Origin of the sequence: Paenibacillus sp. GCM10012306 (genome assembly GCF_042649265.1) — a bacterium.
In the GTDB taxonomy this organism is placed as follows: Bacteria; Bacillota; Bacilli; order Paenibacillales; family Paenibacillaceae; genus Paenibacillus_AQ.
The window spans coordinates 288358-403700 of the sequence record NZ_JBHRYW010000004.1 but is presented as its reverse complement, the minus strand read 5'-3'; the positions used below and the strand labels follow the sequence as shown (position 1 = coordinate 403700).

Annotated in this window: 92 protein-coding genes and 1 riboswitch (2 of these 93 only partly in view); of the genes, 12 read left to right on the top strand and 80 right to left on the bottom strand. The window is 49.7% G+C overall.

Annotation, left to right across the window (positions count from 1 at the left end; genetic code table 11):
• The 57 genes from ACFORK_RS12550 to ACFORK_RS12270 all read right to left on the bottom strand — a co-directional run.
• Positions 1 to 936, bottom strand: partial view of a stalk domain-containing protein gene (locus tag ACFORK_RS12550; RefSeq protein ID WP_379199258.1) — the beginning only. Its footprint begins 1794 nt before the window's first position; only the first 936 of its 2730 coding nucleotides appear in the window; its start codon is at positions 934 to 936; its stop codon lies off the left edge, out of view.
• 264 nt (positions 937 to 1200) lie between these two features.
• A complete protein-coding gene (locus tag ACFORK_RS12545; RefSeq protein WP_379199256.1) occupies positions 1201 to 5229 on the bottom strand; it encodes an Ig-like domain-containing protein in 4029 nt (1342 codons plus the stop codon).
• Between the two features lie 250 nt (positions 5230 to 5479).
• Entirely contained in the window at positions 5480 to 6682 is a 1203-nt protein-coding gene (metK, locus tag ACFORK_RS12540) for a methionine adenosyltransferase (RefSeq protein ID WP_379199254.1), read from the bottom strand.
• Positions 6683 to 6895: 213 nt separating this feature from the next.
• On the bottom strand, positions 6896 to 7156 hold the full coding sequence (locus ACFORK_RS12535) for an alpha/beta-type small acid-soluble spore protein (RefSeq protein ID WP_379199252.1): 261 nt from the start codon (positions 7154 to 7156) through the stop codon (positions 6896 to 6898).
• Positions 7157 to 7358: 202 nt separating this feature from the next.
• Positions 7359 to 7910, bottom strand: coding sequence for a hypothetical protein (locus ACFORK_RS12530; RefSeq protein ID WP_379199250.1), 552 nt, complete (start codon positions 7908 to 7910; stop codon positions 7359 to 7361).
• 85 nt (positions 7911 to 7995) lie between these two features.
• Complete coding sequence (locus ACFORK_RS12525) at positions 7996 to 10824, bottom strand: Ig-like domain-containing domain (protein ID WP_379199248.1); 2829 nt, start codon at positions 10822 to 10824, stop codon at positions 7996 to 7998.
• Between the two features lie 542 nt (positions 10825 to 11366).
• A complete protein-coding gene (locus ACFORK_RS12520; RefSeq protein ID WP_379199246.1) occupies positions 11367 to 11708 on the bottom strand; it encodes a hypothetical protein in 342 nt (113 codons plus the stop codon).
• A gap of 320 nt (positions 11709 to 12028) precedes the next feature.
• Positions 12029 to 15937: an S-layer homology domain-containing protein gene (locus ACFORK_RS12515; protein WP_379199244.1), complete on the bottom strand. Its 3909-nt coding sequence runs from the start codon at positions 15935 to 15937 to the stop codon at positions 12029 to 12031.
• Positions 15938 to 16128: 191 nt separating this feature from the next.
• Entirely contained in the window at positions 16129 to 17256 is a 1128-nt protein-coding gene (locus ACFORK_RS12510) for a glycosyltransferase family 4 protein (protein WP_379199242.1), read from the bottom strand.
• A 113-nt stretch (positions 17257 to 17369) separates the two neighbouring features.
• Complete coding sequence (locus tag ACFORK_RS12505; RefSeq protein ID WP_379199240.1) at positions 17370 to 18128, bottom strand: WecB/TagA/CpsF family glycosyltransferase; 759 nt, start codon at positions 18126 to 18128, stop codon at positions 17370 to 17372.
• A 6-nt stretch (positions 18129 to 18134) separates the two neighbouring features.
• Complete coding sequence (gene csaB / locus ACFORK_RS12500) at positions 18135 to 19334, bottom strand: polysaccharide pyruvyl transferase CsaB (protein WP_379199238.1); 1200 nt, start codon at positions 19332 to 19334, stop codon at positions 18135 to 18137.
• Positions 19310 to 21373, bottom strand: a complete 2064-nt coding sequence (locus tag ACFORK_RS12495) for a DUF5693 family protein (protein ID WP_379199236.1) — start codon at positions 21371 to 21373, stop codon at positions 19310 to 19312. The genes csaB and ACFORK_RS12495 overlap by 25 nt, the downstream gene beginning before the upstream one ends.
• A 180-nt stretch (positions 21374 to 21553) precedes the next feature.
• Entirely contained in the window at positions 21554 to 23272 is a 1719-nt protein-coding gene (locus ACFORK_RS12490; protein WP_379199234.1) for a phospho-sugar mutase, read from the bottom strand.
• A 37-nt stretch (positions 23273 to 23309) separates the two neighbouring features.
• Positions 23310 to 23732: a 3-hydroxyacyl-ACP dehydratase FabZ gene (gene fabZ / locus ACFORK_RS12485; RefSeq protein ID WP_379199232.1), complete on the bottom strand. Its 423-nt coding sequence runs from the start codon at positions 23730 to 23732 to the stop codon at positions 23310 to 23312.
• A gap of 296 nt (positions 23733 to 24028) precedes the next feature.
• Positions 24029 to 24256 carry a DNA-directed RNA polymerase subunit beta gene (locus tag ACFORK_RS12480; protein WP_379199230.1) on the bottom strand — a complete coding sequence of 76 codons (228 nt, stop codon included), beginning with the start codon at positions 24254 to 24256 and terminating at the stop codon, positions 24029 to 24031.
• 8 nt (positions 24257 to 24264) lie between these two features.
• Entirely contained in the window at positions 24265 to 25086 is an 822-nt protein-coding gene (locus tag ACFORK_RS12475; RefSeq protein ID WP_379199228.1) for a flagellar hook-basal body protein, read from the bottom strand.
• Between the two features lie 12 nt (positions 25087 to 25098).
• A complete protein-coding gene (locus ACFORK_RS12470) occupies positions 25099 to 25974 on the bottom strand; it encodes a flagellar hook-basal body protein (protein WP_379199226.1) in 876 nt (291 codons plus the stop codon).
• Between the two features lie 50 nt (positions 25975 to 26024).
• Positions 26025 to 27023, bottom strand: coding sequence for a rod shape-determining protein (gene mreB, locus ACFORK_RS12465; protein WP_379199224.1), 999 nt, complete (start codon positions 27021 to 27023; stop codon positions 26025 to 26027).
• A 210-nt stretch (positions 27024 to 27233) separates the two neighbouring features.
• On the bottom strand, positions 27234 to 27521 hold the full coding sequence (gene spoIIID, locus ACFORK_RS12460; protein WP_019915029.1) for a sporulation transcriptional regulator SpoIIID: 288 nt from the start codon (positions 27519 to 27521) through the stop codon (positions 27234 to 27236).
• Positions 27522 to 27767: 246 nt separating this feature from the next.
• A complete protein-coding gene (locus ACFORK_RS12455) occupies positions 27768 to 28508 on the bottom strand; it encodes a peptidoglycan DD-metalloendopeptidase family protein (RefSeq protein WP_379199222.1) in 741 nt (246 codons plus the stop codon).
• A gap of 60 nt (positions 28509 to 28568) precedes the next feature.
• A complete protein-coding gene (spoIID, locus tag ACFORK_RS12450; RefSeq protein WP_379199220.1) occupies positions 28569 to 29696 on the bottom strand; it encodes a stage II sporulation protein D in 1128 nt (375 codons plus the stop codon).
• A 150-nt stretch (positions 29697 to 29846) separates the two neighbouring features.
• Complete coding sequence (gene murA / locus ACFORK_RS12445) at positions 29847 to 31208, bottom strand: UDP-N-acetylglucosamine 1-carboxyvinyltransferase (RefSeq protein WP_379199218.1); 1362 nt, start codon at positions 31206 to 31208, stop codon at positions 29847 to 29849.
• 204 nt (positions 31209 to 31412) lie between these two features.
• Positions 31413 to 31670: a DUF1146 family protein gene (locus ACFORK_RS12440; RefSeq protein ID WP_379199216.1), complete on the bottom strand. Its 258-nt coding sequence runs from the start codon at positions 31668 to 31670 to the stop codon at positions 31413 to 31415.
• Positions 31671 to 31919: 249 nt separating this feature from the next.
• On the bottom strand, positions 31920 to 32336 hold the full coding sequence (locus ACFORK_RS12435; RefSeq protein ID WP_379199214.1) for a F0F1 ATP synthase subunit epsilon: 417 nt from the start codon (positions 32334 to 32336) through the stop codon (positions 31920 to 31922).
• Positions 32337 to 32401: 65 nt separating this feature from the next.
• Positions 32402 to 33802: a F0F1 ATP synthase subunit beta gene (atpD, locus tag ACFORK_RS12430; RefSeq protein ID WP_379199212.1), complete on the bottom strand. Its 1401-nt coding sequence runs from the start codon at positions 33800 to 33802 to the stop codon at positions 32402 to 32404.
• Between the two features lie 163 nt (positions 33803 to 33965).
• Positions 33966 to 34835 carry an ATP synthase F1 subunit gamma gene (atpG, locus tag ACFORK_RS12425; RefSeq protein WP_379199210.1) on the bottom strand — a complete coding sequence of 290 codons (870 nt, stop codon included), beginning with the start codon at positions 34833 to 34835 and terminating at the stop codon, positions 33966 to 33968.
• A 239-nt stretch (positions 34836 to 35074) separates the two neighbouring features.
• Positions 35075 to 36586 carry a F0F1 ATP synthase subunit alpha gene (atpA, locus tag ACFORK_RS12420; RefSeq protein WP_379199208.1) on the bottom strand — a complete coding sequence of 504 codons (1512 nt, stop codon included), beginning with the start codon at positions 36584 to 36586 and terminating at the stop codon, positions 35075 to 35077.
• Positions 36587 to 36597: 11 nt separating this feature from the next.
• Positions 36598 to 37149 (bottom strand): F0F1 ATP synthase subunit delta, encoded by a 552-nt coding sequence (locus tag ACFORK_RS12415; RefSeq protein ID WP_379199206.1) that lies wholly within the window; start codon positions 37147 to 37149, stop codon positions 36598 to 36600.
• On the bottom strand, positions 37146 to 37634 hold the full coding sequence (atpF, locus tag ACFORK_RS12410; protein WP_379199204.1) for a F0F1 ATP synthase subunit B: 489 nt from the start codon (positions 37632 to 37634) through the stop codon (positions 37146 to 37148). Before atpF ends, ACFORK_RS12415 begins: the two co-directional genes overlap by 4 nt.
• Before the next feature lie 97 nt (positions 37635 to 37731).
• Positions 37732 to 37944: a F0F1 ATP synthase subunit C gene (gene atpE, locus ACFORK_RS12405; RefSeq protein WP_039877624.1), complete on the bottom strand. Its 213-nt coding sequence runs from the start codon at positions 37942 to 37944 to the stop codon at positions 37732 to 37734.
• A gap of 105 nt (positions 37945 to 38049) precedes the next feature.
• Positions 38050 to 38817: a F0F1 ATP synthase subunit A gene (gene atpB, locus ACFORK_RS12400; RefSeq protein ID WP_379199201.1), complete on the bottom strand. Its 768-nt coding sequence runs from the start codon at positions 38815 to 38817 to the stop codon at positions 38050 to 38052.
• Between the two features lie 28 nt (positions 38818 to 38845).
• A complete protein-coding gene (locus tag ACFORK_RS12395) occupies positions 38846 to 39205 on the bottom strand; it encodes an ATP synthase subunit I (protein ID WP_379199199.1) in 360 nt (119 codons plus the stop codon).
• A 10-nt stretch (positions 39206 to 39215) separates the two neighbouring features.
• Complete coding sequence (locus ACFORK_RS12390) at positions 39216 to 39449, bottom strand: AtpZ/AtpI family protein (RefSeq protein WP_066379089.1); 234 nt, start codon at positions 39447 to 39449, stop codon at positions 39216 to 39218.
• Between the two features lie 178 nt (positions 39450 to 39627).
• Complete coding sequence (wecB, locus tag ACFORK_RS12385; RefSeq protein ID WP_379199197.1) at positions 39628 to 40788, bottom strand: non-hydrolyzing UDP-N-acetylglucosamine 2-epimerase; 1161 nt, start codon at positions 40786 to 40788, stop codon at positions 39628 to 39630.
• Positions 40789 to 40854: 66 nt separating this feature from the next.
• Entirely contained in the window at positions 40855 to 41484 is a 630-nt protein-coding gene (gene upp / locus ACFORK_RS12380; RefSeq protein ID WP_066379093.1) for a uracil phosphoribosyltransferase, read from the bottom strand.
• A 444-nt stretch (positions 41485 to 41928) separates the two neighbouring features.
• Positions 41929 to 43176 carry a serine hydroxymethyltransferase gene (locus tag ACFORK_RS12375; RefSeq protein ID WP_379199194.1) on the bottom strand — a complete coding sequence of 416 codons (1248 nt, stop codon included), beginning with the start codon at positions 43174 to 43176 and terminating at the stop codon, positions 41929 to 41931.
• Positions 43177 to 43232: 56 nt separating this feature from the next.
• Entirely contained in the window at positions 43233 to 43892 is a 660-nt protein-coding gene (locus ACFORK_RS12370) for a TIGR01440 family protein (protein ID WP_379199192.1), read from the bottom strand.
• A 242-nt stretch (positions 43893 to 44134) separates the two neighbouring features.
• Positions 44135 to 44217, bottom strand: a riboswitch (ZMP/ZTP riboswitch).
• A 46-nt stretch (positions 44218 to 44263) separates the two neighbouring features.
• Entirely contained in the window at positions 44264 to 44851 is a 588-nt protein-coding gene (locus tag ACFORK_RS12365; protein WP_379199190.1) for a low molecular weight protein arginine phosphatase, read from the bottom strand.
• 132 nt (positions 44852 to 44983) lie between these two features.
• Positions 44984 to 45556, bottom strand: a complete 573-nt coding sequence (locus ACFORK_RS12360; RefSeq protein ID WP_379199188.1) for a manganese efflux pump MntP — start codon at positions 45554 to 45556, stop codon at positions 44984 to 44986.
• A 102-nt stretch (positions 45557 to 45658) separates the two neighbouring features.
• A complete protein-coding gene (locus tag ACFORK_RS12355; protein ID WP_379199186.1) occupies positions 45659 to 46933 on the bottom strand; it encodes an L-threonylcarbamoyladenylate synthase in 1275 nt (424 codons plus the stop codon).
• Between the two features lie 156 nt (positions 46934 to 47089).
• Entirely contained in the window at positions 47090 to 47842 is a 753-nt protein-coding gene (gene spoIIR, locus ACFORK_RS12350) for a stage II sporulation protein R (protein ID WP_379199184.1), read from the bottom strand.
• 83 nt (positions 47843 to 47925) lie between these two features.
• The gene (locus ACFORK_RS12345; RefSeq protein ID WP_379199182.1) at positions 47926 to 49128 is read right to left on the bottom strand and encodes an FtsW/RodA/SpoVE family cell cycle protein; all 1203 of its coding nucleotides are present in this window, start codon (positions 49126 to 49128) and stop codon (positions 47926 to 47928) included.
• A gap of 539 nt (positions 49129 to 49667) precedes the next feature.
• A complete protein-coding gene (locus ACFORK_RS12340; RefSeq protein WP_379199180.1) occupies positions 49668 to 50858 on the bottom strand; it encodes an FtsW/RodA/SpoVE family cell cycle protein in 1191 nt (396 codons plus the stop codon).
• A 146-nt stretch (positions 50859 to 51004) separates the two neighbouring features.
• Positions 51005 to 51973 (bottom strand): peptide chain release factor N(5)-glutamine methyltransferase, encoded by a 969-nt coding sequence (gene prmC / locus ACFORK_RS12335; protein ID WP_379199178.1) that lies wholly within the window; start codon positions 51971 to 51973, stop codon positions 51005 to 51007.
• 4 nt (positions 51974 to 51977) lie between these two features.
• Positions 51978 to 53045: a peptide chain release factor 1 gene (gene prfA, locus ACFORK_RS12330; RefSeq protein ID WP_379199176.1), complete on the bottom strand. Its 1068-nt coding sequence runs from the start codon at positions 53043 to 53045 to the stop codon at positions 51978 to 51980.
• Positions 53046 to 53273: 228 nt separating this feature from the next.
• Complete coding sequence (gene ychF, locus ACFORK_RS12325; protein WP_379199174.1) at positions 53274 to 54374, bottom strand: redox-regulated ATPase YchF; 1101 nt, start codon at positions 54372 to 54374, stop codon at positions 53274 to 53276.
• 129 nt (positions 54375 to 54503) lie between these two features.
• Entirely contained in the window at positions 54504 to 55838 is a 1335-nt protein-coding gene (locus tag ACFORK_RS12320; RefSeq protein WP_379199172.1) for a S41 family peptidase, read from the bottom strand.
• A gap of 200 nt (positions 55839 to 56038) precedes the next feature.
• Complete coding sequence (locus ACFORK_RS12315; RefSeq protein WP_246316935.1) at positions 56039 to 56530, bottom strand: GNAT family N-acetyltransferase; 492 nt, start codon at positions 56528 to 56530, stop codon at positions 56039 to 56041.
• 40 nt (positions 56531 to 56570) lie between these two features.
• On the bottom strand, positions 56571 to 57707 hold the full coding sequence (gene fni, locus ACFORK_RS12310; RefSeq protein WP_379199169.1) for a type 2 isopentenyl-diphosphate Delta-isomerase: 1137 nt from the start codon (positions 57705 to 57707) through the stop codon (positions 56571 to 56573).
• 146 nt (positions 57708 to 57853) lie between these two features.
• Positions 57854 to 59329, bottom strand: coding sequence for a phytoene desaturase family protein (locus ACFORK_RS12305; protein WP_379199168.1), 1476 nt, complete (start codon positions 59327 to 59329; stop codon positions 57854 to 57856).
• Positions 59326 to 60477 (bottom strand): glycosyltransferase family 2 protein, encoded by a 1152-nt coding sequence (locus tag ACFORK_RS12300; protein WP_379199166.1) that lies wholly within the window; start codon positions 60475 to 60477, stop codon positions 59326 to 59328. Before ACFORK_RS12300 ends, ACFORK_RS12305 begins: the two co-directional genes overlap by 4 nt.
• A complete protein-coding gene (locus ACFORK_RS12295) occupies positions 60474 to 61214 on the bottom strand; it encodes a lysophospholipid acyltransferase family protein (protein WP_379199163.1) in 741 nt (246 codons plus the stop codon). The genes ACFORK_RS12300 and ACFORK_RS12295 overlap by 4 nt, the downstream gene beginning before the upstream one ends.
• Positions 61183 to 61803, bottom strand: coding sequence for a carotenoid biosynthesis protein (locus ACFORK_RS12290; protein WP_379199159.1), 621 nt, complete (start codon positions 61801 to 61803; stop codon positions 61183 to 61185). The genes ACFORK_RS12295 and ACFORK_RS12290 overlap by 32 nt, the downstream gene beginning before the upstream one ends.
• A gap of 149 nt (positions 61804 to 61952) precedes the next feature.
• Entirely contained in the window at positions 61953 to 62828 is an 876-nt protein-coding gene (locus ACFORK_RS12285; RefSeq protein ID WP_379199157.1) for a phytoene/squalene synthase family protein, read from the bottom strand.
• The gene (locus tag ACFORK_RS12280; RefSeq protein ID WP_379199155.1) at positions 62825 to 64288 is read right to left on the bottom strand and encodes a phytoene desaturase family protein; all 1464 of its coding nucleotides are present in this window, start codon (positions 64286 to 64288) and stop codon (positions 62825 to 62827) included. The genes ACFORK_RS12285 and ACFORK_RS12280 overlap by 4 nt, the downstream gene beginning before the upstream one ends.
• On the bottom strand, positions 64285 to 65835 hold the full coding sequence (locus tag ACFORK_RS12275) for a phytoene desaturase family protein (protein ID WP_379199153.1): 1551 nt from the start codon (positions 65833 to 65835) through the stop codon (positions 64285 to 64287). Before ACFORK_RS12275 ends, ACFORK_RS12280 begins: the two co-directional genes overlap by 4 nt.
• Positions 65836 to 66036: 201 nt before the next feature.
• Positions 66037 to 66951, bottom strand: coding sequence for a MerR family transcriptional regulator (locus ACFORK_RS12270; RefSeq protein ID WP_379199151.1), 915 nt, complete (start codon positions 66949 to 66951; stop codon positions 66037 to 66039).
• 221 nt (positions 66952 to 67172) lie between these two features.
• Here ACFORK_RS12270 and ACFORK_RS12265 point away from each other — a divergent pair, with 221 nt between their 5' ends.
• The gene (locus ACFORK_RS12265; RefSeq protein ID WP_379199149.1) at positions 67173 to 68705 is read left to right on the top strand and encodes a phospholipase D family protein; all 1533 of its coding nucleotides are present in this window, start codon (positions 67173 to 67175) and stop codon (positions 68703 to 68705) included.
• A gap of 171 nt (positions 68706 to 68876) precedes the next feature.
• Here the strand turns inward: ACFORK_RS12265 and cls are convergent, their stop codons facing one another.
• Positions 68877 to 70385 carry a cardiolipin synthase gene (cls, locus tag ACFORK_RS12260; RefSeq protein WP_379199147.1) on the bottom strand — a complete coding sequence of 503 codons (1509 nt, stop codon included), beginning with the start codon at positions 70383 to 70385 and terminating at the stop codon, positions 68877 to 68879.
• Between the two features lie 214 nt (positions 70386 to 70599).
• On the opposite strand from cls, the gene ACFORK_RS12255 reads away from it, so the two are divergent.
• The 3 genes from ACFORK_RS12255 (at position 70600) to ACFORK_RS12245 (ending at position 76032) form a co-directional block, all read left to right on the top strand.
• Positions 70600 to 71520, top strand: coding sequence for a TetR/AcrR family transcriptional regulator (locus tag ACFORK_RS12255; RefSeq protein WP_379199145.1), 921 nt, complete (start codon positions 70600 to 70602; stop codon positions 71518 to 71520).
• On the top strand, positions 71517 to 74723 hold the full coding sequence (locus tag ACFORK_RS12250; protein ID WP_379199360.1) for an efflux RND transporter permease subunit: 3207 nt from the start codon (positions 71517 to 71519) through the stop codon (positions 74721 to 74723). The genes ACFORK_RS12255 and ACFORK_RS12250 overlap by 4 nt, the downstream gene beginning before the upstream one ends.
• A gap of 364 nt (positions 74724 to 75087) precedes the next feature.
• Complete coding sequence (locus ACFORK_RS12245; protein WP_379199143.1) at positions 75088 to 76032, top strand: 1-phosphofructokinase family hexose kinase; 945 nt, start codon at positions 75088 to 75090, stop codon at positions 76030 to 76032.
• A 171-nt stretch (positions 76033 to 76203) separates the two neighbouring features.
• Here ACFORK_RS12245 and ACFORK_RS12240 read toward each other — a convergent pair whose 3' ends face one another.
• Entirely contained in the window at positions 76204 to 76884 is a 681-nt protein-coding gene (locus ACFORK_RS12240) for a TorD/DmsD family molecular chaperone (protein ID WP_379199141.1), read from the bottom strand.
• A gap of 356 nt (positions 76885 to 77240) precedes the next feature.
• Positions 77241 to 77864 carry a LysE/ArgO family amino acid transporter gene (locus ACFORK_RS12235; protein ID WP_379199139.1) on the bottom strand — a complete coding sequence of 208 codons (624 nt, stop codon included), beginning with the start codon at positions 77862 to 77864 and terminating at the stop codon, positions 77241 to 77243.
• Positions 77865 to 78235: 371 nt separating this feature from the next.
• Between ACFORK_RS12235 and ACFORK_RS12230 the strand changes: the two genes are divergently transcribed.
• Positions 78236 to 79843: an aminotransferase-like domain-containing protein gene (locus tag ACFORK_RS12230; protein WP_379199137.1), complete on the top strand. Its 1608-nt coding sequence runs from the start codon at positions 78236 to 78238 to the stop codon at positions 79841 to 79843.
• Positions 79844 to 80074: 231 nt separating this feature from the next.
• On the opposite strand, the gene ACFORK_RS12225 is transcribed toward ACFORK_RS12230, so the two are convergent.
• Entirely contained in the window at positions 80075 to 83779 is a 3705-nt protein-coding gene (locus tag ACFORK_RS12225; RefSeq protein WP_379199135.1) for an immunoglobulin-like domain-containing protein, read from the bottom strand.
• 157 nt (positions 83780 to 83936) lie between these two features.
• Between ACFORK_RS12225 and ACFORK_RS12220 the strand changes: the two genes are divergently transcribed.
• Positions 83937 to 84539, top strand: coding sequence for a TetR/AcrR family transcriptional regulator (locus ACFORK_RS12220; protein WP_379199133.1), 603 nt, complete (start codon positions 83937 to 83939; stop codon positions 84537 to 84539).
• A gap of 23 nt (positions 84540 to 84562) precedes the next feature.
• Here ACFORK_RS12220 and ACFORK_RS12215 read toward each other — a convergent pair whose 3' ends face one another.
• From ACFORK_RS12215 to ACFORK_RS12205, 3 genes are read right to left on the bottom strand one after another with little or no spacing between them, the layout of a single operon-like run.
• A complete protein-coding gene (locus ACFORK_RS12215) occupies positions 84563 to 85612 on the bottom strand; it encodes a sensor histidine kinase (protein ID WP_379199131.1) in 1050 nt (349 codons plus the stop codon).
• Complete coding sequence (locus ACFORK_RS12210; protein ID WP_379199129.1) at positions 85609 to 86286, bottom strand: response regulator transcription factor; 678 nt, start codon at positions 86284 to 86286, stop codon at positions 85609 to 85611. The genes ACFORK_RS12215 and ACFORK_RS12210 overlap by 4 nt, the downstream gene beginning before the upstream one ends.
• Positions 86216 to 88081 (bottom strand): ABC transporter ATP-binding protein, encoded by a 1866-nt coding sequence (locus ACFORK_RS12205; protein ID WP_379199127.1) that lies wholly within the window; start codon positions 88079 to 88081, stop codon positions 86216 to 86218. Before ACFORK_RS12205 ends, ACFORK_RS12210 begins: the two co-directional genes overlap by 71 nt.
• Positions 88082 to 88452: 371 nt before the next feature.
• Here ACFORK_RS12205 and ACFORK_RS12200 point away from each other — a divergent pair, with 371 nt between their 5' ends.
• Entirely contained in the window at positions 88453 to 89661 is a 1209-nt protein-coding gene (locus ACFORK_RS12200; protein WP_379199125.1) for an MFS transporter, read from the top strand.
• A 103-nt stretch (positions 89662 to 89764) separates the two neighbouring features.
• Here ACFORK_RS12200 and ACFORK_RS12195 read toward each other — a convergent pair whose 3' ends face one another.
• Positions 89765 to 91465: a glutamine--tRNA ligase/YqeY domain fusion protein gene (locus ACFORK_RS12195; RefSeq protein ID WP_379199123.1), complete on the bottom strand. Its 1701-nt coding sequence runs from the start codon at positions 91463 to 91465 to the stop codon at positions 89765 to 89767.
• Positions 91466 to 91685: 220 nt separating this feature from the next.
• On the opposite strand from ACFORK_RS12195, the gene ACFORK_RS12190 reads away from it, so the two are divergent.
• Both ACFORK_RS12190 and ACFORK_RS12185 read left to right on the top strand, forming a co-directional pair.
• A complete protein-coding gene (locus ACFORK_RS12190; RefSeq protein WP_379199121.1) occupies positions 91686 to 91934 on the top strand; it encodes a DUF2164 domain-containing protein in 249 nt (82 codons plus the stop codon).
• A 36-nt stretch (positions 91935 to 91970) separates the two neighbouring features.
• Positions 91971 to 92519 (top strand): GNAT family N-acetyltransferase, encoded by a 549-nt coding sequence (locus ACFORK_RS12185; RefSeq protein ID WP_379199357.1) that lies wholly within the window; start codon positions 91971 to 91973, stop codon positions 92517 to 92519.
• A 60-nt stretch (positions 92520 to 92579) separates the two neighbouring features.
• On the opposite strand, the gene ACFORK_RS12180 is transcribed toward ACFORK_RS12185, so the two are convergent.
• From ACFORK_RS12180 to ACFORK_RS12150, 7 genes are all read right to left on the bottom strand, one after another.
• A complete protein-coding gene (locus tag ACFORK_RS12180) occupies positions 92580 to 93110 on the bottom strand; it encodes a GNAT family N-acetyltransferase (protein WP_379199119.1) in 531 nt (176 codons plus the stop codon).
• A gap of 64 nt (positions 93111 to 93174) precedes the next feature.
• The gene (locus ACFORK_RS12175; RefSeq protein ID WP_379199117.1) at positions 93175 to 94401 is read right to left on the bottom strand and encodes an MFS transporter; all 1227 of its coding nucleotides are present in this window, start codon (positions 94399 to 94401) and stop codon (positions 93175 to 93177) included.
• Positions 94402 to 94793: 392 nt separating this feature from the next.
• Positions 94794 to 95621: a formate/nitrite transporter family protein gene (locus ACFORK_RS12170; RefSeq protein WP_379199115.1), complete on the bottom strand. Its 828-nt coding sequence runs from the start codon at positions 95619 to 95621 to the stop codon at positions 94794 to 94796.
• A gap of 195 nt (positions 95622 to 95816) precedes the next feature.
• Entirely contained in the window at positions 95817 to 97181 is a 1365-nt protein-coding gene (locus tag ACFORK_RS12165; protein WP_379199112.1) for an FAD-dependent oxidoreductase, read from the bottom strand.
• Positions 97182 to 97477: 296 nt separating this feature from the next.
• Positions 97478 to 99109: a formate--tetrahydrofolate ligase gene (locus ACFORK_RS12160; protein WP_379199110.1), complete on the bottom strand. Its 1632-nt coding sequence runs from the start codon at positions 99107 to 99109 to the stop codon at positions 97478 to 97480.
• A gap of 229 nt (positions 99110 to 99338) precedes the next feature.
• On the bottom strand, positions 99339 to 99815 hold the full coding sequence (locus tag ACFORK_RS12155; RefSeq protein ID WP_379199108.1) for a glutathione peroxidase: 477 nt from the start codon (positions 99813 to 99815) through the stop codon (positions 99339 to 99341).
• Between the two features lie 178 nt (positions 99816 to 99993).
• Complete coding sequence (locus tag ACFORK_RS12150; RefSeq protein ID WP_379199106.1) at positions 99994 to 102462, bottom strand: glycoside hydrolase family 38 N-terminal domain-containing protein; 2469 nt, start codon at positions 102460 to 102462, stop codon at positions 99994 to 99996.
• A 212-nt stretch (positions 102463 to 102674) separates the two neighbouring features.
• On the opposite strand from ACFORK_RS12150, the gene ACFORK_RS12145 reads away from it, so the two are divergent.
• A complete protein-coding gene (locus ACFORK_RS12145) occupies positions 102675 to 103520 on the top strand; it encodes a helix-turn-helix transcriptional regulator (RefSeq protein ID WP_379199104.1) in 846 nt (281 codons plus the stop codon).
• Between the two features lie 575 nt (positions 103521 to 104095).
• Entirely contained in the window at positions 104096 to 104419 is a 324-nt protein-coding gene (locus tag ACFORK_RS12140; protein WP_379199102.1) for a hypothetical protein, read from the top strand.
• Between the two features lie 77 nt (positions 104420 to 104496).
• Here the strand turns inward: ACFORK_RS12140 and ACFORK_RS12135 are convergent, their stop codons facing one another.
• From ACFORK_RS12135 to ACFORK_RS12100, 8 genes are all read right to left on the bottom strand, one after another.
• Positions 104497 to 105348: a M15 family metallopeptidase gene (locus ACFORK_RS12135; protein WP_379199100.1), complete on the bottom strand. Its 852-nt coding sequence runs from the start codon at positions 105346 to 105348 to the stop codon at positions 104497 to 104499.
• A gap of 187 nt (positions 105349 to 105535) precedes the next feature.
• The gene (locus tag ACFORK_RS12130; protein ID WP_379199098.1) at positions 105536 to 107368 is read right to left on the bottom strand and encodes a DEAD/DEAH box helicase; all 1833 of its coding nucleotides are present in this window, start codon (positions 107366 to 107368) and stop codon (positions 105536 to 105538) included.
• Between the two features lie 488 nt (positions 107369 to 107856).
• Entirely contained in the window at positions 107857 to 109527 is a 1671-nt protein-coding gene (locus ACFORK_RS12125) for an ABC1 kinase family protein (protein WP_379199096.1), read from the bottom strand.
• Positions 109528 to 109875, bottom strand: coding sequence for a phasin family protein (locus ACFORK_RS12120; RefSeq protein WP_379199094.1), 348 nt, complete (start codon positions 109873 to 109875; stop codon positions 109528 to 109530).
• 105 nt (positions 109876 to 109980) lie between these two features.
• Entirely contained in the window at positions 109981 to 110619 is a 639-nt protein-coding gene (locus ACFORK_RS12115) for a ThuA domain-containing protein (protein ID WP_379199092.1), read from the bottom strand.
• 203 nt (positions 110620 to 110822) lie between these two features.
• Entirely contained in the window at positions 110823 to 111635 is an 813-nt protein-coding gene (locus ACFORK_RS12110) for a uroporphyrinogen-III synthase (protein ID WP_379199089.1), read from the bottom strand.
• 85 nt (positions 111636 to 111720) lie between these two features.
• Positions 111721 to 113709 carry a methyl-accepting chemotaxis protein gene (locus ACFORK_RS12105; RefSeq protein ID WP_379199087.1) on the bottom strand — a complete coding sequence of 663 codons (1989 nt, stop codon included), beginning with the start codon at positions 113707 to 113709 and terminating at the stop codon, positions 111721 to 111723.
• Between the two features lie 252 nt (positions 113710 to 113961).
• Positions 113962 to 114357 (bottom strand): Fur family transcriptional regulator, encoded by a 396-nt coding sequence (locus tag ACFORK_RS12100; RefSeq protein ID WP_379199085.1) that lies wholly within the window; start codon positions 114355 to 114357, stop codon positions 113962 to 113964.
• Positions 114358 to 114543: 186 nt separating this feature from the next.
• Between ACFORK_RS12100 and ACFORK_RS12095 the strand changes: the two genes are divergently transcribed.
• On the top strand, positions 114544 to 115343 hold the 5' portion of the coding sequence (locus ACFORK_RS12095) for a GGDEF domain-containing protein (RefSeq protein ID WP_379199083.1). It continues 343 nt past the right edge of the window; 800 of the gene's 1143 nt are visible here — the first part of the coding sequence; it begins with the start codon at positions 114544 to 114546; the stop codon falls past the right edge of the window.

The following is a 115343-nucleotide window of genomic DNA, read 5'->3' as shown; positions in this document are numbered from 1 at the left end:
CAAAGCCTGCTGTGTCGTTTTGGAAATAAGTGAATAAGTGCTGGTTACGGGTTGACCAACCGTCAAATGATCGGTCATAAACTTGGCTGCTTGTCCATGTCCACGCAGAATAAAAGCACCCTTGGGGACAGCTATCGGCAGCGCAGCATTTTCCGAGAGTTTAGTGACTACACCGTTCTCTACCAGAGCCTCAGTAGGGGTAGTAGAACTATTCTTGGGCCGATCCAGCGCCGTCCATACATCAGTATATATGTACAGGGCATTCGCATGACTGTAGGTAGAAGTGCCACCTTCCGGATTATAAGCCCCTTTATTAACACCTGAGAGCGGGAATTGACTTCCATCCCCAGAGGATACCGTCCCTTGGAAACTGAACTCATCTATAATCGGTTTCCGGTCTTTGGTCACGGCAAAAGCATACATGCCATCCAACTGGGAAGGGGTCGACACAAGCACCCCACCAGATACTTGACCGCCAATAGGAGAACCTTCTCCTCCAGTATTAAAATAATCTCCGTTTACCGCTGCTACTGCGCCCGTTTCCTTTGCCATACCTCCAGTGCTTTGGCGAGTAGTCAGCGTACCGCCCTTGCCGGTCATAACATCCAGGGAAACATACGGATTGCTCAGGTCGACACGGATCACATCTGCCAATCCGGTAGCGCTTTTTCCTGAGCGAACTGCGGTATATTTATACTTCATCATAACGGCTCCAGAGGTAATAACATCCTCGCTGAGCTTGTTGACGGTTAGTGCCGTTGCCGCAGCTGCAATAGAAGCATTGCTCGCTGTCCATGGACTTATAACTTCACTGCCGATCACCGGCATGATCCAAAGCACACCTGCCAATGAGGCGGCGACCCATCTTTTTGCAGTCGTTGCTCTTCTCTCCTGCACAGACTCGTTGCGCTGCTTACCCGTGAAAGCATTGTTCATTTCAGAATAACTCTCCCATCTCTTATTCTACTCTTTGATTCTATTCTCAAAGTCTGGAAATCCATGCCCTATTTTCCTAGTATACATCAATAATAGACTTGATTTAGCCCGAAAAGTTGCGAAAATTGCGAGATTAAGAGCTTTCCTAGCGGTAATTGTTCGTGCAGTAGCGAACTTGCTTCATGGCTGTGCCGACAAAAAAAGCCCGGCTCTATGAACCGGGCTTGATAGTTTTTTAACTTCTTATTCGTGAATATTCAGTTGTTACAAATACCCTGCTTTGCTCAGCATCCGTTGCAGCATGACCGCACCTTCTGCACGGGTGGCATTACCCTGTGGCAGGAAGGTTCCTCCTGGCAGGCCGAGAATAATACCAGATTGAACCGCTTTGGCCACAAACTCGGCACTTTGATTCTGTATCTTAGCCTTATCCTTGAAAATGCTCAGTGCTGTTGCTGCGCTTCCGTTGAGTGTAGCGGTATTCCCTGTATAATCCAATGCCCGAATCATCATAATCGCCATCTGCTCACGGGTTATATTTTGACTCGGACGGAAGGTTCCATCTGTATTTCCTGTTATAATACCAGCCTTGGCCGCGGCTCCGATATAATCCCCGGTTTGCGTATTTGGCTGAACATCACGGAACCGCTGTGCACTTTCACGATCTCCTTGCAGACCCAAACCTCTGCTCAGCATAACAGCGAACTCTGCTCGTGTGATCTTCTGCTCCGGAATGAAGTTATAACCGTAGCTACTATCAATAATATTTTTGGCTGCCAGTTCTGCGACAACGTTTTTACTCCAGTGCTTCGTCATATCTGAGAAAGAGCGCAGCGACAAAAATGTCCCCAGCACAAGATTACCAGAGGTCCGAGCTGTAAGAAGAGTATAATTACCTGCTTTACTCATTTTTGTAGGCAGATAAACTGCATCATTATACGTAAGGTCCATACGAGCAGCCGAAGTTTGGGCATTATTCAAAGTGGCAGTCGTACGTGCGGTATACTCCCCACCTGCAGTCACTGCTACAGAATTCGAGAAATTCGTACCTGCCGCAGCATTCACACGTATATCCATTAATCTCGTGACAGGTTGCATTCCTTGGCCTTGAATCTTTTGCTCCAGCGTTCCAAATGTACCAACCGGCACGCCTTCCATACGGAACATGAGTGAGATATTGCTGACATCGGAACCCAGGCTGGTTACCAGACGGTTCATATCAATATCACCAAGTGCAATAGTGTACAAATGCTCGCCGAAACGAATGGCCAGCTTCGCATTTTTATTCCGGCCAACCACATCCTGCAATGGTTTTAAAGGAATCGTTACATACGCTGAGTTATCCGTAGAAGGTACCTCAATAGCAAGTACAGGCGCTCCCGTCTTCAAGAGATAATCATAACTTGCTGATACTCTCTCCGAGGTTAGGCCGTATCTTTTAGCAGGTTGATTATACAATGAAAGGTCATTAGCTATAGACGCTGAATCACTCTTCAAAAGCGCATATTCCACTCCAAATTCACTAGCCGCAAGCGTCCCAAGGTAAGAGGGGCGGTTGCCATTACCCGATGTCGAACCAGTCAGATTCTGAACAGCCAATCCATTAAAGGAAGCTAGGGCATTACCGCTAAGATCCCTGATCTGGCTTGAACCGATATATGACAAATCCACTTTTTGACCACTCTTCACCATAGACGAAAGCACGAGCTTTAAGCTGTTACCTGACAACGTATTACTTTGCACGTCCACTGTGCTACCGTCGACTCTTACTCCGAACTGATTATTATACAAGGTAGATGAAGCCTGCATATTCTTACTGAACGTCACAGTAAGCTCATCCCCATTGACCGTAGCGCTTGTAATGTCACTCACTGCCGTAGTTGACGTCACCGTCACCGGCTGCAGGTTAATATAGGCTGCAAAATTACCGTTCAGATCGCTTATTCCCGCTGTACCCGGTACATAAGAAATCGTCACGTCCTTGTTCACCGGCAAAGCACTCTGCAGTGTCAAGATGACCTGTGAACCGCTAACAGCTACATTGGTTACATAGTTGGGTGAATTACCGACAAGCACAGAAAACTGACTGTTCATTGGCAGGTTTGTTGTAGATAGCCCTTCATTGTAGCTCAGCGTAATTTTGTTACCAGCACCCGTGGCGCCTTGGAATACTGGAGGAATGGTATCGTTAGAATTCCTAATAAAAAACTCACTGAAGTCCGCAATATTTTGTCCAAATTGATTCTGTAAAGGATACGAGGACGCATAATACGATACCCGAACTACCGCTCCGTTCCCAGCGTCACCATTCACGGTCAGATATACAGAATTCCCGTTGGAGCTGATGGAGCTGACACCAAGTGAATATCCATCTGCTGTTACTAAGAACTGACTGTATGCGTAGGAATGTACAGGTTTGAGGGTATCATTAAAATTAAGCACCACTGATCGATTGGAGATCCTTCCATCCTTGGGTGTTGGCATTGAAGATTCAATCGTATTCGTTACCTCTCTGGAAGAAAAGGTGCTTGCGGCATTCCCACTGGTGTCCTGAATAGTGCGCAATCCGCCGGAATAAGTGATTTTAACAACCTGACCGACAGCTACACCTGTGCTTAGTACTACAAATACACTATCACCTTGAATATAGACACTATCAATAGGCCGTTTTTCATCATTTACGGTCACCGCAAAACTAGAGGTCAGTAGCGCAGCCGAAGAATTCAATGATTTATTGTATTTCAGTCGAATCGTCCGATTATTTTCAAGCTGCGCACTTGATAGCTGTGGCGCTGTTTTATCAACGACTGATGTACGGAAGCTCCAAGAGTTCTTTCCGCTTAAACCATCGTACACAATTTTGGAATCTGTCGCATCGGTAAAAGCACCTTTAGCGATATCTATGTAGTAGGTTGTATCTCCATCCAATGCTGCAGACGGTGTAATGATGTACTCTCTGCCCGTAGCTCCTTTAGAAACGGAAGCTGGGACTTTGACTCCATTGCTTTTAAATAAAGTAACACCATTAGCTAGGGAACTATTGAAATTGACATCCCGGCTAAACGTAATTGCAAATGTTTTGTTGATCGGCACACCTTCGCTACGGTCGGTCGGATTCAATGAAGATACACTGGGTCCTGCCTGGGAGACTGTTGTAAAGCTCCAAGTGTATGGACCTGAAGCCGGGAACACATTACCGTCCTGATCATAAAAAGAACCTTGAGGTATTGAGACAGTGTAGGCAGTACCGTTCAACAGTGGAGATGCTGTAGATGCCGGATACAATGTTATCACATTGCTGCCTCCGCCGGTGACCCCGGTAGAATTAACATCAAGCCATCTGGTTCTACCATCTAGGACCCCGCCGGCAGCCACTGTAATCACTCCGGATACTGGCTTCATCGGACGGTCAAAGGTGAGTGCAAGCGCTCCTGTGGTCGATACTTCTCCCGCGCCGTTTGCCGGATAAGGAGTTACCGGGAAGTCTGCTACTGCTTTGGTTGAAAATGACCAAACACTGCCGCTGGAGATCCCTGCGAACGTTCTGGAATCTTCATCCTTGAACGCGTAGGCATCTATCAATACATAATAATTCGCCCCAACCTTCAGCTTATTGGCCAGGCTTAAAGTGACTGAAGTTGCCTCCGCACTGCTCTGTATATCCACTCCGGGTTCACCGTCAGCCATTCTAAAGCTTTGCACTGTTGAATTGTCGGCTGAGGAGATCAGCTTAACAGTGCCACCGCCCGGCAGCAGCTTCTTATTAAGCTTCAGACTAATCTGCGACAAGGTGCCAGCATCTACTCTTGCATTGTTGGCAGGAGAGAATTCACTAACAGCAATCGTATTATTGGCCTCGGGAGCAGTTGTGAAATCCCACACGGTAAGTGCTGATTCATTGCCATCAGCATCTTTAAACACGCCTTTCGGTATTGTAACTGTATAGGTCTTATTCGGGGCCAGTAGTTGTCCAGCTCCCCATTTCAACTCATAATCCTTGGAAGTGCCTATCAACCCGTAGCTGCCTATAGGAATCGTTACAAAAGGGGTAGTGGCACCTTTGGGGGTGATGCTAATTTCCCCAGCTTGGGGATTCACCACTCTGTCAAAGCTCAATCTAAGTGTAGTGGCTACATTTACAAAAGCTGCTCCCGGTCCGGGGGAGACATTAATACCAAATTCAGAAGCAGCATACACTGCCGAACTCCCGATTCCGAATGATGTACTAACCGATCCTAATAATAATTCTCCTGCTAAAAAGAATGCCGTCCACATGGAGATTTTCCTCTTCATCTTTCGATAACTCCTCTCAAGCCGTACTTCACATTTTTATCAAAGTCCATATACTCTTATATTTCGGTTGAAGGGCTTCCAAAGTTTAGTAGAGCTATGGCAGGGATATTTCAACATCATTAACTCGTGCTCGGACAAAAAAACACCCCCAAATTACCACTTCAAACGAAGTAGTGATTTGGAGGTGTTATATGATCAAAATATTATACCTGGAAATATATAAATTACTCGGCCGACAGCCATTTCTGGCTTAGATGCCCGACAAGGATCTCAGCAATTCAGCCTTGTCTACGCGCTCCCATGGGAGATCGACATCAGTGCGACCAAAATGTCCATAAGCTGCCGTTTGTCTATAGATCGGCTTACGCAGATCCAGCATGGAGATAATACCGGCAGGACGAAGATCAAAGTTATCGCTGATCAGCTTCGACAGCTTTTCCTCACTGATTTTACCTGTACCGTATGTATCCACATTAATGGAGACAGGATTTGCTACACCAATGGCATAAGCCAACTGGATTTCACATTTGTCGGCAAGGCCCGCAGCTACAAGGTTCTTAGCTACATAACGTGCTGCATACGCTGCAGAACGGTCTACTTTTGTTGGATCTTTACCGGAGAATGCACCTCCGCCATGACGTGCATAACCGCCATAGGTATCCACGATGATTTTACGTCCAGTCAGACCGGCATCACCTTGTGGTCCACCAATTACAAATCGACCTGTAGGGTTAATAAAGTATTTGGTCTCCCCATCAAGCAGTTCAGCAGGAACTACAGGTAGAATTACATGCTCCTTGATATCCGCTTGAATCTGTTCCAGCGAGATTTCTTCCGCGTGTTGTGTAGATACAACAATCGCGTCAACGCGTACAGGCTTCTCATCCTGGTACTCAATAGTAACCTGAGTTTTGCCATCTGGGCGCAAATAATCCAAAGTACCGTTCTTACGTACTTCAGACAAACGACGAGCGATCCGGTGAGACAAAGCGATTGGAAGTGGCATCAGTTCTGGCGTCTCATTGGTTGCAAAGCCGAACATTAGACCCTGGTCACCTGCACCAATATTAGCAGTTTCTTCGGCAACCTGTGCTGGATCACGGTTCTCGAGAGCGGCATTAACCCCCTGGGCGATATCTGCGGACTGCTCGTTCAAAGAAGTCAGCACAGCACTAGTATTAAAGTCAAAACCATACTTGGCATTTGTGTAACCAATTTCTTTAATCGTGTTGCGCACAATCGCCGGAATATCTACATATTCCGATTTGGTGCTGATTTCACCAATAACTAATACTAGTCCCGTTGCTACTGCTACTTCGCAGGCTACGCGCGCATTTGGATCATTCGCCAAAAAAGCGTCAAGTACTGCATCAGAAATCTGATCGCAGATTTTATCCGGGTGCCCTTCTGTTACTGATTCAGAAGTGAATAAGTGGCGTCCCTTGATAGACATGAATATCAACCTCCCATACCAATTATATGAATCTTTTAACAGCTCAATAGTCCAGAAGAATATATTAGAAAGCAGCTAAAATGTGTGTGTCTTCAAAAAAATGAACCTTTTCCACAGGGAAAAGGTCGATTGCTTTCCTCAGAAGTCATATTATCTTATTTAAAAGAAGCTGTCAATTCCGCCCGGTTTCGTTGGTACCATGGGAAATCATGATTAAAGCAATGATTGTTGCGCTTGCTGGATAAGTCTCTTCGTAATTTCTCCGCCAACAGAACCGTTATCTCTGGAAGTCAGATGTCCTAGGTATTGACTTCGTGAAGATGAACCCGTAAAGCCGAGCTCAGATGCAAACTCCGTATCCGCTCCACCACCATAAGATGATCCGTACAGTCCAAATTCAGCTGCAATTTCATATTGCATTTGTTTTAACATCGTCCGACTTTCAGGTACGACTTTACGATTATTACCTGCCATGTGTTGCACCTCCTGCATATTGTAAGAATACAGGTCTATTGTGCGCATATGGAGATACCTTCAATCGGCTTAATGTTTGTTAATGTAGGAAATGAGTGCCGCTTGAAACAAACATTATCTATATATAATTTTTAAGTATAGTCGTTTCTATACATGGGCATGATTAATATAAAAGAAATAACAGATGCACGTTAATCCTTTGTTATTTCAAAGTATATCCACCACGAACCATAACCACGAGCCCCAGTGTTTGTCCTTCTTGAACAACAATGCCTCGTCCATCGCGGGGGAACGATAGTAAGTGGTTAGTGGGCGCGGATACTCCGTTACCCAAATCTTTACCATCTGTTAAATCAGCAACACCATTGGCATCCTGTGAAAAGATAACCGCTTTGCCGGCACGTACGATAAATTCTGTACCAGCTGAAGCAATTAAGGTTTGGCCTGGTTTTACATCGACAATGACGGACTCGTTACTTGTTGTGTTAGCTGGGGCTGGTGTAGCTGTAGGTGCTTGAGTTGCAACGGCTGTAGCTGTTGGAGCCACTGTCGCAGTAGGCGCTACAACTGTACCACCTTGCAAAGCTTTTTGAATTTGTTGGTCTACATAACTCTTTGTCACTACAGGATCATCTGCTGTTCCAGGCTGTGAGCCCACACCAGCTCCTTCGGCAGTAATATTCATCACCGATCCAGCCCATATTCCACCGATTAATAACAACGCTGCAAGTGAAGCTTTCCATACCGGTTTCATCAATGTCCTCCTTAATATGATCTGAAATGGCTATAAAAAAAGCATAGCCTCCGAAGAGGCTATGCTTTGCTTCAGTAATCGGAGATTACTTAGCGGATACAACAGTACCAGTTACAACTGCGTTGCCAGCAATATCTTTAATTGCATTATCGAATTTCACTGGAGTTGTGGTAGATTTTCTTACTTCCACAGTAACTGTATTGATGTTGTTAGCATTAAGGTCTTGGAGACCATTAGTGCCATCAATGTTTTTGAATGAGAAGTAGAATTTACCAGCATCAGAACCTGCACCAGCACGTACTGTAGTTGCAACTGTAGGAGTTCCAGCTACCAAGACATGTGGAGCAACTTCAACATCGTTAATTTTGAAGATAAGATCTTCATTACGGATTTCTTTAACATCTTCGGAGAATGCAACTACCAGAACTGTCTTATCTCCACTAGAAACTGCTGCAGAAGCAAGAGTTGGTTTCACGCGGTCAGTCAGAACTGTTTTGTTCTCAGCAACAAGAATTCCGTTTCCAGCTTTATCGGCGATACCGAATGCTGTAAATTTGTATTCTTGAGTTTTAGCGAAAGTGCTTGCTGGGATTGTTACTCTTACAACAGCTTCTTTAGGCGCTTTTGGATCATTATCTTTGCCTACTTTTTCAATTGTTACAAGAGTTCCAACAGGCAGTGCTTTATCATCTAGAGTATAGCTGTTAACATCTCTAAGCGATTGAACATTCAATGCTTCATTATCTGTAACTGTAATATCATAGTATACATCACCAGTTACTACAACACCGCCTTCTACTGCGAAGTTGTTATGAGCAACGATGCTCTTAACTTCAGGTCTTTCAGTATCGTTAGTAACAGTAGATCCTACTTTCAACGCAACTGTTGTAGCAACAAAAGCATTGTTCGCGAAGGAATCATCAGTTACCAAGCCTTGTGGCAAGCGTACTGTGTAATCAGCACCACCAAGGGCAGCTGCGTAAGTCAATGTTTTCTTGTCAGAAGACAAGGAACCATCTTTCACATAAAGTGTAGCAGATACTTGACCTGTTGCTTCATTAACGATTGTGATTGCTTTATTGTTAGTGGCGGCAGTATCAAGAACTACTTCTTTGCTGAACTTGATAACCAAGCCTTTAGCGGAGTAAGTAGCACTTACTACGCCTGGAGCAGTTGTGTCCTTAGTGAATGTGATAGCTTGAGTAGCAGCAGCACTCAAAGTGTTACCAAGAGTATCACGTACGGATTGACCGAACACGATGGAACCAGTGAAAGTTCCGCTTTGTGGCAGGCTGCCCAGTGGCGATCTCAATTTGATAGTGTCGCTATCAGATGTAGTCACGACTGTGAACACACCTCTGCTATCACCGTTAGCATCAAGCAAACGAACATTACCCACCAGGGAATCTTTGTTCACTTTCTTATCAAACTTAACTTCAACATAACGGTCACCAATTGGTGTTACACTCTTAATTACAGGCGCAGCAACATCGGAAACAACTGTTACAGAAGTTTTAATTGGGTTAGGATTAGCAACGTTACCTGCGAAGTCAGTTACGTTGTTCAGGGATACATCGTAAGTAGTACCGCTAGTCAGGTTAGCAGTAGTCAATACGAATGTGTCATAAGTATCTCTTTGTACTGTTGCAGCTTGACCATTCACATAAGCAATGATACCAGCTGGTTTAACAGGCTCGCTGAATTTCACATATACTTTGTTTGTAGTTGTTTTAGCAACTGCATTGATAGTAGCTACTGTAGGTGCAGTTGTATCAGCAACAGTCAACAATTTAGTGAAAGCAGCAACTTTTTCGCCGGAAGTTGTCTTAACAGCGTCGCTAACAACAACTGTGTATTGACCTTTCAGGTACTCAAGGTTAGGAACAGTGATTTTAGCTTCTGTGTTATCAGCGTTGAAAGATACTTCAGCGCCAGTAGTAGTCACAGCAGGAGCACCGCTCAATGCAGTTACTTGAACTACATCTTTGATCACTTTACCGTCTTCAGCAATAGTGTCAGTATCAACAGCACGGTTGAATTTAACAACCAATTGCTTAGCGTTTGGAGCTTCTACGTCAATAACTTTAGGAGCTTGCAAAGTTACTTTAGTAGTGTACTCTTTATCTTGATGTTTGAAAGTGATTGAAGTTTCAGCACCTGCAACAAGTGCAGTTGTCAGTTCAACAGTTGTAGTTGTTTTGTCAGAGAACGTTACAACCACTTTAGTTGGGCTGATCGCTTCCGCAGAAGCAACAGTCAATACTGGAGTGCTGCTCAGTTGGTCAACTGCGTAAGCTGCTTCTACTACCAAAGAACGAGTAGCGTTAGCTTTGAAGGCAATGTTTTTAGCAATCAAACCTTTGTCGATGATTGCTTGAACATAACCTTTAGCCCATGCAGATGCATTGTTGTCAGTTGTAGCTGGAGCTTCCAGTTTCAACGCACGGAACAATACAGTCGCTACTTCTTCAACAGTTACTTTACCGTTGTAGTCGAAGATACCTTTAACAGTATCTTTACCTTCCATCAGGTTAGCTGCAGTAACAGCTTCGATGTAAGGAACTGCCCAGTTAGTTGCAGTGTAACCTTTGTCTTTGTAAGACAATTTGTTAGTCACTTCAGGCAGGTCAAACAATTTAGTAACGATCTTAGCGAACTCAGCGCGAGTCAGATCATTTTCAAGGTGAGCTTTACCATCTGGGAATCCGTTAAGGATACCTTTTGCTGCCAAAGCATCGAATTTTTGTTGCGGAGTTGTTGCTGCTGCGTCACCAAACGCTACAGAGGCAAACATCGAGAATGCCATTGCTGTAGATAATGCTACGGATAAAATTTTCTTCATAACCTTTTTTTCTCCTCCTTGGACGTTCATGAACTGAGAATTTTCTTTAGTAGGGTAGCTCATGTCACTCATTAGCCGATGCACCCCCTTTCCCGAGTTGAGCAATTAAGTATAAATAATGTCTGTGACGGGTATCACAGAAACTGGTAAACAAATTAAAGGCATGATAATACTAGATTCCTAATTCTACCTAAGTATTATACAATGTGCCTCAAGTCACGTAAAGCTAATTTTTCCATTTGGATAAATTGCTTTATAAATTGAACACTGTCTTTGGTGCTCTGTGTAAGTGACTCTACACCTTAAACGCAGCAGGTTTGGAAAAGTTGCGGTTTCTAAAAAATAATTTCGAAATTTCTTTCCGGCTCCGCCCCAATAGAAGCTACAAATGTATGTATTACTAACTATTGCTAATGATGGGTGGGTACGGAAAATAGTATAGCATAGCGAGTTCCAAGGCGTCATTAAGCAATATTTGTTAAGACAAACTGTCTGAATCTCCTCCATTTATTGCAGAAAAAAATCTGATGGGTAACAAATAGGGTGCCTAACAAAGTCACTGTGGACTGGCTAGACACCCTATAGCGCATAAGCGCCCTGTTCTATGCATAAGCTTATCGAATCTTCATAGAGAGCTGAATGAGCTCTTGGCGTTTCTCTGGGCTAGAATTTACATTATCATACATGGCATCAATGGCTACACGGTTCTCACGGTAACTCTTCTCATGTTTAATTGTAGAGTGAGACCATTCAATCAGTGCGTTCTCAGCAATTACAAGGTCGTTGTATGCATCATGGAAGCCAGTAGCCTGTACTAACTCTTCCATAATCTCCTGGGTAATCTCCTGAAGTGAGCGCTTAGCTGCAATTTCCTTCTCCAATACCTTTGCTCTATTCTCAAACATATTCTTGGCTTTCATGTAATCCAGTTGAGCTTTTGATAAAATCGGTTTCATCGATGGCTTTCACCTTTCAGAAAATAATATTTTCTACGTTATTGTAACGTAAATGGGAGCAGATTACAAAGAATTGTAATTGGTAATAAAAAATGACGTGAACAATTTTCGCAAGAATTATATGTAGCTACCTCTGATTTGTTTCAGATTTAATGAATTGAAAATCCCGTAAGCTCATTATACCTAATTTCTATTTGAATAGAAAGTTAGGCCACGATAGGAGTAAACAATAAAACGGAGGGTGAGTACTCAACCCTCCGCATTGAAATTATGCATTTAGCCCTGCTAAGAACACGTATAAGTTCAAAGCCTATTTTTATCTAACTTAGGTTTTTAGGGAAGATATTGCTGCTCTTCTTCAATAATTCAACCAGGATTTTACCTGCTTCTGCTCTTGTCATGTTGGATTTAGGATTGAAGTTGAACGTAGCCTTCTTCTGTCCAGGTGTATTCACTGCTGCCCCGTTCATAATTTTAGCCGCCGATACCGCCTGAATGGCCGGCAAGGCGTATGAATCGATTTTCCCGGAGTCGATAAATGATTTCGCTACAGCATCTTTTAACTTTTGATCATTAGCAGGCAATTTTAGTTTCAGCGCTCTGGCGATCATTACAGCTGCCTGTTCTCTTGTAATCGGCTGATCCGGTCCAAACACACCGTCTGTAAGTCCAGTAACAATTCCTGCCCTTGCAGCAGTCTCAATGTGTGCGTAGTCCCAGGTAATAGAGCTGGCACCAGGAACTAGGTCGGCATAGGTCTTCTTATCATCATAATTGAGCGGAAGGTTCATGCCTTTAACCAGAAGGGTTGCGAACTCTCCTCTTGTTGTCTGATCATCCGTACCAAATTGCTCGAAGCGAAGGTTATTCATAAAACCTTTGGCATACAAGGCATTTAGAATATTACGGGCCCATTGGTGATTAGTTACATCATTATAGCCACGATTCATCTTCATAACCATGTAGTAGCCAAACTCGTCAAACGGAACACTAATGGTATGTTTCTTGGCGTCAACGGTTCCGCCAATGTTCTCCCATTCCCGTTTGTCGTTATATTTAAATACCGTAACAATATTCCCTGCTTCTTCTACCACATTAGGGTCATAAGCCAAAGTCAATGTTCCCCGTTTAGAAGGGGTAATTCGGCGCTCAAGCGGAATCTGCGGGTCACCGAACAATCCGTCCACAGAATATGGAGCTAAGCCGTTTGTTGCAGGAATGTGCCCTGCAGTCGAGGTCGTCCCAAGCTCACCTAATCCTCCACTGATCCAGTAAACATCAGAAATACGTCCAAAGTTATTGGTTTTGAAAGTAGAACTGAAGCGAAGGGTGAACTCGTCCGGTATTTTCCATATTGGAATTCCGCTGTCCTCAAAGTTTTGCGGGAACCCGATTACGTTGCCATAATCATTTCTCCGTTCGACGATGCCTGTGTTCGGCTCGGCAATCCCGAACCGAAGCTTGGTATCAGGATAAAACTTGGTTAAGTTTCGCGTATCTGTACTCTGCATGACTGTGCCCTTAGGGAAAGATAGCTCCAGTCCTTTGTTAAACACACTATATTTGTCTGCTACTTTAGGAGCCATATACTGCGCGTCTACACCTACTGTACCTGTGTAGTAGATGTCAATGGTATCTGTACTCGTTGCACTACCACGGACAATCTGAATTTTGATCTTGTTCGATTTGTCTTGCTTGAGGCCTACATAATCCAGTACAAATCTGTTAGTCCCGAGATCAGGACGTTTCACAGCAGATTCCTTATCAATAATGATGTCCGTTGCACCTTCAGCCTCGATATCAAAATGAACGAAGTTCTTGTTCACGATATATTGAGTGCCGACAGAAGGCTGTGGCGAAAGAATACGATATGCGCTCACGCCCCTTACGATCTCCAGACGTTGGCTTGTTTTAGCGCCTGTACTATTAATGAGCTCCAGTGTGTATACATAGGTTCCTGGTGCGTCATTGGTGAGATCCTGAATACGCATAATAAAGTCTCTCTGGCTGCCAGCAAAATTATAGGTATATGTCTTGTCAGCAAACTGAACGGTTTCTTTATCCGAATCGCTTCGGGTTGCAGGGAGGTCTACAGAAAGGATATTCTTAGTCCCCATATTTAGATTCATCTTCACTGCGCCGCTTCCTCTTAGCACCAGGTCATACGTTTTCAGGCTAGTATCATATTTATTGTCTTTGAAAATAAAATCAGGCGTCAAATTAAACAGCTTGGAAATCGCCTGGTCTGTTGATAAGAAATCTCTGACCGGGAAATCAGGTCTTCCCACACCTACCGCAGGTTGAAATTTACTAATAGTAGAAACATTCTCATCTACAATGTAGATTCGTAGTTCCTTACGTACTTCCCGGGTTTGCCCCTGAGTGTCAACACCCGTCCCGGTAAAGGTAATTTTATTTTCTCCATATACTAATGGACCTTTTGCAGCATCAACTGTCAGTGTAATACTAAATTTCCCAGTTTCTTTATTGATCCAATCTTTAGTAGCGGCGTCTTTAGTAGACCCAACTTTTATTCCGTTAACAAATGCCTCAGCAACAAAGTAATCACTTTTCAGATTATCGAAGTCAATATACTGTCCTTCTACTTTAAAGGTTTTACTCGCTTCTGAATTAATGTTATAGGTCTGACCATCCGCAAGATTAGCTACATAGATGTAGTTCTTGGATGCAAAGGAAATCGTGGCATCCTTATAGGCGCTGGAACCTTTTAAATTAAAACGAACCGTCTGATTACCATTTTGAAAATCACTTATTTTATAGATATACTCTGTGTCAGACTTCGCAATAAGTTTCACTGGATTCAGTGCTTTGGTGGACAGTGGTAAATAGCTTGCTTCCAGTGTTTCGTCGCTAGGTTTGCTATTCGTTTTTACCAAAATATAAAACTCACCTGAGCTGACCTTTGAACCGTTTAAAGGTACACCTGGAGGTACCACTCCAGTTCCATTATATCCGGGCAAAAGCCTCAGATCTGTAATAACGGTTTTGCCCTTCATATACTGAAAATCAACAGAACGATTTACGGTTTTAGTTCCGTAAGCAATTGAAAGGCTATGAACTTGATCCTGCAATCGATTAGGTGGCGTCGCTGTATCCTTCTTCAGGGTTAGCGGAACACTGAAAGTGACAAGACGGTAAGAAGGTGAATCCTTCTTCGGAGCCGGGACCAAGATCTCAGAGCCTTGTGTCAAAGTCAGCTTCCCACTGCTGTCAATTTCTATTCCACCACCAAAATTTGGTGAAAGCGTGGTGTCGTTAAGTTTAACTACCCCATTAGTTTGAAAAGCGTTACCCGCATCCTGTACCATCATCTGAACAAACAATTTGGCTGTGTCGTTATCTTCAACGAAGACGGGCTGGTCCTTGCTCAGTAAATCCTGAACATGGTCGTTTGAATCCCCCAGATACAAGGCAACTATCGGACTCTTATCATCAAAATAAAAAATGCTGTACTGAAATGTTAAAGTATCCGAACCATTTTGTACCACTAATTTTAAATTATTCACTCCAGGATTAAGCTCCATGCGTTGGGAGAAGAAAGTCCCATCTTGAAGAAGTGAAGTACCGAGAGGACTTCCACCATTGATGGACACGGTTATCTTGGAAGCGTTCTGCGCCTTTCCTTCCAGAGTGATCTCCTTGGTGGCCACTACCAACTGAGCGCCCTCATTCAAGTCGAGCTTGTCCGATCCTCCGAGAACCTGAAGCTTCTCTACATAAGGAACCTTATCAAATAATACATAAAATGATTCCGAACGGTCATTGTTTCCTTGTGAGCCGGTAAATGTAATCCGGTTGATCCCCGGATACAACGTTACATTAGCCTTAAAGCGATTGTCAGGACTTTCGTTGTCGATCTGAACGACACCTGGCATCACATGAGTCGCATCGTCAACCCATTTATTATTTTGCTGATCCCAATTCAAAAGTTGAACGTTAGCGCCCAGCGTCGAGCCGGTCACCTTGGTGAAAGTACCTGTAACTAACAAATTGGAATCTGTTACTTGTAATACATTCGTTCTAGAAATTTGTTTTGCACCAGATAACATCGTCAAATCAACTGTATTCCGCAACACCGTATCATCTGGCGTAAAGTAGCTTGTAGGCTTAAGGACAGGATCTGCTGCAAAAGCAGTATTCGCAAGTCCCACTGGGAACAAGGATACTAGCAAAGCTGACAGAAGCATCCATACCAATGTCTTTCTCATGCGCTGCATGTCATTAATCTCTCCCTTTTGATGATATTACTTATTTTATCGGTCCTACTGAGGTTAAATTGAAGGAAAATGGCTCAATAAGTAGATAAAATGATTCTCCATTGCGTTTATGTAAAAAGCCCATCCTGAAATGGACGGGCTTTAACGGTACTGTATATTTAGACGAGCTATCACAGTATTGATTACATTTTCGATCCTCGTTCTTGTGTTACCTTTAACCGCAAACGGGCTAGCATAGTAAGCAGCGGACGTTTGGTCTTACCCACCAACCCGATGATTTCAGCGCCGATCTGCAGGAAGAACAACATAATACAGATGACGACGAAGGTAACCCAATTCGCCTCATACAGAGCTGCGGAAGACTGGATAACTGCCAGAATTCCGAAGAACGTGGCAATACCGTAGATGATCATCACCGTCTGGCGATGGCTGAACCCAAGTTCACGCAAGCAGTGATGCAGATGGCCTTTGTCTGGAGCGAAGATCGGCTTCTTCTGCAGCTTCCGCCGCACAATGGCGAAGAAGGTATCCGATAGTGGCACTCCGATGATCAATAGCGGGGTAATGAACGAGACGACAGCAATCTGCTTAAATCCAAGCAGGGCCAGAAGCGCCAGGCTGAAGCCCAGGAACAAGGAACCCGTATCTCCCATAAAAATCTTAGCCGGATGGAAATTAAAGAACAGGAAACCAACAATACTACCTAGGAGCAGCAGGCACAGCAGTGCAACCATAATATTACCCATAATAAAAGCCATTGCAGCAATGGTAGCTATCGCAATTCCGGATACACCAGCTGCGAGCCCGTCCAATCCATCAATCAGATTCACGGCATTGGTTACCCCTACAATCCAGAAAATGGTCAGCGGAATAGCAATCCAGCTTTCCAATGAGGAATACGTATTATTAAAAGGAATGTTTACAAAGTCAACAGTAATTCCGAAGCCGAATACAACGATACAGGCTGCGGCAATCTGGCCCAGTAGCTTCACCTTTGCCGATAGTTCAAAACGGTCATCCAATCCTCCAAGAAGAACGATCAGTCCGCCGCCACTCAGCAATGCTTTGATGAAGTTGGCCTCCCGCGTAGTAAATTCATACGGTATGAACGGTGATACGGCAAGCAAGCCTACCACAAACGCCAGAAAAATACCTAACCCGCCAAGGCGAGGCATAATCTTCGTATGCACTTTACGGGCATTCGGTACATCCGTTGCACCAATTTTGATGGCCAACTTCTTCACGAGCGGTGTCAGTAACAACGCTAGGCCCATACACACGATAAATCCGGCGATGTATATGATTAACATTTGATCAGTCAACCCCCATTTCTCTACCGCATTGAATTATACGCTGTTCCAAAAAAGAATTCCAATTCCGTTTCTAGGCTAATTATCCTACTTTATCGGCGAAAATCATCATTTTACTCCACTTTTGTTACTTTATCTTTCTCACGCACCACTTTTATTGCGAATTTCGGCAGGGCAAGCATTCTTTTGTAACGGGTAGGCTCTTTGAGCAGACGGTATAGCCACTCGATACGCATCTTCTGGAAAGCCACCGGCGCTCGGCGGCTTTTACCGGAAATGACGTCAAAGCTTCCCCCAACTCCCATCATGATCGGAACGGCTAGCCTTGATTTGTACTTGGCAATCCAAGGTTCCTGACTGTCTGCGCCACGGGCGACAAACAACATGTCCGGAGCGGCTTCGACAATGTCAGCAATAACGCCGTCGTCTTCGGCGAGGCCAAAGAATCCATCACGGTAACCCACGATGACAATTCCCGGAAATTTCGATTTCAACCGGGTTGCAGTCTCCTGAATTACTTCAGGAGTTGATCCCAGAAGATATACTTTCCAGTTATATTTTTCCCCAGCATGTAGCAATTCATGTAACAAGTCAAAACCCGCGACACGCTCAGCTACAGGCTGATGACAATAATTAGCTGCCCATACCACGCCTGTACCATCAGGCACAACCAATTCAGCTGATTGCATGATCTTCATATAGGCCGGATCATCCAATGCTGCCATAACCATAATTGGATTGGCGGTAATAACCTGATGCGGCTTGCGGGTATGCACAACCTCAGTCAAATAGGAGACCGTTGCGGTCATGTCTACTTTGGATACCCGAATACCGAAAATAGGGACTGTAGGTATCACACTATCTGCTTTCACTCTATATCACCCTTTGCGGTGTAAATATTCTGCAATATGCCGAGCCGGCGACTCAGCATCACTGACCAAAGAAGCAATAAGCGACTCCCGTTCCGTCCTCCAGACGCTTCCATTCTTTAAAAGCTCAAGAACCTGGGCAGCCAACTTTTCGCTATCCAGCGTAGCCGTTGCGCCCACAGGCTGGCAATTGATTCTATTCAGAAAATGATCGATCTTGGGATCATAGGAGATACCAATCAGCGGCACACGTCTGCCTGCTGCGTAGATTAGGCTGTGCAGCCGCATTCCGAGCAACACATCACACTCTTCAACCTCACGCAACATTTGCAATGGATGGAGCGCATCCTCACAAATACTGATTTTACTTTCCTTCGATACCGCTTCTTTAAGCTGATCCATGACATAACGGGAGGCTTCATTGTCAGATGGATGGTGGAACGGCAGGAATTTGAAATGCAGCGGTGTTTTTTCAGCGACCTTCAGCAAGCCATCCGCAATCGCCTTCAGCTCCGCACGATTCGCTTCCCAGTAACGCACCGATATTCCGACTACCGGTAAAGAAACATCGTTTCCTACATCGGCATCTTCAGTGTAGACAGAGTTCGTCTTAGCATTAGCAAAGTTAAGCTTTGCTGTCGTTACGGCATCAGCCTTCCCGTCTTGTCCATTAGGTAAAGACAGTCCCATAACCGGGTCTGGCACAACCTCAACAGTTTTCCCTCCAAGCCCCATACTGTGCAGAAGCTGGCGGGACTGCTCGTCCCGCACAGAAATATAAGCACATTTGCGAAAAACCGATTTGATCAAAGGATGGAACAACTTGCGATTAACCGGGCCAATGCCTTGGGCATAAATAAAGGTCGGCTTCCCCATCCACTGAGCAAGCTTGATAATGCCCAGGTAATAAGGAATTGTCTTACTGCCAGTCACATCCTGGAGCAAACTTCCGCCACCACTGATGAGGCCAGAGCTTTCCGCTATTGCCTTCCGTACCTCTTTCAGCTTCATCCGATGTACGGATTTCACTCCATAATTGGCCGTCGTCCACTCAGGATCAATCGACAAAACGACAGGTTCAATAGATACTCCAGCGGCTGCCGACTGCTTCTGCAATGCATTCAGAATGGATTGCAGAACAGCTTCATCCCCGCTATTTTGGAAACCGTAATAACCCGAAATGACTATCGTTTGAGGAGTGGCGACCATCTTTTCCAACACCTTTCCCCGATCTGCCAAACAACAACAGCGATAATCCCAATGATCAAGCCGAGTCCAAGACCAAGCAGACCACGAATCAGCGAGATCAGAGCCGGTGAATGGATGTGTGCAAAGGTATCAACCATTGAGAGCTGTGCAATAACAGCCACAATCATCACGAAGGCTGCATTCCGATATTTAAAGGCCAGGAATGCCCCTAGAATAAACAACGGGTGCCCGAGCATAAACTCCTTATTCCGTGGACGGACACCTACAGTGTTCTCCAGGAATGTACGGAATACCTTCTCGATCGGCGTTACACTGCCGCTGTTACCGGTACGGCTCAAGTAATACATACCGATAATTCCAATTACTCCGGCTGCGATTACCCATAATAGCGTGATCGGTGTCCGCAGCAGCTTACCTGTTTTGTTAAAGGCAAACTCTCCCCGATATAGGAGCACGTACAACGCCACGAGTCCGATTGGTGCAACATGCAGCAAGCTAACCCCGCGGAACTGATTCAAGACGAGGCTGTAGGTAATGTTGTTAAGCAAAGCTATCATGAACGGCACCGCACTCAGAGAAATCAGCGCTGTCTTCACATATAAGACCAGACTGTGTGTCAGACGCCGCTGAGGACTCATTACAACAAAGGTGCTGCTATTCTTGCTTAATTTACTTCCAGCTTCGCTGCTGCGAACTGGAGGTCCCATTTGATTGATTTTACGGATGGCAAGCACGGTAGCTACAGTTGGCGCACTAATAGCCGCCGCTAGCGCCAAGGCCTGCTCAAATAGTTCAGGACGCAAAAGTCTCAGCCCCGCCCCTGCAATTAGCCCCAGTACCCAGACAGGGAGTGTAAGCCATGGAACAAAGTAAGAGACCATCAAAGCTACCAATGCCAAGGCGCCAACCACTGCCACCAGCTTGAAGTAACGCTGATAAGGCGAGTGCTGAACATCAAACGCTGTAGCTTGTCCCAACGTAAAACCATTATCCTTGATCTTGTCGACTGCGCCCCCAGGCTCGCTAAGGCTCTTAATCAGATTATCCAACGTATCCGAGATCTGAGCCTTGGACGTATCTCTTGTGGCGATCGTGTTCAAATACAGCATGCGAATATTGCGGTCCTTGGTAGCCAATGCGAACCGATCCGCAATAACATCGGGCTTTAGGGAGGAATCCGCCTCACTCAGGGAATACAGCCGTGTTACATTGTAATCGAGCATATAAGCAAGCTTATTGAAACCCTTCTGCTGTTTCTTTATATTCTCAATGGCTGCAATTCCAATCCCACGTTCCTTGAGAAGATTAGCGAAGGCTGTGAGACTATGCAATTCCTCGTCATCCTTAAATCCTTTGACAGATTCCCCTTCAAAAAGAATCCGTTTTACGCCAAGGTCTGCATAATGGTCCAGCATCTTTTTCACGGATGCTTCATTGTACGGTAAGGAATCTACAAACCGGGGTACGATGTTGAATCCCTTGGCATGCAGCATATCCAGCGTAATCGGGTCCGGCTGAATAGGCTTCATCGTAGCATTCTCAATCGGAGTCTCGATAATGAGCCCTTCTTGACCGCGGAAGCTCCAATCTCTTGTAGCAATACCCAGTTCCGCGAACTTGTCACGTAGCAGAGGTGCTAGCGCATCATGATTCTTTGCACTTGTAAAAAGAACATACGTATAGTTTTGATTTTCAGGGATAATCGTATCCGTCAGGTTGGCGATATCTGCCGCCCCCCACATCATCAAACGACGGGCCCGGCGAAAATCATCCAACGTACTTTCATAGATAGCCATGCTTTGCACGCCAGCTTCCTTCAGGCGATCCAGCTGTTCCGAAATATAATCCTGCGGGTTTGATCGGTAGCTGGAGACTTGCACCAGATCCCGATAATCAAATACCAATTCTACCGTCTTCGATGATTTCTCCGTCACCAGCCGATCGTAAACAACAGGCAGGGCAGCTACAAGGCCGACCACAACTATTATCCACAGCCACTTTCTCGAAGATATATTCCATCGCTGCCATTTTTGCTGCACCAAAGTACCTCCTCTTTCACTTAAAAGACCTTTCTTCACAAATCAAAAGCCCGGCGTACCGGGCAAAGCATCCTGGAGGCTTAAGCATAACAGCACCTGTTATCCGGCCCAAGCCCCCGCTTCACCACATTATACCCGGGCTTTGATCACCAGGAGAAATCCAATTTCTTGTTTTATTTCCTATTTGCCATCGACACGAGCCATAACCTGCTGGGACAGAGCCGCTATCTTATCCTTAGCATTCTGCAGCGATTGACCCCGCACTGCAAAATAAACTTTGATTTTTGGCTCTGTGCCGGAAGGACGCAGACAGAACCATGAACCGTCAGCCAGCATATATTTAAGAACGTTTTCCTTCGGCAGTCCGTTCAGACCGAGAGAGAAATCGAGAATTTCACTGACAGCCGAGCCAGCAATTTCTTGCGGCGGGTTGCTGCGCCAGTCGCTCATAATTCCCTGGATTTGTGCTACGCCATCTTTCCCTTTCAAAGTGCGTGATTCCAGACTTTCCAGGAAGTAGCCAAACTGCTCGTACAGCTCTTGAAGGACATCGTACAATGTTTTACCTTGTGCTTTATAGTAAGCCCCAGCCTCAGCGATTAGCATAGCCGCCAGCACTGCGTCCTTGTCGCGAGCATAGTTGCCGGCCAGATATCCATAGCTTTCTTCATAGCCGAACAGGTAAGTGTACTCGCCGGATGCTTCGAACTGGGTCATTTTTTCACCAATATATTTGAAGCCTGTTAATGTATTGAAAATAGTCGCGCCATAGTGAGCGGCAACAGCAGCTCCCATTTCACTCGTTACAACGGTTTTGACCACTGCACCATTCTTAGGAAGCTTGCCCTGCTCCTGCAGGCGGCTCAGATAATAGTGAATCATAAGTGCACCGGACTGGTTGCCGGACAGCACGACGAACTTGCCTTCGTTGTCACGCACTACAGCACCCATGCGGTCTGCGTCAGGGTCTGTTCCGATCAGCAGATCGGCATTCAGTTCTTCACCCAGCTTGATTGCCAATGTAAAGGCTTCGCGCTCCTCCGGATTCGGCGATTTCACTGTACTGAACTCGGCGTCCGGTTGCTCCTGCTCTGGCACTACATGCACTTGCGTGAATCCGATTTTCTCCAATACCTGGCGAACAGGATGGTTACCTGTACCATGCAGCGGCGTGTATACGATTTTGAAATCACGGCCAAGCTTCGCTGCAATCTCCTCACGCGCTACACTAACCGCAGCGACGGTATCGGTGAATGCCTCGTCTTCCTTCTCACCCAGCCAATGCAGTAATCCCTGACTCTCGGCCTCTTCTTGAGAAATACGTTTTACGGCATCGAAGGAATCTACCCCCATTATGTAGGAAATGACCTTCTCCGCTTCATGCGGGACGAGCTGTCCGCCTTCAGAATTATATACCTTATAGCCATTATATTCAGGAGGGTTATGACTCGCCGTAATCACTACACCGCCGGTTGCTTTCAAGTAGCGAACACTGAAAGACAGCTGTGGAGTAGAACGCAGTGAAGGATATAAGTAGGCTTCAATCCCGTTGCCTGCCAGCACAAGTGCAGTCTCAAGGGAAAACTCCGGCGAGAAATGGCGGGAATCATGAGCGATCACGACAGAAGGACGGCCTTCTCCAGTGTGCTGCTCCAAGATATACTCAGCGAAGCCTTGAGTCGCTCTGCCTACTGTGTAACGGTTAATCCGATTACTACCTGCACCAATAACGCCGCGCAGACCGCCAGTACCAAATTCCAGATCTCTGTAGAAACGTTCCTCAAGCTCCTGTGGGTCATTCTCCAGCGCACGCAGCTCCGCCTTAGTAGATTCGTCCACCGAAGGGTCTTGTAACCAGTGTTCTAGCGTTTCTGCAGCTTTCGGGCTTAATTGGGTCATATGAATCTCTCCTTGTCCATATATCATTTATAGGGTATCAATTCAATGCAAACATGATTTCTCCGGATGCAACAACCTTGCCGTCCACTTTTGCTGTGGCCTGTCCCTTGCCAATACTTCCCTTCAAGCGGGTAATTTCCACCTCAAGCACCAGGGTATCACCTGGAACCACCTGACCGCGGAAGCGGAAGCCGTCAAGCCCGGCCAAAAAGCCGATCTTGCCACGATTAGCTTCAACACCCAAGATTGCCACTGCGCCCACTTGAGCCAGCGCCTCGGTGATCAGCACACCTGGCATAACAGGATATCCGGGAAAATGACCTGCAAAGAAAGGTTCATTCACCGTTACATTTTTGATGCCAACTGCACGTTTGCCCATTTCTATTTCGGTAATTTTGTCCACCAGCAGAAATGGAGGCCGGTGGGGGATAATTTCTTGAATTTCATTAACATTCAACATTATGACAAAACTCCTTTCGGATGTACCGCGTGTTTACAGTAGCTTGCTGCTACAGCTTTGCACTTAAGTCATACTTTCTTAAGCCAGACTGCATAAACTCAGTCTGCTTCGGCAAAAACTATATTATCCTTCACCACCTGCAGAAGTGGAGGTTCAGATAAGGGGCTTTCTCCACCGTACGCGGCAGCCTGGCGGAGAGGGCCCTTTTTGTCGACTTAGTCCCCCATCATTATACATTTTTCAGTATAAAAAAGAAAACTCCCTTGTCAACAAGGGAGTTCCCGTGAGTGCCCCGGTCAGGGAGCAAAAACCAGATCATAGACATGCTTCCATGTGCTCCACTGCAGCACATCGCTGAATTCTTTTTTACCTAGTACAACATACCCGGCAACCAGGCCGCCTGCAAGGGCAGCCACCAGCAGCAATGGAATCAGAAACCACTGGATAATGGTCCACTTCCGCACGCCCCGCTTCTTCACCGGTGTACGATCTTCTTCCTGCTTATCGTGATTCTGACGACTCATTACTTCACCTACCCACGCATGTTATTGGCCAGGCCAAGCATCTGGTCACTGGAGGTCAGGGCCCGGGCAGCCAGCTGGTACGTGCGCTGAATCTGCATCAGTTCAGTCATTTCCTTGCTGAGGTCCACATTGGATTGCTCCAGCCAGCCGGAGCGCACCCCAACGGCCGATGCCCCATTTGCTGCCGGCTCCACAAAAGCCTGCTGTGCTGTGATGCCATCTGCTAATTTATAATAGCTGCCATCGATAGCTTGCAGTGCGTCCTTGCTCCGCGGCTCAGCAATCATGATTCGCGGGCCCTCCGTCACAGGACCATCTTCCCGCTGCTTGGTAAGCACTCGTCCTGTCTCGTCAATCGCTGCAATAACGTTAGCAGACACCGTAAGCGGATTTCCCTGTGTGTCTAATACAGAATGACCCTGATTGTCCACTAGTAGCATGTTCGCCGCATTATTGATATCCGGGGTAAAATGAAAATCACCCAAGCGTGTATATACCGTATCTCCGTTCACCTGAATACCAAATACTCCGTTTCCTTGAAGAGCCAGATCTGTCGGTTTCCCCGTCTCCTTCAAGGGACCTTCTTCCCAATCGTTTGCCACCTGGGATAAACGCACGCCAAACCCCATGTTGAAGCCAAGCGGTGTATTCCGTCCCGGCTGATTAAAATCAGGCGACTGCTGTTGTACACGGGTTAATACATCCTCAAAGGAGCCTTTTCTGGCTTTGTAACCAACCGTATCCACATTTGCGACGTTATCAGCAATAATATCCAGACGCTTCTGGAGACTGGACATGGAGACCGCTGCACTGATCGTTGAGTTATTCATGAATCAACCCTCCTATACCCTGCCAACTTCATTAACAGCCTTCTGCAGGCTGCTGTCATAGAACTGGATAACCTTCTGATTCGCTTCATATGCCCGGTAAGCCGCGTTCAGATCTACAGTCACCTGAGTTGCATCCACATTGGAGTTCTCCAGAAAGCCCTGACGAACCTTCAGGTTATCTTCATTATTCGCGAACCGGATACCCGCAGTATTGACATCCTCAGCATGAAATACACCGTTACCATCACGCACCAATTCCTGGGGCTTGGTGATCACACTGATGCCAATCTTCGTTCCCGAGGGCTGCCCTGTCTCAGGATCCAGCAAATTCCCCTGCCCGTCCACTTTAAGGTTGTCCTGCGGTTCTGTCAAGACCAGCGGGTTGCCTTGATCATCCAGCACCTTGAACCCGCCTGCACTAAGTACATTGCCTGTCGGAGTGACCGTGAAGCTTCCGTTGCGTGTATATAAATTGTTGCCGTCATTATCCTGTACAGTAAAAAAGGCTTGGGGGCGGTAAATTACCTCTCCCTGGGGACTGGTATACTTGCCTGATCCGTCAAACGTAATATTCTCGCCTGTAACGGGGTCTACGACCTGTAAATTCGTGTCCAGTGCAAAATCGACCGGTTTGCCGCTCTCAATCAGATCACCCTGCAAATATTGGGAAATGGATTGCTCTGCAAATACACCTGTGTTGATCCGTCCGATCGGCTTCGTCACGCCATTATTCATGGCGGAAATCAGCGCTTCAGGAAACGCATGGCTGACACTGTCAACCTGCTTGTACCCCGTTGTATTCAAGTTGGCGATATTCTGCGTTGCCGTATCATGCCGGCGCTGTTGCGTAACCATGCCGGCGGCAGCCGTGTACAGTCCTCTTAGCATTAAAGGATGTCCCCTTCCTAGGTCTTCTTCTATTCCTTTTTATCGGCTGCCTAGAACTTTTTCTTAACGACCTTGTCCAAATTGTCCAGCATGATGCCCGTTCCCTTAACCACGCAATGCATAGGATCTTCGGCAATCCAGACAGGCACGTGCAATTGTTCTGCCAGCAGCTCGTCCAATCCGTTCAGCATCGCACCGCCTCCGGTCAGGACAACACCCCGATCGATAATATCTGCCGACAGCTCAGGCGGTGTACGTTCAAGCACCGATTTGGCAGCAGCAACTATAGAAGAAACCGGGTCCCACAGAGCTTCCTGCACTTCACTGGAGGAAATGGTTAAGGTCTGCGGCAGTCCACTGACCATGTCACGTCCGCGGATATCAAGCTCCGCCTGCATGCCGCTTGGACGTACCGTACCGATAGACACCTTGATATCCTCGGCAGTGCGCTCCCCGATCAACAGTTTATATTTTTGCTTAATATATTTTAAAATGGCATCGTCGAACTTGTCCCCTGCAACTTTAATCGAAGAGGCGGTAACGACGTCGCCCATGGACAATACGGCTACATCCGTCGTTCCGCCGCCAATATCGACGACCATGTTTCCACTTGGTTGATAAATATCCATTCCCGCACCAATCGCTGCGGCCTTCGGCTCTTCTTCCATGAATACTTCTTTGGCCCCACTGCGTTCCGCCGCTTCCCGAATAGACTTCTGCTCAACAGAAGTAATATTCGTAGGCGCGCAAATGAGAATGCGGGGCCGTGCGTACCAACTGCGGCCACCCACGCGGTCGATGAAATACTTCAGCATCATTTCCGTAATTTCAAAATCGGCGATAACCCCGTCCCGAAGTGGACGGATCGTCGTGATATTCCCGGGTGTGCGTCCTACCATCCGCCGGGCCTGCTCTCCCACCGCAAGGACTTTCTTCGTATCACTTTCAAGCGTGACCACAGAAGGTTCATCCAGAACGACTCCCCTTCCTTTAACATGAATGAGCACATTGGCCGTGCCGAGATCGATTCCGATATCCTTGCTAAGCATAATGAAAGAGCCCCCAAAGTGTTATTTTAGAATGAACTGCAAATTATATAAACCAAAGAATGATATGACCATTTTCGACCCTACGTAAGAAGTAGGTCATTAGATCTATTTCTTTAGTTCAACATATATAGTACCAAATTTAAAAATACCATACTTTAGGGGATTTATACAATGCGTTAAAATTAAATATTCCTTAAAATTCCGAAAATGTTATGGCTTTGACGCTACAGCAACCTCACGCTTTTTTCCAGTGGTCTTTTTATATTTGATCTTTGTGGCTTCTCCCCCCCGCAGATGTCGGATGGATTTGTGATATTCGAGAATGTGCTTCACCTGATCAGCCAGATCAGGGTTGATCTCAGGTAGACGCTCCGTCAAATCCTTGTGCACCGTGCTCTTTGAAACGCCAAATTCCTTGGCTATGGTTCGGACCGTGTGCCTTGTTTCCACGATGCAGCGTCCAATTTTGATCGTACGTTCCTTGATGTAATCGTGCACGCTCCCGCCTCCCAACTGTGGATAGTTTGGTACATTATATGAGTGGCGGGCCTATATATTCGCGCTTTCAGGACATGACAAGCTGTGGGAGGCTCATTTTATTTGGTGGACAACCGTAAATCAGGGCATGCTCGCTCTTGATTGTCCGTGTAAGCAGGCAATGATTACTAGGCCGCTGTAGGACTTATAAAGTCCTGTATACAAAAAAAGCAGAGGGCATCCGCCCCCTGCCTTTCGAAAAAATAATTATTTGCGCTCTGGAAGCAAATCCGAAGGATTCACAAGCTTGCCGTCTTTGTACACTTCAAAGTGAACATGATTGCCGAGCGTTTTCTCGACTTCATTGCGTCCGGCTGAAGCAAGAATATCTCCTTGCTTGACTTCGTCACCTTGCTTCACTTTGGCTTCACCCAGACTTTGGTACACTGTCTTCAGGTTACCGGCTGAAGTAATTTCAACCACCGTACCATTGACCGGATGATTCTCCACCCGTTCCACTTTACCGCTCAGTGCAGCCTTAACATCAAATGGCTTGTTGTCTTCACGGGCGATATCAATTCCCGTATTAGGCGTAAAGGTGTCGTTATATTGCACCATCGCTTCTACGTGATTTTCTTCAGTCCCGTTCTCGTCATAATACGGCTTGACCACTTCAATCTCAGCGGGGTTGCTCACCGGCCAGGCAATGTCTTCTGCTGAAGCCACTACTTCCATGGAATCGGGATTTCCGTTTGCTGGAATGCTTTGGTCGTCTCCAGTTTCCTTGTTGACAACGGCGGCGGTGTCCTGAGTCAGCGGTTTAGTACCCGCATCCTGATAGACCCACACCAAGGTTAGTATAATTGCCGCTGCCGCCGTGTAGACTGCCGGAAATACCCACCGCTTGGATAACAGTCTGTTCCATGAAGAAGGCTTCGCACCTGAATCTCCCTGCTTATTTTTGAGAGATTCATCATGGGTTGTTTTGTTTTTGTCTTGTTCATTCATAGTTTATCACCTCAGTAACCAGTGTTACCGGGCAATCTGCTTTTATACGTATCTTTCAAGTTATTTTTTCAAAAGAGTTGAGACTTGCGTGAAGGTGATTCCCGTGTAATAGTGTTTGAGAATTTGCGTAGCCGTTCCGCCCTCCTTGGCCATCCCGTTCGCTCCCCACTGACTCATACCTACACCATGACCATTACCGTAGGTGGTGATTAGAATCTGTTCACCCTTGCGCTTCCAGGTGAACTGGCTCGACCGCAGCCCCAGCTTCTCCCGCACTTCCCGGCCGGTAAACACCTGCCCACCGATAGAAATCTCCTTGATCCGGTGCCCTGTAGTTAAAGACAACACTTCCATCGGCAACGCTGACGGGGAAGTGGTTCCGTCCTTGGCGGACGCCGATAGATCTTTGATTACCGGGACAGCTCCCTTACCCGCTCCCAGCTTGGACATCAGCTCCTGAACCGTGAACGCTGAGGTTACTGCATAATTGGGGGTAATCTCTTTATCCCATGGACTGGCTACGCTGCGCAAATAGGGCACCGCTCCCTTCCAATACTCTTCCGAATTTTCCGTATAACCTCCACTGGATGCAAAAAAGGAGGCTGTGATCGGCTGTCCGTTATACGTCATAATCACGCCACGAGTCTCCAGAACTGCGCGATGGATCTTCTCCTGCTGCGTCTGTGTAAAATCCTGTTTCAGTTTCTTGGACGAAACGTAAGCCTGGTGGTTGACCGTGTCGGTGACATTCGCGCCCGGCACTGGCACGCCGCTGACGTCGCCGGCTACGAGGCGACGGGCAATAAAGGTGCGGGCCGCTACGGCCTGTGCTTTGAGCGCCTCAAGCTCAAAGTCGGCCGGCATCTCGGCCGCCACCACGCCGCTGACGTACTCTTCCAGCGGCAGTGTCTCTATTTGTCCGCTGCGCGACAAATAGACAGAGACTTGCGGCTGCGGGGTGCCCTCCGCAGCTGGGGCCTGCACCGCCGGAGCCGCTGTATGCTGCGGCGGTGCAGGGGGCGGGGCTTGGCCGTGCCGGGGACCGATCACGGCCAGAGGCAGCAGCAGCGCCGCGAGGAGTGGCGCTGCCAACCAAGCGGCAGGCGCTAGGCGCTTCGCATACGGCGCCGTGCGCCGCAAAGAGAGGCGCCGATTCTTCCAGCGCCGGGTATAACGGGAATCTTTCATCTCTATGGCTCCTTCCTGTGCTCCACTGGCTGATTCTTATAGATATGAATCTCAGCCAACTGCTAGAACAGGAAATGAGAGAAAGAGAGTTGAACAAAAAAGCCAAGCGGCAGGAACGCCACTTGGCTTACTTTTGCAAATGAATTGATATTATACCCAGGTCGGTTGAACTTGGAAACGAGGTTTCGCTTCTTCGTTCTTGCTTTTGGAAGTCTCAGACTTAGAAGCTTCTTCCTTCTCGGTAGCAGCGTCTTCCATGGAAATACGCCAGATATCCGCACCAAGTCCCGACAGCTTCTCTGCCAAATGAACATATCCACGGTCGATATGGTGAGTTCCGGATACTTCTGTAGTTCCTTCAGCCACAAGGCCTGCCAGAATCAGTGCTGCTCCGGCACGCAGATCGGTGGCACAAACTTTGGCGCCTACGAGGCGAGCATTGCCCGTCACGATCGCGGAGCGGCCTTCAATCTTGATCTCCGCATTCATATTATGGAATTCATCCACATGCATAAAGCGGTTCTCAAATACAGTCTCGGTAACTACGCTGGTGCCTTCAGAGCGAAGTAGCAACGCCATCATTTGTGACTGCATATCCGTCGGGAAACCAGGATACGGCAGTGTCTTCAGATCAACAGCCTTCAGCGGCTTGTCGCTGATCACGCGCACACCGTTCTCGTCAGGAATAATGGTTACGCCCATTTCTTCCATCTTCGCAATTACAGGTCCCAAGTGGTCAGCAATCGCACCTTCCACATATACATCGCCGCCTGTGATCGCTGCAGCAGCCATGTAAGTACCTGCCTCGATACGGTCAGGAATAACATGATGCTTCACGCCATGCAGAGACTCAACGCCTTCAATACGGATCACACCTGTGCCGGCACCCCGAACGATAGCGCCCATACCATTCAGGTAATTGGCTAGGTCAACAATCTCTGGCTCTTTGGCCGCATTCTCAATTACGGTTACACCCTCCGCAAGAGCTGCCGCCATCATTATGTTCTCGGTCGCGCCTACGCTGGCTACATCCAGATAAATCTTGGCTCCACGCAGCCTTCCGTTACTTTTCGCTTCAATGTAGCCTTGGCCGAGACTGATCTCTGCACCAAGCGCCTCAAATCCTTTTAAATGCTGATCAATAGGTCGAGTACCGATTGCACACCCGCCTGGCAAAGAAATTCTTGTACGTCCCAATCGGGACAACAGTGGCCCCATCACTAGGAAAGAAGCCCGCATTTTGCGTACCCATTCATAAGGTGCTTCACAGGAGGAGATACTTCTGGCATCCACCTCAATAATATCGTTCTGGTATGTAACCCCTGCCCCCAGAGATTCCAGCACTTTGCTAATCGTCATTACATCGTCAAGCGGAGGTGCGTCCACAATGACGCTAACTCCTTCTTCTGCCAATAAAGAGGCGGCTATGATCGGTAGTACGGAATTTTTTGCGCCGCTAACTTTCACGCTCCCGGTCAATCTGTTGCCACCGCGGACGATAAATTTGCTCATTTCGGTTTCCCTCCGCGTCCATTATTTCTTAAAATAAATGTTAATCTTAATTTAAGTGCCACTGTCATATTATCGCATTTTCCGTCATTTCATCCTGTTTTTCGAGTACATCCCTTAAAATTCAGTGTTGACATAATAAAAAATTATTATTCGATGTCTTACTGCAACTTATGGCCTACGAACTTATAACCAAACCCTTACGTCTTAAAACATATGGCGGATCTGCGAGCTCCACCCCAGATAATCCAGCAGAAATCCGGCCACGAAGTGGCCCAGAACAATGGCTAGCAGCAAGTGCAGCAGCCTACCTTGCGGGCTCTTGGGATATCTTATGATGAGATCGAGCTTAAGGTTCTGCAAAGCCCACCAAGATAATACAACGCAGAGCAATGATACAACCATTGAGACCAATCCGCTGCGGCCGATTGCGCCAGACAACTCCGCGGTCAACATTTCATTCATGTTTACCCCCCGTGTAACCTTACTCGGAAATCGACTCTTATATCATACTTGCGTAGGGGAAAAGAATCCAGTACTTTTACAAATTTTTAAACAATATAGCTCCAATATCCTAGAATATCACTAGATGTTCACTTTCACAACCTCCATAAGGCCTTAAATCGTGTTTTAAAAAGAATCCAGTAATTTACTCAATGTCCAGCTGAAAGATACAAAAAGACGGCCAAGCCCTTAAGCTTGACCGCCATACTATTACTGTTGTCCTTTTCCGGTGGACACTTTGATCCGTGTAACGGCGCGTTGCAGCGCCAACTCCGCACGGCGATGATCAATATCGTCCTGCTTGCTACGCGACTGCAAACGGCGCTGAGCCCGTTCTTTAGCCGCCTCGGCGCGCTCAACATCGATATCCTTAGGCAGCTCGGCACTTTCAGCCAGCACGGTTACCTTGTCTTTGTGCACCTCAACGAAACCGCCGTGTACGGCGATTGAGATCGTAACACCGTCCGCCTTAACGGACAGCGGAGCAACCTGAAGTGGAGTTACAAGCGGAATGTGTCCGGGCAAAATACCCAATTCGCCTTCTACCCCACGTACAGTCAGGCTGTTCACCTGTTTTGAGTAGACTAGACGATCCGGCGTGACAATTTCCAATAGAAAAGTGTTCACTTCCATTCCTCCTAAAAGCTTTACCACAGTAAAGCTCGCATCGAGAGCCTTAACTCAGCTCAGGGTTACAATGATTTCGCTTTTTCGACTGCTTCTTCAATCGTACCTACAAAGAGGAATGCCGCTTCCGGAAGATCGTCATGCTTACCATCCAGAATCTCTTTGAAGCTGCGAACCGTTTCTTTAATTGGCACGTATTTGCCTTTGAAACCGGTGAACTGCTCGGCCACGTGGAAAGGCTGAGACAAGAAGCGTTCCACTCTACGAGCGCGGGCTACAATCACCTTGTCTTCTTCGCTCAGCTCATCCATACCGAGGATTGCGATGATGTCCTGAAGCTCGTTGTAACGTTGAAGCAGTTGCTTAACGCCTTGAGCCACGTTATAGTGCTCATCGCCAACAACTTCAGGTGCGAGAATCCGCGAGCTGGACGCCAGTGGGTCAACCGCAGGGAAAATCCCTTTTTCAGAGATTTTACGCTCCAAGTTAGTTGTAGCATCCAAGTGAGCAAATGCTGTCGCCGGAGCAGGGTCAGTATAGTCATCCGCAGGCACGTAAATAGCCTGAATGGAAGTAACGGAACCTTTTTTCGTCGAAGTAATACGCTCTTGCAATTGACCCATTTCCGTTGCCAGCGTTGGCTGGTAACCAACCGCGGAAGGCATGCGTCCGAGCAAGGCGGATACTTCAGAACCTGCTTGAGTAAAGCGGAAGATGTTATCGATAAACAGCAGCGTGTCGCGGCCTTCCACATCACGGAAATATTCCGCCATAGTAAGACCAGTCAGTGCTACACGCAGACGCGCGCCCGGAGGCTCGTTCATCTGTCCGAACACCATCGCTGTTTTCTTGATAACGCCGGAGTCCGTCATTTCATGGTACAAGTCGTTACCTTCACGAGTACGCTCGCCCACGCCCGCGAATACGGAGATACCGCCGTGCTCTTGAGCAATGTTATTGATCAATTCCTGGATCGTTACGGTTTTACCTACGCCGGCACCACCGAACAGACCGATCTTACCACCCTTAGCATAAGGAGCAAGCAAGTCGATAACCTTGATTCCAGTTTCCAGAATTTCCGCTTGGGTAGACAGTTCATCGAACGTCGGAGCCAGACGGTGAATCGGATCCTTTTGCTCAGCTACAATCTCTGCGCCGTTATCAATTGGATTTCCGAGTACGTTAAATACACGGCCCAGTGTCACTTCGCCAACAGGAACCGAGATTGGTCCTCCTTGGTCGATAGCTTCCAGCCCGCGTACCAGCCCGTCTGTAGTAGACATAGCGATACAACGTACCAGATTGTCACCCAGATGATTGGAAACCTCAAGCGTCAAATCGATCTTGCGGTCATTCTCCAGGCTGGTCTCAATTTTAATGGCGTTGAATATCTCGGGCAACTGGCCGCGTTCAAATTCAATATCCACAACCGGACCCATAATGCTTACAACGCGTCCTTTGTTCATCTTAGTTTCCCTCCTCGAAAGCTATTACATTAAGGAGAAACGACAGTGCCGTCCTTGAAGAACTTAAGCTCTACAAGGCAGCGATACCTCGTATCGCTTTGGCGGCACCCGATTCTCGTAAAATATAAGCTAATGTTAAGCGATGCTTAACACCCTATATATTTTAAGACTGCGCGTTTGCCCCGGCCACGATCTCGGTGATTTCCTGCGTAATTGCCGCTTGACGAGCACGGTTGTACGTAAGGGTAAGATCCCCGATCATTTTCGACGCATTCTTCGTTGCATTGCCCATCGCTGTCATCTTTGCACCCAGCTCGCTAGCTTTGCCGTCCAGTATTGCACTATAAATCAGAGTCTCGGCATACTTCGGAAGCAGCACTTCCAAAACGCCCATAGGAGAAGGCTCGTATTCATAGTTGGCACTGGCTTCATGATGATCTTTTTCGCTCACTGTCTCCATCGGCAGCAACCGATCAACGGTCGGAACTTGAGTGATGGCATTAACGAAACGGTTGTAACATACATACAGTTCGTCAAAGTCACCATCTACGAACTTCTGAACAGACGAGTTGGCAATGGACTTGATGTCCGCAAACTTCGGTGTATCAGAAAGCTCGGTTACCGTCTCGATAATCGGGTACTCACGGCGGCGCAGGAAGTCACGGCCTTTGCGGCCAATAACGAACAAAACGTACTCGTCTTTCGACTTGTGGCGTTCTGCGATGAGCATAGTCACCTTACGCAAAATATTGGCGTTGTATCCACCGGCCAGACCTCTGTCCGAAGTGACGATGAGATATCCTGTCTTTTTAACAGGACGGCTGACCAGCATGGGATGCTGAATGCCTTCCGAACCGGAGGCAATGCTCGTTACGACCTCTTTCAGCTTCTCTGAATAAGGACGGGCAGCCTCGGCTTTCTCCTGCGCTTTTCTGAGCTTGGAGGCAGCTACCATCTCCATCGCTTTGGTGATCTGTCTGGTGTTTTTAACGCTTTTGATTTGACGTTTAATATCACGCATGCTTCTTGCCATGATTTCACCACCTTTAAGCTTTGACGAAGTCAAAGCTGACTTCGTAAGCATTTGCTAAGCTTTGACGAAGTCAAAGCTATCTTCGTAAGCATCTACTTTGCTTTGACGAAGCCAAAGCAAAGTTCGCAAGTATAATCTTTGAGCTTTGACACCGTCAAAGCTCAATTTCACTGAAATCATTCTATTAACAAGCTCTGCAGGCATTACTCTCGCAAACCAAGGAGCTTTATCATCAAGGTTTAGCTAGTCGCGAAACCTCTTTTGAATTTCTCAATGGCTTCTTTCAATGCAGTCTCGTTATCCGCAGTTAAATCCTTCGTATCCGTGATAGACTTGAGGATCTCGGAAGCGCTGCTGTCTACGAATGCCAGGAACTCTTTCTCGAAGCGTCTAACATCTTTGACAGGAATATCATCCAAATGACCTTTAACAGCCGTGTACAAGCTGACTACTTGATGCTCAACGGACAGCGGCTGATTCACGCCCTGTTTCAGAATTTCCATCATACGAGCACCGCGGTTCAGACGGGCCTGCGTAGATTTATCAAGATCGGAACCGAACTGGGAGAACGCCTGAAGCTCACGGTATTGGGCCAGATCCAGACGGAGCGAGCCGGCAACCTTCTTCATAGCTTTGATCTGTGCGGATCCCCCTACACGGGATACGGAGATACCGACGTTGATCGCCGGACGTTGACCGGAGTAGAACAGGTCGGACTCCAAGAAGATTTGGCCGTCAGTGATCGAGATTACGTTCGTAGGAATGTAAGCCGATACGTCAGAAGCCTGTGTTTCGATGAACGGCAACGCGGTTAATGAACCACCACCAAGCTCATCGCTAAGCTTCGCTGCACGTTCCAAAAGACGGGAGTGCAAGTAGAATACGTCACCTGGGAAAGCTTCACGGCCCGGTGGACGACGGAGCAGCAAGGACAACTCGCGGTATGCGGAAGCTTGCTTGGAAAGGTCATCATAGATAACCAATACGTGCTCGCCTTTGTACATGAAGTACTCACCCATTGCGCAGCCTGCGTACGGAGCGATAAAGAGCAATGGAGAAGGTTCGGATGCCGATGCAGTTACAACGATGGTATATTCGAGCGCACCATGGCGGCGGAGAGTTTCCACTACCTGTGCTACTGTGGATTGCTTTTGTCCAATGGCAACATAGATACATTTCATGCCGTTGCCTTTTTGGTTGATGATGGCATCGATTGCGATTGCGGTTTTACCAGTTTGACGGTCACCGATGATGAGCTCACGTTGTCCGCGGCCGATCGGCACCATTGCGTCAATCGCCTTCAGACCCGTTTGCATTGGTTCGTGAACCGATTTACGGTCGATAACACCTGGTGCATTGTTTTCTACAGGACGGAATTCAGTCGTTGCGATTGGACCTTTGCCATCGAGCGGCTGTCCAAGTGCGTTCACGACACGACCCAGCAGGGCTTCGCCAACCGGTACCTGCATAATGCGGCCTGTACGCTTCACTTGATCGCCTTCACGAATTTCCTTGTACTCACCCAGGATAACAACACCGACGTTGCTTTCTTCCAGGTTGAGCGCCATGCCTACTACACCGTTGGAGAACTCCAGCAATTCGCCTGCCATTGCGTTTTCCAGACCGTAGACACGGGCGATACCGTCGCCGACTTGAATGACGGTGCCAATCTCGGCAACTTCGATATCGGTTTTATATTGCTCAATTTGACTTTTGATCAAAGTGCTGATCTCTTCAGGTCTGATGCCCAATATCCTCACCCCTATCTTCTATGCTTATCGTTAAAAGATTTCTCGAGACGTTCCAGCTTGCCGGACAAACTGCCATCATACAGCGTGTCGCCGATAACAACCTTCAGTCCGCCGAGCACACTCTCGTCAACCACGTTCTTCACACGAATCTTGCGATTCACCAGTTGACCGAATTCGGCTGCTACCGCTGCCTTCTCATCTTCGCTAAGCGAATAAGCTGAATATACAGTGGCATCTCCGATTCCGAGAGCGTCTCCTTCAATTTTGATATATGTTTCCAGCAGATCGGCAAAAATGTCGGTTCTGCCCCGTGACACAAGCAGCTCAACCGTATTCAATACGGTCGGTGAAAGCTTGTCTTCAAGCACAGAACGCAGCACTTTCAGTTTGTCGGATTGCGAGATGCGTGGAGCCAGGATAAAGCGTTTCACTTCCTGGTCGTTATGAAGAACTTCGACTACCGCCTTGAGCTCCTCTTCAACCTGAAGCGTAATTCCTTTCTCTACCGCAGCGCTATACAGCGCTTTGGCATAGCGTCCCGCAACTACCGTATCGCGGCTCATGATCTGCCTCCTACCTCTTTGAGGTATTGATCAACAAGCTGCTCCTGTTCGCCGCTCGCGCTTACTTCTTTCTTGATCAGCTTGGAAGCAATCCGTACGGATGCTGTACCAATCTCGCTGCGAAGTTCTTCGACAGCTTTGTTCTTCTCGTTCTCGATATCCCGGACAGCCTCGTCCTTGATGCGAGAAGCTTCGGATTTGGCTTGCTCCAGAATCTTGTCCATTTGTTGATTGCTCGTGATCTGGGATTGCTGGATGATGTTCTGAGCTTCCTGGCGTGCGTTGTTCAACGCCTGCTTTTGCTCTTCCACGTACGCGACCGCCTGCTCTCTGGTCTTCGCCGCTTCGTCCATCTGCTGCATTACCAGCTCACGGCGTTTCTCCATAATCCCGAACAATTTACTGAACGCAAATTTGCTCAGCAGGAAATATAGAATCAAAAACGCAGCGATTGAAAAAACGATATTTGTCCAAACGATATCCACTGAGGTCACTCCCTTCCATTACCGCGTCTTGCGGACGTATACAAAAGTAAGGCGCGGATGGCACTTGCCCTCCCCGCCAAACCGTAGGTACGGTTTATTAAGAAAACATGATCAGGAATGCAATAACTGTTGCGGCCAAAGGAATAACCTCGACGATACCTACACCGATAAACATAGTCGTTTGCAGGGCGTTACGAGCTTCCGGTTGACGAGCGATGGATTCTACCGTTCTACTAACGATCATACCGTTACCAAGACCTGCGCCAAGTGCGCCCAAACCAACCGCGATTGCTGCTGCCAAAAATTCCATTTGTAAATATCCTCCTTTAATTTCGGTTCAAATTGTGTTTAATGATATAACATATCTCCCGCGAAGGTACGATCGGCGGCTGCCGTTTGTCTTCACGACAGCTCATTAATGTGCTTCTTCTTCGTGAATCGTCATCTGCGCGATGTATACCATCGTCAGAATCGTAAAGATAAACGCCTGCAGTGCCCCAACGAAAATACTGAAGCCCTGCCATACAGCCAGAAACGGTATACTGAGAACCCCCAGCTTCAGAATAACAGTAATCAGAACCTCACCCGCGAAAATGTTCGCGTAAAGCCGGATTGCCAAAGCGATAGGCTTGGCCAAGTTCTCAATAATGTTAAGCGGCAAGAAAATTGGAAACGGCTCAACAAAGTGTTTGAAATAATGCTTGCCGTTGAGCTTGATGCCCAGGTAGTTCATTAGTACAAACACAATAAGTGCCAGCCCCGCAGTGACATTGATATCTGCTGTCGGCGATTTGTACCAAAGGATCTCAACGTGGTCACCATGTGCAAGGTTCTTCGTAGCTTCAATCACATGTCCGAATACAGTAACCGGTCCATGTGCCTCAGTCACGACTGAAAACGGCAGTCCGAGCAAGTTGGATACGAAAATGAACAGGATTAAGGTTAGTCCCAAAGAGATATAAGGCTTCCCTTTCTTCAGATCCATCGCACTTCCAATGACTCCCTGTACAAACTCCACAACCCATTCCATAAAGTTCTGAAGTTTGGAAGGATTCTCCACGGATAGATTACGAACCGACAGCATGACCAGAACGAACACTACTGTACAACTGATCAGCAGCATCAGCACGACGGACAAGTCTATCGGAATTCCCCCAAGCATGATTTTCGGCATAGCATGCATAGCATCTCCCCCTTTCTCTTTAATCTGGTTACATTTTTTTCTTGATGCTCAGATATATTCCCGCAGGAATAGCGAGAAGCTGGGGAATAAATAGGCCGGCTATGGTTGCTTCCAGCGAGAAATGCTCGATTTTGACCGAGAACATAGTGACCAAAATGGCGAAGCAAATCCGTGTGACAAAACCAAGATTGAAGGCATTCCCTTCCTTGTTCGCAATACTCTGCGTTACCCGTCTGACCTTAACGGCCAGGTATCGGAAATTTACCAATCCCGCCACCAGCCCCAGAGCCATGCCCAGGGTAACAGTCCGGGTCTCGTGATGAAGAGCCCATCCCATTACCAGTCCTGCCATAAGGACAAGGGTCACTCTGGTGACAGTATTGATCATGGGAGTCATATTATCCATTCTGCTCCCCCAAAAATTTTTTGATTAACAGGACCACATTCACAATCCCCAATATCATACCGGTGATCGTGCCTATAGCCAGCCAATAATTGTGACCGTCCATCAGGTCTCTCAGCCATTTGGCGAGAAAGAAACCTATAATAATGTAAGCGGCTAACAAGGTACCTGCACTTCCAATGACAAGAGCAGTACGTCCAAGGCTTTCCCTGTCTTTTTCCTGTTTCATGGCTACAATCCCAACTAATTTTACTGAATTCTCAGACTCTTTGTCAATTCGTTGAACATTGCTCAAAAACCCTTGAAAACATGAAAATAATCACAGCAAAACGTTCCAAAACCATATAAACCGTACAGTTTCACTGTATGTTGATTTTATTTCATTCAGAATATTAGTTTTAATGATTTTATTTATTTTTTGTGAACATTCTGTGAAACTCTTCCGGACGCTCCTCAACCACTCCAAAATGATGCAAAATCGCATTGACAATTCTCTCGGATGCCTTGCCGTCTCCATATGGATTTGCGGCCTGACTCATGGATTGATAGAGCTCCTGATCAGTTAACAGAGCATGTGTCCGTTGATACACCTTCTCTTCGTCCGTCCCCACAAGCTCCAGTGTTCCGGCCTCGATCCCTTCCGGGCGTTCCGTGGTATCACGTAGCACCAATACAGGTACTCCGAATGAAGGAGCTTCCTCCTGCAGGCCGCCAGAATCGGTCAAAATCAAGTGGGTATGCGGATAGAAATTATGCAGATCTACGACATCTAGTGGATCAATCAGCTTGATTCTCGGGTGTCCGCCGAGGATCTCATGCGCCGGTTCCTTAACTGCTGGACTCGGATGCACAGGATACACAATGGCTACATCTTCGAACTCATCAGCGATTCTTTTTACGGCCCGGAAAATATTACGATGCGGCTCGCCTTGTGATTCTCTGCGGTGCGCCGTCATCAAAATAAGTCTTTTTCCTGACGCAAATTCCAATACAGGATGCTGGTAGTCCGGCTGTACGGTATATTGAAACACATCGGTTACCGTATTGCCTGTGATATAAATACTTGATTCTTTTTTGTTCTCATGTCTCAGATTGCCTGCGGACCAGTCTGTCGGCGCAAAGTGCAAATCGGCCAAAACCCCTGTCAGCTGACGGTTCATCTCCTCGGGATAAGGGGAGAGTTTGTTCCAGGTCCGAAGTCCTGCTTCCACATGACCCACCTGAATTTGTTGCAGGAATGAAGCATAACTGGCCAGGAATGTAGTCAGCGTGTCACCATGTACCAGTACCAGATCAGGCTTGGCCTCACGAAGTACCGGCTCCAATCCTTCCAGCACCCGAATGGTAATCTCGTTCAAGGTTTGGCGGTCTTTCATAACATCCAGATCATAATCCGGTGTAATCTTGAACACCTCAAGCACCTGATCCAACAATTCACGGTGCTGGGCCGTTACACACACGATAGATTCGATATGTTCGGGATGTTTCCCCAGCTCAAGAACCAGGGGTGCCATCTTGATCGCCTCGGGGCGCACTCCGAAAATCGTCATTACTTTAATTTTGGACATATCCCCTACCCACTTTCTCCATAGTTGCAATTGTTTCTAGATAAGCTTCAGTTATAGTATTCGTGATTACTTTGTTCCGTACAGGCGGTCACCAGCATCGCCAAGTCCCGGGATGATGTAACCATGTTCATTCAAATGGTCGTCCAATGCGGCTACATAAATGTCCACATCTGGGTGAGCTTCATGCACAGCAGCAACACCTTCCGGTGCAGCGATCAGGTTCATCATTTTAATTTGGGTACAGCCACGATTCTTCAGTGAAGTAATAGCAGCAATGGCCGAACCGCCAGTAGCCAACATTGGATCAATGACAATCAGTTCGCGCTCCTGCACATCTGTAGGAAGCTTGACGTAATACTCAACAGGCTGCAACGTATCCGGATCGCGGAACAAGCCCACATGACCCACCTTGGCTGCAGGCAGCAGCTTCAATACGCCTTCCAGCATACCAAGTCCAGCACGAAGGATAGGAACCAGTCCCAGCATTCTTCCGGAAATCACCTTGCTTTGTGTCTCAGCAACCGGCGTCTGCACGGTTATTGTCTCCAGTGGAATATCGCGTGTAATCTCGTAAGCCATCAATGTGGCAACTTCATCAACATGCTCTCTGAACTCCTTAGTGTTAGTCCGCACGTCGCGAATAAATGTCAGTTTGTGTTGAATCAAAGGATGATCGCAAATCACCAATTTTCCCATTAACTTGTCCCTCCGGTAATTATAAAGTCTTTAGTCTCAAGCCCTAGTAAGCGCTTTGCACCTGTTCTGTGGCTAAATCTCATCTATTATATCATCACCGCCGCCGCTTTTCACCCTACGACAGAAACTACAACAATACTCTTCGAAAACAGTTCAATTATTACATCATTATCCAGAGGAAGGATTTAAAATGCATCTAATGTCTATTGCAACCTTGTGAAAACGTGCTTTAGTCTGCACAACTTCAGCTTTTTCATACTTTTCACAATTTCATCACGCTTTTTATTGAAAATTCCATGAACTTTCATGATTGATTTCAATACATTTCAATCCATAATCAATCTTCCAGTTGTGAACATTATGCAACAAAAAAACCTCCGTAGAGCCGGAATCCCGGCCCACGGAGGCAGAAAGGCAGTACAAATACTGAAATTATTATACAGATTAGTATTTCAATTCAGGGTACAGCGGGTATTGATCTGTCAGCTCAGCCACTTGGCGGCCAGCCTCAGTCAAGATCGCTTCATCCTTCGGATTCTTGAGCACATTCGCAATGATCCGGCCAATAACACTCATCGCTTTCTCATCCATGCCACGAGAAGTAACCGCAGGAGTACCCAGACGGATACCGCTAGTTACAAATGGACTAGTTGGGTCGAACGGAATAGCATTCTTGTTCACGGTAATACCAATGGAATCCAGTACCTTTTCCGCTTCTTTACCGGTAATACCCAAGTTGCGGGTATCAATCAGCATCAAGTGGTTGTCTGTTCCACCAGAGATAATGTTAATGCCTTCACCAAGCAATGTCTCGGACAATACCTTAGCATTCTTGATAACATTTTCGGCATAAGTCTTGAAGGATGGCTGCAATGCTTCACCGAAGGCAACCGCCTTGGAAGCAATCACATGCATCAGTGGTCCACCTTGCGTGCCTGGGAATACAGCTTTATCAATTGCAGCTGCCCAAGGTTGTTTACAGATGATCAAGCCACCGCGTGGTCCACGCAGCGTTTTGTGTGTTGTAGTTGTTACAAAGTGAGCATGTGGAACTGGGTTCGGGTGCAAACCTGCAGCAACCAGACCTGCGATGTGAGCCATGTCTACCATGAACAATGCGCCAACATCATTGGCAATAGCAGCGAGTTTTTCAAAATCAATGGTACGCGGATAAGCACTTGCACCAGCTACGATCAATTTAGGACGGTGTTTGAAAGCGGCTTTGCGCACTTCATCATAGTCAATAAGGAAAGTATCCTCTTGCACACCGTAAGCAACGAAGTTATAAAGCAAGCCGGAAGCATTAACCGGGCTACCGTGTGTCAAGTGACCACCATGAGCCAGGTTCATACCAAGTACAGTGTCACCAGGCTTCAGGGCTGCCAAATAAACGGCCATATTCGCTTGTGCACCAGAGTGCGGTTGTACATTGACATGCTCTGCACCAAACAGTTGCTTAGCACGGTCGCGAGCCAGATCTTCGACGATGTCTACATCTTCACAACCACCATAAAAACGCTTGCCCGGGTAGCCTTCAGCATATTTGTTGGTAAGCACCGAACCCATAGCTTCAATAACAGCTTCGCTGACGATATTCTCAGAGGCAATAAGCTCAATATTCGCGCGCTGACGTTTCAGCTCCAATCCCATCGCTTCCAGTACTGCCGGGTCACTCTTACGCAATTGTTCCATGTTCTTATTTCCTCCCTAGTATTGTGTTTATGTTGTGTTTAGTGAAAACCATTAAGTTATTCGCAGAGCGGGGTTCCGCTTTGCTCCTGTGTCCGGTAGACGGCACGTTCGCCGCCGATCAAGGCAGGTCTGCTCCATGCAGCGTTCACTCTAGCTTCTCCAATGTAACGCAGGCTAGGACGGAAAGGCACGGCCACACGTCGTAAATGCATGCCGATCAGCGTCTCCCCGATATCAATACCAGCATGAGCCTGTACGGTTTCTGCCAGCACAGGGTCTTTCATGGAGCGATAGGCAGCAGCAGCCATCGAACCTCCTGCGACGGGAATCGGCACAGCTGCAACCTCCTGTAACCCTAACCGATCCAGCAAAGAGCGCTCCATCACCAAGGCACGATTCAAATGCTCACAGCATTGATACACCGGATGGAATCCGAGTTCATCAGCTACCTCAGTAATGCCAGCAAGCAATTGCTCTGCCACAGCCAGCGCTCCGCCAGTCCCGATCCGGGCACCGGCTACCTCGCTGGTGCTAGCTCCAACTACAAGAATCTTGCCGGGACCCAGCTTCCCTGCCGTAGCAAGCTCTCGAACCACAGTGGCAGTAGCCTCAGAGAGCAAGCGTGCATTGTCTGAAGAATGATCTTCTTCCCCGACAGATCCTGCAGGGTTAACCGCGCGCTCTTCCCAAGAATTGTTCTGCTTCATTTCATCCATTGCCCTACCTCCTAAAATGTTATGACGATACCTCATCATCACCACTTTCGCTTCAGGGACAGATACGGCTGTACCTCTCCAGGAAGCGAAAGTCCAAGACTTTCGGAGGCTGGCAGATACTCTTATTACGCTATAAACCACCCATATCTGTAAGTAAGAAATATAAGGATACATATCTAATAGTCAGATAATTCCATCTATTTCAAACAAAAAAGAGCAGTCCGCAGGTAGCTGCGGATTTGCTCTTTTGCCCAGGCGACCGGCCGTTTATTCCGATGCTCCATCGTGGTTTGATCCACAGTTGTCGCCAGTTACATCGGAACCGATATTTCTTACATCTTAAAGCAAAGAGAGCCGAAAATCAACCTTCTTTACAAACGTCTTACAGACTGTAGCTTATCCAGCAGGCTATGCAGCGCCTTGCGGATCTCGGCAGCTGTTAGCTCATAATCATCACGACTGCCACCAAAGGGATCAGAAATATCAAAGCTCGGAATGCGTTGACGAATCTCGATGATCCGCTGCAGTGCGGCAGCATCCGGTTCCCCTCCAAGAGCAATGGACATTTCTGCTTCTGCATAGAGGCTATCCAGCTCCTCGATATCTTCAGTGACTGACGCTTCATCATGTACATATTCTTTCAGCGTATATGTCTTCGTCACGGCATCTGGAAAATATTGCAGTAAATGCCGCTTGTGACTACCTGTCAGTGTTAACACAAGATCCGCCCAGGCTACTTGTTGACCTGTAAGCTGAGAGGACTGCATGAGATCAAGCACACCCTCATCCCGCAGTATCGCCGCAGCATGTCTGGATATGGATGAGCCTGAAATGGCGGATACTCCTGCAGACCGCACCTCCAGCTCCACTCCGCGCGCCTTGGCATACTTCCGCAGAAGCCCTTCTGCCATAGGACTGCGGCAGGTATTGCCGGTGCAGACGAATAAAATATGCAGCATGTTTATCCACCTCCCAATAAATATTTAAATTCATTCCGCCATAGTTTTCAGTACCGTTCAAATCACTTGATTGGGCAAAAACTATGGGCAGAAGACATAATTAGTTAGAATACTTCCGGTGCCGTTATTGTATCAGAAGATGAACAGCAAGCCAAACCCCAATAGGATCGCCCCGCCAATCGCCTCGCCGTACGTACCAAGCCCACGACTGACATGCCGCCCCAGCAGCAAACCTGTAATCGACATTAGCCCGCCGCAAATGCCAAAAGCCAGTATAGTCAGTAGAATACTGTCCACGAACATCCCTAAAGATACACCTACCGAAAAAGAATCTACGCTGACACTGAGCGAGATCAACAGCATCCCCCAAAAGGTGCGATGATCCCAAACCCTGGGACTGTCATCGCCCGAGCGAAAGGAATTAAAGATCATATGCCCGCCCAGAAGGAGCAGCAACCCTCCGGCAGCATAGGTGGTAACCTGTCCCAATAAATTTCCGACGTAGCTCCCTGTCACTAGACCGAGCAAAGGCATAAGCACATGAAAGAAAGCAATAAGCAGGCTGAGCTGCAGGATATGCAGCAGGCGGATACCTTTCATTCCGATCCCTACTCCGAGGGAGAAAGCATCCATTCCCAGCGCAATTGCCATAATGGCAATCGTTACAACCTGTCCCCAACCGGCATATACCTCTCCTAAGCCCATGGCCATACCCCCAAAATCGCAAATGTCTTGTACAACCACAATATGCGGACAAGAAGGTAAACATGACAACAGGGAAAAAGGGCATGGGCACTGGGCGGGAGATTACTCGACCGCGATCACAGTTCCGCCGGCGGCTTTCATAAGCCGGTTCATAATGGCAGCGCCGAGGCCGGTTTCCGGACAAGCCTCGGCCAGAATGTAGGTCGCTCCCGCCTCATCGAAGCGCCGCAGCGCGGCATATAGGGAGCGGGCTCCTTCCTCCGGCGAGTGAATCGAGCCGAGGGACACCACGCAGGCAGCAGGAGAGGCGGGATAGAAAGCGGCATGCTCCTCGAAGCGGAGCAGCCCCGTGATCCCGCCGTCAGTCTGCGCCGCCTGCAGCAGCTCTGCCGCAGTCTTCGCCACGGCTTGCGGCGAAGACCCGCGCACAACGCCGAGCCAGCCGCGCGGCGCGTAGTGCGTGTACTTCATGCCCGGCGCACGCGGAGCCGGGCCATTGTCTTCGCCCGCGCTGTCGCCAGCGGGCAGGCCCGCAGCCGAGACCGCAGGCGCAGCTGCGGTTTCGGCTGCATGGGCGGGCGCGGTATCTACAGCGCCCGCTCCAGCCACCGCCGCCAGCTGCTCGGCGGTGATTCCGCCGGGACGTAGCACGGCCACCGTGCCTTCCGGCAGGACCTGTACCACCGTCGATTCCAGTCCGACGCCGGCGGCACCGCCATCGACGACAGCGTCGATGAATCCGCTCAAGTCTTCCATAACATGTGAGGCGAGCGTCGGACTCGGGCGGCCCGAACGATTGGCGCTAGGCGCAGCTACCGGACAGCCGGCCTCACGCAGCAGTGAAAGTGCCACTGGATGACTAGGGATACGAATGCCGACAGTATCCAGTCCCGCTGTCACTCTCGGGGACAATACGCCAGGCCGAACGGGAAGCACAAGCGTTAACGGGCCAGGCCAGAAGGCTTCCATCAACGCTGTCGCGGTTGGATGAACCTCCTCCACCAATTCATCCAGCGCCTTCTGATCCGCGATATGCACAATGAGCGGATTGTCGGATGGGCGTCCTTTTGCCGCGAACACCGCCTCAACCGCTGCCGTATTCCGGGCGTCAGCCCCGAGGCCGTACACAGTTTCCGTAGGAAACGCTACGGTTCCTCCTTCCCGGAGAAGCGCTGCTGCTGCGGTAATTGCAGCATGGTTTGCTTCTTCTTCTATAAGCGAAGCCCCAGTTGCAGAAATCGTGGCATGATCTTCTTCTTTTTCTATTAGCGAAACCTCTGTCGTCTCATTCAGCAGATGAAGCTTCCAGTACTTAGTGTCCTTTATATTTCCTGTCTGCCGTGGAAGGGCAAACTTGGTCTCGATGTTCTTTTCCATACATATCACAAGCTTTCCAAAGAGTAGAGTAATGATTACAAGCAGAGCATTTTCGTATAAAAACAGGCAAAATCACGCTGCTTTTGAACTTTTAAAAAACGACCCCACCCTGTGGAGCCGCGACGCTCAGCTTTTAAAATACTACCATATCCGCCCTCAGGACCACAATCCACTGATCCAGTTCCACAGGTTTTGCAGCAGCTCCCAAACGAAGAATTTCACCGCAGGCGTTTCTCCTGACTCGCCATTCTGATCTGTAGTCGATTTGTCTCCTTGCGCAGCCTTTTCACCCAGAGCTTTGTTGATAGCCTTACCTTCCGCTCCGGCAGCAGATACAGTCTTCACCTTGGCAGCCGCAGGTGCTGCGGCATCCCCGGACCCGGCATCTATGAAGCAGAGAGGTGGAAACAGGACACACCACCAGTTTTGCCCCTTGCCCGCGCCCAGTGTAATTCGTAAGGCTTCATAGTCACCAGCCGGATACACCTTGCCACCGTACATTTTGGTAGGGAACGGAACCACGCCGAGCTCCACATTATATGAATAATCGATGCCCCGCTGCTCTAGTTCTTGACCGACCAAAGTGTTCAGCTCAGGCAGATGCCGACGGATTAAGACCCGGGCCTGCTCCAGACTTTGTGGGTCCTCAAGTCCAGACACCCATTGGTTCATTTGGGCTACCACCGCATCACGAATTTGACGTTTAACAAGCTGATCCTGGGTTCCATCCGAGTTGGCCAGAATCCGCAGGCGGATCGACTCCGTAGGAATGGACGACTCAGCTACGGCCGCATCCGTTTTCTGTCCTTCCCACATCATGAGAATCACCATAAAAAAACAAATTAAAATGGCAGTATACTTAAAGGTAACACGCAATGAATCTCCTTTATGACCTGGATTGCTATTCATATCGGCCCGCCCCTCTCTCTTAACCTCTCATATTCGTCAGTATGTCCAAGAGAGAGAGAAGCCAAACCTAGTAATCTATCAAATTAAACCTTTAGCATTCGGGAATTGGCCAAGCCAGCCGAAGGCACAGGTAAATCGGGCTGGGCCTCGCCTCCGTGCAGATGTACGCTCATTACAATGCCCATAGCAGCCATGTTGATGAGCACTGAAGTTCCGCCATAACTGATGAAAGGGAGTGTAATCCCGGTGAGCGGCATCAATCCGATGAACGCCCCGATATTTTCAAGAATCTGATATAGCAACATAGCTGCAACGCCAATTATCAGGAATGTACCACTTCGTTCCCGGCACTCCAGCGCAATCACAATCATTCGATGGATGAGAATAAAGAAGAGCAGCAGGACAAACGCAGAACCCAAGAAACCAAATTCTTCAGCGATCTGTACAAAGATAGCGTCCGAGTACGTATAAGGTACCCGTCCGGCCTGTACAGAGTCCCCGTTCATATAGCCTTCCCCGCCCATACCGCCGGAAGCGATAGCAATTTTAGCATTCTTGGTATGATAACTTGCATCTGCCGTGGCCAAATCCGGGACAAGCCAGGGGTCCAGACGTGCAATCAGATGCTTTCTACCAATCGTCTCTCCGAGGAATTGCACGGCTTGATCATGATAGTGAATATAGCCCAGCGCGAGACCGACTCCAGTAACGCCGATCAGGAGCAGGCCGATCAGTGCATGTGTGAATTTGATATTTCCGATCCATACCAGACCAAGCATTATTACAATATAACTGAGCGCATTTCCCAAATCATTCTGCACAAGCACTAATACAAAAGGGATCAGCGTCAGTAGGCCAATGGGTATGACCCCTCTCCAGAAAGTCAGAACAGCCCCTTGCTTGCGCAACAGGAATGAGGCCAGAAACAGAATAAGAACGAGTTTAAAAAGTTCGGCCGGTTGCAATGTTAGCTGCCCCAGCTTCAACCAGCCCTGCGCACCGTTTTGTTCTTTGCCGATGAAGATGACCAGTACCAATAGTCCAAGGCCCAAGGCATAAATGTATTTCCCATAGCGGATAAACAATTTGTAATCCACAAAGGCAAGCAAGATAAAAGCCATAAACCCCAAGAGATCATACTTGAGCATCTGGAGGTGAAAACCATCCAGTTTCAAGGGGCTTATCCTCCCGACTGTAACGCTGTATATCGAAAATATACTGATGCTCATCAGCATAATTAGCACAACAACGATCACAGGGTCCACTCTCTTCAATTTTTCCAGCATGGTTCAATCTGCCCCTTATCCTCGTTCATTTTCAGCACTTTTCTAGCAATGTCGTGCTATGGCTAACTTACTTCATATGAAGAGCTCACTATCCACTTCAAGGCGCTGTTGTCACTATGGTGAATGCCCGGACCACCGGTCGAATTGCCCACAGATTTTCTCTTATACCATACTTCTACTCTTTCAAAGCCCCTGCATCCCCCGACAGATCATTCGCCTTCATGCGATAAATCCACCTAACGATCTCCGGAGTGTAATTAGCGGCAATTCTGTACCTTAAATCTTCCCGAATACCCTGTACAGCGTGCTTTTCCGAAAAATAAGATGCAAAAATGCCGTTAGTTGGGGAGGCAAACTAGTTTTACTGTAAAGAAGAGTAGCTCGTATATTTATTGTAAATGCCCGCTCTGAATTATACAAATTTATACATCACATCACTTTGAAGCCCACTAACCCTTCACACAACGCAAAAAAAACCGCCAGGCACTATCTTTTCAGACAGTTCCAGCGGTTTAGCAGATGTAATGTTACTTATAAAGCTATGCCTGCTTCGCAGGTGCTTGATAGTTATTGCTCGGATTAGGAAAATCCTCTTCTACTTCTTGTCCGTGCAAGCGTACGCTCATGACAAGACCGATGCTGGCCATGTTGATGAGCAGGGAGGTTCCCCCAAAGCTGATGAACGGCAGCGTGATTCCCGTTAACGGCATCAGGCCGATGAAGGCCCCGATATTCTCAAAGATTTGATAGAGCATCATGGCGACAATTCCGACGATCAGGAATGGCCCTCCCCTATCCCTGCTTTCCAGGGCTATCAATATCATTCGATGGATGAGAATAAAATATAGCAGCAATACCAGCGCGGAACCCACGAAGCCAAATTCCTCGGCAATCTGCACAAAGATGGAGTCAGAATAGGTGTATGGTACACGATCCGTCTGCACGGAACTACCGTTCATGTATCCTTCACCGCTCATCCCACCAGAAGCAATAGCCAGTTTGGCATTCTTCGTATGGTAGCTCGCTTTGGGCGTGGCCTTATCAGGCACAAGCCATGGATCAAAACGTTCGATCCAGTGGGATCGACCAATATCTGTAAGAAAGACTTTAATATCGTCGTGATAATGGATGTAGCTCATAATCCCAGCAACCGCGGAGCTCCCAATAACGATCAGTCCAATCAGCGCATGAGTAAACTTGATATTTCCGATCCAGAGCATCCCGACCAGAATGACAAGATAAGCCAATGCATTACCTAAGTCATTTTGTGTCATGACAATTAGAAAGGGGACTAGCGTAAGCACAGCCAGCGGTATGACATCACGCCAGAACGATAACTTGTTCTTATTCTTTCGCACCAGCACAGATGCCAGAAAAAGAATGAGCACGAGTTTGAACAACTCGGCAGGCTGAAGACTCATGCCGCCTGGCAGCGACAACCAGCCCTGCGCATTATTTTTGGTCTCGCCCATGAAGCTGACAAGCACCAGTAAGCCAATACCGCCGAGGTATACGTATAAGGCGTACTTCACTAATATTCTATAGTCCAGAAAAGTGATTCCGGTCAGCGCAATAAAGCCGATCACATAATACTTCAGCATCTGGATATGGTGTCCGTCCAGCTTTTCTCTCCCATGAGTTACACTGTATATGGCTGAAATACTGACGCACATCAAGATCAACAGAACGACTATGACGACGCCATCGATTTTTTTAATCTTCTGAAGCATGTTCTGCCTCCTTGCTCTCTACTGGCTTTCGGGTACTCATCATGTACTGAACAGCCGCCATTGTCTATTGTAAGGGACGGCTCACTTAAAATACAAATCCTTTGCAGCCAGCGGTCGCCATTGTACTTATAACAACGGCTCCCGAGCTATCTTCTTAGTCCCAGCACATGACGGGGAATCCCGGCGAGATCATCAACGGTGATGATCTCGTTCCAGTGACCCGCAGCTTTCAGGAGCGCGGCCACCTGCTCAGCCTGGCCGAAGCCAAGCTCAAAGCCAATCAGGCGCGGCGGAGCCGGGAGCAGCGGGAGCTGCTCCATCATGCGGCGGTACGGGTCCAGACCGTCCGCGCCGCCGTCGAGCGCCGTGCGCGGCTCATGGTCGCGTACCTCGCGCTGCAGCCCGGCGATGTCACCGCCGGGAATATACGGCGGGTTGGAGACGAGAATATCCGTCTCCATTCCCGCGAACGGCTCGAGCAAGTCGCCGAGCCGCAAGTCCACGGCCGTGCCGTGCCGCTGCGCGTTGCGCCCGGCCACGGCCAGTGCCGCCGGCGAGATGTCGCCGGCGCAGACCACCCACGCCGGCGCTTCCGCCGCCAGCGTGACAGAGATCGCTCCGCTGCCGGCGCCGATATCGACGGCGGTCAGCGGACGTGCGGCGCCTTTGGCTGCGCCGCCGCTTTCTTGCGCGGCTCCACCCGCCGCGCTGCCCTTGTGCGCCGCTGCGCCCGGCGCAGCAGCCGGCCATAGCTCTCCGGCGTACCGCAGGATCGCTTCCACGAGCAGTTCCGTCTCCGGCCGGGGAATCAGCACCGCGGGTGTCACTTCAAAAGCCCGGCCGTAAAATTCCTGCTCGCCAATGATATACTGCACCGGCTCACCGGATGCACGGCGGGTCACCCCGGTCTCCCAGGCTTCCCGGATATCCGCTGGAAAAGCATCCGCCAGCGCCATATAATACGCCGCGCCGGACAAGCCCAGCACATGCTCCAGCAGTAGCTGGGCACTGCGCTGCGGTTCGTTGCAGCCGCTGCGGCTCAAAAAAGAAGAAGCCTCCGCAAAGGCTTCCCGGATGCTTTGCACGCGAGGCATGACATATACGTCGTGTTTCAAAGCATTATTCTCCTTTTTCCATCAATTCTGTCTGTTCTGCCAGCGACAGTGCCGAGATGATGTCTGTGATCTCCCCGTTCATGACTTGCTCCAAACGGTGCAGCGTCAAGCCGATCCGGTGATCAGTAACCCGGCTTTGCGGGAAGTTGTACGTACGAATCCGCTCACTGCGGTCGCCGGTACCAACTTTACTTTTGCGCTCCCCAGCATACTTCGCTTCTTCTTCCTGACGCTTCATGTCAGAGATACGAGCACGAAGAACCTGTAGCGCCTTCTCCTTATTGGAGTTCTGCGATTTACCGTCCTGACAGGTAGCCACGATGCCTGTAGGCACGTGAGTCACGCGCACTGCAGACTTCGTTGTATTAACGGACTGACCGCCTGCTCCACTGGAACAGAAGGTGTCCACACGGATGTCCTTGTCATGGATTTCAATTTCAAAATCCTCAGCTTCCGGCATTACGGCCACCGTCGAAGTAGACGTATGAATACGTCCTCCGGATTCTGTGGTTGGAATACGCTGTACGCGGTGTGCGCCACTTTCGTATTTCATTTTGCTGTAAGCACCCCGGCCGTTAATTAGGAAGATAACTTCCTTGAATCCGCCAAGGTCGTTCGCGCTAACATCCATCAGTTCAATACGCCAGCCTTGTGCATCAGCATAACGCGTGTACATACGGTAAAGGTCAGACGCAAACAGCGCCGCTTCATCTCCGCCGGCAGCGCCGCGGATTTCCACGATTACGTTCTTATCATCATTAGGATCTTTAGGCAGCAACAGAATACGGATTTTCTCCTCCAGATCACTCTGGCGCGAGGATAGGTCATCGATCTCCATCTTGACCATTTCCTTCATCTCATCGTCCAGCTTCTCAGCCTGCATCATTCTCGCGGCTTCCAGCTCTTCCATTACATTTTTATATTCAGCATAGGCCTCATAAGCGGGCTGCAGATCAGATTGTTCTTTGGAATAATCCCTCAGTTTCTTACTGTCGTTTGCAACATCCGGATCACAAAGCAGTTCACTGAGTTTCTCATAGCGGTCCGCCAAGGATTGCAATCGGTCCAACAAGGGAATTCACCTCTCCTGATTCAAAGTTCAATATCTTTTAAGCGAAATAAATGTCGGTAAACTAAAGATATACACGACTTTATATTATACCACCGTTCCTCGCAATTGGCTACACTTCACTTCGCTGGGAATCGGCATGATCACAGGATATTTTCTATATAAAAAGGGGACAGCCAGGAAAACCACTACCTCCAAGCTGTCCTTTATTATAAATAGGCCTTTGCTTCCTTATACGTTGAAGCGGAAGTGCATAACGTCCCCATCCTGCACCAGATATTCCTTACCTTCTAGACGAAGCTGTCCGCGTTCCTTAGCACCGTTCATCGATCCGGCAGCTACGAGATCATCATAAGCTACAACCTCGGCACGAATAAAGCCGCGTTCGAAGTCTGTGTGGATTACTCCTGCTGCGCCAGGCGCTTTAGTTCCCTTACGGATAGTCCAAGCACGAACCTCCTGAACGCCCGCTGTGAAGTACGTGTACAGACCCAGCAAACGGTAAGCGGCTTTGATCAGACGGTTCAGCCCGGATTCTTCCAGACCTAGCTCCTCTAGGAACATCGCCTTGTCCTCGCCTTCGAGCTCGGCAATTTCCGCTTCCACCTTAGCACTGATCGGCACAACCTCCGCATTCTCGGAAGCAGCAAAATCACGCACCTGCTGTACGTATGGATTGCTATCCGCACTCGCTACTTCTTCTTCACTGACATTGGCCGCATATAATACCGGCTTCTGTGTCAACAGGTGAAGGTCGCGGATAATCAGACGCTCGTCCTCAGTCAATTCTACGCTGCGGACAGGCTTATCGTCATACAGGGCTTCCTTGATACGCTCCAGCAGTTCAACTTCCTGCACAACTTTCTTGTCTCCGCCCTTAAGGTTCTTGCGTGCACGCTCGATACGCTTATCCACGCTCTCCAGATCGGCAAGAATCAGCTCCAGATTAATGGTCTGAATATCGCTGATCGGATTCACCTTGCCGTCGACATGCGTAACGTTCTCATCTTCAAAGCAGCGTACGACATGAACAATCGCATCCACTTCACGGATGTGAGCCAGGAACTTGTTACCAAGCCCTTCGCCTTTACTCGCACCGCGCACGAGACCTGCAATATCGACAAATTCAAACGCGGTCGGAACCGTTTTGTTCGGCTGAACCAGCTCAGTCAGCTTGTCCAGACGCTCATCCGGGACTTCCACCACGCCAACGTTCGGGTCAATGGTACAGAATGGGTAGTTCGCGGATTCTGCACCCGCTTGTGTGATCGCATTAAACAATGTGGATTTCCCTACGTTAGGAAGCCCGACGATTCCTGCTTTCAAAGCCATTTATATGACAACTCCTATTTTCAGTTGATTTTGGAACAGATCTCCGATAAGTCGTACGATCTAAACCATTATATATTAGAACAAATGGTCCAGCAACACTGGATCTCAAGGGAAAGAGCGTTTGATCATTCAACTGGAGGCCGCAAGCTCCAAGGCCTTCTTAATCGCAGGTTGTTTCAGCAACGGTTTGGACGTATCCGGGTCGACCTCTACATCCGGTGTAGTCTTCACTTCCTCGTTGCAGCTGCCATCCGAACTAAGACCCATTTGAAAGGAGAATCTGAACACAAATCCGCTGTTCGGCAGAGCTACCAATAGAGGGTCTATTCCGAGCCCGTCTCCGCCCGTTCTACCGCCAATAATCGTAGCAAAGTCGGTTCCTTTGGCGAATGCCGCAAAGCCTTCCGAAGCAGAAAATACAAAGTTGTCCACAAGCAAATAAATATCCCCTTTAAAACCAACAGGATTCACTGGCTCAAAAACATTTGTTTCTTTCGTATAGGATTTGAACAGAGTAGTAGCTTCAGGCGGCAGAGCGGGCAGATGTTCATTCTCAATATTAGCGATGGGTTCCAACGACAATATTCCCCGAGCATTTAAAAATTCGTCAGCAAAAGTTCCGCCTCTATACAAATAGTACGTATTGTAGGTAATAGGTTCTTGGATAAGCAAAGGTACTATGTAATTGCTCCAGTAACTGCTGTTGCCTCCCCCATTACCTCTGATATCTATAATCAAGCTATCGTAGTCTTTTACCTGTGTCAAAAAGTTACGGATCTCGGTAGCATCACACTTCATGAACTTGGTGTCAAAACTGCGGATTCCCAAGTAAGCAGCTTCATTCTCCTGGATCATTAGTTTTTTTATATTGCCTGTCCCACAGCCGTTTGCTCCGCTTTGATCAGTAGCGTTGTTGACACTATCACCTTGTTCGTTAGAGCGTTGCTGCTCAGCTGCAGGAGACTGCCCATAGCGGGACAGAACTTTCGGCTGCTTTAGCACCTCGGCCCAAGGACCGCTACCGTAAATTTGAGGAGAAGTATAAATGCTAAACAGTTGATTGTAAAATGCTCGATCCAGCAGCCCAGTGTGTCCGTTATTCAGCTGCATAAGGGTGATATTCATTTCTTTATAGAACTCCTCATCCGTTGCGGTTGCCTCGATCTGACTCCGGTATTTGTCCTTATCAGCCAACCAATCCTTACCATGCAGCCTTTTGTTCACCTCAAAGAAAGGGTAGTTCTCCTCCATAATGGTCCACATGTATTCAAAATCCTCCAGCTTTTCCTTCATAGTCAAAGAGATTGCTGAATGGGGAGACGTAGCTGAAGTTAGAGTTTGCATATTCTTGGTCGTGGCAGGGACTGTAGCTCTGTTGGAGGTGAAATTGCCACCTCTGCTGCAGCCAACGAGAGTCAGGGCTGTCATAACTATAAAGATCACCCATTTGATAAATGATTTCAATATTGGTCTCCCCTTTCTGCAATAAATTGCTGGACCTGCCGTTTGAACTCGCTATTCATATCATATTTTCCTTTTAGTGCTAATTCAAAGATATATCTCACACTTACATTCCTTCTCTCTCCAACGCAAAAAAGACCTCTCCCGAGGTCTTATCTGATCAGCATAACACATCATGCTTCATTTATGGATTGGCCGCGTAATTATGAACGGTCCTCTTCTAACTTCAGTTCTTTGGACATGGAGATATCCGTAATGATGTATCCCATTTTCTTGTACAGTTCAAACGCCCGAGTATTCTGGCCGAAGACATGCAGACCGATCTTGGTGACTCCCATCTTGCTTGCTTCTTCATCCAGTGCCTGCATAGTCAGTTTGCCGTAGCCTTTGCCCTGATAGGGCTCAAAGATGTAAATATCATAGATGAAGGCTTCCCGCCCGCCGCGACCTTCGGTCACATTGAACCAGATATACCCGATTGACTCCTCAACGTCCTCATGCACTACCGAATAAAGATATGCACCTTCTGTATGTAGTCCGCTTGGCAGAAAGCGGGTGATCGCTTCCTGTGACAGCTTAAGGGCATTATCCGGGTCCCAAGCTCCTGATTTCACCTTCTCAGCAGCATATTCCCTGGTAGATTGGCTTAAAAAGAATTGAAAGGTCGACTCGTCCATTTGAAGAAGTTTGATCATATCATTATTCCTTCCCAAAATCAGTATTCTTGGTCACAGCCTATTTTCTCAGCAAGCGGGGCGTACTTCGTAGCTTGTGTAGATCAGGTGCGCCAATACCGAACATTGCAGTGCGCAGCTCCAGCTCCACCTGAGCCAGTGCATTGTCCAGCACGGTCTCCGACTCTACAGCAGGGCCAAGCAGGTTGCGGCCAAAGCCTGCTAGATCAGCGCCCAGCGCCAGCGCCTTGGCTGCATCCACACCGTGCCTTAGTCCACCGCTGCCAATCAAGGCGCCTTGGGGAGCGGCAGCCCGGACATCGGCGATACTTTCAGCCGTAGGAATGCCCCAATCGGCAAAAGCTTCCGCCGCGGCCCGCCGCACAGGATCGATGCTACGGAACTTCTCGACCTGACTCCAGGAGGTTCCGCCAGCTCCCGCCACATCGATGAAGGCCGCCCCGGCATTGTACAACCGGACTGCAGTTTCGCCATCGATGCCCCAGCCCACCTCTTTGATGCCAAGCGGTACCCCAAGGTCCCGGCAGAGCCTCTCAATCTTCGGCAGCAGCCCAGCGAACCCGGTGTTTCCTTCCGGCTGGAATACCTCCTGAAGGCCGTTCAAGTGCAATACCAGCCAATCGGCTCCGGCAATCTCCACGGCCCGCCGGCATTCATCCACACCAAACCCGTACGATAACTGCACAGCTCCAATATTAGCAATGACCGGAATGCCAGGTGCCTTGTCCCGTACACGGAAGGTCGACGCCAGCTCGGAACGTTCCACAGCGGCCCGGACCGATCCTACGCCAAGGCACCAGCCACGCCGCTCGGCCGCTTCAGCCAGCCGGTCATTGATGGCGCCGGTAGCAGCGCTGCCCCCGGTCATGGAGCTGATCAGCAGCGGGGTGCGCAGCTTTTTGCCCAGAAATACAGTGTCCAGAGAAATGTCTTCAAAATTAAGCTCGGGAAGGGCATTATGCCGGAAGCGGTAATCATCAAAACCTGTCGTAATTCCATTCCCTCCGACCTCTTCATTGAGGCAAAGGCGTACATGTTCGATTTTACGTTCTCCTGTTGTGGATGACGGCAGCAAAGACTCAGAGGCCCGAGCATTTAATGTCTGCGGCTCTCTTGATCGGTTGTTACCTGACCTGTCATCCCTCCCGGTCGGCATATTCTGTGGTGTATGATTCATTCGGTCTTCCTCCGTTCCCGGCCCTCTATTCTACCTCTGCAGAAGAGTAGCCATCCTCTCCTTAGTCGGTTCATTTTGGCAATATGCTTCATTATAACACAACTTCTCAAAGGAACTTACAATGCCATCCATCTCTCTCTGAAAGCTTAGGTTCTGCTGGCAATGTGTTCGCCCACCAGCCGCCCTGACAGTGAAACTACAGGCGTCCCGCCTCCGGGATGCGTCGTGCCTCCCACATACCATAACCCTTGCACATCCGGGGAACGGTTACCTGGTCTTAGAAAGGTCTGACGTGCGGAATTGGAAGAAATCCCATAAATCGCTCCCCTGTGCGCAAGTGTATCTCTCTCGATATCCTGTGGCGTGTAATGGAGCAATACTTCCGACTGACTCAGACCGGCAATGCCGTGTCCTGCAAGTGTATTGAAGATGCGTTCCCGGTATGACAACGATTCCTCTTCCCAGACACAGGCATCATTCATATAAGGCGCATTGGCCAAGATAAACAGGTTGCTCCCTCCTGCAGGCGCCATCCCCGTCTCCGAATAACCGGAATGGCAGACGTAAACGGCAGGATTCTGCGGTGGACGCTTCTCATCAAAGATCGCCTGAAATTCCAATTCATACTGTTCGGGAAAAAATACTGTATGGTGCCGCAGCACATCGTATTGTCGGGATACCCCGGCAAGTGTCACAAAGCCCGATAGGGATGGCTCGTACCCGGCTATGTTTCGATCGTTCATGTGCGGACGACTGACTTCCGGCAGCAGCAGCCGGTTCATGCTGAGTACATCGCCGCCGACAATAACTGTCGATGCCGGATAAAAGCCGGAAGAAGTCTCAATCCCCTTCACGACTCCGTTCAAGACTGATAAGTCAGTGGCTTCAGTGCCTGTAATGATCTCCACTCCCAACCGCTCGGAAAGAGCAAGAAGTCCTTCTATCAGCTGATAGGTGCCGCCTCGCACGCCATACACGCCCTTCTGCCCCTCCAAATAAGCCAGCATTGCGAAAATTGCAGGAGAACGGTAGGGAGAAGAGCCTACATAAGTAGCATAACGCCCCAACATCGCAAGGGTATGGGGATGGCTGAAATAACGCAACAGCAGCTTCTGCAGCGTGAGGAACGGCTTTACACGCAGCAGACCCTTGATCAGGGAGGGGGACATTTTATCCCGCCAGGAGAGGAGAAGACGGTTCAGAAACTCCTTTTCGCTCAGTCTGAACATAACGGCTGCTTCCTCCAGAAAATCGCTATAGCGTGCGGCATCCCGAGGACTGTATGCAGCAATCTGCGCCTTCATAAACTCGATATCCCTGGAGAAATCCACAACTGTTCCGTCATAAAAAACATTTCGTGTGCGTGGCTCTAATTCATACAGTTGGACGTAGTTTTCCATGTCCACACCTGCCAATTTATATAGGGAGCGGAATACACCTGGCATCGTAATCGTACTTGGCCCCCGGTCAAACGTGTACCCGTCCGATTCAATACGTTGCAGCTTGCCACCAGGCCGATCCTGCCGCTCAAGCACCTTAACTTCCCAACCCTTGGACGCTAACGTTATGGCACATGATAAACCGCCAAAGCCCGCGCCAAGAATGACAGCTTTCCGTTTCATGGATAACGCCTCCCTTTCCATTCATATCCTCGGCCCGGCAAACCTCCCCGCCAAGAGGCGATAGAGATGCCTACCAGACAGAGAATACTCACCGGCATCAGGAGACACAACCAAGACGGCTGCTTGCCGGAGCCATCACTGACTCCCTTGATCGCCATCCCTGTCATCATACCTCCCGCAGACCATAACATTGCCGTTCCGTATCCTTCAGCAATTGCGAAAACAAGCATCACGGGCGGCATTACATATAACAAGATGTAAAATACCAGGATTGCCAGAAGCAGCAATGGGCGACGGCCCAGACCATCATAAATATTTTTGCGATAGCCATTCCAGACCTCCCGGGCATTATGATACATTCGCATGTCGGTGTAATCGGTTATATCCGTCAGCGCGACTGGATTTCCACTTCTCTTAACAGCGCGCGCCAACGCCATGTCATCTACCAGTTCAGTGCGAATTCCAGCGTGGCCCCCGGCGTCAGCATAGGTCTCCCTGTGTATGAGCATGAATCCACCGTGTGCAGCTACAAATCGGGGATCGCCGGATCCCCTGACAAGTGGAAGCGGTAAATGGCAGAGAATGGTGAAGTTCATCAACGGTACTATCAGTCTTTCAAGCCAGCTGACGGTAGTCTGCCGTGGAAACCCAGTGATAAGCCCGCAGCCCTGCCCCCTGGCTGTCGTTAGCGCCGCCATCAGCGCGCCGGGCCGGAGTCTTATATCTGCATCGAGATACAGCAGCCACTCCCCTCGCGCCGCCTCTGCAAGCTGGGCACAGGCATGGGATTTGCCCAGCCATCCTGAAGGGAGCGGTTGTCCGGCCATTACCCTGACCCTGCCCTGACCGGCATCACGCGCGACATCGGCCGTTCCATCAGTAGAACTGTCATCCAGCACTAGAATTTCTGTATCGGGAGGGAGTCCGCAATTGAGAACAGACTCCAGACAAGGCCCGATGTTGGTGGCTTCATCACGGGCCGGGATCAAGATAGACAACTCCAAACCTTGAACCTTGTACTTAGAACGCTGCCGTGACCTAATATTACGTGTCGTAACGCCGAGCTTCGGAAATCGAGAGATGTTCCATACCGCAAAGATACCTTGAAATACCAAGATGGCCATCAGGAGCTGCAGAAACTGAATCATAGCTTGCCCCGCTTCCCCAACACAGCATCGAACCATTCGTTAGTGGACCTTCCACTCTTCATCAGAGGAGCGAACAGCTCTGGCACATGTCCGCCCTGTTCCTGAACCATCCTCCGATGAGCATCAAGCTGCCCCTCCAGCATCCCCTGAAGTTGATCACGGATATCGTCCCGGTGCAGCGCCTTCCAGCTTCGATGCATCGGCTTCCCTACAAGCAGGGTGGCTTCCGGCTTGGAATGCTGGAACAGGCCATGGTACAGTGTGACGGGAACTACAACAGCTTCAGGGCAGAGCCGCAAAAGTAGCCCCACACCGGACTTCAGCATCAGGGGCCGCTGCTCCAACGGTCGAATCTCACCTTCGGGATAGATCCAGACCCTGCCGCCAGCTTGAAGCAGACCCGCTGAGTAACGCATAGATGCGCTAACTTCCCCCGGTCGACTAGCGTCGATGGAATACGCCCCGAGCTTGCGAAAAAAAGCATATTTACGCAGCTGCTTCTCCTCCATCATAAAATAGTGATCGCCGCCCGTTAGCATTCGGGCGGCGTGATAGGCCAGCAGCCCATCCCACCAGGAGCTGTGGTTCATGATATAAAGAAGTGGCTTGCCAGCATAGCCCGGAGGCTCCAACTGACCGGCAGAGCCAAAAAAGCGGAAGTGTCGGCGGATCAGATATAGGGCATTATAGTGATAAAACAGCTGATCAAATCTTTTCTGCTTTGTGGCTTCCAGCATAACGCAGACTCCCTTCCGACAGTAGAATACCAATGACGGCTATCACTGTACAAAGTGGCAATCCTTCTCGTGCCCCTAGCAGTCCGAACATTATAAGAATCGCCTGATACAGCCTCGTACCCAGCCGTGTGGCCTGGAATGTTACAGACTTCTGGGGAAGGATTAGGGATAACATAGCGCCCACCATAAACCATCCTACAAAATTGCTGCCCGGGACACCATAAAATCCACCATCCGCATTCCAATGCCAGAAGCCTCTGGCATGGGCAACAGGATCAAGTACGAGATCCATGAGCACAGCCCAAAAGCCCACCTGATAAGCCCGGACAACAATCAGCCGAACGCCGGACAACCCTAAATCTCGGGTGATCAAGAACGCATTAATAACAACAGCAATCCAGGCAAAACCCAACGTAACAGGTACGCCATACAGTTGCGGACCCAGAATATCGGAATACACATAGCTTCCGAACAACCTTCCGGAATGAACACCGACCCATTCTACAGTCATTCCTCCAGTCCAGATCACAATGAAAGGAAGCCACCCCTTTACAAGCTGTCCTTTGATCGCCGATTGGTCCGACAACATTTTGGGCTTCCCCCGCTTCATAACATGGATAGCATAAAGAGCATAAAAAATAAGGAAGAGAGCATTGGAAAACTGTAATTGCCGCGGGACTTCAAACAGAAGCAATAGCAGCGCACCTACGAAATACCACACCCAGAACAGATAGTGAATCATCGGAATCCTGCCGCCGTTTCCTGTTCTCCCAGTATTAATGCATAACGGGCTAGTGTTCGCTGAAAAATAAGCATTTTGGATTCATCGCTGACATAGGCCCGGCGGCGGAAAACATCGTATCCACCAGCAGCTACACTATCCAAAATTCCGGCATAATAAGCCGCCGCCAATTCCACAGCCAATCCGCTGGCAGGCGGGTAGGTTTCAATATTCTCCAACCCTCTTTGAAACCAGCCGAGCGCCACCTCTCTCAGCTCTTGAAGAACTGCTATAAACCGGTCGTTCACCACACCCTGTGCCAGCTCTTTTTCGCTGTATCTATGTCGTTCCATAACCTCTAGTGGAATATATCGCCGTCTCCGCTCCAGATCTTCGCCTACGTCACGGATAATATTTACGAATTGCATCCCGATCCCCAAAGCGATGCCTGAAGCACGAACCCCATCGCCCCCGTCATCCCGAAGTACGGGCAGAAGCATCTCTCCAACAGTCCCTGCAACCAGATAGCAGTAAGACTCCAATTGCTCCAGCGTGTCATAGTGTGTAAACACCAAATCCTTGAGTTGACCTTCCATTTGCAGCAGAAACGGCTCTTTCTTCAATTGCGGAAAGCTCCGGAACAACCAGCGAATGGCCGGCCAAATGAAATGCCCTTCCGCCTGCTCCAGATGGAGAAAATGCTCACGAAGCTCATGAATACTATAAGGCGATTTGTCCGGCTCATCGACACTGTCGTCTATGAGCCGGCAAAAGGCGTATATGACATGCACCGCTTCCCGGCGTGGGCTAGGAAGTCCGGCAAAGGCCTTGTAAAATGAGGAAGATCCTTGCTTAATCATCTCTTCACATTGCTGCAATACACGTTCAATCATGAGTTCATCTCCTTTAGCAATTCATGAACTGCCAGCTTTGCACCTTGCATGACTATTGGCACGCCACCACCGGGGTGAACGGATGCTCCGGCAGCGTACAAACCCTTAATGGGATAAGGCTGCGATTGTGGACGGAATACACCTGACTGTGATAGTAAGGGCGCGATGCCGAAGCTCCCGCCTCCGTACATGCCCTCTTTCTGTGCATCAGCTGGTGTGCGGACCTTACGCCATACCATGCTGGCTGCAAGCCCGGGAAAACCACGCTTCTCTGCGTCGGCAAGCACTTGAGAGGCCACACGTTCTGCGGCCGTCTCCCAATCCACTCCTGAGGCAGACGGGACAGGCACCAGAAAATACAGCACACTCTCTCCAGGCGGAGCGGCACTTTCATCCAGCGCCACCGGATTAAAAACATAATAAGAAGGATCTCGGGGAATACGCCCATCGTGGAATAACTCCTGTAGACTGGCATTCAGACTATCTGGGAGAAAGAATTGATGCGTCAGCGATTCCTCCCATCGCCTGGAGGCCCCCACGTAGATTAGCAGACAGCCCGAAGAAGGGGTATATGTGGCTGGAGGCCGTTTACGCCGCCGGGCTTTTGGTGGCAGGAGCTCATCCAGGTACGGAAAATCGCCGTTATACAAAACGGCATCATACGACAGTAACTCCCCTTTCACCACTACCCCCTCACAGCGACCCTCTTGAACTGTTAGGGACTCTACCTCGGTATCCAGATGCACACTTACGCCCCGGCGTTCCAGTTCGCGGGCCATTATTCTCGGCAGTTCGCCATAGCCGCCCTTCAGCATCCACACACCGAAGGCATGCTCAGCATAAGGAAGCATCGTGTAGATGCCAGGGGTCTGGAAGGGTGCACCGCCTATATACAAACTTTGCAGAGAATACGCATCCTTCATTTCCTCACTGGAAAAATATTGTCCTACCGTTTCCCTCAAATTCTTATAGGCTCGAAGCCGGGCCATCAGCGCCAGATTCCTGGGACTGAAGAAGGCTCTGTGAGACTTGAAGTTCCGTTCCAGAAAAGAAGACTTGCCCTGCGGATACAAATTGGACATCGTCTGCATGAATCGTATAAATCCCTTGCTTTGGCCAGGAAATGTCCTCTCTATTTCTGCTGCCTGTTCTTCTAATCCGTTAACCTTGGTCAGTACTTGACCGTTCTTAAAATGAATGCGATATAACGGATCACAGCGCAACAGCTCGATGCTCTCCTGCGGAAGGCCCCCCTCCTCCAGAATGCCCAGCAGCATCTCCGGAAGAAGAACAATGGTTGGCCCCCGGTCGATTCGGTACGGACCCTCCTCTTCAAAAACCACCCGTCCGCCGACCTGCGACGCGCGTTCGAATAACGTTACTTCTTCACCACGCTGGCTGAGCAGCAGCGCTGCTGTGAGCCCACCGATTCCGCTGCCAACGATTGCGATCCGGCTCACAGCGAGACCCCCTTTCCGGTAAAGCCTGCCCGAAAGGCTCTACTGCGAACAGTTTCATCGTGTGCCTTGAGTAGCTGTACACTGATCTTGGCCGACTCGAAGATCGTCGGCAAGCCACTCCCGGGATGTGTTCCGCCCCCAACCAGCCAAATCCCCTCAACCTCCTGGAAGGTATTGTGGGGCCGCAGATACATCATCTGCCCAAGGTTATGAGCGAGGTTAAAGGTAGCCCCGTTATAGACATCCAGCTGATTCTGCCAATCCAGCGGAGAGAAGAATAGACTCTCCTCGACACGCTGTGGCAGATCTGCAAGCCCGGGCAGACGCTGCAGGCGATTCATCATCTCTTCCTGTATACGGGCCCCTTCTTGCGCCCAGTCGATATCGGCCGTCAAATTGGGGACCGGCATCAGTACATATAGAGAAGATTTTCCAGCAGGCGCCAGCGTTGGGTCGAGGACGGAGGGATTGTGCACATAAATAGAAGCATCAGCGGATAATACGCCGCGGCGGGTAATGTCCTCGACATTGCGACGGTAATCCTCCGCAAAATGCACAGAGTGATGGCTAAGATCCACCGCCCCGCTCACCCCTAGATATAGCATTGCTGTAGAGCAGGAATAGCGTTTACGGTCAATTTTCTGCGGCGTGTACCTCTTCAATAGGCCTGGCTCAAACAGCTCGGTCATGGCTGTACCGAAATCAGCACCAAGAACAATATAGTCAGCCTCCACCTTCTCCCCGTTCTCCAGCAAGAGCCCGTTTGCACGACCATTCTGCACCAGGATTTGTTTAACCCCGCACGAGGTGTGGACGCTTCCCCCATGTTCGGCAATAACCTCCGACATCGCCTGAAGAACTTTGTTGATCCCGCCTATAGGATGGTAGAGCCCGTAACGGTGCTCCAAATAAGAGAGTATAGTGAACGTCCCTGGACATTCCCAAGGGGACATCCCTAAGTATTTAGCCTGGAACGTAAACGCATAGCGTAAGCGCTCATCTGCAAAATATTTAGAGAGACGATTATATACTGTATCTGTTGCATGCAGCTTTGGCAGTGCACGCAGTACATCTTTTTTGACGTAATCCCTGGGAGATTGAAAGGGCCGCTGCAGCAATGGCATGACCCGTTCAAATTTATCCTCTTCATCAGCCATAAACTGACGATAACCGTTCCCGTTACCCGGAAACAGTCTCTCAATTTCCTCCTCCGTCTGAAGTCCATCAGTTGAAGGTTTAAATACTGTCTCACCAAAATGCAGTGAATAAAGGGGATCTAGCCTCAGTAATGTGACGTAATTCTCCAAGGAGCGGCCAGCTGCGGTGAACAGCTCTTCCAGCAGATGGGGCATCATAAGAAAAGTAGCCCCCCGGTCAAATCGGTAAGCGCCAAGCTGAAGCAGACCCGAACGGCCACCGACTGTATCCCGCTTCTCATAAACCTCTACCCGATATCCTTCTGCAGCCAGTAGCATAGCAGCTGCTAAACCTCCCGGCCCCGCTCCAACAACTGCAACCTTTGCGGCATTCTTTTCTCGCAGCGCCATGATCTCTCCTTTGCACCCCTTTTTTTTCGTGTAAACCTTATACAAATAACCTTATACAAAAATGATACAAATATCATACAATCATTAGTCCAATTAGTAAATGCGCAAGAGTAAACAAAAAAAGGAATCTGCGGACTCACTTCAAAGTGAGTCCGCAGATTCCCTACAAACAATGTTATCCTCTTCTCCCTTTCCAGGGATTTACTTATTCCTTAACATCTCTGCAAATACATCGTCAAACCAATGCTGCCAGCGATCTGGCGGCTCGTTAATAACATACCGGGCAACCGATTCGGTAGTTGATGCATCGTATCCCTTGCCGCCCACAATAAACGCCGCTTCCGGACATTTCTGTTGGAGCCGCCGAATTAGTTCTTCTGTATAAGGAAGCAATTCCGGGTTAGTCACGGACAGGCATATCGCTCCGATGCTACTCTGCTGCCCCAGCATGGTCATCACCCCTTCTTCAGGGGTATTAGCACCCAGATAGATGACCTCTACACCGTTCTTGCGTAAAAAAAGTGAAAATAACAGCAGTCCGACCTGATGATGTTCTCCCGCCGGGCAAAAGGCCAGCACCTTCGGCAGATGCTCATCGACAGGGAAAACATGGAAAAATTGATAGAAACGATTAGTCACCATATGCGTAATATAGTGTTCCTGCGCCACGGTCGCGTTCCCCTTCTCCCAGGCATCGCCTACCATGACCAGAACCGGAACCAACACCTGATGAACCATGGCCTCGTATCCGAACAGAGAGAAGCCGTAGTCGATCAGCGCGTTCGCACGTTCACCCTGAAACTCATAGAGTGCAATGTATATTTGATGGTTCATCTTCTCGAAAGCATCCTGCGAGGTTCCGCCTTTAGAGGCGCTCCCTTCATCCAGATGTTGGTTTTTCCTCGCCTTGAGCAGTCGAACAGCATGTGAAATACTTATGCCCTGCTGCTCAGTCTGTTCCTTCAGCCAGCGCAGGTCTTCCACGTTATCTCGGGTATACAGTCGGTACCCCGATTCTGTCCGTTCAGGGGTTACAGCCTGATACCTGTTCTCCCAGGCTCTCAACGTCACCGAAGGGACACCTAACATTTCAACGACCTGCTTTATGGTATACATGCTGCCATTCACTCACTTTCCCACACGGCAAAACCTAATATTTGAATACACAAACCTTATACAAATTATTTACATTCATTATACATAAGCCTTTGTAAGCTGTCATCCGCTGTTGTTCTAAGTCCATTTGCTTAGTTTTCCTTTAGAAGCGGTAATAGATGGTTACAATACTTAAAATACAATGGATGAGGAGTAATCGAATGTCCAACAGGAGGACTATCATGAATTCAGGCCGTCGGCGCTCTGCGCCCTCCCCTTCGCCTCCATCCCACACCATCCGTGGAGGAGATCTGTCCAAAAGGAACGCCCGCTCCTTCCGCCGCTGGATGCTTTTCATCGTGGGCATCTGTATATTGTGGCTGACTGCCGTTATGATCTACCAGACCCATAAGCCGCTGCCATCCGGCCTTTCTTATGAAAGCCCCTTATACAAGGTCAGCCAAGTACATTTCTGGCATGACTTGACTCATGCGAACGGTACGGTAAACGGCTCACAGGAGGAGCAAATTCTGCCGCGCATTCTCCAGATCATCGAGGAGTCCCGGAAGTTTCTGGTGATTGATATGTTCCTTTTCAATAATTACACACATAAGGATCAGCATTTCCCGCCTATCAGCAAAAAGCTCACGGATAAACTGCTCGCCCAGAAGGCAGCCTATCCCGAGATAGAGATTGTGTTCATTACCGATGAAGTTAATACGAATTACAATTCAGCACCTAACACGTTGCTAGAAGAGATGAGAGCTGCCGGCATCACGGTAATTATGACAGATGTCGATAAATTGAGAGACTCCACACCCGTATATTCTGCCATCTGGCGTACCTTCATTCAGTGGTTTGGACAATCCGGCAAGGGGTGGATTCCCAATCTGATGGCCAGTAACGGTCCGAAAATCACTGTACGCTCTTATTTGAAGCTCTTGAATGTTAAAGCTAACCACCGCAAGCTGGTTATGAATGAGACAACAGCGCTGATCTCCTCGGGTAATATACACGATGCCAGCGCCTACAACTCGAATATCGCCCTGGAGGTTCAAGGCCCCATTCTGGCCGATATTTTGCAGACTGAGCAAGCTGCAGCGAATCTTTCTGGAGCAGGACCCTTGCTGAGCGAGGAACCCGTATTTTCTCAGGCCAATGAGAGGAGCGCCGGAGAACCTCTTGAAGTCCGATATCTGACAGAGGGTAAAATCTATAAATACACGCTTGAAGCAATCAACTCCGCGGGACAAGGGGACACCGTATGGATGGGCATGTTCTATCTCGCCGATGACAAGGTCATTAAGGCGCTGCTTAATGCATCGAGACGTGGTGCACACGTCCGGTTACTGCTGGATCCCAATCAAAATGCGTTCGGCAGAGATAAAATCGGTATCCCTAACCGGCCTGTAGCCATGGATTTGAACCGCCGTTCAGACGGAAAGATCGCCATCCGCTGGTACAATACAACGAAGGAGCAGTACCATGCCAAGCTGCTTTTTATCTCCAGGGAGAATGGGAGGTCCGTCATCCTCGGCGGATCTACCAACTTCACAGCCCGAAATCTCAATGATTACAATCTGGAGAATAACCTGTGGGTAACGGTACAGAAGGATCAGCCGCTATACGCTGAAATGGAGACCTACTTCACCTCTCTATGGAATAACGACGGTGCAGCTTACAGTCTCCCCTTCGATGCTTACCAAAGTGGGGTTACGTGGATCAAATACATGGTGTTCCGTATGCAGAAATTCATTGGGTTCACCACTTTTTGAATAGATCCTGACACAAGTAGAAACGGCTTTGCCGACCGCTAAGGGACGGTGTCCGATTCAGCGAGAAATCTAAGGATGATTTATAGCGTAAAACATATAATTTGTTATATTTTCAAAAAAACCACTTGGAGAACCTTAACAGAAGGCTGTCCAAGTGGTTTTTATTCTCTCCTACAGCAGCGGAGACATCAGACGTGCCGCAGACTCCAGCACCCGTTCCATCAACCGTTTGTTCATGAATTCCTCATGCACAATCAGCCTTGTGGAGAGCAGATCACGCTCGAAGTCCTCGACAATCCGCGCTACACTCTCTGTCCGGATCAACAATGCATTCACCTCGAAATTCAGGTGGAAGCTACGCATGTCCATATTTGCCGTGCCAATCGTAGCAATTTCCCCGTCCGTAATGAGCAGTTTGGAATGAATAAAGCCCTTCTCATACTCATAAATCTTCACACCAGATTCCAGCAGTGCCGGGAAATAGGAATGGGACGCCAGAAACGGAATCCACTTATCCGGTTTGGCCGGAAACAGCAGCCGCACATCAAGCCCCGACATTGCCGCAACGCGCAGTGCAGTCAGAATATCCTCATCGGGAATGAAGTACGGAGAAGCAATCCATACCGATTTTTGCGCAGAGGTAATCATGGAGAAAAAGAGATTCTTGAGCGCCCGGCGTTCATTATCTGGTCCACTGGCAATAATCTGCACTGCCCCGTCTCCAGCCATATACCGCAGCTTGGGCGACAGGTAATCCTGCTCCAGAATCTTCTCCCCTGTCGTATGCATCCAGTCCTGGAGGAAAATAATTTGCATCGTCCGTACCGCCTCACCACGTACCAGCATATGTGTATCGCGCCAGAACCCATATGTTTTGCTGCGGCTCAAATACTCGTCACCAACGTTAAGCCCGCCCATAAAACCTACATCGCCGTCGATGACGACGATTTTGCGGTGATTCCGATAGTTTACCCGACTGGAGAAAAAGGAGGTCGAGTTGCCATAGGCCGCCACTTGCACCCCGGCATTGCTCATTTCCTTCAGAAAGGACTTGGAGAGCTGAATGCTGCCAACCGCATCATACATGAATCGGACGGTGACACCGGCACGCGCCTTTTCAATCAGGATCTGCTGGATGCGTGTCCCGATATGATCTGCCCGAAAGATGTAATACTCCATATGAATATGATGCTGTGCCTGCCGCAGCTCCAGAAGCAGGGTCCCAAAAGTCTCTTCCCCGTTGGTTAAGACCCGCGTCTCCGACGTACAGGAGATCGGCGTCCGTGCCAGCCGTTGTGACAACCCCAACAGCTTCTGATGTGGCTCCGCAAATTCCGACCAATCAAAGTGGGTGCGCAGCGCATCGTTCTCAATTCGCTCATAGGCCATCAGGTCGAGCTGGGCCTTTTTATCATATTTACGACGCTTGAATACGTTCTGTCCGAACAGAAAATAGAAGACAAGTCCCACTACCGGGATCAGCGCCAGCAGCAAGATCCAGGACATCGTTGTGGAAGGATTACGGTTCTCCATGGATATAGCAAGTCCGATGGATATGACCGTTAATGTAGAGAAAATACTAATAATGGTCGTGCCGGTACTGCCGAACAGACCAAAGCCGAAGTAATAAAAAGCTATAAAAGCTCCAATAATGACAATTGCCTGTAGTCCTCTTCTCATATTCTACCTACCTTCTTTTTACATCACGAAAATGACACATTTATATATTACATGAATACAGGGGTTCTTCCTACAAAATCGATGGCAAATTGATAATTGCGACAAAATTGTAACCTTTTTTAGTGTAAATTTGTAATACCCAGAAAGTTGTAATATAATTTTCATGACTATCAAGTCAATTTCAGAACTCATTAGTCAGAAAGGGGATTCGTCGGTGGCAGACCGCACCCAGGACAAGAAAGAACAGATTATCAAGACGGCGATGCAACTGTTCGCTGTGAAAGGTTCTTCCTCCACTTCCATGCAGGAAATCGCGGAGCTAAGCAGCATGTCCAAGGGCAGCCTCTATCTCCTGTTTAAATCCAAGGAGGAGCTGGAACGCAGCATTTATATATACTGCTTCAAGATGATCCGTGACCCGCTGGTCCACGCAGAACAGGAGACCGGGAAGACACCGCGCGAAAAACTGCGGAACCAGGTCGAAATTCTCCTCAATCATGTATACGAGCTTCGTGAGTTTTTGCAGCGACAAATTCAGGATTTTGCCGGAAAAGGCCATTCCGATATCCCCGAATGGCTGCAAAAGAGTAATGTGGCAATGATGGGCTGGTTCCAGTCTAAGATGGAGAACGTCTATGGTGAGCAAATTTTGCCCTATACAGGCGATTTATTCATGATCGTCCACGGCATGATCAGTTCTTATGTTCGTGTTCTCTTCCACCCCGAATCCTATGTACCTACGGCACGCATGGCGGATCATCTTATTCATATGATGGACATCATCACGGCCTCCCTGCTTGCAGACAAACCCGCCCCGCTCATCTCACATGCGATGGTTGTAGGGATGCTGGCGGGTCAAGAGGAGAGCTTACGCAAGAATCCGCTGCAGTTGATTAAGGAAATGAAAGACCTGCTCAGCGCCGCCCCTCTCAAGACGAGACAACAGAAGGATGCCGCGGATTCACTTATCATTCTGGAAGGGGAAATGCTGGTTCCCCACCCGCGGAGAGCCATCGTTCAAGGAATGCTATTTAACCTGCAGGCTTGTCCCGAACTTGCCGAACCTCTGAAGGAATTAAGAAAGTTGTTATCACCTTATATGTATAACCAAGAGGAGCTGAATTGTACGCCATGAAAAGTCTGATTAATTTCTCACTCAAAAACAAATTTGCGATTTGGCTTCTGACGATCATCATCGTCTTTGCCGGTCTCTACAGCGGACTGACCATGAAGCAGGAGACCCTGCCGAATATCAGTATTCCCTACCTGAGTATCACAACGATTTATCCGGGTGCTGCGCCAGAAGGGGTCGTGAACGATGTCAGCAAACCCTTAGAGCAGAAGCTGCGCAACGTGGATGGTGTTAAGACACTGACCTCCACATCGCTGGAGAACGCCTCCAGCATCTTCATTGAATTTAATTACGGCACCAACCTGGACAATGCGACAGCGGCCGTCCGTGAGGCATTGAATGAGGTCGTCCTGCCAGACAACGTGCAAAAGCCGAGGATTTCCCGCTTCAGTCTCAGCTCTCTTCCCGTCGTCTCCCTCAGCCTTGCCGGTGATGGCTCCAAGCCACTTGAAGAATTGACCAGCATTGCGGAGAACGACATCCGTCCAGCACTGGAAGACCTTGAAGGCGTGGCCTCCGTACAAATTGCCGGGCAGTATGTCAAGGAAGTCTCGCTGAAATTCAATCAGGATAAGCTGAAACAATATGGACTGACCGAAGATACAGTAAAAGGCATCGTTCAAGGCTCTTCCCTACGCGTGCCACTTGGTCTATTCGAAATGGAAGAATCGCAGAAAGCCGTCGTTGTTGATGGAAATGTCACAACGATTGATGACTTGAAAAATGTCGCCATCCCTGTAATGCCAAGCGGTGCTGGCGCAACCGGGGGGGCTTCTGCCGGAGTACCTGGAGGTGCAGGAGTACCTGGTGGGGCCGGAGCACCAGAAGCTGCTGGTGGCGCTGCAAATAACGGTGGAGCCGGTGCGAATGCTGCAGCCCGTGCAGCACTCGGAGCAGGGCTACCTACCGTCAAGCTTGGCGAATTGGCGGATATTGAAGTTGTAGGCCGTTCCGAATCCATCTCCCGTACCAACGGGAAGGAATCCATCGGTATTCAGATCGTTAAGGCCAATGATGCCAATACCGTTGAAGTCGTCAACAGTGTCAAGAAGAAGACCGAGGAGCTGAAAGAACAATTCAAGGGTCTCGACCTGACGGTTCTGCTCGACCAAGGCAAGCCGATTGAGGATTCGGTAAGCACAATGTTATCCAAGGCTGCCTTCGGTGCCTTGTTCGCAGTTATTATCATCCTGATCTTCCTGCGGAATATCCGTTCGACGATTATCTCGATCATCTCTATCCCGCTCTCATTGCTGATTGCGGTTCTGTGCTTGCGCCAGATGAACATCACCCTGAATATGATGACACTGGGCGCCATGACCGTAGCCATCGGACGGGTAGTCGATGACTCCATTGTTGTCATTGAGAATATCTACAGGCGGTTATCGCTATCGGGCGAGAAGCTGCGCGGTAGAGAGTTAATCAGCGCGGCAACACGCGAAATGTTCGTGCCGATTATGTCGTCCACCATCGTTACGATCGCCGTGTTCCTGCCGCTTGCTTTTGTCAGCGGAATGGTTGGCGAGCTGTTCCTGCCTTTTGCCTTGACTATGGTCTTTGCCCTGCTGGCATCGCTCATTGTAGCCATCACGCTTGTACCGGCAATGGCACACTCGTTGTTCCGTAACGGGCTCAAAAAGAAGAACGATCATCATGATAAACCGGACAGATTGTCTGCCTGGTATCAGAAAGTACTGGATTGGTGCTTGAATCACAAGCTGGTCACTTTTGGTGTTGCTGTTATCCTCCTGGTGGGCAGTCTGTTCCTGATCAAGCCGATTGGCGTCAGCTTCATGCCATCCCAGGAAGAGAAGAACATTACATTGACCTTTTCACCAAAAGCAGGACAACGTCTGGAGGATGTACAGGCACTGGGCCTGAAAGCGGAGAAATATATTTTGGCTCAGACGCACGTGGATAAGATGCAATATTCCATCGGCGGAAGCAGCCCGTTCAGCTTAGGCGGTTCTAGCGGCAAGTCGGGATTGTTCTATGTTGCATACGACAGCAATACGCCTGATTTCGAATCCGTGAAGAAGAATCTGATCGAAGGACTCACCAAGGAAGTTCCGGAAGGAGTCTGGGGCGACATGTCCGAGATGGCCGGTGGCGGCCTCGGCGGCAATACGCTGACGGTAAATATTTTCGGAGACAATCTGGATCAATTGAAGCCTGTAGCCGATGAAATTGCCGGAATTGTACAGAAGGATACAACCAACTTCAAGGATGGCAAAACAAGTCTATCCGCAGCCTATGATCAATACACTATCGTAGCGGACCAGCAAAAGCTTAGCTCACTGGGCCTTACTGCCGGACAAATCGCCATGAAGCTCAGCCCTGCTGGAGCACGTCCGGTTCTGACCGAGGTCAAGCTGGATGGCAAAAACTATAACGTCTATATCGAAACCGAAAAAGATACGTATTCCAGCATCAAAGAGATGGAAGATGCGCATCTTACTTCGCCGCTAGGCATCAGCGTGCCGATCGGTGAGGTAGCCAAGGTAGAGAAAGGCTCTTCACCGGACTCGATCACTCGTATGGATGGCAAAATGAAAGTAGATGTTACGGCGAATATCATCGCTAATGACGTTAACGCCGCTTCCAATAGTGTGAAGACTAAAATCGAAGACCTTAATTTGCCGGATGGTGTAACTGTTAAATTCGGTGGTGTGACAGAACAGATTAATGACACCTTCGGACAACTTGGTATCGCTATGGCTGCCGCAATCGCCATCGTATACTTCGTATTGGTGGTTACCTTTGGCGGCGGGCTTGCTCCATTCGCCATTCTCTTCTCACTTCCGTTCACCGTCATCGGAGCACTGGTTGCCCTGCTGTTAGCCGGGGAGACCTTGAACGTCTCCGCCCTGATGGGTGCTCTGATGCTGATTGGTATCGTCGTCACCAATGCGATCGTACTGATCGACCGTGTTATTCATAAAGAAAAAGAAGGACTCACCACCAGGGCAGCCCTGCTGGAAGCAGGCGGTACGCGTCTGCGTCCGATCTTGATGACAGCACTCGCTACCATTGGCGCATTGCTGCCGCTCGTAAGCGGACTCGAAAACAGCGCCGGTATCATTTCCAAGGGCCTCGGTGTCACAGTTATCGGTGGTCTCATCAGCTCCACGCTCCTGACACTCGTGGTAGTGCCGGTAGTATACGAATTCCTGATGAAATTCCGCAGAAAGACTGTGGAAGAATAAAACTAAGTCTATAGCTTCACTATATTCGTATCGGAAGCACAGGCTGTCGCCAGATTTCAACCGCTGGGAGTAGTTTATAAAGAAGAAATCTGGCGACAACAGCGAATGAAGTCCACACATTCCGCTGTAGTGACGACCGAACCTTCTGTTCGATCTTAAGTTTGTCTTATAAGCAAAAAGCTTTTACTTGTAAAGCGATTGGATGATCCAAGAGGCCCCTCCGCAAATGGAGGGGCCTCTTGGCATGTAACAGGGATCTCCCCGTCAGAAGGGATCCGGCGTAACGGGGGTGTGGCATCTTGTGTCAGGCGATTTCTGAACAGTACAATGAAATTATGGATGCCTATAGAAAGGAAGAACTATTATGATTACAACCGTCACGCTGAATCCGGCTGTCGATAAAATTTATACTGTACCGGGATTCCAAATAAACGGTGTTCACCGGATCACCGATTCCCTGACTCTTCCCGGTGGCAAAGGCGTCAACGCCGCACGGGTTTTAAGCCAGTTAGGGGCAGAGGTAACCGCCTGCGGCTTTGCCGCTGGATATACGGGTGAGCAGCTACTCGCCGGTCTGGCTGAAGAAGGCGTCGACGCCGACTTCGTCAAGGTCACGCAGGGAGAGACACGGCTGGCCTTGACCGTGCTCGACTCTGCTTCTACTACCCAGACGGAGCTGATCGAGTCTGGGCCGGTCATCACCGGGGAGGCGCTTTCCGCCCTGCGCAGCAGGCTGGAGAAGCTGGCCCGCCGATCCCGGTGGGTACTGCTCTCGGGCAGCCTTCCGCCGGGCTGCCCCCCTTGGCTCTATGCGGAGCTGGCGGATATCGCCCATCACGGCGGTGCCCAGGTGATGCTGGACGCCAGCGGCGAGGCTCTGCGCCTCGGCCTTCAAGGCCGGCCCGAGCTCGTGAAGCCCAACGAGCACGAAGCCGCCGAGCTGGCCGGTCTGGCAGACACCGGCAGCGAAGACACTGCTCGGCAGGCGCTGGAAGCGCTGCTGGAGCTAGGGGCGCGTGACGCTGTCGTCACGCTGGGGCCCCGCGGCGCTGTCGCCGCCGCGGATGGGCAGCGTTACCGTGTGACGCTGCCTTCGGTCACTGCCGTGAGTCCACTCGGCAGTGGAGATGCCACGGCCGCCGGCCTACTGGCGTCGGCTGTGGCCGGGGGTGACTGGCCGGCGCGGCTTACGCTCGGCGCGGCCTGCGGCACGGCAGCAGCGTTGCAGCGCGCTGCCGGCTTCGTGAACCCCGGCGATGTGGCAGCCATTGCCGCCGGGGTTGCCGTCACCGTCCTGTCCCGGGGCTGACACGGGGCAGAACGGTGACTTGCAAGCAAAGAGGGGGCGTCTCCCGGTCGACGCCCCCTCTTACTTTCAAAAGCAGCTTCGCGCTGCAATTGAAGTACATAAACATAAACCAACTAGTATGGACTCGTTGACCTGATCATACGAAGAAAAGCCCGGTTGCCCGGGCTTTTCTTACGACATAGATGTAGCACTTGTCTCCAGCGAAGCCTTCCAGGCTCGCAGCATTTGCAGATCCTGCGGCAAAAATTCCTCCAACATGTGACTCAAACCTAGGTATAGCTTGCTCTCCGTTAAGGAATTAAGACTTTCGCAGAACTGCGGGGTCCATTTCAACAGATGCTCTTCTAAGAAAGCCACCTGAATCTCCAGCAGCTCCATGGCACTTCTCACCGTAAAGCAGTTGTACAACATCCGTTCGTGCATTACTGCCATGAATTCCAGTTCAATGGCAATATGATCATCGGCTTCACCGCCGCATTTCTTAAATACAACTCCTGCCGAAGCATATACATCGGACAGGACATTACAGAATTCTTCAGCCCGGCCCCGGTTAGCTGCTTCGCGTGCAGCTCGCACATTCATCAGCCGGGTGTATTCCTCTGTCTCCTGCTTGCAGACCTGCGGCAGCTCGCCAGGCTCCTGGCTGCAGAGGTAACGCTTAAGCTCGCGGCCACCTTCGGTCATCTCTGCAGCGACGCTCATCTGGCGTCTGCTGCACCACTGGGCCACCAGCGAAAGAGATGGCTTTCTCCCGAAGAAATCCACCAGCAATTGATATATTAATCCCCGACTTTCCAGCCAACGGGTGTAAGCCTCCGGCACAACAAGCGATGAAGCGGATTGTAAGGTCATTTGACAAATCCTCCCCTATTGTTATTCCCGGGTACCGCGGCAAGGAATAGCCGCTCGGCATCTTCCGGTATCCTAGCTGTGTTCTTGGAAAAAGGATGCAATGTTCTTTCTATATCTAAATTATATCGGAACCATAAAACGCTTTAAGTGAGCATTCTATGTCCATTCCCGTCAATTGTCGCAGATCTGTCAAATTCAGCAGCGAATCGGCAGGCGCTCGGGAATCATCCAATTTCACTATCTCCACAGAGGTCCCAGTCGATTCTAATTTTCCTCTGCAAGCCGTGTTATAACTATTATATGCCTGCGGAAGACAAGCAATTCCAGTCGCTAAGATGGAGAACTATCCAAGAGAATCACAGGTCTCCACTCCATATATTCCACAACTGCATCCCCATATAAACTGCAATCGCCCAGATTAGTAGCGCCGATACCCTGTTCAACACACGCAGAATCCGGCCGGAAGGATCGGCTTGTCCTACCAACCGCCCGGCGGCGGCAAGTCCGATGAACCATAGCCAGGAGACAGCAGCCGTCGCGCCGGCAAATATCCACCGTTCTCCACTGCCATATTGCAGGGAACTGGTTCCGATGACACCAACAGTGTCCAGCAGTGCATGAGGATTTAACAGGGAGACCGACAAGGCATAGGCAATCTGCCCCTTCGCCGATAGCACTTTCACCTCGCCTTGCGTCGGAGCGCTACCCCAGATTTTCCAGCCCATATAAGCTAAAAAAACCAATCCCACGCTATAAATTACAGGTGTTACCCAGCTCACGGACATGACAACCAGCGAAACTCCACCAACAGCAGCACCAATTAGCAGCGTATCGCATAAAGAGGCGGTCAGCACTACCGGCAGCACGCCGCGAAACCGTGGATGCAGCGAACCCTGATTAAAAACGAATATATTCTGTACCCCCAGCGGCAAAATAAGTCCAAACGCCAATATAATTCCATGTATAACTGCTTCAAGCATTTGCAAGAACCTCCTGATGATTCGTTTAGGATGAGAAATCTGTGCGGAGCAGCGTAACTGCGCCCCATTGATAGTACCTTCCCACTACATAAACCGTAACCATCCAAGTTCTTCAACAACACCCAACCAAGACATAATAAAGCTACCTGTTCATGGTATACTCAACGCAGAATTCACTTCAACTCAGGATATACTTCAACGCAGGATATACTCAACACAGTAAAAGTCCCAACCAGCGCAAAGATATACATTGTGAACCCCTTGGCTTCCATGATTGTAGACAGGTTCTATATAAACAATAAGCAACTTAACCTAGCCCATCTTACCCCTCGACAATGTCGATTTTATCTTTCTTATAAAGGAGTTCTGCCGTGCAGCCCACTTCCAAGCAATCCGCTTTTCCTTCTCCTGCATCAAAAGACAGCATGTCTCCAGGGGACACTCTCAACGTCACTTCATCATCAGGAACGGCCAATGCCAGCGGCACTGGTGAATGGCAGCCAGACATAAACTCTACGCTACCACTTCATGCCCAGATAACAGACTATTTTATCGGCAAAATCAATAGTGGAGCCTGGCCCCCTGGCATGCGACTGGCTCCACAGCGAGAGCTGTGTCGACAGCTTGGTGTCAATCGCAGCACCCTTGTAACCGCATTGGGGCAACTGACGGCGATGGGCTTGATTGAGGGGAACAGAGGCGGTGGAACTCGAATTGCTGCTCCCTCCCCCAAGTGTGGTGATTCCAGTACCGAGCAGGAATCCATCAATTTCGGCGGACTAGTCCGGGCAGGTAACTGGAATGATTATGTAGAGGAAGGCATCCATTATCCCAATCTGCCTACCATCCAGGCCATTAACCGATTGGAGTATGAACGGGGGCTAATCCGCCTTGGCACAGGTGAACCTGCTCCGGAACTGCTGCCTGGTCAGGTTATGCAGGAGATTCTCGCTGGACTCGCGTGCGAGCCACTGTTGCCGCTGTCCTACGAAGAGCCGCTTGGTAGTCTGGAACTGCGAACAGCCCTCAGCAACAAGCTATCCGCATCCGGTATTCAGACTTCTCCCGCCTCCATCCTAATTACCTCGGGGTCATTGCAAGGACTGCAGCTTATTGCCATGGGGCTGTTGCCTCGTGGCGCAGCCATCCTGCTGGAGAAACCGTCCTATCTCTACTCTATCCATGCCTTCCAGTCCACAGGCGTGAAGTTTCGCGGCCTGCCAATGGATGAACGGGGACTAATGACGGACAGCATTGCGCAAGAGGCTTACCGGAGCAATGCAGCTATGTTATATACCATTCCGACCTTTCATAATCCTACCGGTATTTTGATGGATGAGGAGCGACGGAATGCACTGATGACCACTACAGGCGCCCTTGGTCTGCCGATTCTGGAAGACGGGGCCTATCAGGAGCTTTGGCTGGATGCACCTCCGCCTCCGCCACTGAAAGCCCTGGATCATGAAGGACGTGTCCTCCACCTCGGGACCTTATCCAAAGCCGTCAGTCCCGGCCTGCGCATTGGCTGGATCGCCGGCCCTGAACCAGTCGTCGCGCGTCTGGCCGATATTAAAATGCAGAGCGACTATGGCGCAAGCTCCCTGTCTCAGCTTGCCGCCGCCCGATGGCTGAGCGGCGGGTATCATGAAGCGCATGCTCATACCTTGCGACAGCAACTGCGAATGCGGCGAGACGCAGTCCTGGAGATGCTTCAGATCCATTTCAGCGAACTGGCTACCTGGAACATACCTGCGGGCGGCTTCTACATCTGGCTGTCGCTTCATCAGCCATTGCCCCTGCGCAAGCTGTTCAAAGCAGCCCTGCAGTCCGGCCTGCTGCTCAATACTGGCGATCTGTACGACCGCGGGGACAGCCGCCATCTGCGGCTCTCCTACACTTACGCTTCAGTCGCAGAGCTAGAGACTGGCCTGTCCATCTTGGCCGGGCTGATCCGCAATTTACAGCGCCACCAGCCTTAGACCAGGATGTCGTAGGTCCCCATCTCCTTCTCTGGCTGCTCTCTAGCAATTTGCCTTCACCATCCCTAGACCGGGATGTCGTAGGCCCTATCTCCTCCCCTGTTTGCTCTTCCGCAATTCACCAGCCTCACATCCTTAGACCGGGATGTGGAAGCCAAAAAATCCGCTTTCCCCAGCCAACAGGGAAAGCGGCTTTTTCGTTATATTCCGTCAGATACAATAACGACTGTATTAAATGGACAATGCCTCAAGCAATCTGTAGATCGCCGTTGCGGCTTCACCACGGGTTGCTGTGCGCTCTGGACGGAAGGTCTGATCCTCAAACCCACCCAGAATGCCCGCCGCAGCCCCGGTCTCAATGGACGCAGCCGCCCATTGCGGGATTGCGGAACGATCCACAAAGGTGATGCTGCTGCTTGTCTTTTTATGTGGTGCGCTGTTCAGTGCGCTTGCAAGCATCACTGACATTTCAGCGCGAGTGATGACCTCAGACCCTTTGAAAATCGTCTTGCCACCGACTTCATAACCACGGATGATTCCGGCTTCTACAGCAGCCGCAATATCTCCTGCCGCCCAAGCCGGGATAGCTTCCTGATCGGCAAAGCTTACAGCATTGCCGGAAGACTGCAGTCCCAGAGCTCTGGCAATGAGGGTAGCGAATTGAGTCCGAGTCACCTTCTCATCAGGACGGAAGCTATGATCGTCGTAACCTTTCATGACTTCCATACCAATCAGGCGATCCGTGTAGGCCTCAGCCCAATGATTGTTCAAATCCGTCATCGGCAGGGCTTGATAGTTGAACACGGCATAAGTGGAGAAATGATTAATGCTAGTAGTAACACTGCCAGCGGCATTGTCTGCTCCACCTACATAAATCCACTTGCTACGCTGTTCATTGTAATAATAGACCGCAGCTTTATGACCGGAAGTGATCTTGTTCTTATCATAGACCAGTGTCAATTCGACCGGCTTATTGAGCAGGCCAGCATTAGTACTGGTAATCTCAACGCCAGAGCTAGCGGCTGTCAGTGTTCCGCCAGCTGGAAGTGCTACCGGTTTGAGCGCTACTTTACTGTCGCCAGCCAGTGCTCCTGCCGGGATCTTGAGATCGGCTGAATCTTTAAGACTGGCAGCCCCTCCCTGCACCGCATTGACTTGAAGCTCCACGCCTTCGGCGGATGGCTTCGTAGTATTTCCCGGAGTCGGGGAAGGAACCGGGGTAGGTGTAACAGTTGGAACCGGCGTAGCAGTTGGCGCAGGAGCCCCGCCATTACCGTTACCATTACCCGGGCGAGCAGATACCATTACCGTACGTACGACTTCCACGGCACTATTGCCGGCCAAGTCCTTAGCATTGTATTGCAGCTTGTAAGTACCTAGCGTTCCGGTATCCACCGAACCGCTAACCACGATAGGGCCTGCAATTCCTAATTTGTCCGTAACTTCCGCACCTGGATCAACAAAGGTATCGCCTTGGGTCAACGTAATCGTGCTGCCACCCTTCAGCGTGATCACTGGTGCTGTGCGGTCAATATTCACAGCAAGCGGCAGTGTAGCCGTATTACCGAGCGAATCCGTAGCCCGGAACTCCAACGTATGCTGTCCTTCAGCTGTGATCTTCAGAGAATGTTTGCTTTCGTAAGGCTGGAAATCGCCACTTCCATCCAGGGACACCTGCAGGGAAACCGTAGTGCCTGGAACATAAACGCTGGCAGATACACTCACATTGAAATCTTGGTTACTCCAGGCACCACTTGGTTGTTGAGCTCCATCTGCAGTGTGAATCACCCCAGAAAGCTCAAGCGGTGTAATGCTGTCGTCCCCGCTAAGATTGACTTCAAAGGTCTTCACCTCAGAAGCGTTACCGCGCAGGATCGTTGCTGTCAAGGTAATCGAAGTATCCTTTTTCGGACGGAAAGCCAGCTTGCCTTCCTTGGTCATCAAGACTGGATTAGAACTCTCCCAGACGATACTTGTCCCCTGCCCACCGGCAGCAGGCAGATACAAGTCACTCTTCACAGCGCTAAGATCGCCAAGTGTCAACTTTTCTTTGGCCAACTGTACAGCTTCTAGGTCTGTATATTCCTTGGCTTTTACTGTAACCTCGAACGTCTTCACAGCGCTCTGTGTACCGCGACTAATCGTTGCTTTGAGTGATACCATCGCATCCGGCTGTCCGGCAGCAGGACGGGTAATATAGCCGGTTCCGTCAGCGACGCGAATCACGTCTGCGTTTGAGCTCTCCCATTGAACCTTGGCCCCATGCTGGCCTTCGGCTGGAAGCTTCAGATCTGCGATGATTCCGCTAGTATCACCGAGATTAAGTGTAGCTGTCGTATCTTCCACAGCCTGCTTATCGGTGTATGGCTCTACGTTCACAAATATCGGGTTGGAGTAGAACCACAGATCGCCATAGTTGCGGCTGTTGATTTCCTGGAAGCGGGTAGCATTATCGACAGTGTTATTCTTTACATCAAGTAAAGGCTCACCGTCTTTCGTCTCTCCCGGTACGTTAAGCCCGAGGTTGGTTCCTCTAAGTCGGTAATACCGGCTCTTGTCTGCCGCTCCCGGCTTGTAAGTAATCACGTTGTAGCCTTCGGAATCCTTAGTCCAGTCTGCACTAGTAAACCGGGCTACGACTTTAGTAGTATCATTCGTTGGTTTGGAATATTCAGGGGTATTCGGCTGAACCTTGCCGCTGACTTCACCAGAGATCAACTCGACATGATCCACCGAGACAGCATCACCGTTGTTGTTCTTCGCAGGACTCTTGAAGCGGATGGTAACCTCCACATTGTCACCCTGCTTAACCTCAAGCTCCCCGCCCATTGCTTCCTCACGGCCGTCGCCGGACGCCTTGAAATCCAATGCGTTGATCAGATCACCGAAGACGGAGAAAGATTTACCTGAACGCATACCGTCAACGATGTTCTGAACGCTTGAACCATCGACCCAGGTATAGTTCTTGGAGTATTCCCCCGGCCAGTATCCGCTAGAATATTTGTTATCTCTGCTGGTCTTGAAGTGGAAGTCGGAATTGGCGAAGTTCCAGAATCTGCGGCCCTCGCCAAGCAGGGCATCCCAGAAGCCACCAACTTTAGCTACTTTCACGTCAGTTCCGCCGTATACTTCAGCTGTTTCCCCCCGGTCAGGAGACATCTGGTTACCCAGCATCCCTTCGAAACCGAAAGCCACATGCGGATCAATGTTGTTGAAGTCACGGACATCCTCAATTTTCAGCTCCGAGCTTCCGCCATTCTTGCGCGATGGGTGGTTAATCAGCATGTAGCTCTCCGGATAGTGCTCACTGAGCCATTGGATCCCCTTTCGGGTATCTGCTTTGGTTGAGAAAGCTCTGTTATCCAACGCAGCCCACTTGGTAACATCCGCAGGATCGAAGAGGTTCTCAGCTCGGTTAGTGAACAAGTATTCGAACTGATTGACAGCTTTTAAAGATGCCGCTGAGCCTGGATCATTCGTCACAATACCGATAGCAGCGTGGTCATACTGCGGCATATCCCATTCAAATCCGGAGAAGATGGTCTTGCCAACATATTTTCCCGAAGCCTGAAGGCCTTTAATTATAGGTGTCTGATAGTCAATAATTCCTTTGGACATCGGAATGGACCCTCCTGGCAGAGGCGTGCCTTCATGGTCACGTCCGGACATCCGCAGATGGTCAGCCAGGAAGAGCCAGTCCAGACCATTCTTCTCAAAAGCAGTATCTAGTACATCCTTCAATGATTCCTGCGCATCATCTGACTCATAGGTATGCACATGATATTCGCCAGTCATCCATTTTCCGGTGCCGCCCGAAGGTGGACTAGTCATCGGTTCCGTTGAAGCGCCATACGCTGTAGGCAGCGACAAGTTCTGTCCCAATGTCATTACTGCCAGAGCAGCGGTTAGCAATGAACGAACTTTTTTCTTCTGCAAAATAGTTAAACCCCCAGTGAACGTAATGAATATGTAGTTCCTTCATTAAGAATAGATAAGAAGTGTAAACTCTTGTCGAATTTTGTAGCATTTTTGTGTAATATACTCTTCTACTACCCGTTATGCTATTCTTTTATCACTGGAGGAGGAAGAATCCATGGCACAATCCAAATCAAGTTCAATCTTAAGCAAAACAGAAATTCTGGATGCCGCTGAGCAGACCTTACGCCGTTTCGGGCCGGACAAAACATCGGTCACCGATGTGGCGAAGCTGCTCGGGGTCAGCCACGGTACCTTATACAGGCATTATCCAAGCAAGGTGGCATTGCGCGAGGCGGTGACAGAGAGATGGCTTGAGGAGCAGATTCTCGCCCCTCTAGCCGAGATTGCGCAGAAAACAGTAGGAGATCCGCTGGTACAGCTGCGGCTTTATATTCTGAAATTAATTGAGCTTAAACGTCGCTGTGCCTCAGAAGACCCGGAGATGTTCAAAATGTATGCAGATGTTACAGTAGATTCGGCCGCACTGATTGAAGTCCATGTCCAGCGCATCTATGAGCAGATGAGCAGTGTGATAGAACGAGGTGTCCGGGAAGGTATACTTGCAGATTCGGCTCCGCCGGAAGTACTATCCCGTTCCATCGTGCAGGCCACAGCAAGCTATCATCATCCATCCCATGCATACGAATGGCAGCGCCCTGGTATCGATCAAGAGCTCGAACAGCTGTGGGCGCTGCTGGAGAAAGGTCTTAAACATTAATCGTCTGCACATGAACTGGCACTTCAAGAGGTTCGCACAGGCAGACTTACTACAAAAGCCGTCCCCTCGCCGGGACGGCTTGTTGCCGTGACGCTCCCCCCGTGAATCTCAATAATCTTGTTCACAAGAGACAATCCGAGGCCACTGCCACCTCCACTAGCACTTCTTGCTTTGTCTGCTTTGTAGAAGCGTTCAAAGATGCGTGGCAGATCTTCTCCCGATATCCCGATCCCGCTATCTCTGATTTCGACTTGAACGACTGAATCCACAGCCTCCATCCGGACCCGAATACTTCCGCCCTCCGGAGTGAACTTAATACTGTTATGCAACAGATTGGTCCAGACCTGGCTCATGAGATCTTCCACGGCGTGTACCTCTAAGCCCTCAAGTTCAGCCTCCACCTCAATATTCTTCTCCAGCCACTGCGGTTCGGACGCCAGAACCATCTCTCGTAGCTGCTTATCCAGGCGGTAAGCCTTCTTTTCAAAAGGAAAATTACCCGCTTCCAGCGCAGACAACTTCAGCAGATTGTCGCTCAGCCCCGATAGCCTTGTGCTTTCGGCTTCAATAATGTCGAGATAATGCATTCTGGTATCCGGACTGAGCGTCTCTGATCGAAGCGCACGGGTAAAGCCCCGAATGGAGGTCAAGGGCGATTGGATCTCATGTGAGACATTGGAGATGAAATCCTGACGCATGGTCTCCATCCGGCCCAGTTCACTGGCCATCTTGTTGATGCTCTCAGCGATTTCGCCAAATTCACCATAATCCTTATCCTTGGCCAGAACGACGTTGAAATCACCGGTGGAAATTCTACGGAGGCCTTCAATAATTGACTTGTAGAAGACCCGCTCCCACCCACGGAAGGTTCCGGACACACAAAACGCCAACGCGAAGAAGAACACAATCGACACAACCGTGGTGAGTAGCCCTGCCGTATATTCCTGAGCAGGACGGCCAGTCCTGGAAAATATCCAATTCATTAGGAAGTAAGATCCAGTCCAGCTAAGAAGAACCATGCCGAGGAATCCGATGAACAACAAAAATCGGATGACTTTCTTGGATTTATTCATATGTCGCTCTCCAGGCGGTACCCCAGACCACGCAGCGTACGGATCGCGAATCCGTATTTTTCTCTAGGGAATCGTTCCCGCAGACGGTTGATATGCACGTCCAGTGTCCGCTCATTGCCTTCAAAATCATAACCCCAGATATCTTCGATCAACCGCTCTCGGGCCAGGGTCTGCCCTGGATAACTGCCGAGCTTGAAAAGCAACTCAAACTCCTTAAGCGGCAATGTAATCTCCCCATCCCCGGTGTTCACCTCGTAGGTTTTACGGTTCATTCGCAGATGACCGACCACTACACTCTGTGCAGCGGAAATCTGATACCGCTTGAGCAGCGCCTTCACCCTGGCAATCAGGATTGGCGGTTCGAACGGCTTGACCAGATAGTCGTCGGTGCCAAGCTCAAAGCCTTTCACGATCTGCATCGTTTCCCCTTTGGCCGTCAGCATCAAAATTGGAAAGTCATACAATTTCCGTAGCTGCCGACACAGCTCCCAGCCATCCATATTCGGCATCATAACATCCAGTATAGCCATATCCACCGAGATGTCCTCCAGAACACGGAGCGCTTCCAGCCCGTCGGAAGCCCCGTAAATCTCTTCTATACCTTCAGCTCTCAGAAACACTTCCACCAATTCGCGGATATGCGGATCGTCGTCCACTACCAGAATTTTGGTCATTACTTGCCAGAACCTCCTCTTTGCTGCCGCTATAGGCAGCTGGTTCATTCATTTGCAGCTGCTGGGTAGCAAACTCCCGGTACAGCGCATGATGGTTTAGCAATTCTTCGTGTGTACCTTTACCGGTAATCCGACCCTTTTCCATGAAAATAAGCTGGTCTGCATGGACAACCGTAGCCAACCGATGTGCGATGACAATCGTCGTTCTCCCCTTCATCAGATTAGTCAGCGCCTTCTGCACTACCGCCTCGGATTGACTGTCCAGACTGGAGGTTGCTTCATCCAGCATCAGAATCTCGGGATCGCGCAGCAGCGCTCTGGCAATGGCAATCCGCTGCCGCTGTCCACCCGATAGCTTCACGCCCCGTTCACCAACATCCGTCTCATATCCGTCCGGCAATTCGTTGATAAAACCATCGGCATAGGCCATGGCCGCTGCTCTGCGCATCTCTTCCAGGCTGACTTCCCGTTCGAGGCCGTAGGAGAGATTATCAGCAATTGTACCAGCCAACAGCGGACTTTCCTGCGACACGTATCCAATCAGACTTCGCCAGGATTTCAAGGAAAAATCCGTAACAGGCTTCTCACCCAGCCGAATCACACCACTCTCGGGCTCATAGAAGCGCTCCAGCATGGAGAACAATGTTGTCTTCCCGCCTCCGCTGGGGCCGACAATGGCTGTTACCTGACCTGGTTGCATGGTAAAGCTCACATTGCTAAGTACCTTCTCACCGTTCTTGTAACCGAAGCTCAAATCTTCCACCGTGATCGGCCCATGAGAGGCTGTCGCTTCCACTTCTCCCTCGTAGTTCTCTTCTTCAGCCGCCAAGGTCTCGATGATACGCTCCGAAGCGCCCTTGGCCTTCTGAATTTGCGTGAAGAACGTGGTCAATTGAGTCAACGGCATAATGATTTGGATAAGATAGAGAATGAAAGCAACCAGTTCACCGGCAGTCAATGCCCCCGACGATACCTGCATGCCGCCATAACCGATAATCACAACAAGCAACATCATGAAGACGAAAGACACCAGCGGGCTGATCATGGCACTGACCTTACCCTCACGAATACCGAAGGTCAACAGGTTCATAATCCCGTTTCTGCCGGCCTCATATTCCCGTTTCTCCGCGCCGGAAGCCTTGACCAGCCGGATCTCCGATAGTACCCCACTCAGCGTGGCGGTAAAGGAAGCCGTCTCATCCTGCATCCCTTTGGAGATTTTGTACATCTGCCGACCCAGCGGAACCAATATTAAAGCCGACAGCGGCAGCACGGCGAACAGCACCAAAGTCATTTTCCAATTCAAATAAAGCAGAACGGCAATGGAGCCGACAATCGAGATGACTCCAGTAAATAAACTGGCTAAATGTTCGGAGATCAAAGTTTTAATGATTCCTGTGTCATTAGTCATTCGGCTGACGCTTTCACCAGTCCGGTTATCATTATAATAGGACACCGGCAGTACAAGGAACTTACGCCACAGCCGATCCCGCAAGCCCGCTACCATCCTTTGTCCCACATAATTCAGCAAGTAGATGGACACGCCTCCGGCAATCGTCTGGGCAATAAAAGCTCCGATGATTCCGGCAATCTGCAGTTTGCTTATGGAAGCCAGTGAGAAACCGTCAACCAGCGTTTTGGTGAACATAGGGATTACAAGACCCACCAGCGTAGAGATGACACTGAGCGCAATGGCCGTCGTCAGCAGGCTGTAGGAAGGCTTCGTTTCTCTCAGCAGAGTCAGGAACGGTTTTAGTGCCGCCCCCTGTGTCTTTTCAGTTTTTTTACTGTTCATGGAGGTTCTCCTTTTCATTCGGATATCTTAGAAGGTGGCTTTCAGCTCCTGTCTCCCGTAAATCCAATGATACCTTTGCTGTTTAAACTGAAGTTAAACAATTTAAAATCTAGGACATAGCGAAGCCAGTGAGCAAAAGACAGGATAGCCGCTGTGAATCATGGATAATCTAAAAAATAGCACCTTGTACCTTGTATATATAACGACAATCACGCAAAAACCACCAGAGAATTGGAAATCCGCTCAAAAGTTGGTTTGTATCCCTTTTCAACACGTGTTACAGTGATAGAAGCTGCCTAAAAACGGCTGTAACGAATATATACACGGCATTTAGCGGGAAAGGAGTGCCCAAATTGCGGGAGAACCTTCATATGCAATCTTCTTTCACGTCCTTGAAATGGTTCAATTTCTTCGTATATGGAACCATGGTCCTGTTCACCAGCTTTTTTCAACTATACCTGCAGGATGTAGGGATGAACAAACTTGAGATCGGCAGTGTCATATCCCTGGGTGCGCTCGTTTCCATTTTCGCCAACCCGTTCTGGGGCATCTGGACAAACCGTTACCAGAACATTCGCCGAATCGTGCTGATTATGCTAACGGGAACACTGCTCTTATCCCAACTTGTCTTTCAAGCGAATACATATGAGATGATCTACATCGCCATTATCTTGTTCTTTTTCTTCCAAGGGCCGTTGTTTGCCCAGAGTAATACAATCATTCTGAATTATATAGACGGAACGAACTACCGCTTCCAGTCTTTCCGGCTGTGGGGCTCGCTGGGGTGGGCCGTCACAGCTATAGCTGTAGGTCCCATTATTGATCGAATGGGAGTATCCATATTATCCTATCTGTTCGCAGCACTGTTATGCGCTTCAATGATATCGCTACTGGTACTGCCCAAGCTGAATCATTCCATCGGGATGGCTCCGCTGCCGTTCAGAGGCTTTACCAAGCTTTTTGCTAATCCGTTCTTCCTATGCTTTATTCTCTTCGGGATTCTCGTTTCCATTCCGAACACGATGAATACGACGTTCATGTCGCTGTATATCACTGATTTGGGTGGTTCCAAAACCATGATCGGACTGGCTGTCTTCCTCTCGTCCATTTTGGAGGTAGGCGTATTCGTCCTGTGCGAACGATTCCTGAAACGTAAAATCTCGGTTCTGATCGGCTGTCTGACATTGGTCAGCGCCCTGTACGTGCTGCGATGGTGGCTGATGGCCGATGCAACGATGCCACTGGAGGTAGCCTTGATACAGATTCTGCACAGTGTTACCTTTGGTGGATTTTTCTATGTTGGTGCTCAGTTAACTCGTCTGCTTGTGCCCCGTCCATACCAATCTTCAGGACAAGCGCTCTACACCTTGACCTGGAGCGGAATCTCCGGGATTCTGGGCGGGATTCTCGGCGGATGGTTGTACCAGAATCTCGGAGCCCTCAGCATGTATCAAGGCAGCGTATTCCTAACCTTTATCGGAACGCTCGGCTTCGGGTTTATGTGGCTTTTCGTCATTCGCGGCCGCTATCAGCCTGTCTCTGAAGAACCAGCGTTGTTGGAGGAAGAAATAGAGTTATAATCAGCGTTCATATGCAAATAGGGGGAGTTCCGCAGCACTGTTCAGTGCCTGCAGAAACTCCCCTTTTGTATGTCTGGTCTTTGTATCTGTGATTCCAAATTGCTTATTTAGGCAGTTGGAACGAGCTTTTCAAGGATACTACCAGATTGAAGACCGGCTGACCCGGCGCTGAATATTTGCTGTCCACGTTGAAGTAGCCATGACGGAAGAATTGGAACTTGTCCTGCGGCACACTGTCCTTCAGGCCCGGCTCCACAAAGCCCTGCAGAATCTCCAGGGAGTTCGGGTTCAACTGATCCAGGAAGGTTGGTTCTGGCTTGTCCCCTGCTTCATCCAGACCTTCCACGTCCGCTGCTTGATCCGGCTCCTCTACTGCAATGAGCGGCTCCAAGAGGCGGAATTCTGCCGGAACGGCCTGACTTGCTTCGACCCAATGCAGCGTACCTTTGACCTTGCGACCTGTAAATCCGCTGCCGCTCTTCGTCTCTTGATCATAGGTACAATGCAGTTCAATAACCTCACCGTTCTCATCCTTGATAACCTCATTGCACTTGATGAAGTAAGCATGCTTCAAGCGCACCTCATTACCAGGGAACAGGCGGAAATATTTGCTTGGCGGGTTCTCCATGAAGTCATCGCGTTCGATGTAGATTTCACGAGAGAATGGAATTTGGCGAGAGCCCATTTCTTCATTCTCCGAATTATTCTCCGCCTCCAGCCATTCAATTTGGCCTTCTGGATAGTTCGTAATGACCACCTTAAGCGGACGAAGCACCGCCATTGTGCGCGGCACGCGCAGTTTAAGGTCCTCACGGATGAAATGCTCCAGCATCGGGTAATCCACCAAACCGTTGTTCTTGGAGATTCCGGTCTCGAACACAAAATTGCGGATCGCTTCAGGTGTATAACCACGGCGGCGCAGACCCGAAACCGTAGGCATACGCGGATCGTCCCAGCCATCGACATGGCCTTCATCAACCAGCAGTTTCAACTTACGCTTGCTCGTTACGGTCTGAGCGAGATTGAGGCGTCCAAATTCGTATTGATGCGGTACAGACGGCATTTCGCATTCCGCGATTACCCAATCGTAGAATGGACGTTGATCTTCGAACTCCAGAGAACACAGAGAATGCGTTACACCCTCGATGGCGTCTTCTAACGGATGGGCAAAGGCATACATCGGATAGATGCACCATTTGTCGCCAGTATTGTGGTGGTGAGCATGGGAAATTCGATAAATGACCGGATCACGAAGGTTAATGTTCGGCGATAGCATGTCGATCTTGGCACGAAGCACCTTCTCACCGTTCTGGAATTCTCCCGCACGCATGCGACGGAACAGGTCGAGGTTCTCTTCGATACTGCGTTCACGGTAAGGGCTGTTCTGTCCCGGCTGTGACAACGTTCCGCGCAGCTCACGGATCTGTTCAGCGCTGAGATCGTCCACATAGGCTTTGCCTTTGTTGATCAATAGTTCAGCGCGCGCATACATTTCCTCGAAATAATCGGAGGCAAAGCGCAGCTCTTCCCATTCATAGCCGAGCCACTTCACGTCCTCCTTAATGGAATTGACGAACTCAATATCCTCTTTGACGGGATTCGTGTCATCAAATCTCAGATTGGTCTTGCCACCGAACTCATCCGCAAGGGTAAAGTTGATCCAAATCGCCTTGGCATGTCCGATATGTAAATAGCCGTTCGGCTCCGGTGGAAACCGGGTGATCACTTCCTTGGCTTTACCCGAGCGGAGATCTTCAGTGATAACGTTCTTAATAAAATTGGAGGGGGTACTACGATTCTCCACAGATATCAACCTTTCGCTTCTGGAATGTTACTACTACCTTGTATGAACATGTTTCCTACTAATATACCCGTTACGCAGGGATTGTTCAATAAAAGGGGACAGGGTGCCAAGTGGTTTCTTCCGGCACCTATGAATCTTTTGACTTCACTCGTGGCGATAGAGTAGCATGAAAGCATAGAACCTTTTTACCTTAATTTACATCTATAAGGGGGATTCGCCTGTGAAAGTCATTAAGCTGCCCAAAGAGCAGCGGGAGCTTCTTGTAGAGAATATTCGCAACCACTTTGAGGCTGAGCGCGGTGAGACAATCGGTCACCTGGCCGCAGATAATCTGCTCGACTTCTTCCTGCAAGAATTGGGCCCTTCCATCTACAATGAAGCGCTCAAAGATTGCCGCAGCCTGGTAGGGCAGCGGATGCAGTCGCTGGAAGAAGACATTTATGCGCTGGAATGGAAACAGCGCAGATAGACAGATCAGGCCATGGGCTGCAGAGGAGGCTGCAACTTGTTTAATTACGTTATAGACGAAGAACTTATGCTGAAGCCGCTGGCGCCGGAGCACGCCCGCCCGATGTTCCAGCTCGTGGATCGCTCACGGGAGCGACTTAGACAGTGGCTACCGTGGGTAGACGGCGTCACGGAGCAGGCCCATATCGCCAGCTTTATCAAGAATGCCATAAAGCTGGGTAGTGACAACGGCGGCTTCTCAGCAGGACTATGGGTGCAAGGTGAACTGGCCGGCGTGATCGGCTACCACGAGATCGACTGGAATAATCGTTCCGTCGGCATCGGCTACTGGCTGGGCGAAGGCTACGAAGGCAAAGGATACATGACCAGTGCTGTGCGGGTCTTCGTCGACTACGCGCTGCTGGAGATGGAGCTGAACCGGATAGAAATCCGGTGTGCCAAAGGCAACGCCTCTAGCCGTGCCATTCCTGAGCGGCTAGGCTTCGTGCTGGAAGGTGTGATCCGCCAGGCAGAGCAGCTGCCGGACGGCTACGTGAATCACGCCGTGTACGGCCTGCTGCGTAGTGAGTGGCAGCTGCTGGGCTAGCCAATCAGCCGTAAGCAAGCAACCCGTTTCTCCTTGCACAATGGAGAACGGGTTGCTTTTTTAAGTGGAACCCGTCCCCGCTTCTTGGCCCTTGGTCAGCATAAGACCCATGAAGATCTCATCGACATAATGGCCGCCGAGATAAAATTCTTCCCGCAATCGTCCCTCTTCCTGAAATCCACAGGATCGGTAGAACGCCAGTGCCGCCTCATTGCTTGCAAGTACACGCAGGCGGAGCTTGCGAATTGCATAATCCCTGACATGTCTTTTGACCGCTTCCACCAGTTGGCGTCCAATACCGGCCCGCCGAAACTCCGGATGGACAGCAATATTAATCTCACAGACATGCCGGTGGCTCTCCATCTGGCTGGGACTGCCAAAGCCAACATACCCGCACAGTCTGCCATCCAGTACAGCCAATAGCTGCGATCCAGGCGGTGAATGCTGCAGATAATCCTTCCGCGAGCGCCATTTCAAAGGCCCCGGTGTCGTCTCCTCGGTCCAGACGAGATGATCCAGCGCAATCAGATCACTGGCATCCCTGATCTCCGAGGGCCTGATTATCAGCGTCCCGCTATCCATTCGTTGCATAAGCTTCTCCCCCTGCCCAACACTCTGGAATATATATCAGGTCAATGGCTCCCCATGCCAATGCCTAAGATGATACGGTTGCCTGATCCGCCGAGTCACGCCGGCGATTGATGTAGGCATGAATGATGAAGAACAGGGTGGACAGCACTGCCATGGCACACGCCAGCCAGGCGGTTGGCGACAATCCCCCACTGTCATACAGACTGCCCATGAAATAAGGGCCGATGACTCTGCCGATGGCTCCAATGCCTCCGCTCAGCCCCAGGTAGAACGGGGCACTGCGGTTCGCATGTTCGGTGATGAAAGCCGGCATGGCCGGAGAGATTAACATTTCACCGAACGTGGTCAATACCATGGCCAGAATAAGGCCGGGGTAATTCTGCACGCTCAGGATCACGGCATAGCCACTCAAATAGAGCAGTGCGCTGGCCGTCATTTGGGCCGTGGAATCTTTGGCCAGCCAGCGCTTCAGCAGGCTAATCACAGGCTGGGCAGCAAAGATCAGAATACCGTTCAGCGTCCACAGAAAGCCATAGGCCTTCTTAGGCCAGTCTTCCGAAATAATAAACGGTGATACACCTGTGTTCCAAATGGAGTTGCCGACCAGCAGGAACAGCGAAGCTACCGACATATAGAGGTAGATTCTTGTATTCCCCATCAGCAGCCAGCCAGACTGGCTGCGTTGCTGTTGTTTTTTATAATCGGCTCCCTCTGCTTCCGGTCCCGTTCCGACTCGCCGTAGATACATAAAGAAGAATACGGCGAACACGGCCGAGGTCACACCGTTCATCACAAAGCTCAGCATATAGGAGATATCGGCGAGAAAACCGCTTAAGGCCGTACCCAGCGCCACTCCTATATTATTGGCGACGTAGACTATGTTAAACAGCTCACCCCGCTGCTTGGCAAAGCGAAAGCCGATAAAGGCCTGAATCGCCGGGAGTGACAGCGAATTAAATAGCCCCACAAGTCCCATTACAATCATGAAAATCGTCCAACTCTGACTGGCTGCCGGAAGTGTGAACAACGCAAGGGCGTTCATGGCAAGCGCCCCGACGATCAGGCGGTTCACGCCAACTTTATGGTACAGGGAGCCACCCAGCAGTTGACCGGCAATCCCTCCCAGGGATTGAATCAGAATGACCAGACCGGCATCCTTCATGCTGCGGCCAAGCTCATCGAATACATACATAGTCACGAGCGGCCACATCAGCGCACTGCCTGTCGCATTGATCAAGCTGGCAATCAGAAATACTTTAACTTCTTTAGGATAAGCAGATAAAAACTTCATAACTAATGTACATCCTCTATAAGATTGGTGTGGTCAATTCCATCCAGTATCCTCCCATTAGCAGTTGTAGGGCAAGCCTGTACACTACCGCTTTGTCGCAGCATTGCAATATTATATCAAAGTGAGTAGAGCCAATGGAATGACCGCTCTCTCTTGTCTTGATTGATTCTGATTCACTCCTGTATTCCTGGGGTAATGAAGTCTAAGAAACACTCCCTATTAGAATCGCCGTGCGCTTCGATTTCGTTCCCCCGAGTCGGAAGTGCGGCGAATTTTTGTTATGTCACCGTACAAAAAAACACTCCCTAGAGACGCTGACCTGTCACTTAACTTCAGGACCTGCGAACCCTAGAGAATGTCTGTTCATCAACGCAGCCCCGTGGGTCTACGCATTAAGCATGCTTCTTCGCACTCGCAACAGACATGCCGTCCACCGCTTGCACCGCCGTAGGCACCTTACGCAAGTAAGCTGCCCAATATGCTGCCGCTACAAAGATAGCCCCGCCTGTGAGATTTCCCAGCCAGACTGGAATAAAGTTCATGAAGTACTCATACCAGGAGTAATGCCCTTCAAAGATCGCCGCCGGAATGAGAAACATATTGGCTACAACGTGCTGGAAGCCGATGGCGACGAACGCCATGGTCGGGAACCAGATGCCGAGGATTTTGCCGCTGAAGCTATCTGCCCCGTAGGAGAGCCATACCGCCAGAGCCACGAGCCAGTTACAGCCGATACCCGATACGAAAGCCGGGAGGAATCCAGCTTCAAGCTTATGTCCCGCCATATCCACCAGTTTCTCCAAATACACTCCGTCTGACGTCAGTCCGGCGACATGTCCGAAGAAATAGGCAACAAACAAGGCCCCCGCCAAGTTACTTAGCGTGATCAGCGTCAAGTTCTTGACGACATCCTTGAATGAAATCTTCTTAGCCATAAAGGCTAGCGGCACCGCCATCATATTGCCTGTCAGCAGTTCCGCTCCTGCCAGCAGCACAAGAATCAGACCTACCGGAAAGACGGCAGCCCCGATGAAATTCGCAATGGAGCCCCATTCTTTAGGCGCGGAGGCAATTACGCGGATATCCAGCAAAAACCCGAGAGCGATAAATGCACCGCCCAGGAAGCCAAGTATAAGGACGGTACTCAGCGGATTGTGCGCCTTCTTGATTCCGTTCTCCACCGTTACTTCAGCAATTTGCTGAGGTTTGTTATAAGCCATGGTTCGTATCCCCTTTTAATACTTTAAATTTGTTCCTTTATGCCATTGTAGCGTGTCGTATAACACATTAACGTGATAATAATCACTACTGTAAAAGACAAGTGAAAATTTTCACTGACATGTCATAATTACCGTTTGGACACGCAAAAAAACCGAAGCCAGGGTAATCTGGCTCCGGTCTGAATGACAATGATTTTATACTAACGCGGGTTCTTTTACAGCCAGTGTTTGCGGCAATGCCTGCAATCCGGCAGTATTCAGGAAGTTCCACGGCTTGTTGTAGTGTGGTTGGAAGAAGAAATCAATAAAGGCCAACTGATCCACCGTCATCTTATTCTGGATGCACACTGAGATCGTATTAATCGATTGCGTCAAATCCATTTTGGACATAATCTGCGCACCCAGTATACGGCGTGTCGCACGTTCAAACACGACCTTGAGCTGCACTTGCTCGAATGTCGGCATGAACTCCGGACGATAGTTATCCAAGATCATAACGCTATCGACTTCCATACCTTCACCCTTGGCAGCTTCCTCCGTCAGTCCCGTTCCGGCAATGTTATCTTCATAGATCTTGATGCCAGATGTCCCTTGCGTACCCATGTAAGGAATCGTTTGGGCAACAAGATTACGGGCCACCAGGGTACCCATCCGTACAGCGTTAGTCGCCAGTGGAATGTAGGCATTTTTACCAGTTGGGTTATAGTGAATTGCGCAGCTGTCGCCAGCGGCGAAGACATCCGGCGCACTGGTCTCCATGTAATTATTCACAACGATCGCGCCGTTCGGCAACATCTCAACCTGACCTTTCAACAGCTCCGTATTAGGACGGAAACCGATACAGAGAATCACCAGTTCGGTCTCATGCTCCCCTTTGCTTGTGATAACCTTCGTAACCTTACCATTATCGCCGACAAAAGAGCTGACCTTCTCACCAAGCGCCAAGGTAATGCCGTGATCCTTCAGAGACTGCTCGATGGGAGCAGTGAATTCCTCGTCCAGGTATTTGCTCAAAATTCGCTCTTCCCCGTCGATCAAGGTTACTTGCTTACCGTTCATCTGGAACGCCTCTACCAGTTCTACTCCGATATATCCAGCGCCAACGACCGTAATGCGGTTTACATGCTTGGCTCTTTCAATAATAGTGTTGGAATGGTTGTAGTTCTTCGAGAGCAGAATACCGTCCAAATCCATGCCATCCAGCTGTGGAACAATCGGCCAAGATCCTGTTGTCATGATCAGTTTGTCGTAGGTATCATCAAACTCCTGTCCATTCGCGAGGTTGCGGGCCCGGAGTGTCTTGGCTTTGGTATCCACCGCGATTACTTCATGACGCATATTCGTCTTCACCCCGAGCTCAGCGAGCTTCTCTGGCGAGGAATAGAACAGTCCTTGAGGGTCTTTAACAACACCCCCTACATAAAGGGCGATCCCGCAAGACAGGAACGAAATGTTGTCGTTACGTTCGTACACCGTAATCTCGGCGTCCGGATAAAGCTGGGCGGTATTAACGATGGCTGCGGTTCCGGCATGGGTACATCCAATGACTGCTACTTTCATGATTTCTTCCTCCTCCAATTTGAAAAGCTTATATATTATTTGTTTGTGATTTATTTCACTTTATGAACTGATTATATTGTGATTTTTATCACATTTCAAGTCTATTTCTGCAATTCCTCAAATTGTTCACAATTTTAAGTATTTTGTGTCTGCTCCCTGCTGAGTCGCGGATACCTTTAACTTCTCCATGACAGAGCGTCATTATGAACGTTAAGCCAAGCCTATAAATACATAAAGCCCCAAGCCTTACCGTCTATAAAGACAAGTAAAGCCCAGGGCTACAATTGAAGCTAACCTTATTCTAATCCATGTATCTCGCCACCCTCATCGACGTGCAGCCCTTCGGCTGCCGGTCGAGCTGGAAGACCTGGCATGGTTACGATGTTGCCGGTAATAACTACAGCAAAACCAGCACCTAGTGACAATGTAATGTCACGTACGCCCATGGTAAAGCCTACTGGTGCCCCAAGAAGCTTGGCCTGATCCGAGAAGGAATACGGCGTCTTGGCCATACATACTTGCAGCTCATTCAGACCCAACTGATTAATTACAGCCAAGCTGCGCTTGGCTGCGGGAGAGAAGGCAACCTCTGCACCGCGATAGATTTCACGCACAATAGTGGTGATTTTGTCCGCAATATCAAGGTTGTTCTCATACAACGGTTCGAAATTTGCACCGTCCTGTTCTAGCACCTGCAACAACTCGCTCGCCAGTTCCAGACCGCCGGCTCCGCCCTCGGCCCATACTTTGGATACAGCTGACGGCACATTCAGGCGTTGGCAGGCTGCCTGGATCGCCTCAATCTCGGCCGGACTATCGCCCTCGAAATGATTGATGGCCACAACAACGGGCACCCCGAACTTGCCCAGGTTCTCAATATGACGCTCCATATTAGGGATGCCGGCAAGCAAGGCTGTTTGATTCTCGGACCCGAGCTCACTCTTAGCAACACCGCCGTTGTACTTCAGGGACTTCACGGTAACCACTAGCACAGCTGCGGCAGGAGTTAATCCCGCTTGACGGCATTTAATGTCCATGAATTTCTCGGCTCCAAGATCCGCGCCAAAGCCCGCTTCCGTGACAACAAGATCACCCAGCTTCAACGCATAGCGAGTACCAATCACACTACTGCAACCATGGGCAATGTTCGCAAAAGGTCCACCATGTACGATAACCGGTGTACCTTCCAGCGTCTGCACCAGATTTGGCTTCACCGCTTCCTTCAATAGTGCAGCCATAGCCTCCACCGCACCCAGCTCTTGTGCTGTGACGGGCTGGCCGAGACGGTTATATCCTACAAGAATCCGGCCAATCCGCTTCTTAAGATCAGACAAATCATCACAAAGACAGAGCACGGCCATAATCTCCGAGGCTGTCGTGATCTGAAAACCAGCCTCCCGAACGGTACCGTTACCGTCCCCAAGACCAGTTACAATGCTCCGCAGACTGCGGTCATTCATATCCATAACGCGCTTCCATACGATCCGCTGGGGATCGATATCCAGCGCATTACCGTGGAAAATATGATTGTCGATCATCGCAGATAATAAATTATGCGCAGACGTTACCGCATGGATATCTCCTGTAAAGTGGAGGTTAATCTCGTCTGCCGGGACAATCTGTGCTTGGCCGCCACCAGTAGCTCCGCCCTTCATGCCCAGGCAAGGTCCCAGCGAAGGTTCGCGCAGCGCAGCCACTGTCTTTACCCCAGAAGCGTTCAGTGCCTGAGCGAGGCCAATCGTTGTCAGCGTCTTTCCTTCTCCGGCCGGTGTAGGATTGACCGCCGTCACCAGAACGAGCTTCCCGTCCGGACGGTGGCTAAGCTCCTCCCAGAGTGAAGACGCCAGCTTGCTCTTATATTTACCGTACAGCTCCAGATGTTGTTCACCAATTCCTACTTCTGCCGCTACTTCCGTAATCAATTTCATGCTGTGTACAGAACCCTCCTGCCGGTTATTATTCTGAATGATTTCCTGCCTTATGCGAATTCCTGTTATGTATCATTGCAATTAAAGGATACAAGGTCTAAGAAAAGCGTCAAGGATTATTTTCACACTTCATGATATGAATAGGCCCAAATATGCAAAACTCCCGGACAACAGCCAAAAGCCGTGTCCGGGAGAAGGTGTAAGCCCTAAATTTCTTGCTTATTCAAAATTATAACAAGGACTCGATGCTGTCCTTCATTGTTTCAGGCGATTCTTTTGGCTCAAAGCGAGCGGTCACATTGCCACTGCGGTCAACGAGGAATTTGGTGAAATTCCACTGGATGTCGCTGCTCTCGCCTTCACCCGGCTGCTGTTTCTTCAAATACTCGAAGAGCTGGCTGGCTTCTGGTCCGTTGACATCTACCTTGGCAAATACCGGGAAGGACACGCCATAGTTAATCTGGCAGAACTCCGCTGCTTCTTCGCTCGTTCCTGGCTCTTGTCCGGCAAACTGATTGCAGGGAAAGCCCAACACTACAAGGCCTTGTTCTCCGTACTGCTCGTACAGCTTTTGTAGTTCTCCATATTGCGGAGTCAGCCCGCATTTGCTGGCCGTGTTGGCAATCAGCAGCACCTTGCCTTCATATTCTGTGAACGGTACTTCCTTACCCGCAGGCGTAACCCCGGCAAAACTATAGATCGACATTGTGCTACCATCCCTTCAAAATTTAATAGTTTTCTCTATTCTACTCTTATTGCCGTCCGAATTCAAAAGTACGCTATATCTATCCTTTATCGTGCATACATCACTGTAGATTTGAAGATAATTAAAAACCGCCGAGCGGTCCATGGGGACTGTCCGGCGGCTAGACGTAGCCAATATATTAACGTTCGCAGAGTGGAATTTCCTCAAAGGTACCAGAGGCAGGCTGAATACGGAATGTCTTGATTTCAAATCCTTTCAGACTGACTTCCCTGCGGATGCCAAGTGTAGAAATACTGACGGTGGTGGAACCAGCGGAGCCAGTCGGCTCGAACAGCCTCAGTATATAGCCATCGCCTTGCTCCTCTTTTTTGAAGGCGCTAAGTTGAATACGGTCATCTTCCAGCACAATAAAGGAGTCCAGAAGTTCTCCCTCACCTGATGGGAAGAAAGACAATGCGTAAGGACGTTCGTTATGAACCAGCGCTTCCCGATCTACCCGGTCTCTCCGATCTGCAAGCTCCCCTGCATTCAGCCAGAAGGTATAGCTGCGTTCGCCCTGATCCATCCGCGGCTGGAAACGATCCTGTACCATAATTGGACGGTCCCCGATCGGATGTGCACAGTATCCTGCGCCGCGCAGTAGTGACAGACGAACCTCGCCCCGCCGGAAATCTCCGCCGTAGATCCCATTATTGATGCAAGTAACGGCCATATTCTGCGTCATATCCTCCACTGCAATCCACTTCTGGGCCACCGTCTCATTGCCTTCACGATCCAGCGGATTGATCCCGAAGGCTGTCTGGCCTAGGAAGTCTCCTTGCTCCAAAACCGTAGGGATGGACAGCTTGAGCATCTTGTCTTTCTCGTTCCAGTAGACACGCAGCTCGACTTCAATCTCTGTCCCCTGCTTAGGCAGCTTGTAGAGCTGACAAATGCGGGAATTGCCGTAAGTCAGAACCGATTCAATCACCGTGCGTACTGCACCATCTTCAATAACCCGTACCGCCGGAAGTGGATTTTTCACCCCAGAGAATACACGGTTCTCTTCTTCACTCATCAATTCAAACCTGCCCTCTACAGGGCCAAAAGCAATGGTGTCCATTCTCCATGGATCTTCATTGTCCTCAAGCACCAACGCAGCAAAAGCATTCTTGCGCAGGTATGATATACCCTTGACAGAGTATTCATCCATCCGACCAGTCGCGGCGTTAATAACCACGCGCAGATCTGCGGTTTCAAACCGGAAGACCCCATCCTGCTGTGTTAACTGGGGAAGCGGCTTCTCTTTTAACATTTTAATCCGGGTATCGAAGCGGTTCATCGAGGAAGGGGCAAGCTCGGCCTCAAAGACCACTCTTTTTCTCCAGTCCAGATTCAGGTTGCTGAGTTCCTTTTCCGGCTGACAAGGAAGCAATTGTCCGTCCCTGTATACTTGAGGCATAGAGAACTCTTCATTCCAGTTCTGGTCCTCCAGCATAAATTCGCATTCAAAAATGCCCTTCACCGGGAACGGATGTGGATTATAGATCAGGATCGGATATTCTTTCAGCGCCGCCTTGGGCTGTCCTGAAGCCATTGCGAAGAAAGCTCTCGCCTTCAAACGTGCCACAATCTCAAGCCCATGATCAATCTGCCGTAGCGAAGCTTCTTCTGCTGGCTGTATCGAAGTTCCCGGCAGAATATCGTGGAACTGGGCAGTCAGCAGATCACAAAGCGCTTCATGCAGCTCGCTCGCAGGATACGACAGCAAGCCCTGAAGCGCAGCCGTTGACAGCATTTTCTCCGTCATAAACAGTTCATTTTCCAGTTGGCGGTGCTTCTGCTTGATGCGGATCATCGAGGTATAACAACCCACAAATCGGGGATTGAGATCACCTGCAAAGGACGGCAGCTCTGTCGTCGCTCGCAAATCAGCGAAATACGCTTCTGGAGTGGAATGTATAATCTGGAAGTCCTTCCGCTCCGCCATCAACTCTCCGATTTGTGCCAGATCGATACGGGATGGCCCGCCGCCATGGTTGCCTACTCCCCAGAGAACAAGTCCTGTGTCACGGTCTCCGTGGTCGTTCAGCCACCGCTCGATTTTCTCACGGGTTTTGCCCATGTTGGTGTTATAGCCGCCTTCGATCTTATGAGCCATCACCTTAGAGCCATTAAAGCCTTCCCAGATAAAATCTCCCGCCGGAAGGGCATCCATCTCATCAGGGCGCATGAAGATATATGAATCATATCCCGCTTGCTCCAGAATCTGCACCAATCCCCGAGTATGTCCGAATGAATCAAAGTTGATTGCAGTTGTTGGTTCAGCATCGAATTTCTCCCGGAAATAGGCTTTACCGAGCAGAATCTGCCGAACGAATGACTCCCCGGAAATCATGTTGCAATCGGGCTGCAAATACCAACCGCCCATGATTCTCCACTTACCTTCCTTCACCAGCCGCTGGATACGCGCAAACAGCTTGGGTTCATACTCCTCAATCCATTTATAGAGAATCACTTCATTGTGATTAAAAATATAACCGTCGACTTCCTCGCAAAACTCCGCCGCTGCGCGAAAGGTTGATACAGCTGCCGCCGCCCCTTCTTCCCATTCCCATTGCCATACGGGGTCCAGGTGGGCATTGCTGAGCAAATGCAATTTTTTCATCTCTTGCCGCCTCCTTCAGTAAGGTCATTCGTCTCCCTTCCATTGTGAGGCTGCATGACGTCTGCGTACATTTCCAAAACACACGCATATTTGTCCGATTATGATATAATCATTTCAAAAATAGAAAGAAGCCTCAATCCAAAATGGAACTAAACGACTGGAAAAGCGCCCTTCCTCCTGTTTTCAATACCTTATGCCAAGAAATACAGGTGATGGATGTCATTATTGAATGGGTAGATATCATTTTTGAACAAATCGGCACCGCTAGTAAATGTCCGCCCCATGCCCACACCTGGTTTGAACTCAACTATGTGCTGACCGGGCGGCTGGATACGCACTTCGTCGGAGAATCCATCGGCGTTCAAGCCGACGAGTTCTTCCTTATTCCCCCGGGCATGGTCCATTCTCATACGTATACTAAGGGGAATCCGCACGAAGGTCTCTGTTTCCGCTGGCGGATTCGGCGTGCAGACGGAACAGAGGAGAATTTGCCTGGGGATTCCTTGTATGCACGGCTACTACGGCTACAAAAGTGGAAGCCTGGCTCCTACCGCGATGAAGCTGGCTTTGGAGCCATGCTGATGCATTTTCTACGTGAAGCCACTTTGCAGCGTTCGGAGCTTGGGCTTCAGCTCTTGCTCGTCGGACTGCTTGAGCAACTCTGCACCCTTCAGCAATCAATGGACGGACAGACGGGGTTAACCAAGACTTATCAGGACCCACTGGTGCGAAAAGTGGAGATTTATTTGGAGGACTATCAAGGCGGCCGCCTGAGCGTCACAGAGTTGGCTGCATCGCTGCATATGAGCTACGGACATTTATCCCGGCAGTACAAGAAGCTTACAGGGTATACCATTGTGGAACGGATGAATCAGATCAGGCTGGAAAAAGCATCCGAGCTGCTTCGCCTACCAGACGCCCTTGTCTCAGAATCAGCAGAGCAAGCCGGCTTCGCCGATCTCAGCTATTTCAGCAGAGCTTTTAAAAAACGCTATGGACAAAGCCCTCTGAGCTATCGAAACGAGCAGCTTAGGCTGTCGACAAAATCAGAGGAATGAAACCTCATCCTCACCAAGGTTACGCTTGCGTTGTAATTTGGAAGGAATCTCTCTTGGATCTCTCTTGGATCTCTCTTGAGTCTCTCCCGGCGGTAATAATCAAGAGATAAGTTCTCTAAACGATACAAAGGAGCTGTCCCAAAAGTGAGTTTTCTACGAGCTGCGACAGATTCACTTCATTTTCAAAACTATAAAGCTAATAGAGCAGCGATTCTCCTATTATTAGAGAATCGCTGCTGCTCTGCGTATTAGCAGAAGTGGTCCCAAGAGCCATTCTTGGCTTATGGAACACTCTTTTTCTCTCTAATGAATAATTGCCTTAGGCCTAGAAGGTCGAGGGGATCGGGAATAGAGGCAAAAATGTACCTTAATTTGTGTCTATACGTGTGATTTAGGTAATTAAGTGCAAAATTGTATGTTAATTCTCATCTCAGCTTGAAAAAGAGCCTTTTTCGTGAATATAAGGTACAATATTGCACTTATTTGGCGAATACAGCGGTTTCACCATTAATTAAGGTACAAAATTGCCTTTATTTCAAACCGCAGGGTAAGAGGCACCTGTTACGGGGTACGGGGTGCGGGGTACGGGGTACGGATACGCGTCACGCTTACGGATCACGGTTACAGTTATGATTACAGTTACAGTTACAGTTACAGTTACAGTTACAGTTGCAGTTGCAGTTACAGTTGCAGTTACAGTTGCAGTTACAGTTACAGTTACAGTTACTGTTACAGTTGCAGTTGCAGTTACTGTTACAGTTGCAGTTACTGTTACAGTTGCAGTTACTGTTACGGAGTACGGGATTTCTGTTGCGGGGTACGGGTTGTCACTTACGAGCCACCAGCCACGACGCAGAATCCACCGGCCTTCAGCCAGCCACCACCATCCATCTCATTAGGTCAGACCATGCAAAATAGGATGTCCATAAAGCCTATGGCTTACGGGACATCCCCTTTTATCATACTAAGTCTATGCTTATTGCGACACTGGAACCGCGTTATAGTATTCCTCTAACGTAACGCCACTCTGTACAATATCAGCCGCAATCTCTTTGCCAACATAACGAATATGCCATGGCTCATACATGTATCCGGTAATTTTCTCCTTGCCCTCCGGATAGCGGATGATATATCCATACTCCGCTGCATGTTCAGCCAGCCATTTGGCTTCCGGCGTTCCGGCAAAGCAGCTTTCAGCCGCACACTTCCCGTCACTGCTTGTCACATCAATAGCTAGTCCAGTCTGATGCTCGCTATGCCCCGGCACCGCACTGTATCTGCGAGCTTTCTCTTCTCCGTCGCGTTCCACATAACGGTTGAACAGACCAACCTGGGTGGACTGGGAACGGAACGCAGAGACACCGGCCAGATAAATGCCATCTTTCTCCGCACCGGCAAACAACTCTTCCAGTGCCGTAGCCGCTTCCTTGCGCATCATCCGTTTCTCGATTTTTTCCTTGAACGTAAACCGCACATTCGGATAAACGAGATCCTCCGGCTTATAATTATCCGGCAGTCCGTACTGCTTGTTCACCATTACTGTCATACTGTTCGGTTCAGAGGTGGAATTAGACGGACTCCCCGTTACCGGTGTTAAATGATCCCCACCAGGACCGCTGTTTCCGTCGTTACCAGGCTTGTCCGTGCCATTTTCACCGGAAACGGCCGATGGATCTGGGGAAGCCACAGGTTGACCCTGAAGGTCATCCTGCTGATTGGCTGCCGCCCCCTGTTCCTTTGAGGCTGAAGGAATCGTATATTTACCGATTCCCCAGCCGATAGCAACGACAATGATGAATAAGAACAGGATTCTTACTTTTTTGGACATGTTACTGCTTCTCCCTCCTAAGCCAGTGTTCTTCTCTATTAAGACCGGCTGACCACCGGAAATGTTTCATCAAGAAAAATCGGACGCACCATGACTTGTTAGATTCCAAAAAAATATTACCATAGTCGCCGGCGTAAACGCCAACTGCACTATGGTAACAAGGTCTACTTACGCCTGTCCATCGCCTTTATCTGGATGAGCCACGCCCGCCGCCTTTACGGCCGCCGGAACTATTACTACGGCCTCCGCTGCGTGAGCTATTACCGCCGTAGCCGCCTTGGCCTCCGCTGCGCGAGCCATTACCGCCGTAACCGCCTTGGCCTCCACTGCGCGAGCCATTACCGCCGTAACCGCCCTGGCCTCCGCTGCGCGAACCATTGCCGCCGTAGCCGCCTTGGCCTCCACTGCGCGAGCCATTGCCGCCGTAGCCGCCTTGGCCTCCACTGCGCGAGCTATTGCCGCCGTAGCCGCTCCGGCTTCCGCCACGCGAGCCACTGTCGCTATAGCCGCTCTGGCTTTCGCTGTGCGAGCTATTAGCGCTGTAGCCGCTACGCGGGCCATTGCCGCCTTGAGCGCTGCGGCCCGGGCGGGAGCTAGCTGACGGCTGATCCCAGACGGCAGCTTCCTTGGCACGTCCGCGGCCACCGCCGCCTTGAGCGCTGCGGCCCGGGCGGGAGCTAGCTGACGGCTGATCCCAGACGGCAGCTTCCTTGGCGCGTCCGCGGCCACCGCCGCCTTGACGCGCACCAGCCTCCGCACGCGGCGCTCCGCCGCTGCGGCCTGCACCACGGCTGCCGGTCTTCGGTCCGCGACCGGCCCGTGCCGCTTCGGGAGCTGCACCACGGCGGCTGCCCTGGCGGCTTCCGCCGCCCTGAGCGGCGGAGAATTCACCGACGCCGAACTCGTCTTTCTCGTAGCGGCGGCGATCAAGCCGCTGCGAGATGCCCTGCTCGATCATGTCAAGGCCTTGCTGGTCACGCGGCGAGGCGAAAGTAATCGCCAAGCCCTTGCCACCAGCACGGCCTGTCCGTCCGATCCGGTGGATGTAGCTGTCCACATCCAGCGGCATATCATAGTTGAAGACATGCGTTACGCCTTCAACATCAAGGCCACGGGCCGCTACGTCTGTAGCAACAAGGAGCTGCAGCTTGGCGTCACGGAATCTTTTCATTACCGCTTCACGCTTCGCTTGGGACAGATCACCATGCAGCTCATCGCATTCGTAACCGGCCTGCTGCAATGCCTCGTTCAACTTGGATACCCGGCGTTTGGTCCGGCAGAAAATCATAGCCAAGTACGGACGGTCCCGCTCGATCAAGGCTTGCAATGCTTCCTCCTTGTTCCGGTCAGAGCATTCCACGACTTGCTGACGGATATTGTCCAGTGGAATCGGTGAACCGCTCTTGATTACGATATCCAGCGGCTCTTTCATATAATTGGCTGCAAGACGCTTAATCGGATCTGGCATTGTTGCCGAGAACAACATTGTCTGGCGACGGTAAGGCACAGCCGTGATAATGGTCTCAACATCCTCCAGGAAGCCCATATGCAGCATTTGATCCGCCTCGTCCAGAACGAGCATTTTCACCCCGCTGAGATCCAGTGTTTCCCGGCGCAAATGGTCCAAGAGACGTCCCGGCGTTCCGATAATCAAGTGACGGCCGCCTTCCAGCTTGCGGAGTTGCTTCTCCACATCCTGGCCGCCGTATACAGCGAGGATTTTGACACCTGTGTGGCGCGCCAGCTTGCGCGCTTCTTCTGTAATTTGCAAAGCCAGCTCCCGTGTAGGAGCCAGGATTAGCGCCTGCGGATAAGCCCGCTCTACATAGATCTTGTCCAGAATCGGCAGCAGGAACGCAAGTGTCTTCCCTGTCCCTGTCTTAGCCCGCGCAATGACATCCAATCCCTGTACGACCGGCGGAATGGCTTCCTGCTGTACGGGGGTCGGTTGGACAATCCCTTGTCCTTGAAGAAGTCCAGTCAACACCTCTGAAACTCCCAAATCTTTAAATCCCGGCAAATTCTCCACCTCACTGTTTCTTCAAAATAATGATGCTTCTTAGCATTTCTTCGCTTCCTAAACTTCAGACCTTCCGCAACATCCCTATTCAAGTAGAAACGGCTTTGCCGTCCACTAAGGGACGGTATCCGTTTCAGCGAGAAATATAAGGATAATTTATAGTGTAGAACATATAAATTCTTATATTTCAAACAAAAAGCGGAAGAACTCCGTCACCGGAGCCCTTCCGTCCCAATGTATCCTTGATTACCAAGTGGAGTCGTCAAGGTTCGGTTTCTACAAGGGCAGCTAGTCACCGGACAGTTCAGACGGCACTCCATTGCTTTATATTCAACACTTTCGTCATGAGAATCCAGCTTGAGTCTAGAAAGTTCCTCTATATTGTACTTGATCCTCAGCCTTTTGTGGTGAAAATGGACAAGAATATTTCCTGCTTCATTAGTCAGCACTATTAATATACCCCAAATGGCTGTCTTTGCTTCAGCCAGCTAGAACCTGCCTGACTTGAAAATCGAGAACAGCAGCCACAGGAACATCAGCAGCGCCACTACCGCGCCAATCTCCACCGTAGGGAAATCCCACAGATGCGAAGGTTCGCCCCGCATCGCGGAGCCGATAATCAGCCCCACCATAATGATACTGAAGGCCAGCAGCACGATGCTGAAGGATAGGCGGTTGCCGATCCGGTCCAGCTTGCGCTGGATCGACTGCAATTCAGGCAGTCCAACCTCAACCTTCAGCTTGCCCGAGCTGACTAGCGCGGAGAGCTGACGCGCCTGTGTCGGCAGCTCGATCAGACTCTCGGCCAGGTCTGCTACCCCGTCCCACAGCTTGCGCTGAATCCGGCTGCCGGTAAAACGTTCCTTAGCCAGCCGCTTGCCGAAAGGCTCGGCCATCTGGACAATGCTGAAGGAGGGGTCAAGGTTCCCAACGACCCCCTCCATAGTCAGCATCGTCTTACCCAAGATCGCCAGATCCGGCGGAATCACCAGCCGGTGTTTGCGGGCAATGCCGAAAAGATCGTTCAGCGCCTTGCCGATACTGACCTGATTGAATGGAACATCATAATATTCATCCCTGAGGCGGTCGACATCGTTATGCAGTGCTACCCGGTCAGCATTCTCCGGTATCACGCCAAGCTTGAGGATCGCCCGCACCATCGCTTCTGTATTCTTGCGCATCAGGGCGATGATCAGTGCAGATAAATGCTCCCGCATCTGATCACTAAGGCGGCCCACCATCCCGAAGTCGATCAAGGCCAGCTTCCCGTTATCCATCAGCATCACGTTACCGGGATGCGGGTCAGCATGAAAGAAGCCGTGAATGAACACCTGACTCAGCATCGTCTCTACAAGCTGCTGTGCGATCTCCTTGAGCTTGACACCCTTGTCCAGCAACTCCTGGCGGCGGTTCAAAGTAATCCCTTCCACGTACTCCATGGTCAGCACCCTTGTTGAAGTATAATCCCAATAAATCTCCGGGATGTATATTCCCTCGCGTTGTCCTAGCTGACCCGCTATTTTCTCTGCATTGCGCCCTTCCTGGCTGTAGTCCAGTTCACCCAAGAGAGACCTGGAGAACTCATCCGCCATACGGCTCAGGCCGTACTGCTTGGCCCAGTCCATGCGCCGCTCCGCCAGAGCACACAAGTCGCGGAGGATCTCCAGGTCACGGCTCATCGTCCGCAGCACGCCAGGACGCTGGATTTTGACTGCAACCGTCACCCCATCATGCAGCACAGCACGGTGAACCTGACCGATGGAAGCAGCGGCAAGCGGTTTATATTCAAAGGATTGAAAAATCTCGTCCACATGCTGGTCCAATTCCTGCTCCACAATGGACCGGGCCGTGTCCGCCGAGAACGGCGGCACATGATCCTGGAGCTTCACCAGCTCCTGAATAATGGAATCGGGCAGCAGATCGGAGCGGGTGCTGGCGAGCTGACCCAACTTCACAAAAGTTGGCCCTAGATCCTCCAGCACCCGGCGAATCCGCTCCCCGAGGGTTAGGCTTTCATGAACCTCCTGCGTGACCAGACGGCGCGGGAGGGATAGAAGATGGTAGAGTCCCAGTTCCTCCACCATATAGCCAAAGCCATGACGCATAAGCGCCATGGCTATCGCCCGATAACGTCCAGCATGCCTGATGCGGACCGCCATTTAATCGTTATGCGTTTCCGGCAAAGTTCCCTGGGGCCGGGAAATGCCCTCCAGCTCCGCTACGCGGTGCTCCAGTCCGGCTATTTTGGCCTCAAGAGCCTCAATGTCCTTATGTGACGGTACCTTCAGGTCGGTCAGTACACGTTGTACCTGTTCTTGTATGGCTGACTTGAATACGCTACGCTCTTCCTCTCCCCGCTCGATGAGTCGATCAACTAGCGCCTTCGATTCGGAGGGCGCAAGCTCTCCGCGCTTCACAAGCTCCTCGACTGTCTTCTCAACTTTTTCCTTGCTGACTATGGTGAGGCCCACTCCTAAAGAGATCGCTTTTTTAAACAAATCACTCATGGCTCTTTCCTCCCAAAGATTGCATTTTGTTGTAAACAGAAGTCATGGTTAAAGTATACCCCACCGAGCAGACATTTCACAAAAGAACGACGCGACCTTTATTCTCTAGGACGTATGAGGAATGCGAGCGGCCCAAGTGGCAGCCTGCAAGATCAGCTCCCGGATGGCAGGATGCCGGAACGTAGGCTCATGATGGCCCGGCATCAGATAGACAACTCGTCCTTGACCATAGCGGTGACACCAAGCAGCAGGCAGCCATTCGCCATCTGCCTCATACTCCAGAAGCACAGTTTTCTCTGTGAAAGGATCAAATTCAAAACGATATGGCTCCTCAGCCAGTTCAAAATCTTCAATTCCCTCGGTAATATCATGCTGCTGCACGCGGAATTTCAAAGGACCATAAGGCGGATGAGTAGTGAATTTCCCGCCGATTAGCTGGGCCAGCTCATAGCGCTTTGCCAGCGATACGCCGGTATGCAGAACGATGAGCCCACCGCCACCGCTCACATAGCTTAGTAGCCCTGCCGTCTGCTGGGGAGACACCGTCTCGTTCCATAATTCATTATAAGCAATACATAAGTCATAGCCGGCCAAATGCTCGCTCAGCAACAGTTTCTTATTCTCTGAACATTGAACGGTCAGCAGTTCATGCAAAATTTCACCGATTTGTTGATCCACTCCCTGCAAGGGGTGGAAACGGGGATGGGTGTAGTCACCGAGTAACAGACATTTTCTCTTGTCCATAGGTGCACTCCTCCTTATTATTCGTCTGGTGTAATTGGTATGAGCTTCCTTTATTTTAAGGAAAAGCTCGCGGTATGTCCATCCAAAGCGGACTTTCCCCGCAGATTTGTCTTCCTGTTAAAAAAGCATTTCCGCCCTCCATTGCGGCGAAAATGCTCTCTAGATCAGCCTGCTTTACGGGCCTCCCGCCGCCCTTTATCTACTTAACGGCTCGTAGCTAGATAGCGGCCAAGCTCCACGAACATGCTGCCCATTCGTTCGTGTTCAGGCATAACGATCCGCGTAATCCCCTCTTCTTGAAGTGCGGCAGAGGTGATGCGTCCGACTGACACAGCGAGCACGTCATTTTCAAAAGCCTCCCGCAATTCCTCCAGCTTGTTCTTCTCCTTAGCCAATTGAGAGAGAAACCGAAATTGCGGCGCACTGGTAAAGGCCACGGCATCTACCTTGCCGGTCACAATCTCCTCCAGCAGCCTCTCCAGTTCACCCGGCTCAGGGGGTGTATGACGATACGGCAAGATCTGCCGGGTTACGGCTCCCACGGTGTCCAGCCAGTCAGTCAGGACGGGTGCGGGGTCACCGTGCAGCTGCAACAGAACGTCCTTGCCCTGCAGATCCAGTCCTTCCATCCCCCGGATCAAACCCGTGCTGCTGCCATCATCGTCGCGAGCGACAGGAGTGAACCCTCTTTTCTTCAAAGCATTAACTGTTTTATAGCCCCGAGCAGCAATAAGAGAGCCTGACAAGACTTCCTGAAAGCGTTCCTCCAGCCCCATACTACCGGCCATGGTGAACAGGGCCTCCAGCCCAATGCCTGTAGTCAGAATCACCAGGTATGGGGGACTGGCAATCCAGCTCTCCAGGCCTTCTCGTAGTGCATCATCATCCAGAAATACGGTTCCCTGGGCAGGCCGCAGCAGCGCTGTTCCACCCATATTCTGTACCAGCTTGGTCATTTCCTCGGCCTTGCGCGCACCGGCGAGGGCGATGGTGAGACCTTTTAATTGCTCTGCCATGAAATCTGCTCTCTCCTTATCGTAACCCTGTTATTTTGCTTATCAGTATACTTGTAAACACCAGGAGATGGAAAGGAATTATTAGCTACTGTCGTTCCTCCAGCTTGAAGCGGCTCGCCAGCTTTTGTAGCTCTTCAGCCAGATGGCTGAGATCGGCGGACGATGAAGCGATCTCCTCTACAGAAGCCAGCTGCTCCTGTGCGGCAGCGGAGATCGTCTCTGTACTGGCAGCAGCCTCACCGGTGATCAAGCGAATCTCGGCAATCGCCTTCTCCATGCTGTCTGTTTCTGAGGTTAGTGTGCGGACAGCTTCATTCATGTCTTCGATTTTCTCGGCGGCACCCTTTACCGCTCTGCGGATACGCGAGAAGGATCGGCCAGTTGTATCGACCGCAAGAATTCCTTCTGACACACGCTCTTTGGCAGCTTCCATCGTGGTGGTGGCCTGCGCCACCTCCCCGTTGATGGAAGTAATCTGATCCGCAATTCGGGTCGCTGATCGCTCTGATTCCTCTGCCAGCTTGCGCACCTCTGCGGCAACAACCGCGAAGCCGCGGCCCTGCTCGCCCGCCCTTGCGGCCTCAATGGAAGCATTCAGCGCCAGCAAGTTGGTCTGACGGGCAATTCCCTTGATCACCCCTACAATCCCGGTGATCTGGTCGGTGCGGCTATTGAGTTTGTCAATCACACTGCCAAGCTCTTCCACCGTCTCATGGATACCATTGATTTTGTCCACGACACTGATGACCGAATCGCCACCTTCCGAGGCGGATAACGAGGTCTTATCCATCATCGCTGATACCTGCTCCATAACCCCCGAGATCTTCATCACTTCGTTGGCTGTGGCTGCCGTACTCTCCATGCCTTTATGTACACTATTGACCTGACGCTCCGTTCCCCCGGCCACCTCCTGAATGGCAATGGTCACATGCTCGATAGCCTTTGTGGTCTGCTCTGCACTCGCGGTCAATTCCTCCGCAGAGGAGGACAAGTTGTCCGTCATTTCTTGTACACCAACGATCATCCCCCGCAGATTGACCACCATGGACTGGAAGTTCTCAGCTAGTACGCCGATCTCATCCTTGCGGAAATCGCCGATATCCTTCGACAAGTCACCCTCGGCGATCACCTCTGTTGCCTTTCTCAATCGGCGAAGCGGCTGAAGTATGGAATGTACATTAATATAGATTAGCACCAGCGCCACCAAGACAGAGCCAGCGATAACCATCGCTGCAGTATTACGGATAGGTGCTGTTACACCGTCCACCTCGTTCATGCTGATCGTGCCTCCAATTCTCCAGCCCGTCAGCTCGTTGACCATAAAGATCATCTTCTTGTTACTATCCTTATACACGTAATCGAAGGAACCCTTCTCCTGTTCAAACATTTTCTTCACAAAATCAGCACCGGATTCGACTCCAATCGTCTCTGTAGGATGGACCAGATACTTCTTGCTGCTGTCCACGATTAAGATATAACCTTCCTTACCCACCTTGAGATTTGTCAGATCGCCCAGCTCAGCCAAATTCAGATTCAGGGCCACAACACCATCCCCGTTCTTCAGTACGGCGGAGATCGCAACGGCATTCTGCTTATCAGCCGATTGAAAAGCTGGAGAGATCACTACCCCCTTGCTGTCCTTCAACGCATTGACATAGGAATTCTCCTTGCGTGGATCATAGTCATTAGGCAGCTTGGTCTCGGAGGCATGCAGCGACTTGGCCCGGCTCGTCCCCACATAAATATCGAGCACATCGGAATGTAGCGCCGCATATTCCTGTAATCTGGCCCGGATGCCGGAGGATACCTCTCCGCTCGCTTCGCTGTTAATATCTTCCGCCTTCAGCTGTTCGGCAAAGTATTCAATATCCTTAATTTTAGACTTTATGTTGGCATTAATGATGGTGTTGACCGCACCTACGCTCTCCTGAGCGTTGTTGATCAATTGATCCTCCACTTCATGGCTGGCCGATTGATAAGTCTGCCAGCCAATGATCATGCTTGGCACCAGCAGCACAAGCATGTAGGTGGCAACGAGCTTCGTACGGATAGAAATAACCGTATTTTTGTTCATGAGATGTGATCACTCTCTCTTTCTTCTGGGTCTTAAGTAGGCCAGTCCTTCGATGTTAACAACAACTTTATGTATATAATTATAATTCAGCTTCCACAGTCTCTTTTCCTTCTCGATCCCTTTAATATTCTCATACATTTCTTGATAATCCTCATATAAAACCGAAAAAGACCGTTTCTTATGGAAGCGATCTTTTCTTATATCCAATGTAAATGGAGCATTAAAAAAACAAGGACGAAAGTCCCTGTTTTTTTAATTCATGTTTTTCCCTTTGCAAGTCGGGCAAATTCCGCCGAATACGACATGGGCATGCCCAATGGTATACCCTGTTTCGCTGGCGACTTCGTTGATCCACTCTTCCGGAACATGACTCATCACTTCATCCACCGCCCCACACACCTCGCATATAATATGCTGGTGATCATCCATCCGGGCATCATATCGGCTCGCCGACTCACCGAGCTTGAGCTCCTGAATCAGTTTCTTGTCGGATAGGTAACGAAGCGAGTTATACACTGTACCATAAGCAAGATTATGTCCCTGCTCTACCAGGCGGTTCATCACTTCCGCAGCAGTTGGGTGATCATGCGAATTCCGGACGATATCGTAAACGGCTTGTCGTTGAGAAGTCAGATTAAGGTTTCTCATTGCGATCATCCTCTTATTTATTTTTAGATCAAGTATAAATACTAAAGTGCATGCGGTCAATAACCATAGTCAGGACTCCTATATATTTTATATAGCCATTTCCGCAAAATTCGCTAAAATGGACTTATCCGTTCATTGAATTCATCCGATCTAGCCAATTCTCCAAGCAAGGGGCCTTTGAAAGATATGCTGATTGACCTACTTACCAGCTTGTTCACTAATTTCTGCATTCTCGTTACATTCGTCTTCCTCTCCGGCAGTCTTTCCAAGCGATACAACTTTCTGGGCCGTACAATGTCGCCTCAGGCAGGCATCGTCGCCGGATTGATATTCGGGCTCTTCGGCATGATTCTGATGAGTTACTCATTCCCTATTGGACCGAACACCTACGCGAATCTGCGACATCTGGCCATCATTATCGCTGGCGCTTATCTCGGCTGGCTTCCTGCTGCTGTCTGTTCTGTCCTGCTGGCCGTCAGCCGACTCCTCTTCTATGATATTACCTATAATTCTCTTTCTGCAGCCTTTTCCTTACTGCTCTGCGGCGTATGCTGCAGTTGGATCGCGCTTAAACCCTGGACCCGTCTGCGTAAAATGACCGTCAGTAATCTGCTTACTATGGGTCTCGTGTTTGCCCTGCTGCTTAACAATTTGGACAGTTTCCAAGCTGTCATGAAGGTCTTTCCAATAGAGCTTGCCGCCTCTCTTGCCACAGGTCTTATCATCTATTATGTTGCAGAGTATATCCAGCGCTCTAATGAATTGTTCAACCAGCTTGAGGTGCGGGCCACGACCGATTTTCTGACCGGACTGAATAACCGCCAGCAGTTCCAGCGGCATTTGGAGAGCGAATTGCTCCAGGCAGCGAAGCAGCGCGAGAGCTTGTCCCTGCTTTCGCTCGATATCGATCATTTCAAGACCATCAACGATACATATGGACATCCAGCAGGCGATCAGGTGCTGATCCAGCTTGCCCAGCGGCTGAT

Coding starts and splice junctions, on each gene's coding strand:
- ACFORK_RS12415 (WP_379199206.1), bottom strand. CDS start 37,149: ATGAGCCGCGATACGGTAGTTGCGGGACGCTATGCCAAAGCGCTGTAT.
- metK (WP_379199254.1), bottom strand. CDS start 6,682: ATGTCTATCAAGGGACGCCACTTATTCACTTCTGAATCAGTAACAGAA.
- ACFORK_RS12200 (WP_379199125.1), top strand. CDS start 88,453: ATGCAATCTTCTTTCACGTCCTTGAAATGGTTCAATTTCTTCGTATAT.
- ACFORK_RS12340 (WP_379199180.1), bottom strand. CDS start 50,858: ATGCTTCAGAAGATTAAAAAAATCGATGGCGTCGTCATAGTCGTTCTG.
- ACFORK_RS12105 (WP_379199087.1), bottom strand. CDS start 113,709: ATGAACAAAAATACGGTTATTTCTATCCGTACGAAGCTCGTTGCCACC.
- ACFORK_RS12100 (WP_379199085.1), bottom strand. CDS start 114,357: ATGAGAAACCTTAATCTGACTTCTCAACGACAAGCCGTTTACGATATC.
- spoIIR (WP_379199184.1), bottom strand. CDS start 47,842: ATGAATAGCAATCCAGGTCATAAAGGAGATTCATTGCGTGTTACCTTT.
- ACFORK_RS12305 (WP_379199168.1), bottom strand. CDS start 59,329: ATGAAACGGAAAGCTGTCATTCTTGGCGCGGGCTTTGGCGGTTTATCA.
- ACFORK_RS12345 (WP_379199182.1), bottom strand. CDS start 49,128: ATGCTGGAAAAATTGAAGAGAGTGGACCCTGTGATCGTTGTTGTGCTA.
- ACFORK_RS12110 (WP_379199089.1), bottom strand. CDS start 111,635: ATGGCAGAGCAATTAAAAGGTCTCACCATCGCCCTCGCCGGTGCGCGC.
- ACFORK_RS12390 (WP_066379089.1), bottom strand. CDS start 39,449: ATGAAACAGGAAAAAGACAGGGAAAGCCTTGGACGTACTGCTCTTGTC.
- csaB (WP_379199238.1), bottom strand. CDS start 19,334: ATGGTCGCCACTCCTCAAACGATAGTCATTTCGGGTTATTACGGTTTC.
- ACFORK_RS12235 (WP_379199139.1), bottom strand. CDS start 77,864: ATGCTTGAAGCAGTTATACATGGAATTATATTGGCGTTTGGACTTATT.
- ACFORK_RS12215 (WP_379199131.1), bottom strand. CDS start 85,612: ATGAATAAATCCAAGAAAGTCATCCGATTTTTGTTGTTCATCGGATTC.
- ACFORK_RS12220 (WP_379199133.1), top strand. CDS start 83,937: ATGGCACAATCCAAATCAAGTTCAATCTTAAGCAAAACAGAAATTCTG.
- ACFORK_RS12170 (WP_379199115.1), bottom strand. CDS start 95,621: ATGGCTTATAACAAACCTCAGCAAATTGCTGAAGTAACGGTGGAGAAC.
- ACFORK_RS12440 (WP_379199216.1), bottom strand. CDS start 31,670: ATGAATGAAATGTTGACCGCGGAGTTGTCTGGCGCAATCGGCCGCAGC.
- ACFORK_RS12180 (WP_379199119.1), bottom strand. CDS start 93,110: ATGCAACGAATGGATAGCGGGACGCTGATAATCAGGCCCTCGGAGATC.
- ACFORK_RS12525 (WP_379199248.1), bottom strand. CDS start 10,824: ATGAGTGACATGAGCTACCCTACTAAAGAAAATTCTCAGTTCATGAAC.
- ACFORK_RS12370 (WP_379199192.1), bottom strand. CDS start 43,892: ATGGATGAAATGAAGCAGAACAATTCTTGGGAAGAGCGCGCGGTTAAC.
- ACFORK_RS12515 (WP_379199244.1), bottom strand. CDS start 15,937: ATGAGAAAGACATTGGTATGGATGCTTCTGTCAGCTTTGCTAGTATCC.
- spoIID (WP_379199220.1), bottom strand. CDS start 29,696: ATGAAAGATTCCCGTTATACCCGGCGCTGGAAGAATCGGCGCCTCTCT.
- ACFORK_RS12520 (WP_379199246.1), bottom strand. CDS start 11,708: ATGAAACCGATTTTATCAAAAGCTCAACTGGATTACATGAAAGCCAAG.
- ACFORK_RS12245 (WP_379199143.1), top strand. CDS start 75,088: ATGATTACAACCGTCACGCTGAATCCGGCTGTCGATAAAATTTATACT.
- fni (WP_379199169.1), bottom strand. CDS start 57,707: ATGAATCATACACCACAGAATATGCCGACCGGGAGGGATGACAGGTCA.
- ACFORK_RS12165 (WP_379199112.1), bottom strand. CDS start 97,181: ATGAAAGTAGCAGTCATTGGATGTACCCATGCCGGAACCGCAGCCATC.
- ACFORK_RS12355 (WP_379199186.1), bottom strand. CDS start 46,933: ATGGAAAAGAACATCGAGACCAAGTTTGCCCTTCCACGGCAGACAGGA.
- ACFORK_RS12265 (WP_379199149.1), top strand. CDS start 67,173: ATGAATTCAGGCCGTCGGCGCTCTGCGCCCTCCCCTTCGCCTCCATCC.
- ychF (WP_379199174.1), bottom strand. CDS start 54,374: ATGGCTTTGAAAGCAGGAATCGTCGGGCTTCCTAACGTAGGGAAATCC.
- ACFORK_RS12145 (WP_379199104.1), top strand. CDS start 102,675: ATGGATGTCATTATTGAATGGGTAGATATCATTTTTGAACAAATCGGC.
- ACFORK_RS12365 (WP_379199190.1), bottom strand. CDS start 44,851: ATGCTGCATATTTTATTCGTCTGCACCGGCAATACCTGCCGCAGTCCT.
- upp (WP_066379093.1), bottom strand. CDS start 41,484: ATGGGAAAATTGGTGATTTGCGATCATCCTTTGATTCAACACAAACTG.
- wecB (WP_379199197.1), bottom strand. CDS start 40,788: ATGTCCAAAATTAAAGTAATGACGATTTTCGGAGTGCGCCCCGAGGCG.
- ACFORK_RS12150 (WP_379199106.1), bottom strand. CDS start 102,462: ATGAAAAAATTGCATTTGCTCAGCAATGCCCACCTGGACCCCGTATGG.
- ACFORK_RS12530 (WP_379199250.1), bottom strand. CDS start 7,910: ATGAAACCGGTATGGAAAGCTTCACTTGCAGCGTTGTTATTAATCGGT.
- ACFORK_RS12455 (WP_379199222.1), bottom strand. CDS start 28,508: ATGAATGAACAAGACAAAAACAAAACAACCCATGATGAATCTCTCAAA.
- ACFORK_RS12160 (WP_379199110.1), bottom strand. CDS start 99,109: ATGAAATTGATTACGGAAGTAGCGGCAGAAGTAGGAATTGGTGAACAA.
- ACFORK_RS12545 (WP_379199256.1), bottom strand. CDS start 5,229: ATGAAGAGGAAAATCTCCATGTGGACGGCATTCTTTTTAGCAGGAGAA.
- atpE (WP_039877624.1), bottom strand. CDS start 37,944: ATGGAATTTTTGGCAGCAGCAATCGCGGTTGGTTTGGGCGCACTTGGC.
- ACFORK_RS12295 (WP_379199163.1), bottom strand. CDS start 61,214: ATGCTGGAAGCCACAAAGCAGAAAAGATTTGATCAGCTGTTTTATCAC.
- atpD (WP_379199212.1), bottom strand. CDS start 33,802: ATGAACAAAGGACGCGTTGTAAGCATTATGGGTCCGGTTGTGGATATT.
- ACFORK_RS12360 (WP_379199188.1), bottom strand. CDS start 45,556: ATGGGCTTAGGAGAGGTATATGCCGGTTGGGGACAGGTTGTAACGATT.
- ACFORK_RS12490 (WP_379199234.1), bottom strand. CDS start 23,272: ATGACCCAATTAAGCCCGAAAGCTGCAGAAACGCTAGAACACTGGTTA.
- ACFORK_RS12300 (WP_379199166.1), bottom strand. CDS start 60,477: ATGATTCAGTTTCTGCAGCTCCTGATGGCCATCTTGGTATTTCAAGGT.
- cls (WP_379199147.1), bottom strand. CDS start 70,385: ATGAGAAGAGGACTACAGGCAATTGTCATTATTGGAGCTTTTATAGCT.
- mreB (WP_379199224.1), bottom strand. CDS start 27,023: ATGCTTAGCAAGGATATCGGAATCGATCTCGGCACGGCCAATGTGCTC.
- ACFORK_RS12115 (WP_379199092.1), bottom strand. CDS start 110,619: ATGGACAAGAGAAAATGTCTGTTACTCGGTGACTACACCCATCCCCGT.
- ACFORK_RS12535 (WP_379199252.1), bottom strand. CDS start 7,156: ATGGCAGGTAATAATCGTAAAGTCGTACCTGAAAGTCGGACGATGTTA.
- ACFORK_RS12475 (WP_379199228.1), bottom strand. CDS start 25,086: ATGAATAACTCAACGATCAGTGCAGCGGTCTCCATGTCCAGTCTCCAG.
- ACFORK_RS12290 (WP_379199159.1), bottom strand. CDS start 61,803: ATGTTGTCGGACCAATCGGCGATCAAAGGACAGCTTGTAAAGGGGTGG.
- ACFORK_RS12210 (WP_379199129.1), bottom strand. CDS start 86,286: ATGACCAAAATTCTGGTAGTGGACGACGATCCGCATATCCGCGAATTG.
- ACFORK_RS12480 (WP_379199230.1), bottom strand. CDS start 24,256: ATGAGTCGTCAGAATCACGATAAGCAGGAAGAAGATCGTACACCGGTG.
- atpB (WP_379199201.1), bottom strand. CDS start 38,817: ATGCATGCTATGCCGAAAATCATGCTTGGGGGAATTCCGATAGACTTG.
- ACFORK_RS12240 (WP_379199141.1), bottom strand. CDS start 76,884: ATGACCTTACAATCCGCTTCATCGCTTGTTGTGCCGGAGGCTTACACC.
- atpG (WP_379199210.1), bottom strand. CDS start 34,835: ATGGCAAGAAGCATGCGTGATATTAAACGTCAAATCAAAAGCGTTAAA.
- ACFORK_RS12125 (WP_379199096.1), bottom strand. CDS start 109,527: ATGGCGGTCCGCATCAGGCATGCTGGACGTTATCGGGCGATAGCCATG.
- ACFORK_RS12205 (WP_379199127.1), bottom strand. CDS start 88,081: ATGAACAGTAAAAAAACTGAAAAGACACAGGGGGCGGCACTAAAACCG.
- ACFORK_RS12155 (WP_379199108.1), bottom strand. CDS start 99,815: ATGTCGATCTATAGTTTTGCCGGGGTTACGCCTGCGGGTAAGGAAGTA.
- ACFORK_RS12285 (WP_379199157.1), bottom strand. CDS start 62,828: ATGATTGAACGTGTATTGCAGCAATGTGAAGAGATGATTAAGCAAGGA.
- ACFORK_RS12510 (WP_379199242.1), bottom strand. CDS start 17,256: ATGTTAATCATATACATCGCCGGATTTATCGTGTGTATGGGCCTAGCG.
- murA (WP_379199218.1), bottom strand. CDS start 31,208: ATGAGCAAATTTATCGTCCGCGGTGGCAACAGATTGACCGGGAGCGTG.
- ACFORK_RS12470 (WP_379199226.1), bottom strand. CDS start 25,974: ATGCTAAGAGGACTGTACACGGCTGCCGCCGGCATGGTTACGCAACAG.
- ACFORK_RS12275 (WP_379199153.1), bottom strand. CDS start 65,835: ATGGCGCTGCGAGAAAAGAATGCCGCAAAGGTTGCAGTTGTTGGAGCG.
- ACFORK_RS12175 (WP_379199117.1), bottom strand. CDS start 94,401: ATGAAGTTTTTATCTGCTTATCCTAAAGAAGTTAAAGTATTTCTGATT.
- ACFORK_RS12250 (WP_379199360.1), top strand. CDS start 71,517: ATGAAAAGTCTGATTAATTTCTCACTCAAAAACAAATTTGCGATTTGG.
- ACFORK_RS12395 (WP_379199199.1), bottom strand. CDS start 39,205: ATGATCAATACTGTCACCAGAGTGACCCTTGTCCTTATGGCAGGACTG.
- ACFORK_RS12315 (WP_246316935.1), bottom strand. CDS start 56,530: ATGATCAAACTTCTTCAAATGGACGAGTCGACCTTTCAATTCTTTTTA.
- ACFORK_RS12135 (WP_379199100.1), bottom strand. CDS start 105,348: ATGTCCAAAAAAGTAAGAATCCTGTTCTTATTCATCATTGTCGTTGCT.
- ACFORK_RS12375 (WP_379199194.1), bottom strand. CDS start 43,176: ATGGAACAATTGCGTAAGAGTGACCCGGCAGTACTGGAAGCGATGGGA.
- ACFORK_RS12120 (WP_379199094.1), bottom strand. CDS start 109,875: ATGAGTGATTTGTTTAAAAAAGCGATCTCTTTAGGAGTGGGCCTCACC.
- fabZ (WP_379199232.1), bottom strand. CDS start 23,732: ATGTTGAATGTTAATGAAATTCAAGAAATTATCCCCCACCGGCCTCCA.
- ACFORK_RS12270 (WP_379199151.1), bottom strand. CDS start 66,951: ATGTATACCATAAAGCAGGTCGTTGAAATGTTAGGTGTCCCTTCGGTG.